Below are 99,504 nucleotides of genomic sequence, written 5' to 3'. Positions count from 1 at the left end.
GCCAGCGGCTCGATGATCAGCGTCCCGCGACCAACACCCCAAACCCGTCAACGCCACGCTGATCGACTCCCATTAGTTCCGGCTACTCCAGCCGCCAGTCGATCGGCTCGGCGCCCAACTGCGCCAGCAGCTCGTTGGCGCGGCTGAACGGCCGCGATCCGAAGAACCCCCGCGACGCCGACAGCGGCGACGGGTGCGGTGACTCGATCGCGACGCAGTTGTCGGACAGCATCGGTTTGAGCGTCCCCGCGTCGCGCCCCCACAGGATCGCCACCATCGGCTGACTGCGTGCCACCAGCGCGCGGATCGCGCATTCGGTGACCGCCTCCCAGCCCTTGCCGCGGTGCGACGCCGGGGTGCCGGGCCGGACGGTGAGCACCCTGTTGAGCAGTAGCACACCCCGCTGCGCCCACGGCGACAGGTCGCCGTTGGAAGGCCGAGGATAGCCGAGGTCGGCGGTGTACTCGGTGAAGATGTTCTCCAGGCTGCGCGGCAGCGGCCGCACCTGCGGAGCGACCGAGAAACTGAGGCCCACCGCGTGGCCGGGCGTCGGATAGGGATCCTGTCCGACGATCAGCACCCGCACGTTGTCGAACGGAAAGGTGAAGGCGCGCAGAATGTTCTGCCCTTCCGGCAGGTAGCGATGTCCGGCTGCGACCTCCTCCCGCAGGAACTGCCCCATCAGCGCCACCTGATCGGTCACCGGCGCCAGCGCGGTAGCCCAGCCGCTCTCGACAAGTTCAGGAAGTGGACGCGCACTCATGGTGTCTCAACGTAACGGGGCCGGCGAGCCGAACGACTGCCAGCCCGCATCCCCGCCCCACACCGCCCCGTCGACCAACACCCGCGCCGGTCCCTCCAGTACGCGTCCGATGGCCCGCCAGCCGGTCGGCGGCGCGTCGGGAAACGCGGCGACCAGCGCGTGGTCCTCTCCCCCGCCCAGCACCCACGTCCACGGGTCGGCATCGACCGCGGCGCCGGCAGGCACCAAGGCCTGGTGATCGGCAGCCAGGGCGGCGGTGGACACGTCGATCGTCACCTGCGACGCGGTGGCCAGGTGCCCGAGGTCGGCGATCAGGCCGTCGGAGACGTCGGTCATCGCCTGCGCCCCGGCGTCGGCGGCCACCGCACCCTGCCCGTAAGGCGGTTCCGGAACCAGGTGGCGCCGGCGCAGCTCGTCGAAGTCCCCCGTGCCGCCCACGCTCTCGCTGCACAGCCGAAAACCCGCCGCCGAGCGGCCCAGCTCGCCGGCCACGGCCACGGTCGCGCCGGGCCGCGCGCCGGACCGCAGCACCGGGGTCCGGCCGGCCAGATCTCCCAGCGCCGTCACCGACACCACCCAGCAGTCCGCCGCGACCAGATCGCCGCCCACCACACCGGCCCCGAGCCGGCCGGATTCGGCCCACATTCCGTCGGCCAGGGCGGTGGCGTCGGCGGCGGGAGTGTGCGCCGGTGCGCCGAAGCCCACGACGAACGCCGTGGGGCGCGCCCCCATCGCCTCGATATCGGCGGCGTTCTGCGCGATCGCCTTGCGCCCGACCTGCTGCGGGGTCGACCAGTCCAGCCGGAAATGCCGGCCTTCCACCAGCATGTCGGTGGACACGACGGTGCGGCCGTCAGCGCAACGCACCACCGCCGCGTCGTCGCCGGGCCCCAGTTCCGTGGTGTCGGGTTGGTGGCGACCGGCCACCAGCCGGTCGATCATGGGAAACTCTCCAAGCTGACCCAGGGTGGGCTCGTTACCGCGCACAGCCTGGAGTGTAGGTGTGAGCAGAGGGAGCGTGGGACGTGATCAATCCGGAAAACGACGCGCACGAGCCGCGTCCCGTCGCGCTGATCGTCGCGTTGGTGGTGGCCGTGGCCGCGGTGGGCGCGGTGCTGGCGGTGGCGGTGGCGCAGCGCCCGGGCAGGCGGCCCGCCGCACCGGTCCGGCTCGCGGCAGTGCCGGCCCCGCGCGCCGACAGCGAAGCCTGCCGCGCGGTGCTCCACGCGCTGCCGCAGCAGCTGGGTGACTATCAGCGGGCCGGGCTCGCCGCGCCGGCACCGCCGGGCGCTGCGGCCTGGACCGCCGACGACGGTGGGATGGTGGTGTTGCGGTGCGGGCTGAATCGGCCCGCCGACTTCGTGGTCGGTTCGCCCATCCAGGTGGTCAACAAGGTGCAGTGGTTCGAGGTCCGCGAAGGGGACCGCGCCACCTGGTACGCGGTCGACCGGAAGGTCTATCTGGCGCTGACACTGCCGCCGGGTTCGGGACCGACTCCGATTCAGGAGCTTTCGGATCTGGTCGCCACAAAGGTTCCGGCAGAGCGGATCAAGCCGGCACCACCACATTAACTTCGCCGACCAGACACAGAATCGCACGTTTTTCCCCCACGGCGCGCGACTTTGTGTCTCACCGAAGGATGGCGGTTGTGCTCAGCGCAACCCCACCCCGCGGGCCAGCGCGGTGTCGACCATCGTCGCCAGCAGCGTCGGGTAGTCGACACCGCTGGCCGACCACATCCGCGGGTACATCGAGATCGTGGTGAACCCGGGCATGGTGTTGATCTCGTTGATCACCGGACCGTCGTCGGTCAGAAAGAAGTCCACCCGGGCCAGGCCCTGGCAGTCCAGCGCGGCGAACGCACGAATCGCCAACTGCCGCACCGCGTCCGCGACATCGTCGTCGATCTTGGCGGGCACGTCGAGTTCCGCCGCGTCGTCGAGGTACTTGGTGGCGAAGTCGTAGAAGGAGTCGTCGCGGTCCTGCACACCGGCGACCCGGATCTCCCCCACCGTGCTGGCTGCCACCGTGCCGTCGGGGAATTCGAGTACCCCGCACTCGATTTCACGGCCGACGATCGCGGCCTCCACGATCACCTTCGGGTCGTGTCGGCGGGCCTCGGCGATCGCAGCGGCAAGCTCGTCGTAAGACGTCACCCGGCTGACCCCGATCGAGGACCCGCCGCGCGCCGGTTTGACGAACAACGGCAGCCCCAACCGCTCCCGGTCCTGCATCGACAACGTCTCCTGGGCGGCCCGCAGCACCGCATACGGGCCGATCGGCAGCCCCTCGGCCGCCAGCAGCTTCTTGGTGAACTCCTTGTCCATCCCGGCGGCACTGGCCAGCACTCCGGCGCCCACATACGGCACCCCGGCGAGCTCCAGCAGGCCCTGCACGGTGCCGTCCTCGCCGTAGGGGCCGTGCAGCACCGGAAACACCACGTCCACCGACTCCAGCACCTCCGCGGGTCCGGTGGACGACATCGCGACCAGCTGACCGGCTCGCTGTGGGTCGGCGGCCAGAGCCAGTTCGGCACCGGAAGCCGTGCTGACCGTCGGCAGCTGCCGGTCGGTGATCGCCAGCGCGTCCGGATTGCCGTCGGTGAGCACCCATGCCCCCTCCGGGGTGATGCCGACCGCGACGACCTCAAAACGCTGTGGATCCAGGTTGCGCAGGATGCTGCCCGCCGAGACGCAGGAGATGGCGTGCTCGCTACTGCGGCCGCCGAAGACGACGGCCACGCGGGTGCGTTGGGAATTCACACGCAGAGGGTACCGGGCGGTCAGCGAGCCTCGACGCAGGAGAGGCGAAGCTGGACCGCCCCATGAACCCGGGCGGTCAGCGAGCCTCGACGCAGGAGAGGCGAAGCTGGACCGCCCCATGAACCGGGACCGCCTACTCCGGTTTGGTGCGACGTCCCAGCAGCAGCGCCACCGCCTCGTTGACCGACAACCCCATGTGGCAGACCCGGTGCACGGCATCGGTCAGGGGCATCTCCACGTCATAGCTCGAGGCCAGCGCCAGCACCGACTGGCAGGACGTCACGCCCTCGACGACATGGCCGTCGGCGGTGCTGGACAACCCCGTGGAACCCGGCACCGGCGGCATCGCCTCACCCCGGCCCAGCCGTTCCCCGAATGATCGGTTGCGCGAATGCGGCGAGGTGCAGGTCGCCACCAGATCACCCACCCCGGCCAGGCCGGCCAGGGTGGCGCCCTTGGCCCCCAGCGCAACACCCAGGCGAATGATCTCGGCCAGGCCCCGGGTGATGATCGCCGCCGCGGTGTTCTCGCCCAGGCCCACCCCCGCCGCCATCCCGCAGGCCAGGGCGATGACGTTCTTGCAGGCGCCGCCGATCTCGGTGCCGATCACGTCGGCGTTGGTGTAGGGACGGAAGTAGCCGGTGTTGAGCATCCGCTGCAGCGCGACCGCACGACCGGAATCGGTGCAGGCGACCACGGTCGCCGCGGGCTGTCCGGCGGCGATCTCGGCCGCAAGGTTGGGGCCGGACACCACCGCGACCTGGCCGGGATCGAACCCGCTCACCGCAGCGATCACCTGGCTCATCCGCATCAGCGTGCCGAGTTCGATGCCCTTGGCGACGCTGACCAGGGTGGCGCTGTCGGTCAGATGCGGTGTCCACGCCTGAAGATTGGCCCGCATGGTCTGGGCCGGCACGGCCAGCACGATGGTGGTCAGGCCGTCCACGGCCTCGGCCGGGTCGCTGGTGGCGCGCACCGCCTCGGGCACCAGGTAGCCCGGCAGATAGTCGGGGTTGCGGCGAGTCTCGTTGATCTGGGCGGCGATATCGGGCCGGCGAGCCCAGAGTCTGACCTGGCTGCCGGCGTCGGCAAGCACTTTGGCCAGGGCGGTGCCCCACGCGCCGGCTCCCATTACCGCGACAGTGCCCTCAGTGCCGGCCACCTGACATCACCTCCCTATAGGCGCATCACCCTAGTGGGAATCGATCAGCGTGTACCAGCGGCTACGCGGAGGCCGAGCCCATCGCTGGCAGGATGTCTCTTGTGAACTCCGCACAGGCCGAGGAATCCGGTATCGGCCTGATCATCGCCGTCAAGCGGCTCAGCGTGGCCAAGACCAGGCTGGCGCCGGCGTTTCCGGCGCCGCTGCGAGAGGCGGTGGTGCTGGCCATGCTGGTCGACACCATCACCGCGGCGTCGGCAGCCGAGGGGTTGGAGCACATCACGGTGGTCACTCCCGATGAGGCCGCCGCCGCAGCCGCCGCCGAGCTGGGGGCCGAGGTGCTGGAGGATCCGACTCCGGACGGTCACGGCGACCCGCTGAACAACGCGCTCGCCGCCGCCGAACGCTCGGTGACCGGGTCGGTGTCGAACATCGTTGTGCTGCAGGGTGATCTGCCTGCATTGCAGTCCTACGAGCTGGACGAGGCGATCGCCGCCGCGCGGACGCACCCGCGCAGCTTCGTCGCGGACCGGCACGGGATGGGCACCGCGGCGCTCTTCGCGTTCGGCACCACCCTGGACCCGCGGTTCGGCCGGGATTCGTCGAAGCGGCACCGGCAATCCGGCGCGCTGGAGCTGACCGGAGCCTGGCCCGGCCTGCGCTGCGACATCGACACGCCGGAAGATCTGGCGGTGGCGCGGCGGCTCGGGGTCGGCGCGGCGACGGCGCGCGCACTCGCGCGCGCCAAGACCGGTGGCAGCAACACCCTGTGATGAGTAATGATTTCCGAGTGGACGACATCGAGACCGGGGAACTCACCGAGACGCACAGCGACAAGACCGATTGGCGTCCACATGACGGCACTCCGTCCGCTCCGCCGGCCGCGACCGCGGCCCCGCCGGCCGGCGGCGATGATGAGCTGCCCGCGGATCGCTACCTCAATCGCGAGCTGAGCTGGCTGGACTTCAACGCGCGGGTGCTGGCGCTGGCCGCCGACACCTCACTGCCGCTGTTGGAGCAGGCCAAGTTCCTGGCGATCTTCGCCTCCAATCTCGACGAGTTCTACATGGTCCGGGTCGCCGGTCTCAAACGCCGCGACGAGATGGGCCTGTCGGTGCGCTCGGCCGACGGCCTGACTCCGCGCGAGCAACTGCGCCGAATCGGCGAGCAGACCCAGCAGATCGCCACCAGCCACGCCCGGGTGTTCCTCGATTCGGTGCGCCCGGCGCTGGCCGCCGAAGGCATCCACGTCGTCACCTGGGCCGACCTGCTGCCGGCCGAGCGCGACCAGTTGTGGGTGTACTTCCATGAGCAGGTGTTCCCGGTCCTGACGCCGCTGGCCGTCGATCCGGCCCACCCCTTCCCGTTCGTCAGCGGGCTCAGCCTCAATCTGGCGGTGACGGTCAAGCGGCCCGAGGACGGGGGAAGTCACTTCGCGCGGGTCAAGGTTCCCGACAACGTCGACCGTTTCGTCGAACTCGATGCCCGCGCGAGCGGCAGTGACAACAACGGCGTGGTTCGTTTCCTGCCGATGGAGGAACTGATCGCGGCGTTCCTGCCGGTGCTGTTCCCCGGCATGGAGATCGTCGAGCATCACGCGTTCCGCATCACCCGCAACGCCGACTTCGAAGTCGAGGAGGACCGCGACGAGGACCTGCTGCAGGCCTTGGAACGGGAGTTGGCGCGGCGTCGGTTCGGATCGCCGGTGCGCCTTGAAGTCGCCGACGACATGACCGAGAACATGCTGGAGCTGTTGCTGCGCGAGCTCGATGTGGACCCCGGCGACGTCATCGAGGTGCCCGGCCTGCTGGATCTGTCGTCGCTGTGGCAGATCTACGGTCAGGACCGGCCGGATCTCAAGGACCGCACCCTGGTCCCGGCGACACATCCGGCATTCGCCGAACGGGAAACCCCCAAAAGTATTTTCGCCACCCTGCGGGAGGGCGACGTGCTGGTGCACCATCCCTACGACTCGTTCGCCACCAGCGTGCAGCGGTTCGTCGAGCAGGCCGCCGCCGATCCGGGTGTGCTGGCGATCAAGCAGACCCTGTACCGCACCTCGGGTGATTCGCCGATCGTCACCGCATTGATCGACGCCGCCGAGGCCGGCAAACAGGTGGTGGCGCTGGTCGAGATCAAGGCCCGGTTCGACGAGCAGGCCAACATCAAGTGGGCACGCAAACTGGAACAGGCCGGTGTGCATGTGGTGTACGGGCTGATCGGGCTGAAGACGCACTGCAAGGTAGCGCTGGTGGTACGGCGCGAGGGCGCGGCGATCCGGCGGTACTGCCACATCGGCACCGGCAACTACAACACCAAGACCGCGCGCCTCTATGAGGATGTAGGCCTGTTGACCGCCGACCCGGACATCGGCGCCGACCTGACCGACCTGTTCAACTCGTTGACCGGCTATTCGCGAAAGGTCGCCTACCGCAATCTGTTGGTGGCCCCCTACGGTGTGCGGACCGGGATCATCGAACGCATTGAGCGCGAGGTCGCCGCGCATCGTGACGGCGGAAACGGCCGGATTCGGCTCAAGCTCAACTCACTGGTCGACGAGCAGGTGATCGACGCGCTCTACCGCGCCTCGCGGGCCGGGGTGCGGGTCGAGTTGGTGGTGCGCGGGATCTGTGCCCTGCGGCCGGGAGTCGAGGGGTTCTCGGAGAACATCGTCGTCCGGTCGATTCTCGGCCGTTTCCTGGAACACTCCCGCATCATTCACTGCGAAGCCATCGACGAATTCTGGATCGGTAGTGCCGACATGATGCACCGCAACCTAGACCGCCGCGTCGAGGTGATGGTGCAGGTGAAGAACCCACGGCTGAGCGCGCAACTGGGCGATGTGTTCGACTCCGCGATGGATCCGGCCACCCGTTGCTGGGAGCTCGGGCCCGACGGCCAGTGGACGGCGGCACCGCAGGCCGGGGCGACGGTGCGTGACCACCAGGCGTCGTTGATTGAGCGACACCGCAATCCCTGACGTCCGGCGGTCGACCGCCGCCGCCGAGGCCCGAATTGACCTGCAGGAGTGGAAGGTGCTCGAGACGACGGTGTCGAATGGTTCCGGGACGGCGGACAAGGTCGTCTACGCCGCCGGCGCGGTGCTGTGGCGGAAGCGACGCAAGGCAGTCGAGGTGGCCCTCATCCACCGCCCCCGCTACGACGACTGGTCACTGCCCAAGGGCAAGGTCGATCCCGGTGAGACCGAACCGGTCACGGCCGTGCGGGAGATTCTCGAGGAGACCGGCCAACACGCACACCTGGGCCGACGGCTTGGGGCGGTCAGCTATCCGGTCCAGCAGGGCGTCAAGAAGGTGCGGTATTGGACCGCACGGGCATTGGGCGGTGACTTCGTACCCAACCACGAGGTGGACGATCTGGTTTGGCTGCCGGTCGCCGACGCGATGAAGGAACTGCACTACCCTTACGACCGGAAGATACTGCGACGGTTCGCCAAGGCTCCCGCCGACACCGAGACGGTGTTGATCGTGCGGCACGGCACCGCCGGGCGCCGGTCGCGGTTCTCCGGCAACGACAGCCGGCGTCCGCTGGACAAGAAGGGCCGCGCCCAAGCCGAGGCCCTCACCGGTCAGCTGCTGGCCTTCGGTGCGGCCACGGTATACGCGGCAGACCGGGTGCGCTGCCACCAGACCGTGGAACCGCTGGCCGCCGAGCTCGGCGTGAGCGTGCACAACGAGCCGGCTCTGACAGAAGAGTCCTATTCCGGCAACCCGAAGATCGCCCGCCGCAGGGTGCTGGAGATCGCCCGGCTGGGCGGTACGCCGGTTATCTGTACGCAGGGCAAGGTGATTCCGGACCTGATCTCGTGGTGGTGTTACCGCGACGGCATCAGCCCGGACAAGTCCCGCAACCGCAAGGGCAGCACCTGGGTGCTGTCGCTGTCGGGCGGCCGGCTGATCGCCGCAGACCACCTCGGCAGTCCGCTGGCGGCCCAAGCGTTGGTGTGAACGACCGAGCGCCGCGGGGGGTTACCCCGCGGCGCTCGGCTATTCGTTGCTACTTACGGCCTTTTCGTGCCGTGGCCTTGGTGGCCTTCTTGGCCGGAGCCTTCTTCGCGACGGCCTTGGTCGCCGCCTTCTTAGCGACCACCTTCTTAGCCGGAGCCTTGGTCGCGGCCTTGCGGACCGGAGCCTTGGTCGCCGTCTTCTTGGCGGTCACCTTCTTGGCCGGAGCCTTGGTCGCCGCCTTCTTGGCGACCACCTTCTTGGCCGGAGCCTTGGTCGCCGCCTTCTTAGCGACCACCTTCTTGGCCGGAGCCTTCTTCACCGCCGCCTTGGTGGCCTTCTTGGCCGGCGACTTCTTCGCGGCGGCCTTGGTGGCCTTCTTGGCTGCCGACTTCTTCGCCGGCTTCGCCGCCGTGGCACCGGCACCGCGCTTGACGGCAAGTCCCTCGGACGGGACACGCTGCGCGCCAGAAACAATCGCCTTGAACTGCGCACCAGGCCGGAAAGCCGGGACAGACGTCGGCTTCACCTTGACCGTTTCGCCGGTGCGGGGATTGCGGGCCACGCGCGCGGCGCGACGACGGCGCTCGAAAACGCCGAACCCGGTGATGGTGACGCTCTCACCCTTGTGGACGGCGCGCACAATGGCATTGACGAAATGCTCGACGGCTTCGGTCGCCGACCTGCGGTCAGTGTCCAATTCCTTTGTGAGCACCTCGATGAGCTCTGCTTTGTTCATCCAATCCCTCCGAAACCAGTGGCCCTACTTGAGCCGACTAGAGCACACGGTAAACCCTGATACCACTGATATCCAAGAGCCACGCGCAATTTCAGATGAGATTATCGGCGAATTCGGCAATCCGGTTACCGCCCTAGGGCGCTGAGGCGACCGCTCCGCCCGCCGGAATTAGGCCCCGGAACGCGCCCTCAAGAAGCGGGCAGGGTGCGCGGTTTCCATCCCGGGCGAGCCGCCTCGAAGGAATCGATTTCGTCGAGTTTCCGCAGCGTAAGGCCTATATCGTCGAGTCCCTCGGACAACCGCCAGGCGGTGTAGTCGTCAATAGTGAACGCCACCACCACCGTTCCGGCGGTGATATTCCGATCTTGAAGATTGACAGTGATTTCCAGCCCCGGGCTCTCCTCGATGACTTTCCACAGGAGTTCCACATCGTCTTGGGCCACCTGGGCCGCCAACAACCCCGCCTTGCCGGCGTTGCCCCGGAAGATGTCGGCGAACCGCGAGGAGATCACCACCCGGAACCCGTAGTCGAGCAGCGCCCACACCGCGTGTTCCCGCGACGACCCGGTGCCGAAGTCCGGCCCGGCCACCAGTACCGAACCTTGGTCGAAAGGGCTGAGATTCAGCACAAAGGACGGGTCGGTGCGCCACGTGGCGAACAAGCCGTCCTCGAATCCGGTCCGGGTGATGCGCTTCAAATAGACCGCGGGAATGATTTGGTCGGTGTCGACATTGGACCGCCGCAGCGGGACTCCGATTCCGGTATGGGTGTGGAAAGCTTCCATGACTAGGCTCCTTTAAATACCGTGTCGGTCAGTTCAAGTCGGAAGGGGCCGACAGGGTCCCGCGGACGGCGGTGGCGGCGGCAACCGCCGGCGACACCAGATGGGTCCGCCCGCCCTTGCCCTGCCGTCCCTCGAAATTGCGGTTGGAGGTCGACGCGCACCTCTGACCCGGCGCCAGCTGATCCGGGTTCATCCCCAGGCACATCGAGCAACCGGGCTCGCGCCACTCGGCGCCCGCCGCGGTGAAAACCTCGGCGAGGCCTTCGGCTTCGGCCTGATGACGCACCCGCATAGATCCCGGCACCACCAGCATCCGCACGTTGTCGGAGACGTGACGCCCGCGCAGCACGTCTGCCACCGCCCGCAGGTCCTCGATGCGACCGTTGGTGCATGACCCGACGAACACGGTGTCGACCGGGATGTCACGCATCGACGTCCCCGGCTGAAGGTCCATGTAGGCCAATGCCTTCTCCGCGGCCCGCCGCTCGGCATCGTCGTTGATCGACTCCGGATCGGGAACCGCGGCACCCAGAGGCACCCCCTGGCCGGGGTTGGTGCCCCAGGTGACGAACGGTGTCAGCGCGGCCGCGTCCAGGTAGACCTCGGCGTCGAACTCGGCGCCCGGGTCGGTCCGCAGGCCGCTCCAGTAGGCCACGGCAGCGTCCCAGTCCGCTCCGGTCGGCGCATGCGGCCGGCCACGCAGATACTCGTAGGTGGTGGCGTCGGGAGCGATCATGCCGGCTCGGGCGCCGGCCTCAATGCTCATGTTGCAGATCGTCATCCGGGCCTCCATCGACAGCGCCTCAATGGCACTGCCGCGGTATTCGATGACGTAGCCCTGGCCGCCGCCGGTGCCGATCTGGGCGATCACCGCCAGGATGATGTCCTTGGCCGTCACGCCCTCCGGCAGCTGCCCTTCGACGTTGACCGCCATCGTCTTGAACGGCCGCAGCGGCAGCGTCTGGGTGGCCAGCACGTGTTCGACCTCCGAGGTGCCGATACCCATTGCCAGCGCACCGAAAGCGCCGTGGGTGGAGGTGTGGCTGTCGCCGCAGACCACGGTCATGCCCGGCTGGGTGAGCCCCAGTTGCGGCCCGATGATGTGCACGATGCCCTGCTCGGCGTCGCCCATCGGGTGCAACCGGATGCCGAACTCGGCGCAGTTGCTCCGCAGCGTCTCGACCTGGGTGCGCGACACCGGATCCGCGATCGGCTTGTCGATATCGATCGTCGGCACGTTGTGGTCCTCGGTGGCGATGGTCAGATCCGGGCGCCGAACCGGGCGTCCGGCCAGGCGCAGACCCTCGAAGGCCTGCGGGCTGGTGACCTCATGGACCAGATGCAGATCGATGTAGATGAGGTCGGGTTCGGTCCCGCCGCCGGACACCACGACGTGGTCTGCCCAGACCTTTTCGGCCAGGGTGCGAGGCTGCTGCGTCTCAAACATCACTGCCATCCCTCAATCTATGCCGTCTCATATTATGAGACGCTAATATCTTTATATGGGACAGCATAGCGGCATCGGGGTTCTGGACAAAGCGCTGGCAGTGCTGCACACCATCGCCGAATCGCCGTGCGGGTTGGCCGAACTGTGCGATCGCACCGGTCTGCCCCGCGCCACGGCGCACCGGCTGGCCGCCGGCCTGGAGACCCACCGGCTGCTCGGGCGCGACGACGACGGCCGCTGGCAGATCGGTCCTGCGGTCAGCGAACTGGCCGCCCGCGCCGACGACCCGCTGCGGGCGGCGGCTGCGGCGGTGCTGCCACGGCTGCGGGAGATCACCGGCGAGAGTGCGCAGCTGTACCGCCGCGAGGGCTCCGCGCGGGTCTGTGTCGCGGCGCTGGAACCTCCTGCGGGGCTGCGCGACACCGTCCCCGTCGGCGCCCGGCTGCCGATGACGGCTGGTTCGGGAGCCAAGGTTCTGCTGGCCTACGCCGACCCGGCCGTCCAGCAGGAAGTGCTGGCGGAGGCCAAGTTCACCAGCCGAACCCTGTCGGAGGTGCGGCGGCGGGGCTGGGCGCAGAGCATCGCCGAACGCGAACCGGGGGTGGCAAGCATTTCGGCCCCGGTGCGCGATCAGCGTGGTGCCGTGGTGGCAGCGATCTCGGTGTCGGGCCCGATCGACCGGATGGGGCGACGCCCGGGGGCGCGCTGGGCCACCGAGCTTCTGGCGGCCGCCGACGCTCTCACCGCCAGGATGTAGTCGTAGCGTCAGACCGCGAGCAGACACAGAATCGCACGTCGATCGTCTCCACAGTGCGATTCTGTGTCTGCTCGCCGGGGGATCTGATCCGCCTGACAGACTGCTGGCATGGGAACCAAGCAGCGCGCACAGATCGTCATGACCGACGCCGAGATCGCCGACTTCGTCACCACCCACCGCACCGGAACACTGGCCACCATCGGCCCCGACGGCCAGCCGCACCTGACCGCGATGTGGTACGCGGTGCTCGACGGCGAGATCTGGCTCGAAACCAAGGCCAAGTCGCAGAAGGCGGTCAACCTGCGCCGCGATCCGCGGGTCAGCTTCCTGCTGGAGGCCGGCCAGACCTACGACACGCTGCGCGGGGTGTCCTTCGAGGGTGTCGCGGAGATCATCGACGACCCGGACGCCCTCTTCCGGGTGGGCGTCAGCGTCTGGGAGCGTTACACCGGCCCCTACACCGACGAGATGAAGCCCGGCGTCGACGCGATGATGAACAACCGGGTTGCTGTGCGCATCGTCACACAGCGCACCCGGTCCTGGGACCACCGCAAGCTCGGGTTGCCGGCGATGCCGCTGGCCGGGTCGACGGCGCCGGCCACCGACTGAGACCGCGCGACCCGGACGGACAGCAAAGGCCCGCACCTATGAGAGGGGTGCGGGCCTTTTGATTTTTTGAGTACCCCCGATGGGATTCGAACCCACGCTACCGCCGTGAGAGGGCGGCGTCCTAGGCCGCTAGACGACGGGGGCTAGAACATTTCCGGGTTGCCAGCATAGCTCAACCCATACGGCCCGCCTAATCGCTTGCGGCGGACCGATTTTGCTGGGGTACCAGGACTCGAACCTAGAATGGCTGAACCAGAATCAGCTGTGTTGCCAATTACACCATACCCCATTGGCAGACCATTACCGCTGGTCAGAGTGCCGCTGGAGCACTTCCGGCCAGCCGCTGTGGGCCGACGTGCAGACTACCAAACTTCTAGCGCGAAGTACTCATCGCGCTTCCCCGACGCCGTCGCGAGCGGCCCGCAACCGGGTCAGGCTGCGTGCCGAACCCAGCAGTTCCAGCGACTCGAACAGCGGCGGGCTGACCAACCCTCCGGAGACCGCGACCCGGATCGGGCCGAACGCCTTGCGCGGTTTGAGCTCCAGCCCGTCCAGCAGCGCCGCCTTCAGCGCGGCCTCGATCTCGGCGGTGGTCCAGTCCCCCACGCCCTCCAGCGCGGCGATGGCCGCGTCCAGGGCGGGCACGGCGTCGGGCCCCAACTCCTTGGCGGCGGCCCGCTCGTCCAGCACGTAGTGGTCGTCGTTGAAGAACTTCAGCAACGGCCAGGCGTCACCCAGAACCACGATGCGGGTCTGCACCAGCGCCGCAGCCGCCGCGAAGCCGGCGTCGTCCAGACCGGTGTCGTGACCGTGGGTGTCGAGATAGCCGCGCAGCCGCGCGGTGAAGTCGTCGACGTCGAGCAGCCTGATGTGCTCGGCGTTGAGCGCATCGGCCTTCTTCTGGTCGAACCGGGCCGGGTTGGAGTTGACGTCCACCACGTCGAACGCGGCGACCATCTCGTCGAGGCTGAACACGTCGCGGTCGTCGGCGATCGACCAGCCCAGCAAAGCCAGGTAGTTCAGCAGGCCCTCGGGGATGAAGCCCCGGTCTCGGTGCGCGAACAGATTCGACTGCGGGTCGCGCTTGGACAGTTTCTTGGTGCCCTCACCCAGAACCGTTGGCAGATGGGCGAATTCCGGGATCCGATCGGCAATGCCGATACGCATCAACGCCTGGTACAGCGCGATCTGGCGCGGCGTGGACGGCAACAGGTCCTCGCCGCGCAGCACGTGGGTGATCTTCATCATCGCGTCGTCGACCGGATTGACCAACGTGTACAACGGATCCCCGTTGGCACGGGTCAGCGCGAAGTCGGGAACGGTGCCCGCCGGAAAGGACGTCGGCCCGCGCACCAGATCCTCCCAGCCGAGGTCGGTATCGGGCATCCGCAGCCGCACGACAGGCTTGCGACCCTCGGCAAGATAGCCGGCCCGCTGGTCGGCGGTCAGCTCCCGATCGAAGTTGTCATAGCCCAGCTTTGGGTTACGCCCGGCTGCGAGGTGGCGGGCCTCGACCTCCTGCGGCGTCGAGAACGCCTCGTAGGCCTCGCCCGCCGCCAGCAGCTGCGCCACCACGTCACGGTGGATATCGGCGCGTTGCGACTGCCGATAGGGGCCGTAGGGTCCGCCCACCTCGGGGCCTTCGTCCCAGTCCAGGCGAAGCCAGCGCAGCGCATCGAGCAGCGCCAGGTAGCTCTCCTCGCTGTCACGTTCGGCGTCGGTGTCCTCCACCCGGAACACCAAGGTCCCCCCGGTGTGGCGGGCGTAGGCCCAGTTGAACAGCGCGGTGCGGATCAGCCCGACGTGCGGCGTGCCGGTCGGTGACGGACAGAACCGGACGCGTACACCAGATGCGGTCACGACTTTCCTTTGCGGATAACGGGATTGGACAGCGTGCCGATGCCTTCGACGGAGACGGACACGGTGTCACCGTGTTCGATGGGGCCGACGCCGTCGGGGGTGCCGGTGAGGATGATGTCGCCCGGCAGCAGCGTCATCACCGCGGAGATCCACTCCACGATGGCACCGACGTCGTGCATCATCAGCGAGGTCCGGCTGTCCTGCTTGACCACCCCGTTGACCTCGGTGCGGATCGCCAGATCCTCCGGGTCGAGGTCGGTGACGATCCACGGTCCGATCGGACAGAAGGTGTCGTGGCCCTTGGCCCGGGTCCACTGCCCGTCCGCCTGCTGCTGATCACGAGCCGACACGTCATTGCCGATGGTGTAGCCCAAGATGTTGTCCTTGGCGCGCGCCGCCGGAACGTCCTTGCACGGCCGCGAGATCACCACGGCCAATTCACCCTCATAGTGGACGGGGGAAGCATTGGCGGGCAGCTGAATCGGCACGTTCGGCCCGACTATCGCGGTGTTGGGTTTGAGGAACATCGTCGGGTTGGCCGGCGGCGCGCCGCCCATCTCGGCGATGTGAGCCGCGTAGTTCTTCCCGATGCAGACCACCTTGCTGGCCAAGATCGGCGCCAGCAGGCGCACGTCGGCCAGCGGCCAGGACCGGCCGGTGAACTCCGGTGTGCCGAACGGGTGCTCGGCGATCTCGCGGGCGGTCATCGCGGTTATGTCGTCGGGCCGGTCCGGCTCACCCTCCAGACTGACGAAGGCGACACCGTCCGGGCTGGCAATTCGGCCTAGGCGCATTCGTGCAAGCCTAGTGGCCGGCGGGCGGGCCTGTGGAACCATGGTCGGATGTCCATCGAGCCGATCAGCAAAGGCGCTCGCTGGTCAGTCGTGATTGTCGCCCTCTTCGCCACGCTGTGTTCGTTCGTCTTCATCAACGGTGTCGCCTTCGTCATCCCCATGCTGGAAACCAAGCGGGAGACCAACCTGGCAATGGCCGGTCTGCTGGCGTCGATGCCCAGCTTCGGGATGGTGCTCACGCTGTTCGGATGGGGCGCCCTGCTGGACCGTATCGGCGAGCGGATCGTGTTGTCCGTCGGCTCTGCGCTGACCGCGCTGGCCACGTTCGCGGCCGCGTCCATGCAGTCGCTGATCGGGGTGGGCGCCTTCCTGTTCCTGGGCGGCATGGCCGCGGCCAGCGCCAACAGCGCCAGCGGCCGCTTGGTGACCGGCTGGTTTCCGTCGCACCAACGTGGGCTGGTGATGGGCATCCGGCAGACCGCGCAGCCATTGGGGATCGCGTTGGGGGCCGAGGTGATTCCCGAACTTGCCGAGCACGGCCTGGCGCGGGCGCTGATGTTCCCGGCGACGCTGTGCGCGGTGGCGGCGGTGGCGTGCGCCATCGGGGTGGTCGATCCGCCCCGCAGGCCACGGTCGGCGGCCACCGGAGCGGAGTTGGCCAGCCCCTACAGCGGCTCGAATGTGCTGTGGCGCATCCACTTGTCCTCGGCGCTGTTGATGGTTCCGCAGTGTGTGCTGGCCACCTTCATGCTGGTGTGGCTGATCGTCGACACCAACTGGTCGATCGCGGCGGCCGGCGGCCTGGTGACGATCTCGCAGTTGCTCGGCGCGGCCGGGCGGGTGCTGGCCGGACGGTGGTCCGACCGCGTGCAGTCGCGGCTGCGCCCGGTACGCAGCCTCGCCGTCGGCGGAGCGGTGGCGATGCTGATCCTGGGACTGACCGCCCACCTGCACTCCCATCTCGCCGAGACCGCGATGGTGGTCGCCGCGGTGATCACGGTGCTGGACAACGGACTGTCCTCCACGGCGATCGCCGAGCTCGCCGGACCGTACTGGAGCGGGCGCGCGCTGGGCACCCAGAACACCACCCAGCGACTCACCGCCGGAATCGCTCCCCCGCTGTTCGGTGCGCTGATCGGCGCCGCGGGCTATCCACTGGCCTTCGCGTTGTGCGGGCTGTTCCCGCTGGCCGCGCTGCGGGTGGTGCCGGTGAGCGCCGAGCCCGAGGGCCGCTCGGTGCGCGAGGCGCTGCGCACCCTCCGGGTGCCCCCCGGGCCCCCGCCCGACACGTCGGTACGACCCTGAGCCCTGCCGCCAAGTACCGTCGACACGATGACCGATACGGCTCACGTCCGGCTTCGGACACCGACCGTGGCGGACGGCCCCGCCCTGTGGCAGATGGCCGTCGACAGCGCCACCCTCGACGTCAACTCGCCCTACGCCTATCTACTGTGGTGTCGCGACTTCGCTGCCACGTCGGTGGTGGCCGAGGTGGCCGGTGAGCCCGGCGGTTCAGCGAGGCTCGACGCAGGAGAGGCGAAGCTGGGACCGCCGCATGAACCGAGCGGTTCAGCGAGGCTCGACGCAGGAGAGGCGAAGCTGGAACCGCCGCACAGACTCGGCGGCTTCGTCACCGGCTACCGCCGGCCGGATCAGCCGGAGACCCTGATGGTCTGGCAGGTGGCGGTCAACGCCGCGCACCGCGGGGCCGGCCTGGCCGGCCGGATGCTCGATCACCTGGCGACGACGCTGGTCCCCGAGGGGGTCACGCACCTTGAGACGTCAATCACACCGGACAACACCGCGAGTCGGAGGCTCTTCGGCGCCTTCGCCCGCAGGTGGGACGCCGCCCTGGAATGCTCCGAGCTGTTCGGGGGCGGTTTATTTCCCGAATCCCACTTGGCCGAAGAGCTGTTTCGCATCGGACCGCTGCGGGTACCCCCATTCCGGCACTGAGAGGGTGGCAAGGTTGAGATCACAAATCGGTCTCGGTAAGGTCACGACCGCGCAAACGTGAGCCCCTGGCAGACCTAGGCGGGGGCATGCGAGCGGGGTGGTAGGTCGAGCCGAGATCACCCGCGGCACGAGTTTGATGTCGACCTGTCGTTCCGTTCCGTTGTATGTGACCGACGGACGGAGGAAATCATGACTATTTTCGAAACCCTCGAATCCGAGGTACGAAGTTATTGCCGGTCCTGGCCGGTGACGTTCGACCGTGCCAGCGGCTGCCGGATGTGGGACGTCAACGGCAAGGAATACCTGGACTTCTTCGCCGGCGCCGGAGCGCTCAACTACGGACACAATCACCCGGACCTGCGGGCGCCGTTGCTGGAGTACCTGAGCTCTGACCGGGTGGTGCACAGCCTCGACATGAACACCGTCGCCAAGGCCGAGTTCCTGGAGCGCTTCAACGAGGTGATCCTCAAGCCGCGCGAGCTGGACTACAAGGTCCAGTTCCCCGGCCCCACCGGAACCAACTCGGTGGAGTCGGCGCTGAAGCTGGTCCGCAAGATCACCGGCCGCGAGAGCATCATCAGCTTCACCAACGCCTTTCACGGCATGACGCTGGGGTCGCTGAGCGTCACCGGCAACTCGATGAAGCGCGGCGGCGCCGGCATCCCGCTGGTGCACGCCACCCCGATGCCCTACGATAACTACCTCGACGGCGTCGTGCCCGACTTCATCTGGTTCGAACGACTGCTGGAGGACAGCGGCAGCGGCCTGAACGACCCGGCGGCGGTGATCGTGGAGACCGTGCAGGGCGAGGGCGGGATCAATGTGGCCCGCCTGGAGTGGTTGCGGGGCCTGGCCGACCTGTGCCGGCGCCACGAGTTGCTGCTCATCGTCGACGACGTCCAGATGGGCTGCGGGCGTACTGGGCCGTTCTTCAGCTTCGAGGCGGCCGGCATCGTCCCCGACATCGTCTGCCTGTCCAAGTCGATCAGCGGCTACGGGCTACCGATGGCGCTGACGCTGTTGAAGCCCGAGCTCGACGTATGGGAGCCCGGCGAGCACAACGGCACCTTCCGCGGCCAGAACCCATCCTTCGTCACCGCCGCTGCGGCACTGAACTTCTGGACCGACAACCGGCTGGAGAAGTCCGTGCTGCGCAAGGGCGAACTGGTCGAGCAGTCGCTTGCCGAAGTGGTAGACCCCCTCGACGGCGTGACCCAGCGGGGCCGCGGTCTGATCCGCGGCGTGGCCTTCGACCGGCCGGAGCTGGCAAGTGCGGTGTGCCGCGAGGCGTTCGAGCGCGGCCTGTTGTTGGAGACCTCCGGACCGGAAGGCGAGGTGGTGAAGCTGATGCCACCGTTGGTCATCGATGACGATGACCTGGCCGAAGGCCTGACCATCACGGCCCAGTCGATCGAGGCCGTGACAGCTCGAGAACTCACCGGCACTACCTCAGGAGTCAATCGATGATCGTCCGTACCCTCGCCGAGATCAAGGGCAGCGACCGCGACGTCCAGGCCAAGACCTGGAACAGTCAGCGGCTGCTGCTGGCCCGCGACGGACAGCGGTTCTCCCTGCACGAAACCATCCTGTACGCCGGTACCGAGACCTCGATGTGGTACGCCAACCACGTCGAGGCGGTGTACTGCGTCGGCGGCGAGGGCGAGCTGATCAACGACGAGACCGGTGAGGTGCACCCGCTGGGTGACGGCACCCTCTACCTGCTCGACGGTCACGAACACCACCGCGTTGTGGCCCACACCGACCTGCGCATGGTGTGCGTGTTCGACCCGCCGGTCACCGGGCAGGAGGTGCACGACGAGACCGGCGCCTACCCTCTGCTTGTCGAGGAACCCCAGGAGACGGCATCGTGACCCCTCCCCTGACCGAAACCCGCACCGATCCCTACCCCACCCGCAACGACGTCACGATCGGCATCGAACCCCGGCGTGACCCGGTGGTGTGGACGCCGGAGGGCGGCAGCGGTCCCCTGGGAGCCGCCAGTGTCGAGAAGTTCGACGCCGACGGCTTTCTGGCCATCGACACCCTGGTGGAACCCGATGTGGTGGCCGACCTGCGCAATGAGCTGGACCGGTTGCGTGCCGACGCGGCACTGGCGGCCGACGAGCGCTCGATCTGTGAGCGGGACAGCGGGCAGATCCGCTCGATCTTCGAGGTGCACCGGATCAGCCCGGCATTCGCCGCACTGGTCGCCGACCCGCGCCTGGTGGGCCCGGTCCGCCAGCTGCTCGGCTCGGAGGTGTACGTGCACCAGAGCCGGGTCAACTTCAAGCCGGGCTTCAACGGCCGGGAGTTCTACTGGCACTCCGACTTCGAGACCTGGCACGCCGAGGACGGCATGCCCACCCCGCGTGCGATCAGCGTCTCGGTGGCCCTCACCGAGAACCTGGACAGCAACGGATCGCTGATGATCATGCCCGGGTCGCACCGCTGGTTCGTGTCGTGCCCGGGCCAGACCCCGCCGGATCACTACCGCTCCTCGCTCAAGCAGCAGGAGATCGGCACGCCCGACGATGCCAGCCTCACCTGGCTGGCCGACCAGCACGGAATCCGCCAGATCACCGGCCCGGCCGGGTCTGCGGTGTTCTTCGACAGCAACTGCATGCACGGGTCGAGCAGCAACATCACGCCCTACCCGCGCTCCAATGTGTTCATCGTCTACAACAGCGTGGAGAACACCCTGGTGGAACCGTTCGGCGCCGCCGTTCCGCGACCGACGTTCATCGCCAGCCGCGTCTTCGATCCGGTGTAGGCCGGGCGGGCGGGGAAAGGGACTGCTGTGGCACGTTTCCTGTCCATCACGCTCACCGGGCGTGGCGTGTCTTGCCGGGCACGACTTCTCGACGACGAGGCACCGCGGACCTGCGCCGTGGTCTGGGATGCGTTGCCCGTCGCCGGGCAGGCCTACCACGGCAAGTACGCCCGCAATGAGGTCTACACACTGTTGCCGCCGCTGGGCGCTCCGGGGCGGGAGAACACCACGGTGACTCCGATCCCCGGCGATGTCTGCTTCTTCGACTTCGACGCCGGCGACATCGGAAATCCCGCCTACGGCTATGACGAGGGCGGGCAAGGGAATTCACCGCTGGGGGCGACCGACCTGGCAATCTTCTACGGCCGCAACAACCTGTTGGTCAACGGCGATGTCGGGTGGGTGCCGGGCAATGTGTTCGCGACCATCGAGGACGGCCTGGCCGAGATGGCCGCCGCCTGCAACGACCTATGGATGGCCGGCGCCATGGGCGAACAGTTGGCCTTCACCCGCGCCTGACCTCTCGGCGGGCGTCCGCTCAGGCCAAGACCCGCTCGGCGAACAAGCCCGCCGCCAGCACCAGATCGTCGCTGTGGCGGGGGCCGATGATCTGCATGCCGATCGGCAGTCCGTCGGAGGTGGTGCCGATCGGGATGCTCAGCGCCGGTTGCTGCGTCATGTTGAACGGGTAGGTGAACGGCGTCCACTGAGCCCACCAGCGCATACCGGAGCCGGTCGGCACGTCATGGCCGGCGGTGAACGCCGGAATCGGCGTGGTCGGCGTGATCAGCAGGTTGTGCCGTTCGTGGAACCGCCCCATGACCATGCCCAGATCGACACTGACCTGGCGGGCGGCCAGATAGTCGACCCCCGAAATTTCCATCCCGCGGTCCCACATGTCGACGAGTCCCGGATCGACGAGCCCGCGGTCGGACTCCCGACCCCGCAGGCTCCCGGCCACCCCGGTCGCCCACAGCACCTCGAACGCATCGATCGGATCGGAGAAACCCGGGTCGGCGGCCATGACGTTCAGCCCGGCATCGGCCAGCGCCTGCACCGCCACGGCGACCGCGGTCTCGATCTGCGGGTCGACATCGACATACCCGAGGTTCGGCGAATAGGCGACGTCCAGACCGACCACCTCGCGCCGGAGTTCACCGCGATAGGTGGTCAGCGTCGGCGGAAGGGACGTGGGGTCGCGGTGATCCGGCAGCGCGATGATGTCCAACAGCATGGCGGCGTCCTCGACGGTCCGGGTGAGCGGTCCCCCGTGTGCCAGCGGACCGAACGGACTGATCGGATACATCGGCACCCGTCCGTGAGTGGGTTTGAAGCCGACCACTCCGCAGAAGCTCGCCGGGATACGGATGCTGCCCCCGCCGTCGGTGCCGATCGCCAAGGGCGCCATCCCGGCTGCGACCGCGGCGGCGCTGCCACCCGAGGAACCGCCGGCCGTGCGGGTGAGGTCGGCCGGGTTGCGGGTGACACCGGTGCGCGGGCTGTCGGTGACGCCCTTCCAGGCCAGTTCCGGGGTGGTCGTCTTGCCGAGCAGCACCATCCCGTCGTTACGGATCTTGTCCACCGCCGGGCTGTCGTCGGGCCACGGGCCGGTGTCGTCGGTGAGCAGCGAGCCCCGCAGGGTGGGCCAACCGGTTGTCTGGAATACGTCTTTGACGGCGATGGGCACCCCGTCGAGTAGGCCCTTGGTGTAGTTGCCGCTCCAGCGGACTTCGGACTTACGGGCTTCGGAGAGCGCCGCCTCCTCGTCGACCAGGCAGAAGGCATTGACGTCGCCGTCGCGTTCGGTGATCGCGGCCAGCGCAGCCGCGGTGGCTTCAACCGGAGACAGCTCGCCGGAGGTGTAGGCGGCGACCAGTTGCAGGGCGGTCAGTTCGGTGGGCTCAGTCATGGCGTGTCTCCCTCAACCGGCTCCGCGCTGTGTGTAACGGGTCATGTGCGCCGCTCTCCGCTCTGCGCGGTCGCCGACACGGAACGCTTGTCGACCACGTTGTGTAGCGGCTGACCGGCCGCGTATCGCCTGAAGTTGGCAACAAACTGCTGCTGCAACATGTTTCGCCACCCTTGGATATCGCCGCTGTTGTGCGGAGTCAGGCGCACGTTGGGAGCGGTCCAGAGCGGATGGCCCACCGGCAGCGGCTCCGGGTCGACGACATCGAGCGCCGCGCCGGCGATGACGCCGGCTTGCAGTGCCGACACCAGGGCGTCGGTGTCCACCAACTCGCCGCGGCCGACGTTGATCAGTCGTGCAGTCGGACGCATTGCACCCAGCACGTCAGCGCCGACCATCCCCCGGGTCTGCGGCGTCAGCGGTGCCGCCAGCACCACGTAGTCGGCGTCGCCGACCGCGGCGAGCACATCAGTGGTGACCGTGCCGAAGTCGGGATCTTCTCGCTCGGAGCGACCGACGCCGCGCACCGACATTCCGACAGCCCGCAGCAGTCGGGCAATGGCGCGCCCGACGGGCCCCGGCCCGACAACGGTGACCGAACCACCGGCGATCCGCTCGGTGTCGAAGTGCTGCCAGCGCCCGTCGCACTGGGCCTCCCACGATCGTCGGAAATCCTTTGCAAAAGCCAGGATCTGACCCAGCACGTACTCGGCGATGGGCTCCTCGAAGATGCCCCGGGAGTTGGTGACGACCACGTCACTGTCGATCAACTCATCGAACATCACCGCATCCACTCCGATGGCGGCTACCTGAACCCACCGCAGGGCATCGGCGGCTGACCACACCGATTCCAGTGCCGGAGAAGAGAAGTCGTACAAGAACAGGACGTCGGCGCCGGCGATACCCTCGGCCAGCCGTGCCGAGGTAACCATGCGCAGCTCGGCGTCTGCGCTGATCGAATCGAGTTGGGTGGGAACCGCCTCGCCGTGCTGGACGGTCACCACCGGACGCGCGTCCACATTGACACCGTAAAAACAGATCGTATGATTGTCAACAATCCAGGGCTTGCCTGGGGGTGAAACGTCAGTGGGGAAACCCATGGATCTGTCCCTGTTTCCGGACATGCCGGACTTCGACGGTCCCGTCGACCAACGTGGTATCGGAATCATCGCGCCGTTCGATCTTGCGATCGAGCGTGAGCTGTGGCGCTGGGTCCCAGCGGAGGTGACGCTGCACTTGGCGCGCACCCACTACGAACCCGTCCCGGTGAGCCGGGCCATGGCCGAACTGGTCTCCGACACCAATCACCTGCAGGCCGCCACCCGAGACGTGTTGCACGTCGAACCGGAGGTGGTCGCTTACCTGTGCGCGTCGGGCAGCTTCATCCACGGCGTCGACTACGAGAAGACCCTGGTGTCCGCCATCGAAGCCGCGGGTGCCAAGGCCGCGGTCACCACGTCGGGGGCGCTGGCCGAAGCGATTATCGCGCTCGACATTTCCCGGGTGTCCGTGCTGACGCCCTACGACGCGGAGCTGACCGACCTGCTGCGGGTCTTCCTGAATCAGCTCGGGGTTACCGTGCTGCACTCGGATCATCTGGGCCTGGGCGGCGGTATCTGGAAGGTCAACTACCGCACCGTGGCCGAACGTATCCTCGCCGCCGACCGCCCGGAGGCGCAGGCCGTCTTCGTCAGCTGTACCAACCTGCGCACCTACGACATCATCGATCCGCTGGAGCAGATGCTGGGCAAGCCCATCCTGACGGCCAATCAACTGACCATGTGGGCATGCCTGGGCCGGATGAATCTGCCGATGATGGGCCCTGGCCGGTGGCTCCGCGACGTCTTCACCGGAGCGCCGTAATGCGCGCTCCGACAGTCGGGTTCATCTACCCCGACCACGCCGCCGAGTCCGACTACCCGCACGCCGCCCGGCTACTGGAGGTGAATCTGCCCGTCGCGCACATCTACGGCACCGATCTGCATGCCGTGCCGGAGCTGATGGATCTCGGCAGCCCGGCCAGACTCGCGCAGGGGGCCGCACTGCTGGCGCCGCACCGGCCGGCCGCAGTGGTCTGGGCCTGTACATCGGGCAGCTTCGTCTTCGGACCCGACGGCGCCGCCGAACAGGTCGATCGGCTCGCCGCGGAGGCCGGTGTACCCGCGTCGAGCACATCTTTCGCCTTTGTGAACGCCCTGGCCGCACTGGGGTGCCGTCAGGTGGCTGTCGCCGCCAGTTATCCGCACGATATCGCCGAGCTGTTCGTGAATTTCATTGCCGCCCATGGTGTCACCGTCGAGGCGATGGGAGACGGCGGAATCCCGACCGCAGCAGAGGTGGGTCGGCTGACCCGAGGTCAGGTCCGGGAACTGGCGCTGAACAATGACTCACCCCGCGCGGAGGCGCTGTTGATTCCCGACACCGCCATGCACACGGTGGCCCAGGTCGAGGAGCTGGAGCGACTGCTCGGCAAACCGGTGCTGACCGCCAACGCGGTGACGGTGTGGGAAGGTTTGCGCATCGCCGGGATCGCCCGGCGCACAACCGGGCTGGGCACATTGTTTGAGGATGGGCGATGACGATCTCACAAGATGCCGGGTTCGCACCGTTGAGCCGGCCCTCCACCGCCGAGCTGATCGCCGAACTACTCCGGGAGGCGATCACCCGCGGGCGGCTGGCACCCGGTCAACAACTCGGCGAGGCGAGCCTGGCCGCGCAGTTCGAGGTGTCCCGCGGACCATTGCGCGAGGCCATGCAGCGTCTGGTGGCCGAGGGCTTGCTGCGCAGTGAACGCAACCGGGGCATCTTCGTGGTCAAACTCACCGATGACGATGTGCGCGACGTCTACCAGGCCCGCAAGGCCATCGAACGCGCCGCCGTGATCGAGGTGCTGCGCGGCGACCCCCGCGCGGCGGCCGCCCGGCTGCGTAGTCCGGTGGAGGCGCTGCGCGTCGCCGCCTCCCGCGGCGACGGCGCCGCTGCGGCCGACGCCGACCAGGCATTTCACGAGGTGTTGGTCGAATGCGCGGGCAGTCCGCGATTGCACCGCGCGATGCGGACCCTGCTTTCGGAAACCCGGATACTGCTCGGCGAACTCGAAGATGCCTACCCCGACCTGCGCGAGCAGGTCGCCGAACATGTCGTGCTGCGCAAGGCGATCGGTGCCGGCGACGAAGCGCTGGCGGTCCGGCTGATCGACGAACACATGGATGATGCGGTCCGGCGCCTGCTGGCGCGGCGAGCGCTGGTCGGGCAAGCGGTTCTGTAGCGCGACCTAGCCGATCTGGTCACCGATCTCTTTGGCGGCCTCGACCAGCAGAGCGGCCACCGCTCGGTACTGCGAACTGCTCAGCCGGTGAACTGGCGCGGCGACATTGAGCGCCAGCAGCACGCCGGGCGCCCGCGTTGGGATGGGAACTGCGACTGAGGCGACGCCTTCCTCGCTCCCCTCCCGATTCACCGCGTAACCCTGTTGTCGTATTTGACTGAGCTCACGCTGCAGCTCGGTCCTGGTACCGACCGAATGTGCCGTGACACGCTCCAGGGCTTCATCCGGGTACAGCCGGGCGATGTCCGCGTCGGACAGGCGTGCCAGCAGTGCCTTGCCGGTCGAGGTGCAATGCGCAGGCACCCTACGCCCGAGCCGCGACGCAACCCGGACGGCCGTCGGCCCCTCCGCGGCGGCGATGAAACGCACGTTGGCGCCCTCGATCATTCCGACATGAACCGATTCCCTGAGATGTTCGCTGAGGCGCAGCAGCACCGGCCTTGTCGCACCGTCGATGTCGATCCGGTTGAACACCGAAAACGCCACACTCATCAGTGCGGGCCCGGGGTGATACGCCTTGGACATCGGATCCTGACGCACAAAACCCCGATACTGCAGCATCGCCAACAGGCGATGGGCCGTCGATGACGCGACTCCCAGGTGCTTGGCCGCGTCAGTCAGACGGATTCGCGGCTGCTCTCCCAGCAGCAGGATGAGCTTCAGCGCCCTGTCCACCGATCCGATCGGATACTGCGGCACAACCCAGTCCGGGGCCGCCGGACCAGCAGCGTCTCCGGCAAGCCCGGGAGGCAGATTATTCTGCATAACAGAGATAGTACCTGTCTGCCGTCACAGCTCCAGATGCTCTGGAAGGCAGAACTCAATCCGGCGGTTCTTTCTTGTTTGACCTGTTTATAAGGACTTTTGGCCGCGGCCCAGCCCGGCTTGGTTGACCTTCAAACCGTCTTCCTGGCAGAGTTTCTCCCTACCAGGACCCAGCCGTTTTCTCTGTAAAACAGATATCACGGGTCCCTGAGACTGGAGTCGCATCCATGAGTGATCACCGGCACGTCCTCGACGAGGTCCGGCGGGGAATGATCCCGGCGCACATCTACAACGACGCCGAGATCTTCGACCTCGAGCGCGAGCGGCTCTTCCGTCGCGCCTGGATGTTCGTAGCCCATGAGTCGGAGATCCCCCAAGACGGTGACTACGTGGTGCGGCGCCTACTCAACGACTCGTTCATCATCGCGCGCGACTCGAAGGGCGACGTGCGGGCAATGTTCAACATGTGCCTGCATCGCGGAATGCAGATATGCCGTGCGGAGATGGGCAACGCCTCCAATTTCCGGTGCCCGTACCACGGCTGGTCGTATCGCAACGACGGACGAATCCTCGGCCTGCCCTTCCACCAAGACGCCTACGGCGGCGAGGCAGGCTTTCAGAAGCGCGGTCAGACGCTGTTGCCGGCACCGAATCTCGCAAGCTACAACGGAATGATCTTCATCAGTCTCGATCCCCAAGCGCCTCCGCTCGAAGAGTTTCTCGGCGATTTCAGGTTCTACCTCGACTTCTACACCAGGCAGAGCCGCAGTGGCATGGAGGTGCGCGGTCCGCAACGGTGGCGCATCAAGGCGAACTGGAAGATCGGCGTCGAGAACTTCGCCGGCGACATGTATCACACACCGCATACGCACGCCTCCGTCGTCGACATCGGGTTGTTTCGTGAACCGAAGGCGCAGAAGCGCAAAGACGGCGCGACCTATTGGGCGACATGCGGAGGAGGCACGACCTACAAGCTGCCGCCGGGCGACTTCGAGGAACGGATGCGCTATGTCGGCTACCCCGACGACATGGTGCGGCAGATCAAGGAGGTGTGGTCCCCCGAGCACCGGCGAGTGGTCGGTGAGGACGGATTCATGATCTCGGCGGCATCGTGCTTTCCCAACATGAGCCTGGTGCACAACTGGCCGAGGATCCAAGACAGCGAAGATGTGTTGCCGTTCATATCGATTCGAACCTGGCAACCGATCAGCGAGAACGAAACCGAGGTGTACTCGTGGTTCGCCGTCGACGCAGCGGCGCCCGCCCAGTTCAAGAAGGACTCCTACAAGGCCTATCTGATGTGCTTCGGCTCCACGGGCATGTTCGAACAGGACGACGTGGAGAACTGGGTCTCGCTGACCAATACGGCTGGCGGATCTATGGCGCGCCAACTGCTGCTCAACGGCCGGATGGGCCTGCTCGCTGACGACACCCCGGTGGTCGATGCGTTGGCGCCAGAGCAGTTCCATGGACCGGGCACCGCCCAAGTCGGCTACAACGAGAACAATCAGCGGGCCATCCTTCGGATGTGGGCCGACCACCTGGAGATGCCTCCGGTGGCGACCACCCCAGCGGCGATGGGCACCCAGCTCAATGGCATCACCCCTCTGGTGCAGACCAATGGCACTGTTGAATGCGAGGCAGCCTACGAGGAGGTGCAGGCATGACATCCGGGCCCGAACAGGCCGGCGGCCCCGGGGCGTCGGCCATTCTGGGTGACCACGCGCCAAAGCATGTCCGTACTGGCAGATCCTTGCCGTTCAACGACACTCGGCACCTGCAGGCCCATCAGTTCTTGGTCGACGAGGCCTATCTGCTCGACGCACAGCACTACACCGAATGGCTCGACACCCTCACCGAAGATGTCCACTACTTCATGCCCGTTCGCGTGACCACCGCGTTGGGCGCCGGATTCGACACCTCTCCCGGCATGGCGCACTTCGATGAGAACAAATACTCGCTGAGCCGACGCGTCGCGCGCTTTCAGACCGAACACGCATGGACCGAGGATCCACCGTCGCGACTGCGCCATCACATCACCAACGTCCGCACCTTTGCCTGCGATGATGACGCGCACCTGATCGTCGAGTCGGCCGAGTTGCTGTTCCGCAGCCGTGGCGACGTGAACGAGGCCGCGCTGGTCTCCTGCGGCCGGGAAGACCTGCTGCGTCTGACCGATCAGGGGTGGAAGTTGGCCCGTCGCACGATCTATGTCGACGAGTCGGTGCTGCGCATGCAGAACCTGGCGGTCTTCCTGTGAGCGAACTCGACGACCTGATCGCCGCCTCGGTAGGTGAAACCATCACGATCGCAAATGAGTTCACCGAAGTGACGGTGCGCCGGGTGGACACCCGAAACGGTTCACGGCTGCTCGTCACATCACCGAAGTCGGGACAGTGGATCAGTCTCGACGCCCTGGAAGTCGAAGCATTGACCTGGCAGAACACCTACACGCTGGCTGCGATGGTGGGGAAAATGCATGAACCGCTTCTTTCCGACGAAAGTGATCTGCCGTGACGCGATGGCTCGATGGCAAACGGGCGCTGGTCGTCGGTGCCGGCTCGGGCATCGGTCGCGCCGTCGTCGACGCATATCTCGAAGAGGGAGCCCAGGTCGCGGTCTTGGAACGCGATCCGGAGAAATGCTCTGCTCTGGCGAGTCAACTACCCGGCCTGCCGGTCACGCACGGAGACGCGACGACGGCCGAGGCCAACGAACGCGCTGTCGAAGCTGCCGTAGCGGCGTTCGGCGGTCTGGACACGTTGGTCAATTGCGTCGGGATCTTCGACTTCTACAAGGGAATCACGGACATCTCCACCGATGAGCTGGCGCCGGCTTTCGACGAGATGTTCCGGACCAACGTGTTGAGCTATCTGCAGTCGGTGAAAGCCGCGGTGCCGGCCCTACGGGCCCAGGAGCGGTCCTCCATCGTTCTCACGGAATCTGCCTCGTCGTTCTACCCGGGCCGCGGTGGCGTCCTCTACGTCGCATCGAAGTTCGCGGTCCGCGGTCTGGTCACCACCCTCGCCTATGAACTCGCCCCGCACATCCGCGTCAACGGCGTCGCACCGGGTGGAACTCTGAACACCGATCTACGCGGTCTGCACAACCTGTCGCTCGACAACGTCCGCCTGGACGACACCCCCAACCGTGCTCGCGATCTTGCGGCACGCACCCCCCTCAATGTCGCGCTCACTCCGCAGGACCATGCCTGGAGCTACGTATTCCTGGCATCTGATCGGTCCCGTGGTATCACCGGCGGAAGCACACATCCCGACGGCGGCTTCGGTATGGGTGCAGCAAGGCCGTCTCCGCAATCGAGGGACAACACGTGAACAACGACGATCTGGCGAGATTGCGATCCGAGGTTGCACAGGCGTGCCGAGTCGCTGCGGCTCGTGGCCTGGTGGACGGAATCCTCGGACACATCAGCGCCAGGATCGACGAAGAACACCTACTCATCCGGTGCCGCAGCGACTCCGACAAAGGTGTCGCGTTCACCCGTTCCGACGACATTCGGCTCATCCGCTTCGACGGAAGCCCTGGTGCAGCGGGGGAATTGGACGGGTACCGGGTGCCCAACGAGTTGCCGATTCACGTCGAGACGCTGCGCGCACACCCCGAACACCAGGTGGTGGCCCACCTGCATCCGCCGGCCGTGGTGGCTGCCGACCTCGCCGGTATCACGATAGAACCGATCTACGGCGCCTTCGACATCCCGGGTGCATGGCTGGCGCGCGGCGGTGTTCCGGTGTACCAGCGGGCCGTGCTGATCCGCACGGCGGAACTCGGCAAGGAGATGGTCGCTGCCATGCGAGGCAGGCCGGTGGTGATCTGTCGCGGTCATGGCATCACCAGTGCCGCTGCGACGGTGTCCCAGGCTGTCCTGCAAGCGATCAGCCTCGACCAATTGGCGTCCATGTCACTGCGGGTCCGCTCCGCGGGCGGCACGTGCAAACCGATCGACGAATCAGATTGGGCCGACTTACCCGACCTTGGGCCATCATTCACCGCAGATGCCGCGTGGCGGCATGAAATCGCGCGGTTGGAGGCGGGGCTATGACCGGTCAGGCGGAGATCAGCGCAGAGATCGCGGCGATCCAGGCCGAGTACTGCCACGCCGGCATCGAGGAAAGCCAGCCGAGGCTGGACTACCCGCCGTACCGCAGCAGCGTGCTTCGCCACCCCACGAGTGCGCTGCACTTGGCCGACCCAGAGGCCATCGAGCTGTGCGCTCCGTGTTTCGGCGAGGACGACGTCGCTCCATTCGACGCCGACCTGACGGCCCAGCACGCAGGCTCGCCGATCGGCGAGCGCACAGTGGTGACCGGGCGCGTCGTCGACGGCGACGGCAGGCCCGTGCGCCGGCAACTCGTCGAGATCTGGCAGGCCAACGCCAGCGGGCGCTATATCCACCAGCGGGATCAGCATCCCGCGCCGCTGGACCCCAATTTCACCGGTGCCGGACGATGCCTCACCGATGACGACGGCTGCTACCGGTTCACCACAATCAAGCCGGGCCCGTACCCGTGGCGCAACCACCACAACGCGTGGCGGCCCGCGCATATCCATTTCTCGCTGTTCGGCAGCGATTTCACGCAACGGATGATCACTCAGATGTACTTCCCCGGCGACCCGCTGTTCGCGTTAGACCCGATCTATCAGTCGATCACCGACCAGAAGGCCCGCGACCGGCTTGTTGCGGTCTACGACCACGACGTCACCAGCCACGAGTGGGCCACCGGCTACCGGTGGGACGTGGTGCTCACCGGTCCGGCCGCAACGCCATTCGAGGAGCCACGATGAGCAGGCTCACCGCCACACCGGGACAGACCATCGGCCCCTTCTTCGGTTACGCCTTGCCGTTCGACCGCGGCAACGAGCTGGTGCCACCCGGCTCGCCCGACGCCATCCGGCTGCACGGCACCGTGGCCGACGGCGCCGGGCGGCCCGTTCCCGATGCGCTGCTGGAGATCTGGCAGGCCGATGGCAACGGCGCGGTACCAACCGCCGTCACGTCATTTCGCCGCGGCGGCGGGGTCTTCACCGGCTGGGGACGAACCGAGACCGATGCCGACGGCCATTACAGCTTCACCACGGTGAAACCTGGAGCGCCCCAACAGGCGACACCATTCGTGGCCGTCACGGTGTTTGCGCGCGGCCTGTTGAACCGGTTGTTCACCCGCGCCTATCTGCCCGGCGACCAGCTCTACGCCGACCGGCTGCTGCGCTCCGTGCCCGCCGACCGTCGCCAAACGCTCATCGCGGTGCCAGACGAGGACGGCTATCGCTTCGACATCAGGCTGCAGGGCGCCCAGGAGACGGTGTTCCTCCAGTACCGGGGGCAACCGTGACCGACCTGCTGTGGCCCGGGGATCACCGGGCGGGGCACACCTTCAGCGACGCGGCGTATCTGACCGCAATGGTGCGGGTCGAAAACGCTTGGCTGGGTGTGCTTGTCGACGCCGGCATCGCCCCGGCTTCGGCGCGCACCGACCTGACCGCCACGATCTCGGCCGCTGACGCCGACGCGGTGGCCGTAGCGGCCGAGGCCACCGGCAACCCGGTGCCCGGCGTGCTCGAACTGCTACGTGATCGCATCAGCGGGGAGCCGGCGCGCTGGCTGCACCGCGGCCTGACCAGCCAGGACGTCGTCGACACCGCACTGATGCTCTGCCTGCGCGACGCCCTGGACCGAGTTCGCGGCGAACTCGTCACGCAGGTGCGCACATTGGTGGCCCTGGCCGATACCTACCGCGACACCCCCATACTCGCCCGCACGTTGACCCAACCCGCATTGCCCACCACGGTCGGCATGAAGGTGGCGAACTGGCTTGCCGGGATTTTGGACAGCGCCGACGCCGTCGCCGCCCTGCCGGTCCTCCCGGTGCAGGCAGGCGGTGCCGCGGGAACCCTGGCCGCGGCCACGGAATTGACCGGCTCCCCCACTGATGCCATCGCCCTGTCCGGCCGACTGGCCGCGGCGCTGGGACTGGCCGACAGCCCACCGTGGCACACCACCCGGTCAGTCATAACCCGCGCCGGTGACACATTGGTGACATGTTGCGACGCCTGGGGCCACATCGCCACCGACATCGCGACGAGCAGCAGGCCCGAGATCGGCGAACTGGCCGAGGGCCGCGGCGGCGGCTCATCCACCATGCCGCACAAGAACAATCCGGTGCTGTCCATCCTGATCCGCCGCACCGCACTGGCGGCACCGTCGCTGGCGGCCACCCTGCACACCGCGTCGGCTGCCAGTGTCGATGAGCGCTCCGACGGCGGCTGGCACACCGAATGGGCCACACTGAGGACCTTGTCTCGCCACACCGTGACGGCCGCGGCCCAGACCACCGAACTGCTCGCCGGGCTGGTCATCGACACCGATCGCGCCGCGGCGAACCTGGCCGCCGCCGGTGACCTGCTCGGGGAGCAGCGCGCCATGACTGAGTTGGCCGAGCGCCGAGCGCTCCCTGACTACACCGGCGCGACAGGGCATCTCATCGATGCGGTGCGGCGGCGCGCACACCACCACCTCACGGAGGCAACATGAGCGTGCCGCGGCTTGTCGGCACCGACTTCGGTGGGCCGCAGGACGCCGACCTGCTGCTGCTCGGGCCATCCCTCGGCACATCGGCAACCGCCCTCTGGGGTCCGGCCGCCCAACAACTCGCCGAGCATCTGCGCGTCGTCGCGTGGGATCTTCCCGGCCACGGCCGCAGTCCGGCGGCGCCGTTCCGGATGCCGGACCTGGCCGCAGGCGTGCTGGCCCTGGTCGACGAGATCGTGCCGCGGCCGGCATTCCATTACGCCGGCGTCTCCATCGGTGGTGCGGTCGGCCTGCAGCTGCTGCTCGATGCCCCCGAGCGGTTGTCAAGCGCCACACTGCTTTGCACCGGCGCCGTCATCGGCCGGGCCGAGGATTGGGCCACACGTGCCGCCACGGTGCGCGCATCGGGAACCGGCACGCTCATCGAGGGTTCCCGGCAGCGCTGGTTCGCCCCCGGGTTCGCCGATCGACAACCGGAACCCGTCGCCGCGCTCGTGGATGCGCTGCGCCTGACCGACGACGAATCGTATGCGCAGGCCTGCGAAGCACTGGCCGATTTCGATGTCACCGAACGGCTCGCTGAGATCAACGCACCCGTATTGGCCATTGCAGGTTCCGAAGACATGGCCACTCCAACAGAATTGCTGGGGCGTATCGCTTCCGGTGTCGAACTCGGCCGCCTGGTGGTACTCGACGACGTCGCCCACCTTGCACCCATCGAGGCGCCCAACCAGACCGTCAACCTGATTCTCGACCATCTGAGGGTGCGGGATCCGGTCTATACCGCGGGAATGTCCGTGCGGCGTGACGTTCTCGGCGACGCGCACGTCGACCGTGCCGTCGCGCACACCACCGAGTTCACCGCCGACTTTCAGGATCTGATCACTCGCTACGCGTGGGGCAGCATCTGGACCAGAGACGGCCTCGACCGGCGCAGCCGCTCGATCGTCACCCTGACCGCCCTGGTGGCGCGGGGCCACCATGACGAGTTGGCGATGCACCTGCGCGCGGCGCGCCGCAACGGCCTCAGTAACGATGAGATCAAGGAGGTGCTGTTGCAGACCGCCATCTACTGCGGTGTACCCGATGCCAATGCCGCGTTCCGCATCGCCGCTCAGGTGCTCGCCGAGCACGACGGCTCGGAGGGCGTTGGGTGAGCCGCACCGTGATCTGCGACACCGCTGCCGAAGCGGTATCCGGAGTCGCTGACGGCGCAACGGTTTTGGTGGGCGGATTCGGCATGGCCGGCATGCCCGCCGTGCTGATCGACGCGTTGATCGCTCAGGGAGCTCGCGATCTCACCATCGTCAGCAACAACGCGGGTAATGCCGACACCGGACTGGCGGCGCTGCTGGCCGCCGGCCGAGTTCGCAAGGTGATCTGTTCGTTTCCCCGCCAGTCCGACTCCTACGTGTTCGACGGCCTGTATCGCGCGGGCAAGGTCGCGCTGGAACTGGTGCCGCAGGGCAACCTCGCCGAACGCATCCGCGCCGCCGGTGCGGGCATCGGGGCCTTCTTCTGCCCCACCGGCGTGGGCACGTTGCTCACTGAGGGCAAAGAGATTCGAACCATCAACGGCAGGGATTATGCACTGGAGTACCCGATTCACGGGGATGTCGCGCTGATCGGCGCCCATGTCGGGGATCGCGCGGGAAACCTGGTGTATCGCAAAACCGCCCGCAACTTCGGTCCGGTGATGGCCACCGCCGCCACGCTGACCGTCGCCGAGGTCTCCCGCGTCGTGGACACCGGCCAGCTGGATTCCGAAGCGATTGTCACGCCGGGAATCTACGTCGATCGGATTCTGGAGACGGGCTCGTGACGCCGGTCCCCGCCAATGTGATCGAGCACGTTGACCGCGGCCCGCTGACCCGCGACGAACTGGCCGCCATCGTCGCCCGTGACATCCCCGCGGGCTCCTACGTCAATCTCGGTATCGGGCAGCCCACCCTGGTGGCCGATCACCTGTCGCCTGAAGCCGGTGTGGTGCTGCACACGGAGAACGGGATGCTGGGCATGGGACCCGCGGCCCGTGGCGAGGACATCGATCCCGATCTCACGAATGCCGGCAAGATTCCGGTCACCGAGATGCCCGGGGCCTCCTACTTCCACCACGCCGACTCCTTCGCAATGATGCGCGGGGGGCATCTCGACGTGTGCGTGCTCGGAGCGCTACAGGTCAGCCGACACGGTGACCTGGCCAACTGGCACACCGGGGAACCGGACGCGATCCCGGCCGTCGGCGGAGCCATGGACTTGGCGATCGGAGCCAAGGACGTGTTTGTGATGATGGACCTGTTCACCAAAGACGGTGCCGCCAAACTGGTTTCGTCGTGCACCTACCCACTGACCGGTCTGCGTTGCGTCAGCAGGGTGTACACCGAGTACGCAATCATCGACATCGACACCGTCGCGGGAGCAGTCCGGCCACGGGAAACCTTCGGCACCACCGTGGCTGATCTCGCGGCGAGATTGCCCGTCGGTTTCGGCTAGTCAGATCAGGCTCAGAATCCGGTCGCCGGTCGCGGTCGTGGACAGCTTCTGATCGCCGCGGGTGGCCAGGTGCTGGGCGACGGCCTCGTCGACCTTGGCCGCTGCGGCATCCTCACCGACATGCGCCAGCAGCAACGCCACCGACATGATGGCGGCTGTCGGGTCCGCGATGCCCTGCCCGGCGATGTCGGGCGCACTGCCGTGCACCGGCTCGAACATCGACGGGTTGGTGCGAGTGGCGTCGATGTTGCCGCTGGCCGCCAATCCGATACCGCCGCACACCGCGGCGGCCAGGTCGGTGACGATGTCGCCGAACAGGTTGTCGGTGACGATCACATCGAAGCGGCCGGGGTCGGTGACCAGATAGATGGTCGCGGCGTCGGTGTGGCAGTAGGCGATTTCGACATCGGGGTATTCGGGCGCGATCTCCTGCACCGTGCGCCACCACAGATCCCCGGCGAAGTTGAGCACGTTGGTCTTGTGCAACAGGGTCAGGTGCTTGCGTCGGCGCTGCGCCCGACCGAACGCATCGTGCACCACGCGGCGCACCCCGAATGCGGTATTGACGCTGACCTCCGAAGCGATCTCGTGCGGAGTACCGCGGCGCAGGAAACCACCGGTGCCGGCGTAGGGCCCCTCGGTGCCTTCACGCACCACCACCAGGTCGACCTGCGGGTCGCCGGCCAGCGGGCTGCTCACCCCCGGATACAGCCGGGCGGGTCGCAGATTGACGTGGTGGTCGAGCGCGAAGCGCGCCTTGAGCAGCAGGCCGCGCTCGAGGACGCCGGACGGAACCGACGGGTCGCCGATCGCACCGAGCAGGATCACGTCATGGCCGCGGATCTCATCGAGGACTGAGTCCGGCAGCACCTCGCCGGTGGCGTGGTAGCGCCTGGCACCCAGGTCATAACTGGTCTTCTCGGTGCCGGGCAGCACGGCGTCGAGCACCTTGATGGCCTCGGCAGTGACCTCCTGGCCGATCCCGTCGCCGGGGATGACCGCGAGTTTGAGGCTCATGACAGGTCTACCTCCTCAAGTTTGTTGGCGCCGACGGCAGCGCTGATCGCCGAACACACCTCCGCGGGCACCTGGCGGTCGACCCGCAACAGGACCGTCGCCGCGGGGCCCTCGGCGTCTTCGGAAAGCTGCGCGGCGTGGATGTTGATGCCCGCCGAACCCAGCAGGGTGCCGATCTTGCCCAGCGCCCCGGGCTGATCAGAGTAGTTGATGATCAGGTTGACACCTTGGGCCCGCAGGTCAAAGTGCCGGCCGTTGATCTCGACGATCTTCTCCACCTGCTTTGTGCCGGACAGGGTGCCGGCCACCGTGACGGCCGACCCGTCGGCGGTCACCGCCCTGAGCTCAACGACGCTGCGGTGGTTGGGGCTCTCAGTGGCGGTGCCGATCTCGGCGGCCACCCCGCGTTCGGCGGCCAGCGCCGGCGCGTTGACGAAGGTGACCGGGTCTTCGATGACGGCCGAGAACAGTCCGCGCAACGCCGAAAGGCGCAGTACCCCAACGTCCTCGGACGCCAACTCGCCGCGCACCTGCACCGACAGCGACACCGGAAGCCCGTCGGAGAGCGCTCCGGCCAGCAGCCCGAGCTTGCGCACCAGATCCAGCCAGGGCGCCACTTCCTCGCTCACCGCACCACCACCGACGTTGACCGCATCGGGAACGAATTCCCCGGCCAGCGCCAGCTTTACGCTCTTGGCGACGTCGGTGCCGGCCCGGTCCTGGGCCTCGGCGGTCGACGCGCCCAGGTGCGGGGTCACCACCACCTGGGGCAGATCGAACAGCGGCGAGTCGGTGCACGGCTCGGTGGCAAACACGTCCAGGCCGGCTGCCCGGACATGACCGCTGGTGATCGCCTCGGCCAGCGCCGCCTCGTCGATCAGCCCGCCGCGGGCGGCGTTGACGATGATCACCCCCGGCTTGGTCTTGGCCAGCGCCTCCTTGCCGATCAGGCCCGCGGTCTCGGGGGTCTTCGGCAGGTGCACCGAGATGAAGTCGGCGCGGCCGAGCAGATCATCGAGGCTGAGCAGCTCGATGCCGAGCTGCGCGGCCCGGGCCGCCGACACGTACGGGTCGTAGGCCACGATGTGGGCTCCGAACGCGGCCAGGCGCTGTGCCACCAATTGGCCGATGCGTCCCAACCCGACCACGCCGACGGTGTGGTCGTAGATCTCGGTGCCGGAGAACGACGACCGCTTCCACTCCTTGCCGTGCAGTGAGGCGTCGGCAGCGGGGATCTCACGGGCGGCGGCGAGCATCAGTGCGATCGCGTGCTCGGCTGCGCTGTGGATGTTCGAGGTCGGGGCGTTGACCACCAGCACCCCGCGGGCGGTCGCGGCATCGACGTCGACGTTGTCCAGGCCGACACCGGCACGGGCCACGATCTTGAGCTTCGTGCCGGCGGCGAGCACCTCAGCGTCGACGGTGGTGGCCGAGCGCACCAGCAGCGCGTCCGCCTCCGGTACCGCGGCAAGCAGCTTCTCTCGGTCCGGACCGTCCACCCAGCGAACCTCGACCTGGTCACCCAGGGCGGCGACGGTGGATTGGGCGAGTTTGTCAGCGATCAAAACCACGGGCAGAGTCACTCGGACAGCGTAGTGGCCGGTCGCCAGCGCGGCGAAGCCGGGCGCAGCGGGCCGGCCACCGTCAGCGCGGCGCCGGTCGCCAGCGCGGCGAAGCCGGGCGCTGGGGGCACCTCCCGCTTGCGGGGGACGGGCCGGCCACCGTCAGCACAGCGCCGGTCGCCAGCGCGGCGAAGCCGGGCGCAGCCGACGATGCGCAGGCCACCCCGAGATTGCACTGAAGCCGACTGGGCCGATTTCACCTGCCTGGGCTCAATCTCGCGGCACGGAACCCATTTCTTGTCGGTACCCCGGCGCACCCTGGCGGCAAGTAGGACCGCAAGGAAGGGGAAGCACTCATGTGCTGGAAATGTGATCACCCGGGAAGCACCACCGAAGAATGGCTGGCCGCTGTCCGCGCAACGGTGGACGTACACGGTTGGGCGGTGCAGTACGTGGAGAGCGAGCGCGTGCCGTACGCCTACACCATCGGCCTGCACGAGCACGGGTTGCCGGAGCTGTTGGTCACGGGCCTGCCGCCGCACCCGACGGCCAGGTTGCTCAACGGTGTGGCCGCGTATCTGCTGGACGGCGGACGGCCGGTACCCGGCGAATGGGTCTCGGGGCCGGGCGGGCAGCTGGTGCTGGTGGTTGCGGTAGACCATCCGGACGCACATATGAACGTGGCGGTCGCCTTCTACGGCCGTGACGTGCGGGCGCTGCAACTGGTGTGGGCCGACGAGCGCGGGCACCGGCCCTGGTGCCCGGAATTCAGCAACGGCGGAGTCCGGCAGCCGGTACTCGGGGTGTTCCCCGACCTGGCGGCGTAACCGGGGGCCGTTGCCATCTACCTGGGCAGATATTCAGAACCTTACAGGGCCGGCTAGCGCTGCCACCCCCGAGTTCTGAATTCCAGCGTCAACCGAATTGTCGACGGACTCGGCTCAACGGCCGACGACCGTGGTCGTGGCGGCGGATACCGGCGCGCGGACCCCGGGCCACCGCACAGAAATTTGCCAGATAACTATGGACATAATTTCACTTTAGTGTAATCTCAGTTTACTTGTGTCGAGCGTTACAAACCCCCCGAGCAATGACACAGGTCACAACCTGAGGAGAATCCATGCACGCCACCCTTCGTCCATTGGCCCTCGCGGGCGTCGCGCTCATCGGCGCCGGCGCGATCGCCGCCACTCCCGTGGTAGTCACCCCGGCCAGCTCGCATATGCCGGCCATCGAGCTCACCGCCGACAGCGGCGGGGTGGGTGATCTGCTGAGCGGCATCGACTTCTCCGGCATATTTGCCGGCCTCGGTAATCTCCTGGCCAACATCGACTTCTCCGGGCTCTTCGACAACCTCCTGAGCAACATCGACCTGTCCGGAATCTTCGACAATCTTCTGACCGGCATCGACTTCTCCGGACTCTTCGGCAACCTCGGCGACCTCCTGGGCAACATCGACTTCTCCGGGCTCTTCGGCAGCCTCGGCGACTTCCTGACCAACTTCGACTTCGCCGCAGTATTTGGCAGCCTCACCGACTTCCTGACCAACATCGACCTGTCCGGAATCTTCAGCAGCTTCACCGACTTCCTGACCAACATCGACTTCTCCGCAATCTTCAGCAGCTTCACCGACTTCCTGACCAACATCGACCTGTCCGGAATCTTCAGCAGCTTCACCGACTTCCTGACCAACATCGACCTGTCCGGAATCTTCGACAGCTTCGGCGACCTGCTCGACAACCTCGACCTGTCGGGGCTGTTGGGTGGCCTGGACCTGTCCGGCTTGCTCGACGGATTGCTCGACGGCTGGCTCGGCGGCCTGTAAAGAACCGAACCGACTGACTGGGGGGCATTGGAAATCCCCCAGGTCGCGTCGAACCGGTGACAAGAAGCGAGTGGCCCCTTCCGTAGAAGGGGCCACTCGTTTTCTGACGGCCTCCGCGACCGCAGCCGCTACCGCGTCGCGATGAGCATCAAACTTCTCAGGCGGTTTCGGTGATGGGCCGGTCCACCCAGCTCATCAGGTCACGCAGCTTCTTGCCGGTGACCTCGATGGGGTGCTCGGCGTTCTGCTTCCGCAGCTCCTCGAGCTCTTTGTTGCCGCCCTCGACGTTGGCCACCAGGCGCTTGACGAAAGTGCCGTCCTGGATGTCGGAGAGGATGTCGCGCATCCGCTGTTTGGTGCCGGCGTCGATCACCCGCGGACCGGACAGGTAACCGCCGAACTCCGCGGTGTCGCTCACCGAGTAGTTCATCCGCGCGATCCCGCCCTCATACATCAGGTCGACGATCAGCTTGAGCTCGTGCAGCACCTCGAAGTAAGCCATCTCCGGGGCGTAGCCGGCCTCGACCATGACCTCAAAACCGGTCTTCACCAATTCTTCGGTGCCGCCGCACAACACGGCCTGCTCACCGAAGAGGTCGGTCTCGGTCTCCTCTTTGAAGGTGGTCTTGATGACCCCGGCACGGGTGCCGCCGATGCCCTTGGCGTAGGACAGCGCCAGCGCCTCTCCCTCGCCGGTCGGGTCCTGCGCGATCGCGATCAGCGAGGGCACGCCCTTGCCGTCGACGAACTGGCGGCGCACCAGGTGCCCCGGCCCCTTGGGCGCGACCATCCCGACGGTGATGTCGGCCGCCGGCTTGATCAGACCGAAGTGGATGTTCAGACCATGGCCGAAGAACAACGCGTTGCCCGCCACCAGGTTGGGCTCGATGTCGTTCTTGAAGATCTCGGCCTGGGCGGTGTCGGGCGCGAGCACCATGATCACGTCCGCCCACTTGGCGACCTCGGCGGGAGTGTCGACCTCGAGGCCCTGCTCGGCGACCTTCGCCCGCGACTTCGACCCCTCCTTGAGGCCCACCTTCACCTGCACACCCGAGTCGCGCAGGCTCAGCGAGTGCGCGTGTCCCTGGCTGCCGTAACCGATCACGCCGACCTTGCGGCCCTGGATGATCGACAGGTCGGCGTCATCGTCGTAGAACATCTCAACTGCCACTGTTTTTCCTTCTATGGGTTGGGGGTTACTTGGTCGTGCCGATGCCGCGCGGGCCGCGAGACAACGATACGAGACCCGATTGGACGATTTCGCGGATGCCGTAGGGCTCCAACACCCGCAGCAGCGCTTCGAACTTGGCCGGGGTGCCGGTGGCCTCGATGATCAACGACTCCGGCGATACGTCGATCACCCTGGCGCGGAACAGGTTCACCGCCTCGACGATCTGCCCGCGAGTACCTGCGTCGGCCCGGACCTTGATCAGCGCGATCTCGCGGGAGACGGAGTTGTCCTCCTCCTGTTCGACGATCTTGATGACGTTGATCAATTTGTTGAGCTGCTTGGTGATCTGCTCCAGCGGGGTGTCCTCCACCGAGACCACGATCGTCATCCGCGACCTGTTCTTGGTCTCGGTGGCACCGACAGCCAGCGACTCGATGTTGAAGCCACGCCGGGAGAACAGCGCCGCCACCCGTGCCAGCACACCCGGCTTGTCCTCGACCAGCACCGAGAGCGTATGGGTCTTCCACTCTGCGGTCATCACGCATGCCCTTCGTTGTCGGAGTCGTCGAACAGCGGACGTATTCCGCGCGCGGCCTGGATCTCGTCGTTGCTGGTGCCGGCGGCCACCATCGGCCACACCTGCGCATCCGCCCCGACGATGAAGTCGATCACCACCGGGCGGTCCGTGATCGCCCGGGCCTGATTGATCACGTCCTCGACGTCTTCCTCACGCTCGCAACGCAATCCGACACATCCCAGGGCCTCGGCCAGCATCACGAAGTCAGGGATGCGGTGCGAGTGGGTGGCCAGGTCGGTCTGAGAGTAGCGCTCCCCGTAGAACAGGGTCTGCCACTGGCGCACCATGCCGAGGTTGCCGTTGTTGATCAGCGCCACCTTGATCGGCATACCTTCGATGGCGCAGGTGGCCAGTTCCTGGTTGGTCATCTGGAAGCAGCCGTCGCCGTCGATCGCCCACACCTCGGCGTCCGGGCGGCCCATCTTGGCGCCCATCGCCGCCGGGATGGCGAACCCCATGGTGCCCAGTCCCCCGGAGTTCAGCCAGGTGCGCGGCTTTTCGTAGCGCACGAACTGCGCGGCCCACATCTGGTGCTGGCCGACGCCGGCGACGTAGAGCGCGTCGGGTCCGGCGATGCGGCCCAGCGTCTCGATCACGAACTCCGGAGACAGGCTGCCGTCGCTCTGCGGCCCGTAACTCAGCGGGTAGGTCGAGCGCACGTCGTCGAGGTAGCTCCACCAGTTGGTCAGGTCCAGCGGCAACTTCTCGTGACGAAGCACTTCCAACAGCTCGTTGATGACGGCCTTGACGTCGCCGACGATCGGCACGTCGGCGTGCCGGTTCTTGCCGATCTCGGCCGGGTCGATGTCGGCGTGAATCACCTTGGCGTCCGGGGCGAACGAGTCCAGCTGGCCGGTGACCCGGTCGTCGAAACGAGCGCCCAGGGTGATCAGCAGATCCGAGCGCTGCAGTCCGGCGACCGCCGACACCGTGCCGTGCATGCCGGGCATGCCCAAGTGTTGGCGGTGGCTGTCCGGGAAAGCGCCGCGGGCCATCAGGGTGGTGACCACCGGGATGCCGGTCAGCTCGGCCAGCTCCGCCAGCTCCTCGCACGCGTCACCGCGGATCACGCCGCCACCGACGTAGAGCACCGGCCGGCGCGCGGCAGCGATCAGCTTGGCGGCCTCACGGACCTGCCGGCTGTGCGGTTTGGTGGTGGGCTTGTATCCGGGCAGTTCCAGCCGGGGCGGCCAGGCAAATGTGCACTGCCCCTGCAGGACATCCTTGGGGATATCGACGAGAACTGCTCCAGGCCGTCCGCTTTCGGCGATGTGGAACGCCTCGGCGATCACCCGCGGGATGTCGTCGCCGTTGCGGACCAGGAAGTTGTGCTTGGTGATCGGCATCGTGATGCCGGAGATGTCGGCCTCCTGGAAGGCGTCGGTGCCGATCAGTTGACGGCCGACCTGTCCGGTGATCGCGACCACGGGGATGGAGTCCATCTGCGCGTCGGCCAGCGGGGTGACCAGGTTGGTGGCACCCGGACCGGAGGTGGCCATGCACACCCCGACCCGTCCGGTGGCGTGCGCGTAGCCGCTGGCAGCGTGCCCGGCACCCTGCTCATGGCGAACCAGCACGTGACGCAGCTTCTTCGAGTCGAACAGCGGATCGTAGACCGGCAACACCGCCCCGCCGGGGATACCGAAGATCACGTCGACGTCGAGTTCCTCCAGCGATCGGATCACCGACTGCGCGCCGGTCATCTGCTCCGGCGGGATGCGCTTGGCGGATTTGGCATTTGAGGCCGCGTCCGAGGCCTTGTCGGTGGCATTAGCCCCGTTGGCCGACTGCGGGGCGGACCGCTCCGGCGGTCGCGTGGTGGGTGCGCTCACGGTTTCCTCTTCAATTCCTCTGGGGCTCTGGACTGGTGGCAACAAAAAACCCCCGCCAGCTCAGCTGCTGCACGAGGGTTGCGCGTCGGTTGTTGGAAGCTCAGGCAACAACCAACGCGCAGGGGGCTACTACGAGCATGCCGTTGTCCATAGCAGACGACGGTAGCCGCTGGACCGAGCATGCGTCAAATAACCGGCCGCAACGCTCAGTGCAGGTGGTCGGCCAACGATCCCTGTTCGCCGAACAGTGCCGAGGACCAGTACTCCAGCAGCGCGGTGTTGTCCTGGTCGTCGGGGTGGAAGCCCGGCCTCAGGTACTCGCCCAGCCGGCGGAAGACCGCACGGGTCAAGAACGGCGAATGCCGCAGTGCGGCAAAGCTGCGGAACAGGCGCACCGGGTGGTAGGCGGCCCGGTCGCCCAACAGCGAGATGATGGTGTTCGCCAAGACGGCGAGCGGGAAACTGAATCGGATGATCCGCATCGTGCGGATGCGCCGCGTCTCATCACCGCCGACCGCGCGATACACGTCGAATGCCACCGAGCGGTGCTCGGACTCCTCGATGGCGTGCCACAGCAGCATGGACCGCACCTCAGTCGTGCCCAGCAACGCCTGGCACCGCTCGTCGGCAAGCAGGGTCTCGGCAAAGACCGCGGTGAAATGTTCGAGTGCGGCAGTGATCGCAAGGCAGGTCAGCGGGGAGAAACGCCGTTCGGAGGCCTTCAGGCGGCGGTGCACAAGCCGGTCGATCCTGCGGGTCGGGTAGCCCATCTCCTGCAGGCGCTCGTTGAGCGCACGGTGCTCGCGGCCGTGCGTGACCTCCTGGCCGATGAACCCCTTGACCTGGTCCTTCAGGTCGGGGTCGGTGATCTGGTCGGCGTAGCGGCGCACCGAACGAATGAAGAAGTCCTCGCCCTCGGGGAACACCGCCGACAGGTGCGCGATCATGTGGCTCATCACCAGGTCGCCCTGAACGAAGTGGCGCTCCAGGGCGGCCACCGGGTAGTTGAACCGGATGCGACGTGGCTGTACCGCCGGATGCGCGGGCTGGTCTTTGGCGGTCATGGCTCTCTCTCGGCTCGTGGGTCTGCCTGTTGGTCGGATAAGCCGGCAACCAGCGGCCGGATCAGCATTTTGAAGGCGTCGAGGATTTCGCCGGTGGCCAGCGGCTGGTAGCCGGCGATCGACCGGGACATCGCCAGACCGTTCATCAGGGCGAATGCCATCTGCGGACCGATCCGCGAATGCGGAGTGGCGGCACCGGAGCCGTCGCCAGGGGCGAGCAGTTCGGTGTAGACCCGGTCGCAGGCCTCCGCGAACTGCCGATCGGTCTCGATGACCGCGGGCGCCAGGTCAGGGTCGGTCCGAGCGGCCACCCACAGTTCGTGCGACGCGGTGAATGTCGGCCCTGAGTACATCGACCACAGCAGATCGATCGCCTCGTCGAGCTTGTCCGTGGAGGAATCCAGTCCCGCCATCAACACCTCGAACTCTTCGATGCGGCGGTTCAGCGAGAACTCGATGGCGGCGGTGAGCAGGCCGTTCTTCGTCGGGAAATGCCCCTGCAGCGCCCCCACCGACACCCCGGCACGGCGGGCGACCTCGGTGGTCGTGGTGCCCTTGAAACCGACCTCCACCAGCGCGTCCAACGTCGCATCCAGCAGCGCATGCCGGGTCTCGGCAGTGCGCTCCGCCTGGGTTCGGCGGGGTTTGGTCGGTGGCACGTGCCCATCATGCTGCACAAAAAATAAGTCGTCAATATTTATTTTGGCCGCGACTCCACCACCCACCCATCGGCCCCGTCGGCACCAGCGGTGACATCATGCGGTGGTGGCCTCCGCATCGTCCGATCCCGCACCATTGGTGATCCGCATCTCGCCCATGGCTCACTTCGCGGTCGGATTCCTGACCCTGGGCCTGCTGGTTCCGGTGCTGACCTGGCCATTCACCGCGCCACTGTTGGTGCTGCCGGTGCTGTTGTCAGCACTGGTCTTCCGATGGCGAACCGTCGCCGACGCGCAGCAGGTCACCGTGCGGACGCTGCTCGGCAGCCGCTCGGTGGGCTGGGACGATATCGCCGGCCTGGGATTCACCCGGGGGTCGTGGGCGCGGGCGCACCTGCGCAACGGAGAGATGTTGCGGTTGCCCGCGGTGAGCTTCGCGACCCTGCCGCTGCTGACCGAGGCCAGCGGTGGCCGGGTGCCCAACCCGTATCGCTGATCGCCGTGGCCCACGACGGCGACCCGCCGAGCCCGGCTCCGCCGCGCTTGCGATCGCCGTTCAGGCGAGCGGGTTCGCCCCGTTGAGGAACACCCACATCGCCACGCCGCCGGCGATCCCGAGCAGCAACGCCAGCACCGACCCGATGAAGGGCCGCCGAGCCCACCCGCGGTCGCCGTCGAGCCCGTATCGGCCCGGGCCGACCAACACGATCGCCACCGCCACCACGATCAGCATGAGATGGAACTCGTGACCGTCCGGCAGGAAGAAGTCGAACTGTCCCCCGTTGTTGGACGAGACACCGGCGAGCACACCGTTGATGAGGTAGGCCAGCGCTCCGGCGGCAGCCAGCGGTGTGAACAGTCCGAGCACCAGCAGCAGGCCCGCGGCGATCTGGCCGCCCCCGGCCGCGTAGGTCAGGATGTCGGCGTGCTGGTAGCCGGCGTCGGCGATCGAACTCCGGAACCCGGTCAGCCCCTGACCGCCCCACCATCCGAACAGCTGGCGCAGCCCGTGGGCCACCAACAGCACCCCCAGACCCACCCGCAGGATCAGCAGCCCCAGATCCTGGGTGCCGCGCCGGTCCAGTGCCCGGAACGGCTCGTCGGCATCCGAGTCAGCGCCGATGGGCACTCCGACGCGCCCGGGACCCACCTGCGGCTCGGCGTAGGGCAGCGGGTTGTAGTCGCCCACCACGGCACGAGCACCCGTGGGGTCATACGGCGGGATGGCAGCAGTCTCGAAATCACCGGTATAGGTCGGCGATGGCATGTCGTCCTCCGGATCTACCAGACGTGCCGACTTGGGACGTCTTTTGTCTGCGTCGGCAGTCTCACCCGGCCGGCGCCAGTGTGAGCCCTCGCCATGACTGGTCACCCTGCCAGGGTAAGGGCAACCTCGGCGGGATTGGGGATTTGAACGGCTTCGTTAGCGAATCGAATCCTCCCCCGGTGCGGACGCGACCACGCGGCCGTGCGGTGGGCATCGTGGCGGAACCCGACCCGGTGTCCGTAACCTGACGGGCATGCGGATGCGCGGGGCTGTTCACCGGGTACCTGTCGTGCTGGGCGCGGCACTGCTGGTTCTGACCGGCTGCGCGCACTTCGACGACGCTCAGTCTCAGCCCTTCACCACCGTGCCGCGGCGCGGGATGGCACCCACCACGAGTCCCCCGCCACCGCCGCCGCTGCCCGCCAACCCCTTCCCCAAGCAATGCCCGGCGCCGGGGGTGATGCAGGGCTGCCTGGAGAGCACCAGCGGCCTGATCATGCACGCCGACAGCAAATCGGCACTGGTCGCCGAGCGGACCACCGGCGCGGTCAAGGAAGTCTCGCTGACCGCCGAGCCCAAGGTGAAGACCGTCATCGGCGTCGACCCGGCCGGTGACGGCGGGCTGATGGACATCGTGCTGTCGCCGACCTACACCCAGGACCGGCTGATGTACGCCTACATCAGCACTCCCTCCGACAACAGGGTGATCCGAATTGCCGACGGCGACGTTCCCAAAGACATCCTGACCGGCATCCCCAAGGGCGCGACCGGTAACACCGGCGCACTGATCTTCACCAGCCCCACCACGCTGGTGGTGCTGACCGGCGACGCGGGCAATCCGGCCGCGGCGGCGGATCCCGGATCGACGGCCGGCAAGGTGCTGCGCATCGAGCAACCGACGACCATCGGCCAGGCCGCGCCCACCACCGCCCTGAGCGGGATGGGCGCCGGCGGCGGGCTGTGCATCGACCACGTCGACGGCTCCCTCTACGTCACCGACCGGACACCGAGTGGCGACCGGCTGCAGCGCATCACCAAGGATTCCCGTGTTTCGACGGTGTGGACGTGGCCGGACAAACCGGGGGTTGCCGGGTGCGCCGCCCTGGACGGCATCGTGCTGGTCAACCTGGTCAACACCAAGCAGACGGTGGCAGTGCGACTGGCTGCCGGCACCGGTTCGGTCACCAGCGAGCCCGAGGTCATGCGCCAGGACACCCACGGCCATGTCTGGGCGGTCAAGATGTCGCCGGACGGCAACGTCTGGGGGGCGACGGTGAACAAGACCGCCGGGGACGCCGAGAAGCTCGACGACGTGGTGTTCCCGCTGTTCCCGTCCGGCGGCGGATTCCCGCGCGCCAACGACGACAAGGACTAGGCGCCCGCCGGCCACGCCGGCCCCGCGCCACGGGATTCCGGGCTCCGCTATGCCACTTCCGTCCACCCAGACGACCGCCCTTCCACTAAGTTTCTGAGAATTCTCTGTGGGTTATTTTTCCGACGCGGCGATATGCGCTGGTCAAACGCGGTAAAGACAGCCTAACTTTGCTTATGTGTGAGCGATAACTTGATTTTTCATAACCTACTTTCAAGTAATATTTCGCCGCGGTGGCAATCGTCACACTCACGTCGGACTAGGAGACCAATGCAACACCTCGCCCCCTCCCCCTGGGTCGCAGCCGGCATCGCCCTCGTCGGCGCCGGCACCATCGCGGCCACCCCGGTCGTCGCGCCGCTGCCCAGCCCGGCCGCCCTGCACTCACCCACCGTCGCGCTGACCGCCGACTTCGACCCGTTCGGCGCCTGGCAGGACGTGTTCGAGACCGCCAAGGCCAACGTGACCACACTGACGGACTCCGCGGTCCCCATGGTGGCAATGCAGCAGCTGATCGCAAACCTGGTCAACGGCACCCCAATCGATCCGCAGGCGGTGATCGGCGCTATCGCGCAGCCCGACATGGACGGCACGCTGTCGCCCTCCCCGTTGTTCCTGAGCAACGACACCCTGCAAGGACTGATCGCGATAGTGCTGCCGCAGTATCTGCCCGAGGACTTCCCCCTCCCCACTGACGAGATCACGCCGATCCTGTCCTTCCTGGCCTCACCGCTGAGCGGTGTCCTGATGGGCGCGCTCGGTCCGACCATCGCCCCCCTGGTCGCGCTGGGCAACAGCGTCACCGAGATCAGCGACGCGCTGTCCGGTGACACCGCGGACTGGTCGGCGGCTTTGCAGGCGATGGCCGACATCCCGGCCAACATGCTCGGCGGCCTCCTCAACGGGGCCACCCTCGACCTGAACGCGCTGCTGCCGATCCTCATCGAGCAGGGCCTACTGCCGGAGTCCATGGACGTCAGCGACCTGAGCTACACCTTTGGCGGACTGCTCTCGCCGGGGTTCACGGGCACCGACGTCGCAGGCTATGTCGCCGGGGTCACCGACGGCAGCACCCCGGGCTTCGGCGGCTCGATCCTGAACGGGCTGGGGCTCACCACCGGCCTCATGGGCTTCCCGCTGGTGGCCGAGGGGCATGGTATCGGCCCGATTGCCGCGTGGGAGAGCCTGCAGCAGATCATCGCCATGACGCTCGGCTGGGACGGCGTGGGCAACCCGCTGGAGGACTTGGCCGGCATGCTGTAACCCGACCCGAGCACCGACAAAGTGGCCCCCTTCGCTTGCGAAGGGGGCCACTTTCGTCGGCAGTCCGTCAGTGGGCCCTGAAACAACGCTGCGCGATCGGTTCTCACAGAAGCTTTACCGACTCCGCCCGGCCGCCTTAAATATCGCGCTTACGTTGGGTTTCAACGGATCGATAGCAGTGACATCACCGAGCACGACGTCACCGCCGCCGCCGCACCAGCCCGACCAGCGAAAGGGATGACGACACCATGTTGATCGACGTTCGGTGGCTGCAGTTCATATTCGACCGGGGCCACCAGCCGGCCCGCCAACTGCCGCAGGCCACCGCCAACTGAGGCAGCCGGGGCTACCCGCACGCGGCAAGTACCAGTTCACGCCACCCTTTGGTGGCTTTCATCACCGCGCCCGCGATGGTGCCGTCGCCGTACCTCCCGGCGACCGTTGATGCGTCTGCGCTAGACGAGCTCGACTAGTGGCCCCCTTCGGGGCCGTCCGCCATCACCGACCCGGCCGGCAGTCGTCCGGTCTGATCCGGTTTTCGCAGGCACTTTGCGCTGGCCGATACGTTGATCTCAGGTGTGACTCAGGCTACAGTCAACATCAAACGTGGTGCATATCACACTGCGTGGCCCATCGCAAGAAGAGAGACGGCCATGAAGACCAGCCCCGAGTTCTCCCCGTGGATCACCTCCGGTATCGCCGTGGCCGCCGTGGGCGCCATCGCCGTCACCCCCATCCAGGCGCCGCTGCCTGCTGCACTGTCCGGCACGCACGTCGGCGATGTGCAGCTGGCCAGTTGGGCCGACGTGATCAACACCGCGACGGCCAACTTCGAGGACATCTGGGATCACTGGTCGCCGGCCCCCGCTCCGCTGGCGACCCAGGCGCTGCTCAACCAGGCCGGTTTCCTGCAGGACCTGTTCACCGGCGCGAAGACCTTCGACGAGGTACTGGCGCTGATCGCGGCCAACCTGACCGCCGCCGGCGACGCCGCACTGGTCCCCTACATGCCGGCCGGCGCCGAGGACTTCATCTACACCTCGCTCGACACCACGCCGAGCACGATCGGCATCGACGTCTTCGGTTTCGACCTCTTCGACATACCCCTGCCGGGCAAGGCAGCCCTTCTCGACATCCTGATCAACGGGCTGCACTACGAGGTCGGGATCTGTCCGTTGTGTGTGGAGGGCACGATTCCCGTGCTGTCCCTGCTGGTGGGATCCGAGACCGCGGCCGAGATCCAGCCCTACCTCGGGTTCCTGGGATCGCCGCTGAGCGGGGTGTTGTGGGGACTCATCGGCGCCAACCTGGGCCCGCTGCTGCAGCTCAACGATGACCTCGGCCCCATCATCGCCAACCTGAGCGGCCCCACGCCGGATTGGGAGGCCGCGCTGCAGGGGCTGCTCAACATCCCGGAGAACTTCACCAACGCGCTGCTCAACGGCTACGGCGAGGTGTCCCTCGCCGAGCTGCTGTCCCTGTTCGATATCGACGTGCCGGACCTGAACACCAGCATCGACTTCTATCTGGGCGGCCTGCTCAGCCCCGGGGGTTCGCTGCTCAACGGCCTGGGTTTCAGCACCGAGCTGGGCGACTGCGGTATCGCGTGCGCAACCTTCGACGTTCCGATGACGGCCGTGGGGCCGCTGGCGTCGATGATCGGGCTGGCCCAGGCGATGGCGGAGGCGATCGGCTGGGACGGCCAGGCGTTTGACGGCCTGCCGATGATCTGAACGGCGAACCCGCGGCGTCGCGCCTCAACTGCAGGCGGCGAGTACCAGCTCACGCACCCGGGCGGGATCTGCCTGGCCCTTGGTGGCTTTCATCACCGCACCCACGATGGCGCCGGCGGCTTGTAGCTTGCCGCCCCTGATCTTTTCGGCCACATCGGGATTGGCGGCCAGCGCCTCGTCGATCGCCGCCTGGATCACCGAGTCGTCACGCACCACCACTAAGCCGCGGTCGGTCATGACCTGGGTGGGTTCACCCTCACCGGCCAGCACCCCTTCGACCACCTGCCGGGCCAGTTTGTTGGACAGCTTGCCCGAATCCACCAGCGCCACCACCTCGGCGACTTGGCCGGGTGTGATCGCCAGGGCGTCAAGTTCGATACCGGCCTCGTTGGCCTTCTGCACCAGGAAGTTTCCCCACCAGGCCCGTGCCGCCTCGCTGGACGCCCCGGCCGCCACCGTGGCCGCGACCAACTCCACCGCACCCGCGTTGACCAGGTCGCGCATCACCTCGTCGGAGACACCCCACTTCTCCTGAATCTTCTTGCGGGCCAACCACGGAAGTTCCGGAATGGTGCCGCGCAGCTCTTCGACCAGCTCCGCCGAAGGAGCCACCGGCTCCAGGTCGGGTTCGGGAAAGTAGCGGTAGTCCTCGGCGGTCTCCTTGGCCCGTCCCGGGCTGGTGTAGCCGGCCTCGTGGAAATGCCGGGTCTCCTGGACCACCCTTCCGCCGGAGGTGAGCACCGCGGCCTGCCGCCGCATCTCGTAGCTCACCGCGACCTCGACGCTCTTGAGCGAGTTGACGTTCTTGGTCTCGGTGCGGGTGCCGAATTCGGTTGCACCGGTGGGCTTCAGCGACACATTGGCATCGCAGCGCATCGACCCCTGGTCCATCCGCACATCGGAGACGTCGAGGGCCCGCAGCAGATCCCGCAGCGCGGTCACATAGGCCCGGGCGATCTGGGGGGCGCGCGCACCGGCGCCGGTGATCGGCTTGGTCACGATCTCGATCAGCGGCACCCCGGCCCGGTTGTAGTCGACCAGGGATTCGCTGGCACCCTCGATGCGGCCGGTGTCACTGCCGACGTGGGTGAGCTTGCCGGTGTCCTCCTCCATGTGGGCACGTTCGATGTCCACCCGCCAGACCGACCCGTCGTCGAGCGGCACGTCCAAATACCCGTTGAACGCGATCGGCTCGTCGTACTGGGAGATCTGGTAGTTCTTCGGCTGGTCGGGATAGAAGTAGTTCTTCCGGGCGAACCGGCACCAGGAGGCGATCTCGCAGTTGAGCGCCAACCCGATCCGGATCGCCGATTCGACCGCGGGGCCGTTGAGCACCGGCAGTGAACCGGGCAACCCCAGGCACACCGGGCAGACCTGGGTGTTGGGCTCGGCACCGAAGGCCGTCGAACATCCGCAGAACATCTTGGTGGCCGTAGACAGCTCGACGTGCACTTCCAGGCCCAGAACCGGGTCGAAGCGGGCGACGACGTCGTCGTAGTCGAGCAGTTCGGCGACAGCAGCGGTCATGGGAGGAAAGTCTAGGTGACCACCGTTGCCGGGCTCGGTCACACCGGCCAGTCTTCCAACCGGTAGGCGGCGTCGAAGAACATCCACTCATAGCGCGCGGAAGTGTGAAAACGCCGGCGCATCAGCTCCCACTCCGCCGCCGACGCGTGCGCGCCGAGCCGGTCGGTGACCGTGAGCACCGCCTCAACCACCGCCTGGTACTCCTGACCGGCATAGGTGTCGATCCAGCGCTGGAACAACGGCTCCGGCGAGCCGTGCCGCTGCAGGTGTTCGCCCACCCGGGCGTAGATCCAGTAACAGGGCAGCACCGCGGCGACGGCTTCGGCGTAGGAACCAGATGCGGTGGCGGCCAGCAGGTAACTGGCGTAGGCCTGGGTGGTCGGAGTGACCGGCAACGCCGCGACCTGCTCGGCGCCCAGCCCCAGCTCCGCGAGCAGCCCCGCGTGCAGTTCGGCTTCGGCGGCGATGGCCACGCCGACGTGTTCGGCGAACATCATCAGCTCCGATTCGACCGGCGCCTTGGCCGCGCAGCCGGCCAGTGCCCGCGCATACGCCCGCAGGTAGTGGCCGTCCTGCACGATGTAATGGCGAAATCGGTCCTGCCCCAAGGACCCGTCGGTCAGCCCGGTGACGAACGGGTGCTCACAGATCTGCCGGTAGATCTGCGAGATATCCGCCCACAACAGCTCACGAGTCCGCTCGGCCATACCTCACGGTAGGTGACGCCGCTCTAAACTGACGCCGTGCCCGACCGCAACGTACTGGGTGGCCCGCTGGAACCGTGCGGCAGCGACCCGATCACCGGTTTCTATCGCGACGGCTGCTGTTCCTCGGGGCCGGAGGACATCGGACTGCACACCATCTGCGCGGTCGTCACCGGTGAATTCCTTGAGCACCAGCGCTCCATCGGCAACGACCTGTCCACTCCGATGCCGGCCTATCGATTCCCGGGCCTGGTGCCCGGCGACCGCTGGTGCGTCACCGCGCTGAACTGGCTGCGGGCACACCGCGACGGTTGCGCCGCGCCGGTGGTGTTGGCCTCCACCCACGAACGCACCCTGGAGGTGGTGAGCCTGGAGGTGCTGGCGGACTACGCCGTGGACGTGCCCGACGACCCGAGTGAATTGTGAACGGCTACAACCCGAGCATGCCGCCGATAGCGCCCAGGCCGCTGTTGGACTGCTGACGGCGCTTCATGTACACGACGAACTCCTGGACCAGCGGGCCCTGTTCGGGACAGTCGGCCATCACCGACCCGGCCAGCAGTCGTCCGGTCTGATCCTCGGGCAGACTGCTGGTCGCCAGGATGTGGTCGATCGAGTGCTTGACTCCCGCCATGTTCGGCTGGTCGCGCATGAACGCGCAGACTTCGCCGCCGTGATCGGCGACGTAATCGCCTATCACGTCACCACTTCCGTGGGCCGGTACGGAGAGGACAAGTCCCATCGGCAGACCGCATACCACGGCGGCCGACCACGCCAGCTTTCTCATACCCACCCCCCAAGCCTTCGTTCATCGGGCAATACGAGCCACAGCCCACTGAATATGCGTAGACACGCATCCACCATTGTGCGGGTATTTCTCGCAGTTGTCACACTGGACGCGAGCTAGCCGAAGAAGGCCGCCGCATCGTCGTAGCGGCTCTGCGGCACCACTTTGAGCTGACGCACCGCATCGGCCAAGGCCACCCTGCCGATCTCCTGGCCGCGCAGCGACACCATCGTTCCGTACTCACCGGCGTGGGCGGCGTCGGCGGCGTTGACGCCGAACCGGGTGGCCAGCACCCGGTCGTAGGCGGTCGGGGTGCCACCGCGCTGCACGTGCCCCAGCACGGTGGTGCGGACTTCCTTCTTGACGCGCCGTTCGATCTCGACCGCCAGTTGGGCGGCGACACCGGTGAACCGCTCGTGGCCGAACTCATCGACGCCGCCGGCGCGCAATTCCATCGACCCGGCAGCGGGTTTGGCCCCTTCGGCGACGACGCAGATGAAATGTGACGACCCGTGCTGGAATCGTTGCTTGACCAGTCGGCACACCTCTTCGACGTCGAACGGTTGCTCGGGGATCAGCGTCATGTGCGCACCGGTGGCCAGGCCGGCGTTCAGCGCGATCCACCCGGCGTGCCGGCCCATCACCTCGACCAGCATCACCCGCTGATGGGACTCGGCGGTGGAATGCAGCCGATCGATGGCGTCGGTGGCGACCTGCAGCGCGGTGTCGTGGCCGAAAGTGACGTCGGTGCAGTCGATGTCGTTGTCGATGGTCTTAGGCACCCCGACCACCGGGACGCTCTCCTGCGACAGCCAGTGCGCCGCGGTCAAGGTGCCCTCACCGCCGATGGGGATGAGCACGTCGATGCCGTTGTCGTCGAGGGTGGCCTTCACCTGATCCAGGCCGGCGCGCAGCTTGTCCGGATTCACCCGGGCGGTGCCGAGCATGGTGCCGCCTTTGCCCAGCAGCCGGTCATTGCGGTCGTCGTTGGCCAATTGGATGCGGCGATTCTCCAGCAGACCCCGCCAGCCGTCCTGGAACCCGACCACTGTGGAGCCGTAGCGTGAGTCGCAGGTGCGCACTACCGCCCTGATCACCGCGTTCAGGCCGGGACAGTCACCGCCACCGGTGAGCACTCCAATCCGCATGGCCCCATCTTGCCTGGTGGGTCGCGTTCCCACGGCGAGCAGACGCAGAATCGCACGAAAAGTAGCGGTCGAATGCGATTCTGCTGGGGGTACCTCCCGCTTGCGGGGGACTGCTCGGCGATCAAACCGGTGTCGGCAGCGCCCCGCGGGCGGTCTCGTAGGCCGCGCCCACCCGGTAGAGCCGGTCGTCGGCCAGCGCGGGCGCCATGATCTGCAGGCCCACCGGAAGCCCGTCGTCGCCGGACAGCCCGGACGGCACCGACATGCCGCAGTGCCCGGCCAGGTTCAGCGGCAGCGTGCACAGGTCGAACAGGTACATCGCCAGCGGGTCGTCGACCTTCTCCCCCAGCCGGAACGCCGTGGTGGGTGTCGTCGGCGAGATCAGCACGTCGACGGACTCATACGCCTTGTCCAGGTCACGGGCGATCAGGGTGCGGACCTTCTGCGCCTGGTTGTAGTAGGCGTCGTAGTAGCCGGCCGACAGCGCGTAGGTGCCGAGCATGATGCGGCGCTTGACCTCCGGTCCGAAGCCGGCCGCGCGGGTCAGCGCCATAACCTCTTCGGCGCTGTGGGTGCCGTCGTCACCGACGCGCAGCCCGAAGCGCATCGCGTCGAAGCGGGCCAGGTTGGACGAGACCTCCGACGGCAGGATCAGGTAGTAGGCGGACAGCGAATAGTCGAAGTGCGGGCAGTCCACCTCGGAGATCTGCGCGCCCAGCGCGGTGAGCTGCTCGACGGCGGCGTTGAACGACGCCAGCACGCCGGGCTGGTAGCCCTCACCGCTGTGCAGCTGGCGCACCACGCCGATCCGTACCCCCGACAGATCACCGGTGGCCCCGGCACGAGCGGCACCGACGACGTCGGCCACCGGAGCGTCGACCGAGGTGGAGTCGCGCGGGTCGTGCCCGGCGATCACCGAGTGCAGCAGCGCGGTGTCGGCCACGGTGCGCGCGCACGGCCCGCCCTGGTCCAGCGACGACGCACACGCCACCAGCCCGTAACGGCTCACGGTGCCGTAGGTGGGTTTGACGCCGACGGTGGCGGTCAGCGCGGCGGGCTGGCGGATCGAGCCGCCGGTGTCGGTGCCGATGGCCAGCGGCGCCTGGAAGGCCGCCAGCGCCGCGGCGCTCCCACCGCCGGACCCGCCGGGCACCCGCTCGACATCCCACGGGTTGCGGGTCGGGCCGTAGGCGGAGTTCTCCGTGGAGGAGCCCATCGCGAACTCATCCATGTTGGTCTTGCCCAGGATCGGGATGCCGGCGGCACGCAGCCGCGCGGTGACGGTCGCGTCATAGGGTGCCCGCCAGCCTTCCAGGATCTTCGATCCGCAGGTGGTGGGCGCATCGACGGTGGTGAACACGTCCTTGAGGGCCAGCGGCACCCCGGTCAGCGCCGACGGCGCCGCACCGGCCGCGATGGCCTGGTCGGCGGCCTCGGCAGCGGCCAGCGCCTGGTCGGCGCCGACGTGCAGGAACGCCCCGTACCGGTCGTCGGTGGCCTCGATCTGGTCGAGGTGGGCGCGGGTGACCTCGACCGAGGACACCTCGCGAGCGGCGATGCGGGCCGCCAGGGTGGCCGCATCGGAACGGATCAACTCACTCACTGGCTCTCCCCCAGGATCTGCGGGACCGCGAAGCGGTTCTCGGCGGTGCGCGGCGCGGCGGCCAAGGCCTCGGCCTGGGTCAGGCCCGGGACGATCTCGTCGGGCCGGGTGACGTTGACGTCCTTGAGCGGGTTGTCGGTCGCCTCGACGCCGGTGACGTCGACAGCCTGGATGGTGCTGACATGGGTCAGGATCGCGTCGAGCTGGCCGGCGAAGCTGTCCAACTCGGCATCGGTCAGCGCCAGCCGGGCCAGCCGGGCCAGGTGGGCTACGTCGTCACGGGAGATCTGGGACACGACTGGCAAGCCTAGCGTCGGTCGCAAGCGCGGCGAAGCCGGGCGCTGGGGGCACCTCCCGCTTGCGGGGGACGGGCCGGCACCATCGGATCAGTCGCCCACCCGCGCCGAGCGTGAAGCCAGCATCACGTGCAGCGGCGGACGTGAAGCCAATGTCACATTCGGCAGCCGAGCAGGCTGTGGGAAAGTTGCCCATGCCTTCCTATCTGCTGCGCGTCGAGCTCGAAGACCGCCCCGGCAGCCTCGGCTCGCTGGCGGTGGCCCTGGGCTCGGTGCGGGCTGACATCTTGTCGCTGGACGTCGTGGAGCGCGGAAACGGCTCAGCGGTCGACGACCTGGTGGTCGAGCTGCCGCACGGAGCGATGCCCGACGTGCTGATCACCGCCGCCGAACGACTCACCGGTGTGCAGGTGCACAGTGTCCGCCCACACACCGGCCTGCTGGACGCCCACCGCGAACTCGAACTCATCGATCACGTCGCGGCGGCCGGTGACCGCAGCGCCAAACTGCAGAAGCTGTCCGACGAAGCGCCCCGGGTACTGCGCGTCAGCTGGTGCGCGGTGCTGCGCGCCGAGGGGTCGGCCGGTGGGTCCCGCCAGCTCGCCGGCAGCCCGGGCACTCCGGAGACCGAGATCGGCGCGGTGCCGTGGCTGCCCATCGAACGCCCCACCGCGCTGGACAACACCGCCGACTGGGTGCCGCCGGTGTGGCACGACATGGACGTCGCACTGGCCGCCGCGCCACTCGGCGACCCGCGCACCGCGATCGTGCTGGGCCGCACCGGAGGGCCGGCGTTCCTGCCCGCCGAGGTGGTGCGGCTGGGCTACCTGGCCGGGATCGTGGCGACGCTGCTGCGCTAATTCACCTGCGGCACGTCGTCCGCCACAACCCAGTTCACTCGGTGTCGTGCGTGGGGGCCATCAACGCCTTGTGCAGGACGAGTCGGGTCTGCGCAATCGCGTCGTGGGGCGGGACGCCGCCGCGGGCAATCAACGTTGCAGCGCCAAGAATCTGGACGCCGAAGGTGGTTGCCGCGACAATGGGCGATATCCGCTGGTCGACCTCACCGGCGCGCTGGGCCCGGTGAATGGCGGCGGCGAGCACCTCGACGGACTGTGCCTCGGCGACCAGTCGGCTGGGGTCGGCGATCGGAGCCAGGATCAAAACTCGGTAGCGACTGGCGACTTCGATCGTTGGCCCGACCAGCTCAATGAGGCTCGGCAACACTGGGGCTGATTTCGGCAACGAGAGATAAAGCTCGCGCATCTTCGTGACGGCGGCTTCGTGAATCGCGGCCACGAGTTGCTCGCGGCTCGGGAAATGTCGGTACAGGGTTCCTCGGTTGAGCTCGGCGGCGTCGGCGATCTCCTGCATCGACGCGTTCGGGTCTCCGGCGAGCACTTCCGTTGCCGCCTCGATAATTCGCAGTCGGTTCTCGATCACATCCGATCGCATCCGAGCCGTCTCGACGGACGATCCCCCACGCGGCATGGTTGACAGCGTAATCGATGCGTGCCAAACTCCCCCAACGGAGAAATGCAACACTATGTTGCACTTTAGCGTCCTGGGGTTCCCGCGCGCCGGTCGTACGCCAGTTCGTCGGGAACCCATTCCCTGGCCGAAGAGCGAGGAGACCATGGCCACAAGCGATCACGCCGTTTCAGCCCCAGCCAGTGGCGCCGACGGCGCCTGGCCGGAACAGATCGGTGTCCCCGACCACGAGATTGTGATCATTGGCGCAGGGTTCTCCGGCATCGGTTCGGCGATCAAGCTCATCGATGGGGGGTTCGATGATTTTGTGATCGTCGACGACGGGGACGGCGTAGGCGGCACCTGGCATTGGAATAGGTACCCGGGGGTAGCCGTCGACATCCCGTCGTACAGCTATCAGTTCTCGTTTGAGAAGCGGGCCACCTGGTCGCGCACCTACGCCAATGGGGCAGAACTGGAGGACTACGCCAACCACTGCGTGGACAAGTACGGCCTTCGGAGCAAGCTTCGGCTGAGCACGAGTGTGAAGTCGGCTCGGTTTGACGAAGCCCATTCGCTCTGGCGGCTGATCACCGAGTGTCACGGAGAAATCAGCGCGCGTTTTGTGATCAACGCGTCCGGCGCCTTGACAACACCCAAGATGCCTGACATCGAAGGCATTGAACTATTCGCTGGAACTGTTATTCATAGCGCCCGCTGGAACCAGTCAGTCGACTATTCAAACGCACGTGTCGGGATTATCGGAACGGGCGCCTCCGCAGTCCAGATCATCCCAGCTATTGCCGCTCGAACCCAAAGTCTTACCGTATTTCAACGCACCCCGATCTGGTGCATGCCAAAGCTTGACCTCGAAATTCCACAAAATATCCAGAGCTTGATCGCAAGAGTCCCCGCGCTGGAACTTGCGCTGCGTATCGCAAGTCAGATATTTGTCGAGATCACGTTCCCTATCGTGGCCCATTATCATAAATTTTTCCCGGTGGGGAAGCTTGCCCAGAAGCAGGCGAAAATCTATCTTTACAGTCAGGTGAAGGACCCCGTACTTCGTGAAAAACTGCTGCCGAAGTACACGCTGGGCTGCAAGCGCCCGAGTTTTCACAACAGCTACTACTCGGCGTACAACAGAGCAAATGTGCGTTTAGAGACCAATGCGATCCACCGCATTGATGAGCGTGGCGTCATCACGGCCGATGGAACAACACACGAACTTGACGTACTGATTCTGGCCACGGGATTCAAAATCACGGACCCCGATGCGAATCCTACCTACGAGCTGATCGGCAACTCCGGACGACGGTTGGCCCAGTGGTGGGATGCGAACAGACTGCAGGCCTACGAGGGAGTAAGCGTTCCCGGGTTCCCCAACCACTTCTCCGTGTATGGACCCTATGGATATAACGGCTCTTCGTACTTCAACCTCATCGAGGCCCAGACCACGCATATAGTGCGCTGCCTAACTTATGCCCGCGAGACTCGCAGCAACTTTGTCGAGGTCAAAGCCGAAGCTAACACCCGCTTCTTCAAAGAAATGCTGTCCCGCCGGTACCGTCAAATCTTTTGGCAGGAGGGGTGCGGGGCGTCTAACAGCTACTACTTTGACAAGCACGGCGATGTCCCCATCCGGCCCACCACGACATGGAATACTGCGCGGCGCGCAAAGAGATTCCCGCTGGAGGACTACATATTCGCCGCCGCCCACGCGTCGACTACTTCGACGGACATCCAGCAACCGAGACAGGCTAGATAGGTCGTGAAAGCAGTTGTCTGCCAGAATGGCACATTGGCGGTTGCAGAGCTTCCGGTGCCGCGGCCCGGCCGCGGCCAAGTCCGACTGAAAGTGCTTCGCTGCGGAATATGCGGTTCTGACCTGCATGCGCGGCACCACAGCGACGAGCTCGCCGACGTGGCCGCGGACATGGGATACCTGCAGGCGATGCGCTCGACCGATCGCACAGTATTCGGGCATGAGTTCTGCGGCGAGATCCTCGAATACGGCCCGCACTGCAAGAAGCGGACCCCCATCGGCGGCCGAGTTGTCGCGTTTCCCTTGCGGCGAGAGGGCGAGGGAATCCACCCGATCGGACTTTCGGCCTCGGCACCTGGCGCCTACGCCGAGGAGGTAGTCGTTGAAGAGTCTCTGGTCGTACCCGTCCCCGACGCCCTCAACACCGATATCGCCGCCATGACCGAGCCCATGGCGGTGGGCCTCCATGCGGTGCGACGGTCGAAGATCGGTCGAAGACAGACTGCGGTCGTAGTTGGCGCCGGCCCCATCGGGCTCGCGGTGGTGCTGATGCTCAAGGCGCATGGCGTTCGAACGGTGATTGCCAGCGACTTCAGCCCGGCACGACGCGCGTTGGCGAGCAGGTGCGGGGCCGATATCGTCATCGACCCGTCGACCGCATCGCCAATGGAGCATCTGCAACAACGGCGCGGATACTTCACCAGCGCGGTCGCGGCGATGCGCCTGCTGCTGCGCGCAACCGAAGCTGCGAACACCCTCCCTATCCCGCTGTGGCAAGCGTGGAGAGCGCTCGAATCGATCGGGGTCGGTCCCAAAGCCCCGGTCATATTTGAATGTGTCGGGGTCCCCGGCGTGCTGAACTCGGTGATCACCACCGCGCCGATGATGTCGCGCGTCGTCGTTGCCGGCGTATGCATGGGCGAGGACCGGGTTCGGCTCGCGATGGCGATCAACAAGGAACTCGATATCCGGTTCGTCCTGGGATACACACCGGTCGAGTTCCGCCGGACATTGAGGATGCTCGCGAAAGGCAAAGTGGACCCGACGCCGTTGATCACCTCCACCGTTTCCCTGGCCGAGGTCGACGCGGCGTTCGAGGCCCTGGCCACTCCCGATGAGCACGCGAAGATCCTCATCGACCCCACTTCGTGAGCGACTTCTGCGCCGGTGACCGCCTCGTGGTCGGCGGGGCGCGCAGAATCTACCCGTGGTCGATGAGCCCGCGATTCATGGTCGTTCCGGGACCACCGTGGGCGCTCACCCCGCTGCTGCGGCCGCGGTGACGGTAACGCTGATGGTGGTGGCTCCGGCGTCGGAGGCGATGATGAGCACCGGGGCGTTGGGCGCTGAGACGACGTGGCCACCGGTGACGGTGACGTCATAGCCGTTCGGGTAGATGACGGCCGGCACCGAGATGTTGGTTTGCGCGCCGGCAGCGAAGACGCCTTGGCCGTTGGCCATTTCGGTCGAGTAGCTGAGCTGGAAAGTACCGTTGTCGAACGACCAGGAAGTCGGGACGCCGGCCACCGCCTGCGGATACGGCTCGGCCAGCACCGCCAACTTCGCAGCATCGATATTGTCGCCGACCGGCGGCAGGTTGGTGTCATACACCAACGACTCGGCCTCGCGTGACGAGGCGGTGGTGGTGCTGTCGTTCGTGCCGGTGTAGACCCACGTCGCCCAGCCGTACTGATGTCGCGCGGCGGCATCCAGTACCGCGGCATGAGCGCCAAGAGCATCGCTGGCCCCGAACCCACCGATGTGTGCCGGGATGTTGTACGCGTCTGGGTAGCTCGCCGCGTTGGCAATGGCGAGGTCGGCGAACACGTTGCACATGAAGTCGACGCCGAACAAGTCGACGGACGGGCAGAAGTGCTGGAACGAGTAGATGACGTTCGAGTCGTTCACCGGGCCCAGCTGGGTTGGAATCCCCAGGTTGAAGAGAACGTTCGGCTGCACGAATATCGGCGTGTACGGGTCCACAGACCGGATCGCCGCGACCGACTGGTCGTAGAACGGGGTCAGCTGCTGGGAGTCGAAGTACGGGCTGCCGAATGCGGCTGACAGCCACTGCGATCCGGCGTGCGGTTCGGCCATCACACCGAAGGCGGCCACACCGGGGTTGTCTTTGAAGTAGTGCGCCACAACCTGCAGCATCTGCGCGTAGTGATTCTCCAGCCCGATCCCATCGGGCGCCTTGGCGTTGAACCAGAACGCATCCCAGGCGTGGTTCTGCGCGGGGTTGACGAAGTAGCTCCACGGGAAGCCCACATCGATGTTGGGCAACCCGCCGGTCTGCACCGCCCAATCCGGTGCCCCCGCACCCCCGAACGGGCTGCCGTAGAGATCTTGGTGCAGGTAGATGTTGCTGTGGACGCCGTGATCGGCCAGCGTCTGCACGGTCGCGGCGACCGAAGCCAGATAGCCATAGTCGAAGACCCCGGGTTCGGGTTCCACCGCCGCCCAGAAGAGGCCCAGCTGCACGCTGTTGAAGCCGTTGGCGGCCAGGAATGCTGCGTCATCAGCGCCGAACCCGTCGGCCGACGGCTCATAGGGCGCCACCTTGTTCACATGATCGAAACCGTGCAGGATGACGACCCGACCGTCGCTGTCGATGAGCCAGGAACCGGCTGTCGAGAATCCGCCGGTGCCACCGCTCAGCGGTACACCGGTGCCGAACTGGCCGACAGTGCCGTGGTCGCCGAGCATGAGCAGGCTGCCGTTGCCACCGGTCCCGCCCAGTGCCGGCAATCTGGTCGGATCGGCGCCCACGCCACTGTTGCCGGCGTTGCCGCCGGCCCCGCCGCTGCCCAACAGGCCGATCGCGTTGCCGCCGTCACCGCCGTGTCCACCGTCGCCACCATCGCCGCCGGCACCACCGGCACCACCGATGCCGAACAACCAGCCGCCGTCGCCGCCGGCACCACCGATCCCGCCGACCAGCCCGTCACCGCCGGCACCGCCGCCACCACCGATACCGAGCAACCAGCCACCGGCTCCGCCATCCCCGCCGGCCGCACCAGCACCCCCGACGCCACCGGTACCGCCGTTGCCGAACCACCCTGCAGCCCCGCCTGCACCACCGGCCGTTCCCTCGGCGGTGCTGTCAAAGCCCGCACCACCGTCACCGAACAACCACCCACCGGCCCCGCCGTCCGGATTCTCGGCGGTACCGGCCGCGCCGTCACCAATCGCATACGAGCCCAACAGCTGATTGATCACCCCGCCGACCTGCAGGCCCAGATCGCTGTTGATGAACTGGCCCACGCCGGTGTGAATCGGGGTGTAGATCAGCTCGTCGAACAATGCGGTCCAGCCGGTCGGCGATGCAACGGACGCCTGGGCACTGCTCAGACCGCCCAGGTTGGACCATGCGACTTCCCAGTGCGCGGGATCGAAGAAGGTTCCCCATGCGGCGGGAGCCGAAAACGCTTCCCAGTCAACGGTGTTCGTCGCGGCGTCCATAAACGGCGAGAACAACTGATCGAACACGTCATCGATGTCGGCCCGCGCTGCGGGGGCGGTGGCCAGCGGAATCGTTCCGAAGGTCAACAACGCCCCTATGGCGATATCGGCGCCGATCGTCCGCTTACGGGCATCTCGCCGGATACCCCGCGAACGGCGGCGGGTGGCGTGGCACCTATCGGCGCTGCTGGCAGGGCCCCAGAAGGCGTTATCACTGGTGGTCATCGTGTCCTCGCTCTTCCGGCCTCGAACGATGCAAGAGCTGACGCGCTACCGCCAGCGGCTACCACTCACGACGAACTGCAACATCATGTTGCACTTCTCTTGGCGAGACTGCCACACACAACTGACGCTGTCAACCAGCTGAGAATTTCCTAATCCGGGCTGGCCACCGGGCCCTCGGCCAGCAGGTGGACGAAACCCTCCTCGTCCAGCACCGGCACCCCGAGCTCGACGGCCTTGTCGTACTTGGACCCGGGCGCGTCTCCGGCGACGACGTAGGCCGTCTTCTTCGACACCGAACCCGCCGCCCGGCCACCGCGCGCGATGATCGCCTCCTTGGCCTGGTCGCGGGAGAAACCGGTCAGCGAGCCCGTCACCACGATGCTCAGCCCCTCCAGCGTGCGTTCGATGCTCTCGTCGCGTTCGTCGGCCATCCGCACCCCGGCGGCCCGCCACTTGTCGACGATGGCGCGGTGCCAGTCGACGTCGAACCATTCGGTGACCGCGGCGGCGATGGTGGGGCCGACGCCTTCGACGGCCGCCAGCTGCTCGGTGGACGCCGCGGTGATCGCGTCCAGGCTGCCGAATTCGGTTGCCAGCGCCCGGGCCGCGGTCGGGCCGACGTGGCGGATCGACAGCGCCACCAACACCCGCCACAGCGGCTGGGTCTTGGCCTTGTCGAGGTTGGCCAGCAGTTGGCGGCCGTTCTTGGACAGCGCGCCGCCTTTGGTGGTGAACAACTGGGTGCGCAGCAGGTCGTCTTCGGTGAGGGCGAACAGATCGCCCTCGTCGGTGATGACGCCGGCGCTCAGCAGCGCGATCGCCGCCTCGTAACCCAGCGCCTCGATATCGAAGGCGCCGCGGCCGGCGACATGGAACACCCGCTCGCGCAGCTGCGCCGGGCAGGACCGGGCGTTGGGGCAGCGGATGTCGACGTCGGCCTCCTTGGCCGGCGCCAGCAGGGTTCCGCATTCCGGGCAGTGGGTCGGCATGACGAACTCGCGTTCGCTGCCGTCGCGCAGGTCGACAACGGGCCCGAGCACCTCGGGGATGACGTCGCCGGCCTTACGGATCACCACGGTGTCGCCGATCAGCACGCCTTTGCGCTTGACCTCCGAGGCGTTGTGCAAGGTGGCCAGGCCCACCGTGGAGCCGGCGACCTTGACCGGGGTCATATGGGCGAACGGGGTGACCCGGCCGGTGCGGCCGACGCTGACCCGGATGTCGAGCAGCGTGGTCTGCGCCTCCTCCGGCGGGTACTTGTAGGCCACCGCCCAGCGCGGCACCCGGGAGGTGGCGCCGAGCCGGCGCTGCAGCGCCCGATCGTCGACTTTGACGACGATGCCGTCGATTTCGTGGTCCACCTCGTGGCGGTGCTCGCCCCAGTAGGTGATGCGTTCGGCCACCGCGGCCATGCCCTCGACGCGGGCGGTGTGCGTCGAGACCGGCAGCCCCCACGCCTTCATCGCGGTGTAGGCGTCGTGCAGGGTGTCGGGCCTGAATCCCTCGGTGTAGCCGAGGCCGTGGCAGACCATCCGCAGGTTGCGCCGTGCGGTGACGGCCGGGTTCTTCTGCCGCAGTGACCCGGCGGCACTGTTGCGGGGGTTGGCGAACGGCGGCTTGCCCTCGGCGACCAGTCCGGCGTTGAGGTTCTCGAAGTCCTCCAGCCGGAAGTACACCTCGCCGCGCACCTCCAGCACCGCCGGGATGGGGAATTCGCTGTCGGCGGTGAGGTATTCGGGGACATCGGTGATGGTGCGCGCGTTGAGCGTCACGTCCTCACCGATCCGTCCGTCGCCGCGGGTGGCCCCGCTGACCAATCGGCCGTCGCGGTATACCAACCCGAGCGCAACCCCGTCGACCTTGAGTTCGCACAGGTAGGCGGTGTCACCGCCGATCTCACCGATGACCCTTCCCGCCCAGGCCGTCAGCTCGTCGGGCGAGAACACGTCTTCCAGCGACAGCATCCGCTCCAGATGCTCGGCGGGGGTGAACTCGGTGGTGAACCCGGCGCCGCCCACCAGCTGGGTGGGCGAGTCGGCGGCACGCAGTTCCGGGTACTGGTCTTCCAGCGCGAGCAGCCGGTTGAACAGGTCGTCGAACTCGGCGTCGGTGACGATCGGCGCGTCCTTGATGTAATAGCGAAACTGGTGTTCGCGCACCTCTTCGGCCAGTTCGTACCACTGCCGCCGGAGGTCGGGGGTGACGCTGTCGGCCTCTGGGCTCACCTTCGCAGGTTATCCGAGGAACCGAGGACGACGCTCAATCTGGACCCAACAGGCATGGCGCGCCGAGAAGGCCAGGAGTCGACCCCCTGCCGGTGGTGTTACGCGGCCCAGCAGGCCGCCGAGCCTCACGGATCTGGGCGTTTGAGCCTCCCTTGTCGGTAGCCGGTTGTAATCTGCGCCACGCCTGAACTCAGACGGGTTTACGACTGCACCGACGGAAACGAGGACACCATGGACACGCTCGATTTCGGCCTTTTGCTGGCCGCATGCCGCCCAGGGGGCGCAGCCACCTTGAGCTCGGTCACCGAGTTGGTTGCGGCAGAAGGCCCGCACGGGGGCATCGCACCGGCACGATTTGTCCCAGCCCGAGGCAGCGGCGCCACCTTCTGTTATGAGCTGCGGTTCATTGATGACCAACCCGCCAACTGCGTACTTGTCGATGGCAAAGCCTCCCAACTCAACCGTGTGGAGGATGAGATCGTCAAAGCGATCTCAGATGGCATTGAACCACTGTCCCTCACTCCCCGCATCGTCGTCGAGTATGCCGACGGCAGGTCTGCCAGCGATCTTCAGCTCCCACACCGGCTCTACGACGCCCACATTCGTGCGGGCCACGTCAACGGAACAAGCGTTACCGAGAATTCAACGTATCGAGCCGCTCGTGATGCGACGCCGCTGAACGTTCGGCCCATCCTTGAACTCGCTCCAGCCGCGCTCGTTCTCGGCGGCTGGGATTCGACACGGCGAGCCCGGCAGGGGCGCTATCGCAGTGCTCTCACCGGTGAGATCATCGGCGAGCTCGCGGATCAGAGTGCACCGGACGTCAATGAGATTCAGCCGCCCCGCCGAGGCGGGGCACGTTCGGACAGCATTGCTCCGAGCGTGCGACTGACCGGCGCGCAACTTGAGGAACTGCTGGTCGATCAAGAGGCAGAACTATCGACCAAAACCGTTGAAGGAATCCGAAGTGACATCGACAAGGCGAAGAATCGCCGTATTTCGGCCTCGAAGCTAGGTCTCGGCTCGATTCCACCCTCGCTAGACGGCCTTGGCCTGGTTTCATGCCGGAGGATCATCAGGTCACATGTGTTGTCGTTCGCCGCGTTGAGGCAGATGCGGTTCGAGGCAGGGCCCGACGGTGACGCTGCATGCCGAGCGTTGCTCGCCGCGTTCGCGCTGGCCGGACTCGCACGTGCCAACGCCGAGCTGAACCTCCGCGCGAACTGCAACCTCCGCGAAGCCGGCGTCCCGAAGACCGAGCTGGATGCACGTTACGGCCAAGTAATGACACTCGCCCCGATCGACATTCACACCGCCGACGCTCTGCTGGGCGAGGCAATCGAGCAGGCCCGCGCTAGAGCAGGAATCCGCTGGGAGGGGCAGGTTTTTGCGGTGACCGGAAACGAAATCGTCGTAGACAATGCCGACGCGGAAGCCGAGGAGTGACCGTGTCGATCATCGGAATACGGGCGCACTTCCCACTCGGTGTTTACGTCGGGCACCGGCCCGATGGGTCACCTGATCTACTTCCGTCCACCTTGCGCCTGCACTCTGCTCTAGTGGCGGCGGCGTCCGCCGGTAGCTCGGCGGAGGTGAAGCCCTCGGGACTGACGCGTACGCGAGCGGCAACCCGCGCGCTCGAATGGATCGAGGACAACCCGCCCGAGTTCGTTGAGTTGCCAACGGCCCGGGAGAGCCGACAAGAGTACGAAGCCTCCTGGCGTGACGAGGGCGTCTTCAATAGGGTCCGCCCAGTGCCGAAGCGAAGGAAGGTGCAGCGCGCAGTTGGTTTCGGGACCGCAGTGTCAGCACCCATAGGTTGGGGCTGGGACAGCGTCCCAGAGGACATCGCTGAATCATTGAGGATCCTGTGCGAGGATGTTCCGTGCCTTGGCGAGGCGGACTCGCCAGTCGTACTCGAATTCGGCCCAATCGCACCCACACATCGCCGCTCGCAGCAAGTTTCGCCGTTCGCCCGCGTGGCAACTCGGATCGCAACCCCGATCAGTGGTCGCCTCGGTGAACTGGATGAATTGCACCGAGCTGCACAGCTTTCCAAGACGCCGACTATTGCGCAAGACCGATGGAAGGAAAGTGAACTCCCTGACCCGCCATTGATCACGCACTCAAATTCTGTCGACATCGGATACGACATGATCGACAAGCCCACCCCGCCGCCTGCACCATGGCGCCACGTCATCCACGTCGGGATCGACGGTCCGATCAGCAACCTGGAACGCGTAGCGTGGTCCGTCGCCGTGCACCGCGCGATGGTTGCAGCATTGGACACGGATACGTCGGCCATCATTACCGGCCGGTATGACAGGGAGGCGGTCCCTCCAGCCAATCGCGTGGCTGTCCAACCCATCGACGCCGGCGTCATGAGCCTTTCCCAGCACTCCGGTCTCGGCCAGGGAATCGCAGTGCTCGTCCCGGAAGGCGCCTTGGCCATCACCAGTCGCGCGCTCGACAGGGTGCAAAGCCTCTATCGTCGCGGAAGTAAGTCCATCACCTTGCGGAGCAGGTCTATCCTCGAGGCGGCGACGTTTTGGCGAGCACCGGAGCCCGGCATGGTGCGTGTCTGGGAAAGCCTACCGGCGGTGATGCCGGAGACGCGGCGACCACGCCGTTCAGCAGGACGCGCCTGGACCCTCGCTGAATCAGCTTTACTATCGGTTGGATTCGTGTTTCGTGATGCGCTCCCGATGCCACCTTCCGCGTCCGCCCAGGAGCGCTACGACGCAATTGTCAAAGCTGTTTCATCACGAGGCGTCACCGCGCTGACGACGGTCCCGATGCCGGACGCGGACATCGGCAAATACGCCCACAAAATGCCGCAAGGCGTTGTCGCCCAGCCTTACCGGTTGCAACTCGACGGCGGTTCATTGATTCCCGCCCAAGCCCTCATCGCAGTCGGTCAAAGCCGCCATCTCGGTGGAGGATTACTCTGCCCACTGGACCGGCCGGCATCTCTCGTCGAATCTTGGAGTGTGGCACGGTGACGGGTCTAAGGCTCGAAGAATTCGACGACTTCTTCACCGCACTGCACGGCTATCCGCCGTTCGCCTGGCAGTCCCGGCTGTGCCAAACGGTCGGCGAGACTGGCGAATGGCCTGAGTCGATCACCGCACCGACCGGGACCGGAAAGTCTCACGTGGTCGATGTCCACGCGTTCGTCAACGCGCGCTATGGGTGGAAGAGCGGTCCGCGAGTGCCACGACGGCTGACCATCGTCGTCAATCGGCGCGGTATCGTCGATGCGCACGAACAACGCGCGCTGGAATTGCAGCGGAATCTGCACTCCCCCAAATCGGATGTGGTGGCGAGGGTCGCTGAGGGCCTGCGACGCCTTCGGCTTCACTCGTCAACATTCGGCGAGGCCATTGCACTAGCGACGCTGAGGGGCGGCCTGCTGCCCGACCGCTCATGGGTAGACGACCCGACGGTATGCACCGTGATCTGCTCGACACCTGATATGTGGGGAAGCCGACTGCTGTTCGGGGGATATGGGTCGTCACGGCAGGCCCGCCCCCGGGAGGCCGGCCTACTCGCGTTCGATTCGGTAATGATCCTCGATGAGGCGCATCTGAATGCCCAGCTCCTGAAAACCGCACGACGAGTCCGGCAGCTCGAAGAACGATTCCCCCTGCCAGCCCCCGCTCTGCAGGTAGTCGAGACGACAGCCACTCCCGGGGCCAGCCCCGCCCAGCAGTCCATCGGTGTGTCCGCAGCTGATCTCGCGACCGAGCCCGAACTGGCCCGGCGCCTCAGCCGTCCGAAACCAGTGACCTACCACGCGACGGACTTGTGGCCGGATACGCGACGCCCAACAGACAAATACATCACTGAGCTCGTTGACACCGTCCTCGCGACAGTGGGCCGGACGACGGACGGCACTGTCGGATGTGTTGTGAACACGGTGTCGACGGCAATCCAGGTTGCAGCATGCCTACGAAAGCGATTGGAAGGAAAGACCACTCGAAACCAGGTTCTTACCTGGGTTGGCCCGATGCGCCCATTGGATTTGGCTGCACAGATCGAGTCGTATCCGCGTGCATTCCAGCCTGATGGAGACGACCGTGTGGGTGTCATAGTCGCAACTCAGACGATTGAGGTCGGTGTGGACATCGACTTCGCTGCTCTTGTCACCGAACTGGCGCCCGGTTCGGCGTTGGCGCAGCGAGCGGGCCGGGTCAACCGGCTGGGCACACGAGACACCGGACCGATCATCGTTATCGGTCCGAAGGGAGAACCTGGTAATCACGGGCCCTACGAAGCAGACGAGCTGATGGCCGCGCACACGTGGGTGGCGCGGAGAGCGGCGGATTCCGCCGGCATGGCGCCCCTGGCGATGACCGACGATCCTCCGCCCCTACCATCCCCACGGCGAGACGTCTTTGCGCGTTTGGAGACTGGCGATGCCGAGGCACTTTCAACCACGAGCGAAGACCTTGCCGCCCCAACGGAGCTGGCATTTTGGCTTCGTGACGATCTCGAACCGGATCGCCAAGAGTGCGGCGTTGTGCTCCGATCCAACCTCCCAGTCAACGACCTTGATGCCCTTGCGTTACTTCGGGCAACTCCCCCCGCCGCACGAGAGACGTTCCCCGTACGCGTGCACCTTGCCCGCAGAATTTGCGCTGTCATTGGAAGTCAGCACGGCCCTCAACACCGGATATTCGCGTGGCGCGACGGAGCTATCACTCAGCTGCCCTGCGGCGAACAGGACCCAAAGACAGGGGACGTGCTGATCCTCGATACGGAACACCCCATCGTCCGGGAGCACACCATTGTCGATTACGGCGAAGGCGCCCGAGAGCAGGTCACGGTGTGGGGTTTCGTCGACACCGATGGAACTCCGGTGGAGGTCATCTGGCGAAAGGATGACCCTATCCTATTCGATCAGATCGAGGAAGTCATCGCTGACGAGGACTGTGACGCGCACGATATTCAGCTGCTGGTGGAAAGTATCCGAAGCGAGCAACGCCAAGTCATTGTCGGGCGACCGTATGAGGGCGACGACCGCGGTGAAGTGCCATGGCTTGTACTTCGGCCGACGCGAGCGGTAGTCGATGACGATGAGAACCGCCAAATCTGGGGCGGTACTGTGCCCGTAAAGTTGGGCGCGCATTCTGCCGCTGTGGCCGAGCGCGCCCGATCCCTCGGCCTGCACCTGTCATTGACCCCGGCCGAGGTCGATGTGCTTGCTACAGCGGGTTTACACCACGATGACGGCAAACGCGACCGTCGATTCCAGCGGGTCCTCGGTGCGCGGCCTGGGGACGCACCGCGGGCCAAGAGCGGAGGGGCATCGTTCAGGCGCGCACAGCTTGAGAACGCGCGAGCCGGATTACCGCGGGGGTGGCGGCATGAGCAATTGTCTGCCCTTCTCGCGCATAGTGCACTCGCTGACGTCAAACGTGAAAGCCGGGACCTCATCCTTAGACTCGTCGGGACGAGCCACGGTTGGGGGCGTGCCTTCTTTCCGCACAGTGCAATACAACTCGTTGATCCCGTCGACGGAAGGCCAAGTTCGGTGGCGGTTGAGTTGTTCGACCGCGGGGGCTGGGAGGCCCTGATCGACGATACGCATCGCCGGATCGGCCCGTGGGCTTGCGCATACTATGAAGCCCTCCTGCGAGCGGCGGACTGCGCTGTTTCCAAGGAGGGTTCATGACCGAGTTCATTCTCGGATCCGACCACACCCGTGCCCTCGACCACTTCGCGGGTTTCGGGCTCAGCGCCATCCTTGAGCAAGCGGGAGAGCGCGATCTTAAAGTCTCCTGGCCTGAGTCGGCCCAACCCCGGCTGACCATTAGCGAACTGAGTTCGACGCCGCAGCAAGTTAGTGTTGCCGTGTACACCCACGCGGTGGCTCATCGCATGCACGGGTCGTGGGTGCAGCAGACAACGACGGTGACGTCCAAGGGAAAGCGCTCAAAGGTAGGCCTGTTCAGTCCACGGATCGCCGTGCCAGAAAGCGGAGGCGACTGGCGCAACCTGTACTCGATGCGCTGGGCCGCCCTCGATCTTCGAGAAAACCAGTCCTGGATTGACTCGCTCATGATTCAGGCACTCGGTGAGCCAGCCTACTGGCTGCTCCACACAGTTCCAGAGCCTGACCGGGGCGCATCGCGATGGGAGATGAAGACACGTAACCGCGGCGAGGACTTCACCCGGAATCGCCTTGCGCTGCTCGCCAAGTCCGTATCTGCTCGAACACCAGATGCGATTCTGGCCGGCCTCGCCGGTGACGCACAAGTCGATGAGGTGGGAAAGAACAGGATCGGTTCCCGTTCCGGAACAGGCTTGGTCACTCCGCAACCAGTCGATAACGCCATCGCGTGGTGCGCGTTGTGGGGCCTATCTGCATTCCGGATCACTCACAGGATCGGGCGACAGTCATTTACTCCGGGTGCTGATCTGCAGAACCAGATCCACCCCGCCCAGATGGCACTACCGCTCGTAACGACCCCTACGTCACCAGCGAAGCTTCGTCGGGTACTTCGCTCACGCGCATTCAACGACGCCGCGTTCGGAGCGCGGGAAACGCCTGAATGTGCTGTCGGTCGCGAAGCACTCAGGCACAGTGGTGTGACAGGTTTAGTGCGCTTCCAGGTACGGAAGGCAGGCAGTTCATCCGCACCGGAGCGCCAGGTCCTGGCCGGTGTATTCGAAACCTTGTGACGAAAATAGGCAGCCAACGATGACGACGGAGCGTGTCGAGATTCCGATCAGCCTGGTGGCGCACACTGTCTTCTGCGAGCGTCGCGCATGGCTTGAAGCTGCAGGCGAACAGGTCATTAACGCGCAGATCGAGGCCGGTCACGCTGCGCATTCCGCGGTTGACAACCCCCGAACCGACCAGCTGCGGACGCGCTCGCTCGATATCTCACACGGGGCACTCGGGCTGTCTGGGCGGTGCGATGTACTTCGGGCTGCCGGAAGCGAAGCGGTGAGTATCGTCGAATACAAGTCAACGCCGGTCCGGCGCACAGCTCGGGTCACCGACGCCAACGTCATTCAACTTGCGCTTCAGCGAATGTGCTTGGAGGCTTCGGGGATACAGGTTGTTTCACAAGAGGTTTACTTCACCAATCACCGCCGCGCAGTACAGGTTCCGTTAACTACTGAAGACCTCCAGCAGGCAAATCGGTGGGTGGCGACCACCCGACAGATCATCGAGCGGAAGAATGCGCCTGCACCGCTCATCGATGATCCACGCTGTAGCTCGTGCTCACACGTGTCTATCTGCCTTCCCGACGAACACAATCGAACCGGAACCCGGCGCCGGGTCTCGGTGAGCGATCCCCACGGAGACATCCTTCATCTAACATCGGCGGGCAGCCGTGCCTCCCTGCGCTCGGGTCGCGTGATCGTCGCGAGACGAAGTGAGGAGATCGCGAGCGTCCCGCTTGAGAGAGTCGTTGGCATGGTCGTCCATGGGAACGTAGACATATCAAGCGCATTGGTGCGTGAAATCCTCTGGCGTGGATACACAATCGTGTGGTGCTCCTCCAGTGGTCGCGTGGTCGGCAGCGCTCGTTCTGCTTCATCCCCAAACGGCTTGGCACGAGTGAAGCAACATGTTGCATCCGAAGTCGGCCACTTGGAACTGGCACGCGAGTTCATCAGCTCGAAGGTCGCGAATCAGGCAACCCAGCTGCGCCGCAATGCCAAGACGGACGTCGGCCGGGTCGTCAAGACACTGCGGGATATCGCCCAAAAATGCGGCCACGCAGCTGATATCCCGCACCTATACGGACTCGAAGGCGAGGCGGCCGCGTTCTATTTCGGGAATTTCTCCGCCCTGTTGGCTGACGGCGCCGACCCCGAATTTGCCAAGTCCTGGCCGGGACGAACGGGACGCGGCGCCGGCGACCCGCTGAACGTCCTACTGAATTATGCATACGGGCTCCTGCTGACGGACACAATCCGCGCCCTCCACGCATGCGGCCTAGACCCAAACGCCGGATTCCTGCATACCGCTGCACGCAATAAGCCGGCGCTCGCACTCGACCTGATGGAGGAGTTTCGTGCGCCCGTCGCGGACTCGACCGTTGTGGGCATGATCAACAACGGCGAGATTGTGGTCTCGGATCTGCCAACAGCAGTTGGACGGCGGCTACTAAGCGACAAGGCGCGCCGAGCACTAGCCAGCGCTTACCAGCGACGTGTACAGCAGGAGTTCAAGCATCCCGTATTCGGATATGCCGTCAGCTGGCGCCGAGCGATGGAGGTCCAAGCCCGCATGATACTGGGGATGCTCGATGGAACGAGCAAGCGGTATACAGGGATTCGAACGCGATGACTCGCGACGATGTACGCCGTACCCTCGTCGCGTATGACGTCACCCACGATAAGCGACGAAATCAACTGGCCAAGGCCCTGGGCAGATACGGTGACCGCATCCAGTACAGTGTCGTCGTTGTTGACACCACGCCTGCAAAGATGATCCGGCTTCGGACAGAGATCTCACGGATCATCAACCACTCTGTCGATTCCCTCCTTCTTTGTGATCTTGGACCCGTCGCCCGGCTATCTGGTCGGCAATTTGAGTTCGAAGGCGCCCGCCGTCCCATGACTGAGTCCGATAGCTTCATTGTGTAGCCAGCGCTTACCAGCTACGCGCATACGCGAGCAGTCCGATACTGCATCGTCTACCGGCGACGTCTCGTACACCAAACATCCAGCTCACGGTCGCTGTGCCGAATCTAGCCATCACAAGTACGGTACGCGTGTGAATTCTGAGAATCGGCCTCGCCGACAGCGTGCATCACTGCTGCTCAAAATGGTATTTTGGCCAGGGCTCCCGCCGCGGTTTCGGCCGCGGCGCTTTCGTTGAGGCTCCACAGATTCTAGCTGATAAGTGGCTGAGTGCGTGCCCGCCGCGGTTTCGGCCGCGGCGCTTTCGTTGAGGCTCCAAGCAGCCATCGCCCTGCGCGGCCGTCGAATTGACCCGCCGCGGTTTCGGCCGCGGCGCTTTCGTTGAGGCCTCGTAAATGGTCATGGCTTGCATGGTATGCGCTTGCACCCGCCGCGGTTTCGGCCGCGGCGCTTTCGTTGAGGCGAAGCCAAGGCGGCCGAGAAAGACACCCGGATTTCGGACCCGCCGCGGTTTCGGCCGCGGCGCTTTCGTTGAGGCACCAAGCCAGCACCCGAGGCCGTCAACTGATGGCGCCCCGCCGCGGTTTCGGCCGCGGCGCTTTCGTTGAGGCTTCAACCAGCTGGGCGCCGCGATCCGGGATGTGCCGACCCGCCGCGGTTTCGGCCGCGGCGCTTTCGTTGAGGCAAGGAACTGATCCACTACGCGGGGTTCCTGGGCCCCGCCGCGGTTTCGGCCGCGGCGCTTTCGTTGAGGCATATCGATCCGCGGGGCGCGATCCCGACGGTGCGGCCCGCCGCGGTTTCGGCCGCGGCGCTTTCGTTGAGGCGACCACTGGACCTTGGACTGGTGACCCGACCTGGCTCGCCCCGCCGCGGTTTCGGCCGCGGCGCTTTCGTTGAGGCCTCACCGACGGATTCGTCCCGGCCTGGTTCGTCCACCCCGCCGCGGTTTCGGCCGCGGCGCTTTCGTTGAGGCGACATCCGAGTTCGGGGATCTCTCCCATTGCGACCCACCCGCCGCGGTTTCGGCCGCGGCGCTTTCGTTGAGGCGTCGAGAACGTCATGTGGCGGATCACTCCCCGGGCCCGCCCGCCGCGGTTTCGGCCGCGGCGCTTTCGTTGAGGCTTCGACAACCTCGAACGGAAACGCAAGATGACCGGCCCGCCGCGGTTTCGGCCGCGGCGCTTTCGTTGAGGCTACGGCAACGACGAGGTCGCCGCGGTCAACGAGATGCCCCGCCGCGGTTTCGGCCGCGGCGCTTTCGTTGAGGCGAGGTGGACGCCAACGGCTGGCTTCACGTCAACCCGCCGCGGTTTCGGCCGCGGCGCTTTCGTTGAGGCTGGAGCCGTGATGGCGGTCTGGGCCGATGGTGTTGAGCCCGCCTCGGTTTCGGCCGCGGCGCTTTCGTTGAGGCCTGAACTCGATGCACGCCCAGGTGTTCGGTGATGGTCCCGCCGCGGTTTCGGCCGCGGCGCTTTCGTTGAGGCCTCGTAAATGGTCATACCTGCATGCTATGTGCTTGCCGGCCCGCCGCGGTTTCGGCCGCGGCGCTTTCGTTGAGGCGAACCCAGCCGCATCGGGGCCGGAGTGATGACCGCCGTCCCGCCGCGGTTTCGGCCGCGGCGCTTTCGTTGAGGCTGCGACTGCCTAGCTGGCGTCGCTGGCGGCACCGTCAGCCCGCCGCGGTTTCGGCCGCGGCGCTTTCGTTGAGGCGCGCTTGATTGCCCGTGGTGCGGTGGTGGTGCTCATGGCCCGCCGCGGTTTCGGCCGCGGCGCTTTCGTTGAGGCCCACCCACCAACGCGGGGGTGAACTACGACGACCCCCTGCCCGCCGCGGTTTCGGCCGCGGCGCTTTCGTTGAGGCGACCCCTACGCCGACGAACGCACCGCAGCCACACCAGACCCGCCGCGGTTTCGGCCGCGGCGCTTTCGTTGAGGCCGCCGACCCGGCAATGCCGACGGCGGAGCTGCGGGCCCCCGCCGCGGTTTCGGCCGCGGCGCTTTCGTTGAGGCCCCGACGGGCGTCGGTGGGACGGAAGGCAGTTCGTCCCGCCGCGGTTTCGGCCGCGGCGCTTTCGTTGAGGCCTCTGCGGAGGGTGTGCCGACGACGATCGACGACCAGCCCGCCGCGGTTTCGGCCGCGGCGCTTTCGTTGAGGCCTCTGCGGAGGGTGTGCCGACGACGATCGACGACCAGCCCGCCGCGGTTTCGGCCGCGGCGCTTTCGTTGAGGCGAGGGCATCACCCCCGAACAGGCATTGCAGTACAAGCCCGCCGCGGTTTCGGCCGCGGCGCTTTCGTTGAGGCAACAACGGAGCCATCCCCTTCGACAACGAGTCCGGTGTGCCCGCCGCGGTTTCGGCCGCGGCGCTTTCGTTGAGGCATGCGCACCGCCGAGGTGGTGAAGTCCCCCAACGTGCCCGCCGCGGTTTCGGCCGCGGCGCTTTCGTTGAGGCTCGCAACTCGTCGTCGACGGCGACTACGGGCTTGCACCCGCCGCGGTTTCGGCCGCGGCGCTTTCGTTGAGGCGAAGACTTGCGCCTGCGGTGAGCCGTGCGCGATGCCACCCGCCGCGGTTTCGGCCGCGGCGCTTTCGTTGAGGCCTCGACTGGCCCTGCCCGACCATCCGGGCCATCCGAGCCCGCCGCGGTTTCGGCCGCGGCGCTTTCGTTGAGGCCCGCATACTATGTGCTTGCTGGGTTAATAGTTCACACCCCCCCGCCGCGGTTTCGGCCGCGGCGCTTTCGTTGAGGCTGCATCCAAGGCAACCCGACGATGCTCACCTTGTTGTTCCCGCCGCGGTTTCGGCCGCGGCGCTTTCGTTGAGGCATGGCATCGCAGCCACCGCGACTGGCGCCGTTCCACCCCCGCCGCGGTTTCGGCCGCGGCGCTTTCGTTGAGGCGACGCGCTACTCGACCGTCTCGCGGACACCGCCGTCCCGCCGCGGTTTCGGCCGCGGCGCTTTCGTTGAGGCCTGGCCAACCCGCGGCGGTGCGTGGACTGCGGGGGACCCGCCGGGGTTTCGGCCGCGGCGCTTTCGTTGAGGCGCCTCAACGGGTAGGTGCGCGGCGTGCGACTCTATGAGCCCGCCGCGGTTTCGGCCGCGGCGCTTTCGTTGAGGCGTCGAGTTCAACCTGCAATCGAAGCTGGCCGGATCCCGCCACGGTTTCGGCCGCGGCGCTTTCGTTGAGGCACGGTGACTACGTCGCGTGATGACTGGGATTTCACCCGCCGCGGTTTCGGCCGCGGCGCTTTCGTCGAGGCTGCACCTCGCCGCGTGAGAGCTGCCAGCCCTCGTTCCCGCCGCGGTTTCGGCCGCGGCGCTTTCGTTGAGGCACCAGCGACATCAGCGAGCCACGGAACACGTCCCGGCCCGCCGCGGTTTCGGCCGCGGCGCTTTCGTTGAGGCGGCGACACCACCGATGCGGGTCCGGGCGTGAGGACCCGCCCGCCGCGGTTTCGGCCGCGGCGCTTTCGTTGAGGCGCCTCTTGGATGAGGGTTGCGACCTCGGCGCGGGAAACCCGCCGCGGTTTCGGCCGCGGCGCTTTCGTTGAGGCCGCGGTACCCGTTGACCCCGTCAACGCCGTTGGTCGCCCGCCGCGGTTTCGGCCGCGGCGCTTTCGTTGAGGCCAGGACCGCGCTGGCGGCTGGCGTTGGCGCCTGAAACCCGCCGCGGTTTCGGCCGCGGCGCTTTCGTTGAGGCCACTACACCTGCCCGGCGCACATCACCGAGATCCTGGCCCGCCGCGGTTTCGGCCGCGGCGCTTTCGTTGAGGCACCCCGTCGTTCATTGCGGATGCGATCAAGCGGGCCCCGCCGCGGTTTCGGCCGCGGCACTTTTGTTCAGGCCCCGGTAAGGTGGGTCGCATCGGGCATCCCCGCACGCCGCCGCTGCGGTTTCAGCGCGGCGCTTTCGTTGAGGCCGTGAAGACGACCCGGGTCGGGCGGAGCTGCGGCGCCCGCCGCGGTTTTCGCCGCGGCGCTTTCGTTAAAGCTCGATCATCATCCCTGATGAGGATCTTCACGGTCGGCACCCGACGCGGCTTGGGCTGCGGCCCCTTCGCAGAAGCGACGCTTTATGCGGCATCGGGGTCGCTGCCCAACGCCTCGCCCACTTTGCGCACCAGCCCGACCGCGGTGCGCGCCCACGCGGCGGTGGCGCCGGCCATTCCGCAGGTCGGGCTGATGCCGACCCGTTCGGCCAGCACCGAGCGGGCGAAGCCGATCCGGTCGGTGATCGCGGCGACCGCGGCGGCCAGCTCCTCCACCGAGGGCCGCCGGGCTGGCGCGATCGCCGGAACCAGCCCCATCACCACGGTGCGGCCCGAGTCGATGAAGGCACCGATCTGGTCGAAGTCGGCCGGGTCCAACGCCGTGCAGTCCAGCGCCAGCGCCGTGATACCGCTGCGCTGCAACACAGTCCACGGCAAGCCCGAAGCACAGCTGTGCACCAGCACGTCACCACCCACCGTCTCGGCGCAGGCGTCGAGCAGCGCGGCGGCCACCGCCTCGTCGATGGCCGGCACCGGGCTCAAGGTGGTGACCCCGGCCAACCGACCGGTGACCGCGGCGGTCAGGGCCGGCTCGTCGAACTGCACAACCACCGGGGTGTCCAGACGCCGGGACAGGTCGGCCCGGTGCGTCTTGAGGCCTTCGGCCAGCGACGCCGCCAGGTCACGCACCGCACCGGGGTCGCTGATGGCTCGGTGCCCATTGGCCAACTCCAACTCCGCGGCCAGGGTCAGCGGGCCGGGCGCCTGCACCTTGACCGGGCGCCCGCTGCCCCGCAGGCCGGCGACCTCCCATGCCTCTTCCAGGGCGTCGGCGTCCTCCCCGAGCAGGCTGATCGCGCGCCGGGTCACCGCGCCGGGGCGCGCGGCCAGCCGGTAGCCGCGCGGGGCGGTGTCGATGGCGATGTCGACCAGCAGTGCACCGGCCCGGCCGATCATGTCGGCGCCCACCCCGCGGCCCGGCAACTCGACCAGGTGGGCCAGGCTGCCGCCCAGTTCACCGACGACCACCTCGGCGGCCTGCCGCGCCGACGTTCCCGGCCAGGAGCCGATACCGGTCCCGGCGGCGAAGGCATTCACCCGGCAACCGTATCGGGATAGCCTTTCAGCGGTGAAAACATGGCGGCGGGTGCTGATCTGCGGGCCGGTCGCGATGTTGTTGGGCTGCACCCGACTGATCGACGGGACGGCGCTGCCATACCCTGGGACCGTCGGTGCCCGACGGCACGGTGGATCTCAGCCGGATCATGCTCGACACACCCCGCATGCGTGCCCTCGTCGGCGCCGACGAACAGCTCACGATCATCCCCACCATGGATTCCACCGCCCCGGTGGACATCGACGAGCTCGCCGAAACGGTGCCGCCGCCGTGCCGCTTCATCTTCGCCGAGACCGAGGTGTTCGGGTCGGCGCCCACCCGTTTCCGCAAGACCACCTACCAGTACCCGCCCAAGGCCGCCCTGGTCTCCGAGGGCGCGGCCGTCTATCCCGACCCCGAGTCCGCCCATGGTGCCCTCGATGCCCTGGTGTCCACCGTCGCCGAGTGCGCCGACAGCTCCGCCGGGCCGGGACTGGTCAGCGACTGGACCGCCGACGACGAGTCGCTGCGCACCCGGGCCGGTGACTGCGGCCGTGCCTACCAGGTCAAGTCGGTGGTCATGCTGGAGGTCACCTATTGCGGCTTTTCGGGGTCCGACGCCGAGCTGGTGATCACGAACATGGCGGCCGGGGCGCCCGGTTAATTCTGCTGACCCGCGCCGAGCGTGTATTCAGGACGAAAAAATCGCCGCATCATCGCTCTGAGTGCACGTTCGGCGCCGAAGGCCACCAGTTACACCCCGGTGTCGGCGATCGTCGCGCTGGCGATCACCTCGTCGCCTTGCGCGTCCGGGCGGTAGCAGGCCAGGGTCTGGCCGCGGGCCACGCCGCGCAACGGCTCACGCAGCCGCACCTGCAGCACGTCGCCGACCAGTTCGGCCACCGCGCCCACCGTCGCGCCGTGGGCGCGCACCTGCACCTCACACTCGACCGGGCCGCGCCACGGGCTGCCCGAGGTGAACACCGGCGCCCGCCCGGTCAGCTCCACCACGTCCAGGTCGGCGGCGGACCCGACGGTGACGGTGCCGGTGGCGGCATCGATGCCGGTCACATAGCGCGGCTGGCCGTCGGGCCCCGGCCCGGCGATGCCCAGGCCCTTGCGCTGGCCGATGGTGAAGCCGTGCACCCCGTCGTGTTCGGCCAGTACCGAACCGCGCGCGTCCACGACCGCCCCGGGCCGCACGCCGATGTGACCGCCGAGGAAGGTGCGGGTGTCGCCGGTCGGAATGAAGCAGATGTCGTGGCTGTCGGGCTTGCTGGCCACCGCCAGTCCGCGTTCGGCGGCTTCGGCCCGGATCTGCGGCTTGGGGGTGTCCCCGACCGGGAACGCCGCATGGCTCAGCTGTTCGGCGGACAGCACCGCGAGCACGTAGGACTGGTCCTTGTCGGCGTCCACCGCGCGGCGCAGCCGGCCATCGGTGAGCCGGGCGTAATGCCCGGTGGCGACCATGTCGAAACCCAGCGCCAAGGCCCGGGCGGCCACCGCGGAGAACTTGATCTTCTCGTTGCACCGCACGCACGGGTTGGGGGTCTCACCTCGGGCGTAGGAATCGACGAAGTCGTCGATCACCTCGTCCTTGAACTGCTCGGAGAAGTCCCACACATAGAACGGGATTCCCAGCACGTCGGCGACCCGGCGGGCGTCGTCGGAGTCCTCCCGCGAGCAGCAGCCCCGCGAACCGGTGCGCAGGGTTCCCGGGTTGCGGGACAGGGCCAGATGCACCCCGACCACGTCGTGGCCGGCGTCGACCATACGGGCCGCGGCGACCGACGAATCCACCCCGCCGCTCATCGCAGCCACGACCTTCACCGGGCTACCCTCATCGCGCTCACTCCCGCAGCGGCCAGCATGGCGTGCCGGGCCCGGTCCACCGCGCCGGGCAGCACCGCCAGCGCGGCGTCCACGTCGTCGTCGACACTGTTGTGCCCCAACGACAGTCGCAGCGAACCTCGGGCGGCCACCGGGTCGGCGCCCATCGCGGTCAGCACGTGCGAGGGCTGCGGGACACCGGCGGTGCACGCTGAGCCGGTGGAGCACTCGATGCCGTTGGCGTCCAACAACATCAACAGGGAGTCGCCCTCACAGCCGGCGAAGGTGAAGTGCGCGTTGCCGGGCAGCCGATCGGTGCGCGACCCGTTGACGCGGGTGTCGTCGATACTGGAGAGCACCCCGTCGATGAGCCGATCGCGCAGTGCCGCAACCCGGCCGGCGGTTGCCTCCAATGACCCCACGGCGACCTGCAGCGCGGCGGCCATCCCGACTACTCCGGCGACATCGGGTGTGCCGGAACGGATGTCACGTTCCTGGCCCCCGCCGTGCGTCAGCGGAACACATGTCACGTCGCGACGCACCAGTAGCGCACCGGTCCCGCAGGGTCCGCCGAACTTGTGCGCGGTCAGGCTCAGGGCGGACAGTCCGCTGGCTCCGAAGTCCACCGGCAGCTGCCCGATGGCCTGCACCGCGTCGGAGTGCATGGGCACCCCGAACTCGGCGGCGACCGAGGCGAGTTCGTGAATCGGCAGCACGGTGCCGACTTCGTTGTTGGCCCACATCACCGACACCAGCGCGACATCATCGGAGTCCTGGAGCGCCTCGCGTAGGGCGGCCGGCGACACCGAGCCGTCGGCGCCGGTGGGCAGCCAGGTGATCTCGGCGCCTTCGTGCTCGGCAAGCCAGCCGACCGAGTCCAGCACCGCGTGATGTTCGACCTCGGTGGTGATGATCCGGTTGCGGCGCGGATCGGCGTCCCGGCGGGCCCAGTAGATGCCCTTGACCGCCAGGTTGTCGCCGTCGGTGCCGCCGGAGGTGAACACCACCTCCGAGGGGCGCGCGCCCAGGTGTGCCGCGATGGACTCCCGGGACTCCTCCATCCGGCGCCGCGCGGCGCGGCCGGCGGCGTGCAGCGAGGAGGCGTTGCCGACGGTGCCCAACACGGCCGCCATCGCCTCGATGGCTTGGGGGTGCATCGGGGTGGTGGCGGCGTGATCCAGATAGACCATGGCCTGCCCAGGATACCGGGCACAACGAGGCGCCCCGGCGCTGCGGCGTGCGGCTGGGCTGGTCAACAGATGATGCGTACCGGTTCACTCCGCCGCACCTGCCAACCCGCGGCGGCCTGGCAGCGGGCGGCCAGTTCCCGACGGTCGGTGCCCGGCAGCTGCAGGGCCGCGACGTGTACCTGTGCGACGGTGCGCCGCGCGGTGATCAGCCGCCGCATCGAGGCCAGCAGGGTGTCGTCGCCGACGAAGGCCGGCAGCGTCGACGGAGACCCGTCCCGGTGGTGGTAGGTGAGCTGCAGCGGCTGCACCGGCCGCGAGGCGTCGACGGCGGCCTGGAACAGGGCCGGGTAGAACCTGCCGTGGGTGCGCCCGCACCAGGTGGTGCCCTCCGGGAACGCCACCACGGTGCGGCCGGCCCGCAGCCTGGCGGCCACCATGTCGACCACCGCCGGCAGCCGGCGCAGGCTGTACCGGTCGATCGGGATGATCCGCATCATGCGGGCCAGCGCTCCGATGCCGGGCCAGCTGATGAGGTCGGCACGCGCCACGAACGTCCCCGGCGACACCGCGCCGATGACGAACACGTCCAGCCAGGACACGTGTGGACTGACCACCAGGATGCCGCGCAGGTTGCGTACCGGCCCGCCCGTCGTGGTCACCCGCACCCCGAAACAGCCCAGCACCATCCGGCAGCAGCGGCGCTGCAACCGGGCCCGGCCCGGTATCGGCACCGCCAGCAGCGGCAGCACCGGCGCCAGCAGCATCACCAGTGCCAGCCGCACCGCCACCACCGCCGGGAACGGCCGCTTGTCGCCGTCGCGCACACACCCGGGTGTACACGATCCCCGGGGCGCCCACGCGTTGACCATCGCCGAGCTCACGCGCCCGCGGTGATGTCGGCTGCCGCCGCCACCGAACGCAGGCGGTGCAGGTAACGGGTGTCGGCGTCGGCTCGGCACAGCAGGGCCGGGAAGTCAGCCACCCCGAAGTCCGGGTCGTGGGCCGGTTCACCGCAGACGCGCGCACCCAGGCGCAGGTAGCCGCGCAGCAGCGGCGGCACGGTCGGGCGGGCCGGCGGGGTGATCTCGTCGAGGGACTTCCCATCCAGAACCACCGGCCGATACGGGCTCACCCGGTGCGGCGAGGCGTGACGGCGCCGCACGACGTCGCGCACGCCGCGGATCTGGCTGCCCGGGGCACCTTCGCCGTGGACGGGCACCGACACGCAGCCGGTGACATAGTCATATTGGTAGCGGTCCAGGTAGGCCAGGATCCCGGCCCACATCAACAGCACGACGGCACCGTTGCGATGCCCCGGCCGTACCACCGCGCGGCCCATCTCGACCAGTGACGGTCGCAGCGGATCCAGCGCACTGACGTCGAACTCGATTGCGCTGTAAAGCCCTCCGGCGGCGATAGCCCCGGTGGGGGGCAGCATCCGGTAGCAGCCGACCAGCTCACCAGAGCCGTCGTCGCGTACCAGTAGGTGGTCGCAGTACTGGTCGAATCGGTCGGCGTCACGGCCATCGGCGGTGTGGGGCAAGGAGAATCCCGGTTCGGTGCTGAACACCTCGTAGCGCAGCCGTTGCGCGGCTTCGATCAAGGCGGAATCGGTGGACAGCAGTAGCGAATAACGCGGGGTGTCGGTCCCGGAGGCGGGAGAGTCGGTGGCGGGTTCGGGGGCGATGAGTACAGAACCAGTGCTCACACTGAAGAACGGTTGCGCAGTCATGCGGCGTAGAGGCAATCACCGCGTGACGACTCGATGCACGCTCGGTGACGAATTGTGGGCAGCCTGCGGCGCCGACGGCTGGCGCCTACCCGGGGGTCGCCTCAGGCGGCGGCACCGCCGCCGTCGGCGTGCAGGGTCGATCCGGTGATGAAGCTGGACCGCGGCGAGGCCAAAAACAGCACCGCTTCGGCGATCTCAGCCGCGTGCGCGGTGCGACCGAGCGGAAGTGCCCGGCCCAGCTCGTCGTTGACGTCTCCCCATTCGGCTGCCACTCCCTCGGTGGCGGTCGGTCCCGGCGCGACGCTGTTGACCCGCACCCCGCCCGGCCCGAACTCGGTGGCCCAGGTACGCGTCAGCGACTCCAACGCGGCCTTGGACGCGCTGTAGCTCGACGCGCCGGGAACGCCCTTGAAGGCGACCATGCTGGTGACGTTGACGATGCTGCCGCGCCCGCGCCGCAGCATGCCCGGCGCCAGGGCGGCCACCAGGAAGTACGCGCCGCGCACGTTGGTGTCGAATGTCGACTCGAACGATGCCACGTCCTGCTCCACGGTCAGCGCCCCCGGAAAGCTGGCGGCGTTGTTCACCACGATGTCGACGTCGCCACACTGCCGCACAAGGGATCTCACTGACTCGAGGTCGGACAGATCTGCGGCCACGAATCGCACGTCGGCGCCGAGTTCGGCGATCGCGGCCGCGCCACGATCCCTTGAGCGGCCGGTGATGATCACCGCGGCGCCGTGTCGCGCCAGCAGCCGGGCGGATTCCAGTCCGATGCCCGCGGTTCCGCCGGTCACCAGCGCGGTCTGGCCGGCCAGGTCGTTCACTGTGCCGCCTGCCAGTCGGCCAGCCGGGTGGTGGCCAGGGTGGCATCGTCGCCGGTGACCAGGCCGGTGTCGCCGATCTTGGTGCCGAAGTAGACCGCCGAGGGGTCGACGACGATCGGAAGGTTCTCCCCGCGCCTGCCCAGCACCAGGGCGGCCAGTTCCGCGAAGGTCATCTTCTCCGGGCCGCCGATGTTGAGGATCCCGTCGACCGGTGCGGCCTGGGCGGCGCGCGCCACTTCGGCGGCCACCTCGGCGCCGGCGATCGGCTGGATCAGGCCTTCGGGGGCCCGGACTTCGCCGTCGACGGTTATGGACGCTGTGATGCCCTCGGCGAACTCGTGGAACTGGGTGGCCCGCACGATCGTGTAGGGCAGGCCGGACTCGGCGATGATGCGTTCCTGCGCGACCTTGGCCCGCATGTAGCCGCTGTCGGGCAGCCCGTCGCAGTTCACGATGGACAGCACGACGTAGTGGCCGACGTCGGCGGCTTTGGCCGCGGCCACCTGATTGGTGGTGGACTTGGTGAAGAACTCCAGCACCGGGCCGTCGGCGTAGTCCGGCGAGTTGACCACGTCGACCAGCACGTCGGCCCCCGACAGCGCTTGCGCCAGGCCATTGCCGGTGAGCACGTCGACACCCGAATCGCGGGCGGCCGCCACAGTCTCGTGGCCGGCGGCGCGCAGCAGCTCGACGACCTTGGCGCCGATCTGCCCGCTGGCACCCATCACAGTGATCTTCATCTTCGGCACACCCTCTCGATCAGCACGGTTTCGATACCTCGACCCTGGCACTGCGCTGCCCGCGGGGAACCCCGGAAAGTCCGTGGTCTGCTACACCGAATCGGGTCGGTTTGACCGGCCGGCGGCAAGGTCTCGCAGTTCCCGACGCGACCGAATGCCCAGTTTGGCGAACACCTTGCGCAGGTGCCATTCGACGGTGTGCGCACTGATGAACAACTGCGCCCCGATCTCGACGTTGGTCAGGCCCGCGCCGGCCAGCTCGGCGATCTGCTGTTCCTGGGGGGTCATCGCGTCACCGGCGGCCAGGGCCCGGCTGCTGGTCTTGTCCCCGAGCGCCTGCAGCTCACGCCGGCTGCGCTGCGCGAACGCCTGCGCCCCGAAGCGGGCGAACATCTCGTGGGCGGTCCGCAGGTGAACACGTGCGTCGGTGCGCCGCTTCTCTCGGCGCAGCCATTCCCCGTACACCAGATGCGCGCGCGCCAATTCCACCGCGATCCGGGTGCGCCCCAGCCGCTCGACGGCCTCAACGTAGTGTTCCTCGGCGCTGGAGTCGTCTTGCAGCAGCGCCCGCGAACGGGCCAGCACGCCCAACCCCCAGTCCGTTGCGCTGACCGTCGTGCGTTCCTGCAGTTGCGCCAGGGCATCGGCGGCCAGCGACAGCTCCCCGGCGCGCGTCCCGGCCTCCACCAGTTCGGCCAGGTTCCAGCCGTAGATGCCGAGATCCTCGTATTCGCACGCTCGGCGCAGCGCCTCACACGCCGACCGATAGCGGCCCAAGCCGTTGTGCAGCACCGCGGTGGAGTAGCCGACCAGCGCGGTGATCCGCCCCTCACCGCGGTCGGTACCGCTGCGTCCGGCGATGTCGATCAGCCCGGTCGCCTCGGCTTCGTCACCGATCCACGCCGCCAGCGTCAACGCGTGGTAGCGCACCGGCGTCTGGCCGGCGGCGGCGGACAGCGCGTCGGCGTCGGCGATCAGCGCCCGCGCCGCCATGAATTCACCGGCCTGCACGTGCACACCGGCCCGGGTCGTCAACGCGGTCGGCAGCATGCCCAGCGCGCCGGTGTCGGTGGCGACCCGCACGGCGTCGTTGGCGATCCGATACCAGGATTCGTCGTCCCAGAGGTCATGCACGGCGGCTTCGTAGCCGATCGGAAACGCCTGCCACGACCAGGTCGCCGGCGTGAGCGCCGCGACCGCCGCACGCAACGGCGCCAAGCCGGCGCGGTATCCCGCGCTGATTCGGGTGGTCAACGCCCGCAGCAGCAGCTCGGCCGGGCGGTTCGGCAGCGCGGCCGGGCCGGCGGCCAACGCCGCCGCGGTGTGCTCGCGCACCTGGGATCCGAACACCCGGCCGGCATACATTGCCGCGCTGACCGCTTCCAGCAGCGTCTCCTGCGCCATCGCGGTGTCCACCGATTCCAAGTGGCTTGCCGCACTGAAGAATTGGTGGACCGAGTCAAGGACGGTGGGCGCGTGCCCGCTGCCGCGGCCCCGGGTGAACGCCAGTTGTGCGCGCATCCGCGCCAGCCGGGCGCGCTGCAACTCATCCAGCGGCGCCAGTTCCGCGGTCGCCAGCAGCTCGCCGGCCGCGTCGAGTTCGGCCACCGCGCGTTTGGCTTCGGCGGCGTCGAGTGCGCGGGACCCGCGCCGCAGCGGGTCGGGCGTGAGTTCGGTGGCGCGAGCCAGGAACGCTGCCGCGGCGGCGGTTCCACCGCGCAGCGCCGCCCGACCGGCGGAGCGTTCCAGCTCCGCGGCCACCGACTCGTCGACGCCGGCCGCCGCCAGGGCGCGATGCCAGGCGCGCCGGTCGGGGTCGTGCGCCGGGTCGGTCGCCTCGGCCAGGGCGCGATGGACGTCCCGGCGGTCATGCAGGTGCGCCGCGCGGTAGATCGCCGAACGCACCAGCGGGTGACGGAACCGTACCCGCGCACCCACCTCGATCAGGCCCGCTTCCTCGGCCGGTGCCATCGCCGTTGCGGCCAGGCCCAGCCACCGGGCCGCCCCGAGCAGCAGCGCCGCATCCCCCACCGGCTCGGCGGCGGCCAGCAACAGCAGGCGCTGGGTGTCGTCGGGCAGCGTGGCGATCTGGGTCAGATAGTGGCGTTCGATCTGACCCGCCACCGGCACCACATCCGGGCGGTAGTAGCCGCCGGCCAGCTCGGCCGCCGACAGTCCCCGCGGAAGTTCCAGCAGCGCCAGCGGATTGCCGTGGGTTTCGGCGACGATCCGCTCGGCGACCTGGGTGTCGATCCGGCCCGGCAGAGCCGATTCCAGCAGGGCGTGCGCGTCGGTGTCGGCCAGGCCGCGCAGCATCAGCTTCGGCAGCCCGGTCAGCCCGTCGATCGGCTCACGCAGCGCGCACACCAGCGCAATGGGCTCGGCCAGCAACCGCCGCGCCACAAAACCCAACGTCTGGGCCGAGACCCGGTCCAGCCATTGGGCGTCGTCGATCAGGCACAGCACGGGCCGGTGCTCGGCGGCCGCGGCGAACAGTCCCAGCACCGCGAGGCCGACCAGAAACCGATCGGGCGTGGGCCCGGCGGCCAGGCCGAAGGCGATGCCCAGAGCCTCGCGCTGCGGATCGGGCAGCCGGCCCATGCGCTCGGTCAGCGGGGCGCACAGTTGCTGCAGCCCGGCGAACGCGAGCTCCATGTCGGACTCCACCCCGGCCGCCCGGATCACGTGGAAATCCGGAGCGGACTCGGCCAGGTAGTCCAGGAGCGCGGTCTTGCCGATGCCGGCCTCGCCGCGCAGGACCAGCACCTGACTGCGGCCGCCACGGGCGGCGGCGAGCAGTTCGCGGAGTTGGCCGCATTCGGCGTCCCGGCCCCGCAACGACGCAAAAACCCCCGACACGCCAGGCGTGCGGGGGCTTTTGCGTGGACTCACGCAGACGAAATTAACCCTTGCGGGCCTTGACCGCCTCGGTCAACTGCGGGGCGACCTTGAACAGATCCCCGACGATGCCGTAGTCGGCGATCTCGAAGATCGGCGCTTCCTCGTCCTTGTTGACCACCACGATGGTCTTGGAGGTCTGCATGCCGGCCCGGTGCTGGATCGCGCCGGAGATGCCCAGTGCGATGTACAGCTGCGGCGAGACCGTCTTACCGGTCTGGCCGATCTGGAACTGGCCCGGGTAGTAGCCCGAGTCCACCGCGGCACGCGAGGCGCCCACGGCCGCACCGAGCGAGTCGGCCAGCTCCTCGACCACCGAGAAGCTCTCCGCGCTGCCGACGCCACGACCGCCGGCCACCACGATGGGGGCCTCGGTGAGCTCCGGGCGGTCACCGGCCACGGCCGGCTGACGCGCGGTGATCTTGGTGGCGTTCTCGGCGGCTGCGGGCACCTCCACGGTGACCTGCTCGCCGGCACCGGCGCTCGGGGCCGGTTCCACGGCGCCCGCCCGCACGGTGATCACCGGGAGCTCGCCGGTGGGCTCGGCGTCGACGGTGTACGCGCCACCGAAGATGGAGTGCACCACCTTGGCGCCTTCCTTGACCTCGACCACGTCGACCAGCAGACCGGATCCGATCCGGGCGGCCAGCCGGCCGGCGACCTCTTTGCCGTCGGCGGTGGCGGCGATCAGCACCGCGGCCGGGGCGGCCGACTCGGCCAGCGCGGCCAGCACGTCGACAACCGGGGTGACCAGGTAGCTGTCCACCACGTCGGACTCGGCGACGTAGATCTTGGCGGCGCCGGCCTCCTTCAGCCCGTCGACCAGCGGAGCGGCGGTGCCGGGGGCACCGACGACGACCGCGGACGGTTCGCCGAGCGCACGCGCGGCGGTGATCAGTTCGGAGCTGACCTTCTTCAGCGCTCCATCAGCGTGCTCGGCGAGCACAAGTACTTCAGCCATGTTTGTTTCTTCCGTCTTCTTGAGGTCCGGGAATCGCTTAGATAAGTTTCTGGCCGACCAGGTACTCGGCGATCTTGGTGCCGCCGTCGCCCTCGTCGGTCACCTTCTCGCCGGCGGTCTTCGGCGGCTTCGGCGTCGAAGCGGTCACCTTGGAACCGGCGTTGGCGACACCGACCTCGTCGGCCTCGACCCCGATCTCACCCAGGGTGAGCACGCTGACTTCCTTCTTCTTGGCGGCCATGATGCCTTTGAAGGAGGGGAAACGCGGCTCGTTGATCTTCTCGTTGACACTCACCACGGCCGGCAGCGGAGCCTCCAGGGTGAACACACCGTCGTCGGTCTCCCGCTCGCCGATCACCTTGCCGTCCTCAACGGTCAGCTTGCGCAGGTGAGTCAGCTGCGGCAGGCCCAGGTACTCGGCGATGATCGCCGGAACCGCGCCGCCGACACCATCGGTCGACTCGTTGCCGGCGATGACCAGCTCGGTGCCCTCGATGGCGCCCAGCGCACGGGCCAGCGCCCAGCCGGTCTGGATGACGTCGGAGCCCTTCATGCCGTCGTCGAGGATGTGCACGGCCTTGTCCGCCCCCATCGACAGCGCCTTGCGGATCGCCTCGGTGGCTCGCTCGGGGCCTGCGGTCAGGACGGTCACGGTGCCTTCGGCGCCTTCCCGCTCCCTGATCAGCAGGGCCTCTTCGACGGCCCGCTCGTTGATCTCATCGAGCACGGCGTCGGCGGCGTCACGATCCAGGGTGAAGTCGCCATCGGTGAGCTTGCGCTCCGACCAGGTGTCTGGGACCTGTTTGATCAGGACCACGATGTTCGTCATGAGTGTGGTTCGTCCTCCTCGAAGGGGTCCTGCAGCGGCCGGCCACAGGACTGGGCAGCGATTCACGCAGCCGCACAAATATGTTACTCATGGGTAACTTAGCGCGGTTCGCCTGTACAGAGTAGCGGGTCGTGATAGGGCCACGGTGGGGTAGCCGGTTCGGGGCACGCGCCGTTCGAGTTAGCCTGCCTGTGCGATGAAATCTACTGACGGCCCCGACGCCCCCGCAGACACCACCCTGGTGCTGACGGGCGAGCGCACCATTCCCGGGCTCGACATCGAGAACTACTGGTTCCGCCGCCATGAAGTCGTCTACCGACGGTTGGCGCCGCGGTGTCGTGGGCGCGACGTGCTCGAAGCCGGCTGCGGCGAGGGGTACGGCGCCGATCTGATCGCCGATGTGGCACGACGGGTGATCGGGCTGGACTACGACGACGCCGCGGTGGCGCACGTCCGGGATCGCTACCCGCGGGTGGAGGCGATCCACGGGAATCTGGCCGAGCTGCCGCTGCCGGACGGAGCGGTCGACATCGTCGTCAATTTCCAGGTGATCGAGCACCTGTGGGATCAGGCGCAGTTCATCGCCGAATGCGCCCGGGTGCTGCGGCCCGGCGGGCTGCTGATGGTGTCGACCCCGAACCGGATCACCTTCTCCCCCGGCCGCGACACCCCGATCAACCCCTTCCACACCCGCGAGCTCAACGCCGCGGAGCTCACCGAACTGCTGGTGGACGGTGGATTCGTCATGGACGGGATGTTCGGGGTCTTTCACGGGCCGGCGCTGCGTGAGATGGACGCCCGCCACGGCGGCTCGATCATCGATGCGCAGATCGCCCGGGCGGTCGCCGACGCGCCCTGGCCGGCTGAGCTGCTGGCCGATGTCGCCGCCGTCACCAGCGGAGATTTCGACATCCTGGAGGCCGCTGACGGCGAGAGCCCGGATAGCCCCGATATCGATGACAGCCTGGACCTGGTGGCGATCGCGGTGCGCCCGTGAGCAAGCAGTCCAACGGCTCGGTGCCGGGCCTGTTCACCCTGGTGCTGCACACCCACCTGCCCTGGCTTGCGCACCACGGCCGCTGGCCGGTCGGTGAGGAGTGGCTCTATCAATCCTGGTCTGCGGCCTATCTGCCGCTGGTGCGAGTGCTGCGGGCGCTGGCCGCCGAGGGCCGGCGCAACCTGCTCACCCTCGGGGTGACACCCGTGGTCGCCGCCCAGCTCGACGACCCGTACTGCCTCGACGGCATGCACCACTGGCTGGCGAACTGGCAGCTGCGCGCCGCGCAGGCCGCGACCCTGCCGGACCTGCGCGCTTTCGGGATGCGCGAATGCGCGGCCGCCGAGCAGGCCCTCGAGGAGTTCGCGCTGCTGTGGCGGCACGGCGCCAGCCCGCTGCTGCGCGAGCTGGTTCAGGCCGGCGCCGTGGAACTGCTGGGCGGGCCGCTGGCCCACCCGTTCCAGCCGCTGCTGGCGCCGCGGCTGCGTGAGTTCGCGCTGCGCGAAGGCCTGGCCGACGCCCGGGCGCGGCTGGCCCACACCCCCACCGGGATCTGGGCGCCGGAGTGCGCCTACGCGCCCGGCTTGGAGACCGAGTACACGGCTGCCGGAGTCTCGCACTTCATGGTGGACGGCCCGTCGCTGCACGGTGACACCGCGTTGGGCCGCCCGGTCGGCGACACCGACGTGATCGCCTTCGGCCGCGACCTCACGGTCAGCTATCGGGTGTGGTCGCCGAAGTCCGGCTACCCCGGGCACGGCGCCTACCGCGACTTTCACACCTACGATCACCGCACCGGACTGAAACCGTCCCGGGTCACCGGCCGCAACGTCGCTCCGGAGGACAAAGCCCCCTACGACCCGCAGCGTGCCGACGCCGCGATCGACACTCACGTCGCCGATTTCGTCGAGGTGGTGCGCAACCGGTTGCGAGGCGAGTCCGAGCGGATCGGCCGGCCCGCCCATGTGGTCGCCGCCTTCGACACCGAACTGTTCGGGCACTGGTGGTACGAGGGGCCGACGTGGCTGGCCCGGGTGTTGCGGGCGCTGCCGGAGGCCGGGATTCGCGTGGGCACGCTCTCGGATGCGATCAACGCCGGGTTCGTCGGTGACGCAGTCGAACTGCCGCCCGGCTCGTGGGGCTCGGGCAAGGACTGGCAGGTGTGGTCCGGGGAGAAGGTCGCCGACCTGGTGCAGCTGAACACCGAGGTGACCGAGACCGCGTTGGCCGCCGTCGACAAGGCCCTGGCGCAGACCGCGGCGCCGTCGGGCCCCACCCCGCGCGACCGGGTGGCCGACCAGATCCTGCGCGAGGCGCTGCTGACGGTGTCCAGTGACTGGCCGTTCATGGTGAGCAAGGACTCCGCGGCGGACTACGCCCGCTACCGGGCGCAGCTGCATGCGCACGCCACCCGGGAGATCGCCGACGCGCTGGCATCTGGCCACCGAGACACCGCGCAGCGCCTGGCCGACGGCTGGAATCGGGCCGACGGTCTGTTCGGCGCCCTGGATGCCCGTAGGCTGCCACGGTGACCCCCCGCATCCGGACCTGCCCGCTCCGGACCTCTCACCTTCGCCGTGTGCGTCAGAACGGATCAGCCGCGTGAAAATCCTGATGGTGTCGTGGGAATACCCGCCGGTGGTGATCGGCGGGTTGGGCCGGCATGTCCACCACCTGTCGACCGCCCTGGCCGCGGCCGGGCACGACGTCGTCGTCCTGTGCCGGCGCCCCTACAACACCGACCCGAGCACCCATCCGTCGTCCGACGAGATCAGCGAGGGCGTGCGGGTGATCGCCGCGGCCGAGGACCCCCACGAGTTCTCCTTCGGTGAGGACATGATGGCCTGGACCCTGGCCATGGGCCACTCCATGGTTCGCGCCGGGCTGTCCTTGAAGACCGACGGCGGCCAGGCCCTGTGGCGCCCCGATCTGGTGCACGCGCACGACTGGCTGGTGGCGCACCCCGCCATCGCGCTGGCTGAATTCTATGATGTGCCTTTGGTTTCCACGATCCACGCCACCGAAGCCGGGCGTCACTCCGGCTGGGTGTCGGGCCGGCTGAGCCGTCAGGTACACGCGGTGGAGTCGTGGCTGGTGCGCGAATCCGACTCGTTGATCACCTGCTCGGCATCCATGCGCGACGAGATCACCGACCTGTTCGGTCCCGGACTGTCGGAGACCACGGTGATCCGCAACGGAATCGATGCCGCCCGTTGGCCGTTCGCCCCCCGCCAGCCCCGCACCACCCCGCCGGAGCTGCTGTTCGTCGGGCGGCTGGAATACGAGAAGGGTGTCCACGACGCCATCGCGGCACTGCCGCGGATCCGGCGCACACATCCGGGAACCACGCTGACCGTCGCCGGCGACGGCACCCAGCAGGACTGGCTGGTCGAGTGTGCCCGAAAGCACCGGGTGCTCAAGGCGACCCGGTTCATCGGACGGGTCGACCACGACGAGCTGCTGGCACTGTTGCATCGGGCCGACGCCGCGGTGCTGCCCAGTCATTACGAACCGTTCGGCCTGGCGGCATTGGAGGCCGCCGCCGCCGGAACTCCACTGGTGGTAGCAGCCGTCGGCGGGCTGGGCGAGGCCGTGATCGACGGCGAGACCGGGATGTCCTGCCCGCCGCGCGACGTGCCGGCGCTGGCCTCGGCGGTGTGCGCGGTGCTCGACGACCCCGCCGGCGCCCAGCACCGCGCCCTGGCCGCCCGGGACCGGCTCAGCGCCGACTTCGATTGGCACACCGTCGCCGACGAGACCGCCCAGGTGTATCTGGCGGCCAAGCGTCGCGAGCGGGAACCGCAGCCACGCCGGCCGATCATCGAGCACGCCCTGCCGGACCGGTAGATCCCGGCGATGAAGTCCCGCGCGGCGATCCTGCGCAGCTACGGCGGCCCCTGGTCGGTTGAGGAGTTCGAGCTCGATCCGCCGCGCGCCGGCGAGGTGCTGGTTGAGATGGCCGCGGCGGGCTTGTGTCATTCCGACGAGCACATCCGGCAAGGTCACCTGGTCCCGCCGTCGCAGCGGGAGCCGGCGGCCCCGACCATCGGCGGCCACGAAGGATCCGGGGTGGTCGTCGAGGTCGGCGACGGCGTCACCGGCCTGTCCCCCGGCGATCACGTGGTGACATCGTTCGTCGCGGTATGCGGTCAATGTCGTTGGTGCTCTTCGGGTATGGAGTACATCTGTGACGCCGGTGCGGGCACCATGCTGCCCGGAATGCCCACCGACGGCACCTTCCGCCATCACGGTGGCGACGGCCGGGATCTTGCGCACGTGTCCAAGATCGGTGCGTTCGCCGAACACACCGTCGTCGCCGCCGCCTCGCTGGTCAGAATCGAACCGCACCTGCCCCTGCTGCCGGCCGCCCTGCTGGCCTGCGCGGTACCCACCGGATACGGCTCGGCGGCGTATCGCGCCGGTGTGCGCGGCGGAGACACCGTCGTGGTCATCGGGGTGGGGGGCATCGGCACGGCCGCCGTGCAGGGCGCCCGCATCAATGGCGCGGCCCGGATCGTCGCGGTGGATCCCGTTGCGTTCAAGCGGGAATCGGCACGCGCGTTCGGCGCCACCCACACCGCCGCCAGCGCCGCCGAGGCTTTCGACATGGTCTGCGACCTGACGCGCGGGGTGATGGCCGACGCTGTGGTGGTGTCCCCGTCGGTGGTCACCGATGGCGATGTGGAGGATGCGCTGCGGCTGACCCGCAAGGCCGGGACCTGCGTGCTGACCGGAATGTCGGTGCAGGGCACCCGGACTCGCCTCGATCCGCAGGATCTGATGTTGATGAACAAGGGCCTGTGCGGCACCGTCTTCGGCTCCTGCAACCCGCGGACCGATATTCCGCTGCTGGCCGGGCTTTATGAGGCGGGTCGCCTGCAGCTCGACGAGATGATCACCAGGCGTTACCGGCTCGACGACATCAACGAGGCCTACGACGACCTGGCCGCCGGCCGGCTGATCAGGGGCGTCATCGACTTCGGGCGTTAGCTATACCGCGACAACCCGTATCAACTTCTCAAGCCCGGAAAAATCCGCGGCGTTTCGCGTATAGAGATCCAGCCGATTCGCGTGCGCCGTGGCCGCAATCAATAGATCGGCAAACCGGCTTCGGGGATTTCGGCCCGTACCCACTATTGCGGCGACAATCAGCCCGTAACTGCGAACCGCGACTTCGTCGAACGGGATCGGCTCCAACTTCGACTCGACCTCCTGAAGACGAGACTGCCGTTTTGCCGCCTCAAACGCCGACGTTGCCAGCAGTGGGCCGGCGGCCAACTCCGCAGCAGTGATGGCGGAAATCGCCACCTCGTCGGGCAACGCCGCGACCACTGCCGGGTCATGCCAATCGATCACCACCGACGTGTCCAGAAGACCGGAGGTCATAACGCTCTAGAGCTCCTGGTCGATGGACCGGTCGAGGTCGGCTCGGAACTCGCGGTGATCGATACGCACTCCGGCAACGGCCAACGCAGCGACCTCACTACGCGGGATGAACGTACGTCGAACTGCCCGTAGCGGGCGAAGTTCCGCTACCGGTTCACCGTTCCGCGTCACGACAAACGTCTCCCCGGCGGCAACCGCGTCGATCACCTTGGCATTGTCATTGCGGAGTTCGCGCTGAGCGATCGTCCTCGCCATACCGCCAAGTGTAGCCAATATTGCTACAGTATGCTACGCAGCACTATGTCCCTCGCGCCTTCCCGATAGCTACCCGGTGACGTCGAATCCCCGCAGCGTCCCGGAGGTCCGCCAGTCGCTCAGGATGTCGGCGTATTCGGTTGGGCTGCCGAAGAAGAAACTGTCCTGCCGCAACCGCGCGTTGGCCTGGCCCTCGCGGTTGTAGTAGCCGGGAGTACACGTCTCGCGCCGGCCGGCGATCACGCCGGAACGCTGGACCACGGCGTCGACCCACTCCTGCTCCGCCTCGGCGGTGGCCTCCAGCGCGATGATCCTCTGCTGCAGTGCCCGGGCGATCACCCAGGCCACATGCCGAGCCTGGGTGTCGATCAGGTAGGGAAAGTTCACCGTGAACCCGGACTGGGCGATGCTCTCGATGAAGCAGTTGGGGAAGCCATGGGTGTGCAGGCCGTGGAAGGTGCGCACCCCGTCGGCCCACTTGTCGGTCAGCGTCACCCCGTCGCGGCCGATGACTTCGAATCCGGTGCGCCGGCAGTAGTCGGTGCCCACCTCGAAGCCGGTGGCGAAAACCAGGCAGTCCAGCGGGTATTCGACTCCCTCGACCACCGCGCCGTCGCGGGTGATCTTTTCGACTCCACGGCCGCGGGTGTCGACCAGGGTGACATTGTCGCGGTTGAAGGCCTGCAGGTACTCGTCGTGGAAGCAGGGCCGTTTGCAGTAGTACCCGTACCACGGCTTGAGCGCCTCAGCCGTCGCGGCATCGGTGACGATCGCGTCGACCCGGCCGCGGATCTCCTCCATCTTGGCGAAGTCGGCCATCTCGGCGGCGTTCGGGCCACCCTCATCGACGATCGGCATTGTCTTGGTGAGGCTGGTCCAGGCGTCGTCGACGAGGTCCTCGTCGGCCTGGCCGCCCGCGGTCAGAATCTGGAAGTTCTCCATGCGGCGCTGTTGCCAGCCGGGCTGCAGCTCCGCCGCCCACTGCGGGTCGGTCGCCCGGTTGCCCCGCACATCCACCGTCGACGGCGTGCGCTGAAAGACGTACAGGTGCTGCGCTTTCTCGGCCAGCCGCGGCACGCACTGGATCGCGGTGGCGCCGGTCCCGATGATCCCGACCCGCTTGTCGGCCAGGCGCTCCAGACCCGTGCCGGTGTAGTCGTAGTCCCAGCGGCTGGTGTGGAAGGTCCGGCCGGCGAATTCGTCGATCCCCGGGATGCCGGGCAGCTTCGGCTTCTGCAGGTAGCCGTTGGCCATCGACACGAATCGGGCCCGGATCGCGTCGCCGTGATCGGTGGTGATCACCCAGCGTGATATGTCGGGATCCCAACGGATTTCGCGGACCTCGGTCTGCAGGCAGGCGTCCCGGTACAGGTCGTAGTGGCGGGCGATGCGTTGGCAGTGCGCGAAGATCTCCGGGCCCTTGGCGTATTTCTCCGTGGGGACGTAGCCGAGTTCCTCCAGCAACGGCATGTAGACGTAGGACTCCACGTCGCAGGCGATCCCCGGGTAGCGATTCCAATACCAGGTGCCCCCGACATCGGCCGCCTTGTCGATCAGCCGGATGCTCTGCACGCCGAGCTCACGCAGCCGGGCTCCGGTGAGCAGTCCACCGAATCCGGCTCCCACGATCGCGACGTCGACGTCGTCGGTCAGCGGCTCCCGGGTGAACCCCGGGTCGGCCCAGGGGTCTTCGGCGAACCGGGAGAAGCGGCCCGCCACCTCCACGTACTGGGCGATGCCGTCATTGCGCAACCGCCGCCGGCGTTCTTGGGCGTACTTGTCCCGCAGGGCATTCGGATCGAAGGGCGTGCCCTGCAGATCCTGGCCGTCCGTCACGATCGAGGCACCTCCGGATCGCCGCAGAATCGGTCCAGCAACACCGGCCAGCATATAATCAATCAATTGATTATATCAATGGTCGAACAAGGTTCCCCGGATCAGCCGCTTCGCGGCGGCCAGCGCCGCGTGATAGGCCTCCGGCGAACCGGTCGCCGCCAGCTCTGTCAGGCCGTAGACCAGCGCGTAGGTCACCTCGACGGCAGATCGCGGGCCGGCGTCGTCGACGATCCCGGTGATGATGTCGCGCAGTGCCTCGAGCCCGACGTTGCCGGCCTCCCCCGGGTACACGGTGACGGCGTTCTGGGCGCGGATCGCCCACTCGAAGGTGGCGAGGTCGGGATGCTCCCGCATGAGGTTGCCGGACTCGTCCAGCACGGCCTCGATCCGGTCGACCACCGTGCCGGGCCGCTCGGCAGCGCGGCGCAGTCGCGGCAGCGCGATCTCGGCCCGCGCGGCGATCGCCGCCGCCACCAGCTCGGCCTTGTTCGGAAAGTAGTTGTAGAGGTTGGCGCTGGTGACACCTGCCGTGCGAGCGATCTCGCGGATGGTGGTCCGCGAGTAGCCCAGTTCGGCCACGCACCGGATGGTGGCGGTGACGATCCGCCGGCGGGTCTCCTCCCCGACGGCGCCGACCGGGCGACCCAGCTGCGGTGTCGACATGTGCACATCCTCCCAGCGGCAGGCAACGACGCCCGGCATAATTCAGCGATCATGCCCGTCACGTCGTCGCCGCGGGGTCGGCCGGCTGGGACCAGCAGCGAAGAGACCCGCCAGCGGATCATCACCGCGGCGATCCGGCGTGTCGCCGAGGTCGGTTGTTCGGGTGCCACGATCCGCGAGATCGCCACCGCTGCCGACATGACCAGCGCAAGCCTGTATCACTACTTTCCGAACAAGGCCGAGCTGCTGGCCGCGACCGTGGCCGCCGCCCGGGAGATCGCGCTGCCCCGGTTGCATGCCGCAGCACAGCGCGCTGGCAGCGTGGCGGATCGGCTCGCCGCCGTGCTCGATGAAGCGGATCGCTTGCGGCAGGACCATCCCCATCTCGCCGCGTTCGAGCGCGCGACGGGCGAGGTGACGCCGTTGCGCGATGTCATCGGCGAGATCGTCGGGGAGGCGCAGCGCAGCGGGGCGCTGGCGACCGGCATCGACACCGACGGTGCCGCGGACGCCGTCTACGCGCTGACCCGGGGGTTGACCGAGCAGGCGGCGCAGCTGTCGCCGGCGGCCTACCGCGCCACCCTGCGCTCGGCCGAGGATCTGATCCGCGGCACGCTGTTCTAGGAGCAGGTTGTGCTAAGCGCTTGCCGCGGCATCGATTCCGATGTCGATCCATTCGCCGAGCTGACGTCG

The 99,504-nt window shown here is 67.4% G+C and carries 93 protein-coding genes, 2 tRNA genes and 1 CRISPR repeat array (1 of these 96 only partly in view); of the genes, 48 read left to right on the top strand and 47 right to left on the bottom strand.

All coding sequences use genetic code 11. The features are described from left to right. Positions 1 to 82 precede the first annotated feature (82 nt). Complete coding sequence (locus AWC16_RS09835) at positions 83 to 763, bottom strand: uracil-DNA glycosylase (protein ID WP_085264543.1); 681 nt, start codon at positions 761 to 763, stop codon at positions 83 to 85. A gap of 6 nt (positions 764 to 769) precedes the next feature. Further along, positions 770 to 1,750, bottom strand: coding sequence for a thiamine-phosphate kinase (locus AWC16_RS09830; protein ID WP_272937812.1), 981 nt, complete (start codon positions 1,748 to 1,750; stop codon positions 770 to 772). 38 nt (positions 1,751 to 1,788) lie between these two features. Between AWC16_RS09830 and AWC16_RS09825 the strand changes: the two genes are divergently transcribed. Further along, on the top strand, positions 1,789 to 2,334 hold the full coding sequence (locus AWC16_RS09825) for a DUF3515 domain-containing protein (protein ID WP_085264541.1): 546 nt from the start codon (positions 1,789 to 1,791) through the stop codon (positions 2,332 to 2,334). Positions 2,335 to 2,415: 81 nt separating this feature from the next. Here AWC16_RS09825 and AWC16_RS09820 read toward each other — a convergent pair whose 3' ends face one another. After that, on the bottom strand, positions 2,416 to 3,531 hold the full coding sequence (locus AWC16_RS09820; protein WP_420094298.1) for a D-alanine--D-alanine ligase family protein: 1,116 nt from the start codon (positions 3,529 to 3,531) through the stop codon (positions 2,416 to 2,418). Positions 3,532 to 3,658: 127 nt separating this feature from the next. Further along, a complete protein-coding gene (locus AWC16_RS09815) occupies positions 3,659 to 4,687 on the bottom strand; it encodes an NAD(P)H-dependent glycerol-3-phosphate dehydrogenase (RefSeq protein ID WP_109561343.1) in 1,029 nt (342 codons plus the stop codon). A 92-nt stretch (positions 4,688 to 4,779) separates the two neighbouring features. On the opposite strand from AWC16_RS09815, the gene cofC reads away from it, so the two are divergent. From cofC to mutT1, 3 genes are read left to right on the top strand one after another with little or no spacing between them, the layout of a single operon-like run. After that, on the top strand, positions 4,780 to 5,460 hold the full coding sequence (gene cofC, locus AWC16_RS09810) for a 2-phospho-L-lactate guanylyltransferase (RefSeq protein WP_085264538.1): 681 nt from the start codon (positions 4,780 to 4,782) through the stop codon (positions 5,458 to 5,460). Next, entirely contained in the window at positions 5,457 to 7,667 is a 2,211-nt protein-coding gene (locus AWC16_RS09805; protein ID WP_109561342.1) for an RNA degradosome polyphosphate kinase, read from the top strand. Before cofC ends, AWC16_RS09805 begins: the two co-directional genes overlap by 4 nt. Positions 7,668 to 7,722: 55 nt before the next feature. Next, complete coding sequence (gene mutT1 / locus AWC16_RS09800; protein WP_085264578.1) at positions 7,723 to 8,655, top strand: 8-oxo-(d)GTP phosphatase MutT1; 933 nt, start codon at positions 7,723 to 7,725, stop codon at positions 8,653 to 8,655. Between the two features lie 49 nt (positions 8,656 to 8,704). Here mutT1 and AWC16_RS09795 read toward each other — a convergent pair whose 3' ends face one another. The 3 genes from AWC16_RS09795 to leuC form a co-directional block, all read right to left on the bottom strand. Continuing rightward, positions 8,705 to 9,391: an HU family DNA-binding protein gene (locus AWC16_RS09795; RefSeq protein WP_085264536.1), complete on the bottom strand. Its 687-nt coding sequence runs from the start codon at positions 9,389 to 9,391 to the stop codon at positions 8,705 to 8,707. 188 nt (positions 9,392 to 9,579) lie between these two features. Next, the gene (gene leuD / locus AWC16_RS09790) at positions 9,580 to 10,176 is read right to left on the bottom strand and encodes a 3-isopropylmalate dehydratase small subunit (protein WP_085264535.1); all 597 of its coding nucleotides are present in this window, start codon (positions 10,174 to 10,176) and stop codon (positions 9,580 to 9,582) included. A gap of 28 nt (positions 10,177 to 10,204) precedes the next feature. Beyond that, positions 10,205 to 11,623, bottom strand: a complete 1,419-nt coding sequence (gene leuC, locus AWC16_RS09785; RefSeq protein ID WP_085264577.1) for a 3-isopropylmalate dehydratase large subunit — start codon at positions 11,621 to 11,623, stop codon at positions 10,205 to 10,207. A gap of 55 nt (positions 11,624 to 11,678) precedes the next feature. Here leuC and AWC16_RS09780 point away from each other — a divergent pair, with 55 nt between their 5' ends. Next, positions 11,679 to 12,380, top strand: coding sequence for an IclR family transcriptional regulator (locus AWC16_RS09780; protein WP_085264534.1), 702 nt, complete (start codon positions 11,679 to 11,681; stop codon positions 12,378 to 12,380). A gap of 108 nt (positions 12,381 to 12,488) precedes the next feature. Next, positions 12,489 to 12,989 carry a PPOX class F420-dependent oxidoreductase gene (locus tag AWC16_RS09775; protein WP_085264533.1) on the top strand — a complete coding sequence of 167 codons (501 nt, stop codon included), beginning with the start codon at positions 12,489 to 12,491 and terminating at the stop codon, positions 12,987 to 12,989. A 71-nt stretch (positions 12,990 to 13,060) separates the two neighbouring features. Here AWC16_RS09775 and AWC16_RS09770 read toward each other — a convergent pair. From AWC16_RS09770 to AWC16_RS09755, 4 genes are all read right to left on the bottom strand, one after another. After that, a tRNA-Glu gene (locus AWC16_RS09770) sits at positions 13,061 to 13,133 on the bottom strand. Between the two features lie 73 nt (positions 13,134 to 13,206). Next, positions 13,207 to 13,278, bottom strand: a tRNA-Gln gene (locus tag AWC16_RS09765). A gap of 98 nt (positions 13,279 to 13,376) precedes the next feature. Continuing rightward, positions 13,377 to 14,849: a glutamate--tRNA ligase gene (gene gltX / locus AWC16_RS09760; RefSeq protein ID WP_085264532.1), complete on the bottom strand. Its 1,473-nt coding sequence runs from the start codon at positions 14,847 to 14,849 to the stop codon at positions 13,377 to 13,379. Further along, entirely contained in the window at positions 14,846 to 15,643 is a 798-nt protein-coding gene (locus AWC16_RS09755; RefSeq protein ID WP_085264531.1) for a fumarylacetoacetate hydrolase family protein, read from the bottom strand. Before AWC16_RS09755 ends, gltX begins: the two co-directional genes overlap by 4 nt. A gap of 48 nt (positions 15,644 to 15,691) precedes the next feature. Here AWC16_RS09755 and AWC16_RS09750 point away from each other — a divergent pair, with 48 nt between their 5' ends. From AWC16_RS09750 to AWC16_RS09725, 6 genes are all read left to right on the top strand, one after another. Beyond that, positions 15,692 to 16,948 carry an MFS transporter gene (locus AWC16_RS09750; protein WP_085264530.1) on the top strand — a complete coding sequence of 419 codons (1,257 nt, stop codon included), beginning with the start codon at positions 15,692 to 15,694 and terminating at the stop codon, positions 16,946 to 16,948. Positions 16,949 to 16,975: 27 nt separating this feature from the next. Next, entirely contained in the window at positions 16,976 to 17,599 is a 624-nt protein-coding gene (locus tag AWC16_RS09745) for a GNAT family N-acetyltransferase (RefSeq protein WP_234812193.1), read from the top strand. 189 nt (positions 17,600 to 17,788) lie between these two features. Beyond that, positions 17,789 to 19,066 carry a diaminobutyrate--2-oxoglutarate transaminase gene (gene ectB, locus AWC16_RS09740; RefSeq protein WP_085264529.1) on the top strand — a complete coding sequence of 426 codons (1,278 nt, stop codon included), beginning with the start codon at positions 17,789 to 17,791 and terminating at the stop codon, positions 19,064 to 19,066. After that, the gene (locus AWC16_RS09735; RefSeq protein ID WP_085264528.1) at positions 19,063 to 19,470 is read left to right on the top strand and encodes an ectoine synthase; all 408 of its coding nucleotides are present in this window, start codon (positions 19,063 to 19,065) and stop codon (positions 19,468 to 19,470) included. Before ectB ends, AWC16_RS09735 begins: the two co-directional genes overlap by 4 nt. After that, positions 19,467 to 20,369 (top strand): ectoine hydroxylase, encoded by a 903-nt coding sequence (thpD, locus tag AWC16_RS09730; RefSeq protein ID WP_234812192.1) that lies wholly within the window; start codon positions 19,467 to 19,469, stop codon positions 20,367 to 20,369. The genes AWC16_RS09735 and thpD overlap by 4 nt, the downstream gene beginning before the upstream one ends. Positions 20,370 to 20,396: 27 nt before the next feature. Then, positions 20,397 to 20,888: a DUF3830 family protein gene (locus AWC16_RS09725; RefSeq protein ID WP_085264527.1), complete on the top strand. Its 492-nt coding sequence runs from the start codon at positions 20,397 to 20,399 to the stop codon at positions 20,886 to 20,888. Positions 20,889 to 20,907: 19 nt separating this feature from the next. Here AWC16_RS09725 and AWC16_RS09720 read toward each other — a convergent pair whose 3' ends face one another. Continuing rightward, complete coding sequence (locus tag AWC16_RS09720) at positions 20,908 to 22,278, bottom strand: amidase (protein ID WP_085264526.1); 1,371 nt, start codon at positions 22,276 to 22,278, stop codon at positions 20,908 to 20,910. 41 nt (positions 22,279 to 22,319) lie between these two features. Beyond that, the gene (locus AWC16_RS09715) at positions 22,320 to 23,234 is read right to left on the bottom strand and encodes a D-2-hydroxyacid dehydrogenase (protein ID WP_234812200.1); all 915 of its coding nucleotides are present in this window, start codon (positions 23,232 to 23,234) and stop codon (positions 22,320 to 22,322) included. 142 nt (positions 23,235 to 23,376) lie between these two features. On the opposite strand from AWC16_RS09715, the gene AWC16_RS09710 reads away from it, so the two are divergent. The 3 genes from AWC16_RS09710 to AWC16_RS09700 are packed head-to-tail and all read left to right on the top strand — an operon-like array spanning position 23,377 to position 25,546. After that, a complete protein-coding gene (locus tag AWC16_RS09710; RefSeq protein ID WP_085264524.1) occupies positions 23,377 to 24,141 on the top strand; it encodes a maleate cis-trans isomerase family protein in 765 nt (254 codons plus the stop codon). Beyond that, positions 24,141 to 24,857, top strand: a complete 717-nt coding sequence (locus AWC16_RS09705; protein WP_085264523.1) for a maleate cis-trans isomerase family protein — start codon at positions 24,141 to 24,143, stop codon at positions 24,855 to 24,857. The genes AWC16_RS09710 and AWC16_RS09705 overlap by 1 nt, the downstream gene beginning before the upstream one ends. Beyond that, positions 24,854 to 25,546: a GntR family transcriptional regulator gene (locus tag AWC16_RS09700; protein WP_085264522.1), complete on the top strand. Its 693-nt coding sequence runs from the start codon at positions 24,854 to 24,856 to the stop codon at positions 25,544 to 25,546. The genes AWC16_RS09705 and AWC16_RS09700 overlap by 4 nt, the downstream gene beginning before the upstream one ends. Before the next feature lie 6 nt (positions 25,547 to 25,552). On the opposite strand, the gene AWC16_RS09695 is transcribed toward AWC16_RS09700, so the two are convergent. Further along, the gene (locus AWC16_RS09695) at positions 25,553 to 26,371 is read right to left on the bottom strand and encodes an IclR family transcriptional regulator (RefSeq protein WP_085264521.1); all 819 of its coding nucleotides are present in this window, start codon (positions 26,369 to 26,371) and stop codon (positions 25,553 to 25,555) included. A gap of 227 nt (positions 26,372 to 26,598) precedes the next feature. On the opposite strand from AWC16_RS09695, the gene AWC16_RS09690 reads away from it, so the two are divergent. The 11 genes from AWC16_RS09690 to AWC16_RS09640 are packed head-to-tail and all read left to right on the top strand — an operon-like array spanning position 26,599 to position 35,414. Further along, positions 26,599 to 28,038 (top strand): aromatic ring-hydroxylating dioxygenase subunit alpha, encoded by a 1,440-nt coding sequence (locus AWC16_RS09690; RefSeq protein WP_085264520.1) that lies wholly within the window; start codon positions 26,599 to 26,601, stop codon positions 28,036 to 28,038. Further along, the gene (locus AWC16_RS09685) at positions 28,035 to 28,631 is read left to right on the top strand and encodes a 3-phenylpropionate/cinnamic acid dioxygenase subunit beta (RefSeq protein WP_085264519.1); all 597 of its coding nucleotides are present in this window, start codon (positions 28,035 to 28,037) and stop codon (positions 28,629 to 28,631) included. Before AWC16_RS09690 ends, AWC16_RS09685 begins: the two co-directional genes overlap by 4 nt. Then, on the top strand, positions 28,628 to 28,888 hold the full coding sequence (locus AWC16_RS09680) for a dihydrodiol dehydrogenase (protein WP_085264518.1): 261 nt from the start codon (positions 28,628 to 28,630) through the stop codon (positions 28,886 to 28,888). The genes AWC16_RS09685 and AWC16_RS09680 overlap by 4 nt, the downstream gene beginning before the upstream one ends. Beyond that, positions 28,885 to 29,706: a 3-(cis-5,6-dihydroxycyclohexa-1,3-dien-1-yl)propanoate dehydrogenase gene (hcaB, locus tag AWC16_RS09675; protein WP_085264517.1), complete on the top strand. Its 822-nt coding sequence runs from the start codon at positions 28,885 to 28,887 to the stop codon at positions 29,704 to 29,706. The genes AWC16_RS09680 and hcaB overlap by 4 nt, the downstream gene beginning before the upstream one ends. Next, positions 29,703 to 30,434, top strand: coding sequence for a 3,4-dihydroxyphthalate decarboxylase (phtC, locus tag AWC16_RS09670; protein ID WP_085264516.1), 732 nt, complete (start codon positions 29,703 to 29,705; stop codon positions 30,432 to 30,434). Before hcaB ends, phtC begins: the two co-directional genes overlap by 4 nt. Beyond that, positions 30,431 to 31,177 carry a protocatechuate 3,4-dioxygenase subunit beta gene (pcaH, locus tag AWC16_RS09665; protein ID WP_085264515.1) on the top strand — a complete coding sequence of 249 codons (747 nt, stop codon included), beginning with the start codon at positions 30,431 to 30,433 and terminating at the stop codon, positions 31,175 to 31,177. Before phtC ends, pcaH begins: the two co-directional genes overlap by 4 nt. Then, positions 31,174 to 31,725, top strand: a complete 552-nt coding sequence (pcaG, locus tag AWC16_RS09660) for a protocatechuate 3,4-dioxygenase subunit alpha (RefSeq protein ID WP_085264514.1) — start codon at positions 31,174 to 31,176, stop codon at positions 31,723 to 31,725. Before pcaH ends, pcaG begins: the two co-directional genes overlap by 4 nt. Further along, positions 31,722 to 32,924, top strand: a complete 1,203-nt coding sequence (gene pcaB / locus AWC16_RS09655) for a 3-carboxy-cis,cis-muconate cycloisomerase (protein ID WP_085264513.1) — start codon at positions 31,722 to 31,724, stop codon at positions 32,922 to 32,924. The genes pcaG and pcaB overlap by 4 nt, the downstream gene beginning before the upstream one ends. Further along, positions 32,921 to 34,078 carry a bifunctional 3-oxoadipate enol-lactonase/4-carboxymuconolactone decarboxylase PcaDC gene (gene pcaDC / locus AWC16_RS09650; protein WP_085264512.1) on the top strand — a complete coding sequence of 386 codons (1,158 nt, stop codon included), beginning with the start codon at positions 32,921 to 32,923 and terminating at the stop codon, positions 34,076 to 34,078. The genes pcaB and pcaDC overlap by 4 nt, the downstream gene beginning before the upstream one ends. Beyond that, entirely contained in the window at positions 34,075 to 34,743 is a 669-nt protein-coding gene (locus AWC16_RS09645; protein WP_085264511.1) for a 3-oxoacid CoA-transferase subunit A, read from the top strand. Before pcaDC ends, AWC16_RS09645 begins: the two co-directional genes overlap by 4 nt. Further along, positions 34,740 to 35,414 (top strand): 3-oxoacid CoA-transferase subunit B, encoded by a 675-nt coding sequence (locus tag AWC16_RS09640; RefSeq protein WP_085264510.1) that lies wholly within the window; start codon positions 34,740 to 34,742, stop codon positions 35,412 to 35,414. The genes AWC16_RS09645 and AWC16_RS09640 overlap by 4 nt, the downstream gene beginning before the upstream one ends. On the opposite strand, the gene AWC16_RS09635 is transcribed toward AWC16_RS09640, so the two are convergent. From AWC16_RS09635 to AWC16_RS23870, 3 genes are read right to left on the bottom strand one after another with little or no spacing between them, the layout of a single operon-like run. Continuing rightward, a complete protein-coding gene (locus tag AWC16_RS09635) occupies positions 35,415 to 36,431 on the bottom strand; it encodes a 3-isopropylmalate dehydrogenase (protein WP_085264509.1) in 1,017 nt (338 codons plus the stop codon). Further along, positions 36,428 to 38,014 (bottom strand): phosphoglycerate dehydrogenase, encoded by a 1,587-nt coding sequence (gene serA / locus AWC16_RS09630; RefSeq protein WP_085264508.1) that lies wholly within the window; start codon positions 38,012 to 38,014, stop codon positions 36,428 to 36,430. Before serA ends, AWC16_RS09635 begins: the two co-directional genes overlap by 4 nt. After that, complete coding sequence (locus tag AWC16_RS23870) at positions 38,011 to 38,229, bottom strand: hypothetical protein (RefSeq protein ID WP_133055928.1); 219 nt, start codon at positions 38,227 to 38,229, stop codon at positions 38,011 to 38,013. Before AWC16_RS23870 ends, serA begins: the two co-directional genes overlap by 4 nt. Before the next feature lie 120 nt (positions 38,230 to 38,349). Between AWC16_RS23870 and AWC16_RS09625 the strand changes: the two genes are divergently transcribed. Next, the gene (locus tag AWC16_RS09625) at positions 38,350 to 38,820 is read left to right on the top strand and encodes a DUF4262 domain-containing protein (protein ID WP_085264507.1); all 471 of its coding nucleotides are present in this window, start codon (positions 38,350 to 38,352) and stop codon (positions 38,818 to 38,820) included. Between the two features lie 293 nt (positions 38,821 to 39,113). After that, entirely contained in the window at positions 39,114 to 39,818 is a 705-nt protein-coding gene (locus AWC16_RS09620) for a hypothetical protein (protein WP_109561341.1), read from the top strand. 157 nt (positions 39,819 to 39,975) lie between these two features. On the opposite strand, the gene ilvC is transcribed toward AWC16_RS09620, so the two are convergent. The 5 genes from ilvC to AWC16_RS09595 all read right to left on the bottom strand — a co-directional run bounded on the left by ilvC (position 39,976) and on the right by AWC16_RS09595 (position 45,121). After that, on the bottom strand, positions 39,976 to 40,977 hold the full coding sequence (ilvC, locus tag AWC16_RS09615) for a ketol-acid reductoisomerase (RefSeq protein WP_207572290.1): 1,002 nt from the start codon (positions 40,975 to 40,977) through the stop codon (positions 39,976 to 39,978). 37 nt (positions 40,978 to 41,014) lie between these two features. After that, complete coding sequence (ilvN, locus tag AWC16_RS09610) at positions 41,015 to 41,527, bottom strand: acetolactate synthase small subunit (RefSeq protein ID WP_085264504.1); 513 nt, start codon at positions 41,525 to 41,527, stop codon at positions 41,015 to 41,017. After that, positions 41,527 to 43,398, bottom strand: a complete 1,872-nt coding sequence (locus AWC16_RS09605) for an acetolactate synthase large subunit (protein ID WP_085264503.1) — start codon at positions 43,396 to 43,398, stop codon at positions 41,527 to 41,529. Before AWC16_RS09605 ends, ilvN begins: the two co-directional genes overlap by 1 nt. A 206-nt stretch (positions 43,399 to 43,604) precedes the next feature. Further along, the gene (locus AWC16_RS09600; RefSeq protein ID WP_085264502.1) at positions 43,605 to 44,462 is read right to left on the bottom strand and encodes a metal-dependent hydrolase; all 858 of its coding nucleotides are present in this window, start codon (positions 44,460 to 44,462) and stop codon (positions 43,605 to 43,607) included. After that, positions 44,459 to 45,121, bottom strand: coding sequence for a TetR/AcrR family transcriptional regulator (locus AWC16_RS09595; protein ID WP_085264501.1), 663 nt, complete (start codon positions 45,119 to 45,121; stop codon positions 44,459 to 44,461). The genes AWC16_RS09600 and AWC16_RS09595 overlap by 4 nt, the downstream gene beginning before the upstream one ends. 157 nt (positions 45,122 to 45,278) lie before the next feature. Between AWC16_RS09595 and AWC16_RS09590 the strand changes: the two genes are divergently transcribed. Beyond that, positions 45,279 to 45,617, top strand: a complete 339-nt coding sequence (locus AWC16_RS09590) for a PH domain-containing protein (protein WP_085264574.1) — start codon at positions 45,279 to 45,281, stop codon at positions 45,615 to 45,617. Positions 45,618 to 45,677: 60 nt separating this feature from the next. On the opposite strand, the gene AWC16_RS09585 is transcribed toward AWC16_RS09590, so the two are convergent. Then, positions 45,678 to 46,493, bottom strand: coding sequence for a DoxX family membrane protein (locus AWC16_RS09585; RefSeq protein WP_085264500.1), 816 nt, complete (start codon positions 46,491 to 46,493; stop codon positions 45,678 to 45,680). Between the two features lie 148 nt (positions 46,494 to 46,641). On the opposite strand from AWC16_RS09585, the gene AWC16_RS09580 reads away from it, so the two are divergent. From AWC16_RS09580 to AWC16_RS09570, 3 genes are all read left to right on the top strand, one after another. Next, positions 46,642 to 47,763: a PQQ-dependent sugar dehydrogenase gene (locus AWC16_RS09580; protein WP_085264499.1), complete on the top strand. Its 1,122-nt coding sequence runs from the start codon at positions 46,642 to 46,644 to the stop codon at positions 47,761 to 47,763. Positions 47,764 to 48,030: 267 nt separating this feature from the next. Continuing rightward, positions 48,031 to 49,023, top strand: coding sequence for an outer membrane porin GjpA (gene gjpA / locus AWC16_RS09575; RefSeq protein WP_085264498.1), 993 nt, complete (start codon positions 48,031 to 48,033; stop codon positions 49,021 to 49,023). A 653-nt stretch (positions 49,024 to 49,676) separates the two neighbouring features. Further along, a complete protein-coding gene (locus AWC16_RS09570; RefSeq protein WP_085264497.1) occupies positions 49,677 to 50,756 on the top strand; it encodes a hypothetical protein in 1,080 nt (359 codons plus the stop codon). Between the two features lie 24 nt (positions 50,757 to 50,780). Here the strand turns inward: AWC16_RS09570 and gatB are convergent, their stop codons facing one another. Together gatB and tenA are read right to left on the bottom strand one after the other, a co-directional pair. Continuing rightward, a complete protein-coding gene (gene gatB, locus AWC16_RS09565; protein WP_085264573.1) occupies positions 50,781 to 52,283 on the bottom strand; it encodes an Asp-tRNA(Asn)/Glu-tRNA(Gln) amidotransferase subunit GatB in 1,503 nt (500 codons plus the stop codon). Between the two features lie 38 nt (positions 52,284 to 52,321). Beyond that, entirely contained in the window at positions 52,322 to 52,990 is a 669-nt protein-coding gene (gene tenA, locus AWC16_RS09560; RefSeq protein WP_085264496.1) for a thiaminase II, read from the bottom strand. A gap of 36 nt (positions 52,991 to 53,026) precedes the next feature. On the opposite strand from tenA, the gene AWC16_RS09555 reads away from it, so the two are divergent. Next, positions 53,027 to 53,413 carry a DUF2237 family protein gene (locus AWC16_RS09555; protein WP_085264495.1) on the top strand — a complete coding sequence of 129 codons (387 nt, stop codon included), beginning with the start codon at positions 53,027 to 53,029 and terminating at the stop codon, positions 53,411 to 53,413. Between the two features lie 4 nt (positions 53,414 to 53,417). Here the strand turns inward: AWC16_RS09555 and AWC16_RS09550 are convergent, their stop codons facing one another. The 4 genes from AWC16_RS09550 to gatC form a co-directional block, all read right to left on the bottom strand. Beyond that, positions 53,418 to 53,774 carry a hypothetical protein gene (locus tag AWC16_RS09550; protein WP_085264494.1) on the bottom strand — a complete coding sequence of 119 codons (357 nt, stop codon included), beginning with the start codon at positions 53,772 to 53,774 and terminating at the stop codon, positions 53,418 to 53,420. Between the two features lie 116 nt (positions 53,775 to 53,890). Further along, on the bottom strand, positions 53,891 to 54,922 hold the full coding sequence (locus AWC16_RS09545; RefSeq protein ID WP_085264493.1) for an ATP-dependent 6-phosphofructokinase: 1,032 nt from the start codon (positions 54,920 to 54,922) through the stop codon (positions 53,891 to 53,893). A 121-nt stretch (positions 54,923 to 55,043) separates the two neighbouring features. Then, a complete protein-coding gene (gene gatA / locus AWC16_RS09540; RefSeq protein WP_085264492.1) occupies positions 55,044 to 56,525 on the bottom strand; it encodes an Asp-tRNA(Asn)/Glu-tRNA(Gln) amidotransferase subunit GatA in 1,482 nt (493 codons plus the stop codon). Beyond that, entirely contained in the window at positions 56,522 to 56,821 is a 300-nt protein-coding gene (gatC, locus tag AWC16_RS09535) for an Asp-tRNA(Asn)/Glu-tRNA(Gln) amidotransferase subunit GatC (protein ID WP_085264491.1), read from the bottom strand. Before gatC ends, gatA begins: the two co-directional genes overlap by 4 nt. A 194-nt stretch (positions 56,822 to 57,015) precedes the next feature. Here gatC and AWC16_RS09530 point away from each other — a divergent pair, with 194 nt between their 5' ends. Next, positions 57,016 to 57,681: an ACT domain-containing protein gene (locus AWC16_RS09530; RefSeq protein ID WP_109561340.1), complete on the top strand. Its 666-nt coding sequence runs from the start codon at positions 57,016 to 57,018 to the stop codon at positions 57,679 to 57,681. Between the two features lie 34 nt (positions 57,682 to 57,715). Here the strand turns inward: AWC16_RS09530 and AWC16_RS09525 are convergent, their stop codons facing one another. After that, positions 57,716 to 58,312 carry a TetR/AcrR family transcriptional regulator gene (locus AWC16_RS09525; RefSeq protein WP_234812191.1) on the bottom strand — a complete coding sequence of 199 codons (597 nt, stop codon included), beginning with the start codon at positions 58,310 to 58,312 and terminating at the stop codon, positions 57,716 to 57,718. Positions 58,313 to 58,457: 145 nt separating this feature from the next. On the opposite strand from AWC16_RS09525, the gene AWC16_RS09520 reads away from it, so the two are divergent. Then, complete coding sequence (locus AWC16_RS09520; protein WP_085264488.1) at positions 58,458 to 60,059, top strand: flavin-containing monooxygenase; 1,602 nt, start codon at positions 58,458 to 58,460, stop codon at positions 60,057 to 60,059. Positions 60,060 to 60,062: 3 nt separating this feature from the next. Beyond that, on the top strand, positions 60,063 to 61,208 hold the full coding sequence (locus AWC16_RS09515; RefSeq protein ID WP_085264487.1) for a zinc-binding dehydrogenase: 1,146 nt from the start codon (positions 60,063 to 60,065) through the stop codon (positions 61,206 to 61,208). 105 nt (positions 61,209 to 61,313) lie between these two features. On the opposite strand, the gene AWC16_RS25535 is transcribed toward AWC16_RS09515, so the two are convergent. Both AWC16_RS25535 and ligA read right to left on the bottom strand, forming a co-directional pair. Beyond that, positions 61,314 to 63,746 (bottom strand): PGRS repeat-containing protein, encoded by a 2,433-nt coding sequence (locus tag AWC16_RS25535; protein WP_109561339.1) that lies wholly within the window; start codon positions 63,744 to 63,746, stop codon positions 61,314 to 61,316. Between the two features lie 149 nt (positions 63,747 to 63,895). Beyond that, positions 63,896 to 65,971: an NAD-dependent DNA ligase LigA gene (gene ligA, locus AWC16_RS09505; RefSeq protein ID WP_085264486.1), complete on the bottom strand. Its 2,076-nt coding sequence runs from the start codon at positions 65,969 to 65,971 to the stop codon at positions 63,896 to 63,898. A 231-nt stretch (positions 65,972 to 66,202) separates the two neighbouring features. Here ligA and cas7g point away from each other — a divergent pair, with 231 nt between their 5' ends. Genes cas7g through cas2 form a run of 6 tightly spaced genes read left to right on the top strand, consistent with a single transcriptional unit; the run spans position 66,203 to position 74,581 of the window. Further along, the gene (gene cas7g / locus AWC16_RS09500) at positions 66,203 to 67,417 is read left to right on the top strand and encodes a type I-G CRISPR-associated RAMP protein Csb1/Cas7g (protein ID WP_085264485.1); all 1,215 of its coding nucleotides are present in this window, start codon (positions 66,203 to 66,205) and stop codon (positions 67,415 to 67,417) included. Continuing rightward, positions 67,414 to 68,973 (top strand): type I-G CRISPR-associated protein Csb2, encoded by a 1,560-nt coding sequence (gene csb2 / locus AWC16_RS09495; protein ID WP_308213323.1) that lies wholly within the window; start codon positions 67,414 to 67,416, stop codon positions 68,971 to 68,973. Before cas7g ends, csb2 begins: the two co-directional genes overlap by 4 nt. Next, positions 68,970 to 71,648, top strand: a complete 2,679-nt coding sequence (gene cas3g / locus AWC16_RS09490) for a type I-G CRISPR-associated helicase/endonuclease Cas3g (protein ID WP_165759194.1) — start codon at positions 68,970 to 68,972, stop codon at positions 71,646 to 71,648. The genes csb2 and cas3g overlap by 4 nt, the downstream gene beginning before the upstream one ends. Continuing rightward, entirely contained in the window at positions 71,645 to 72,658 is a 1,014-nt protein-coding gene (locus AWC16_RS23865; RefSeq protein WP_133055927.1) for a hypothetical protein, read from the top strand. The genes cas3g and AWC16_RS23865 overlap by 4 nt, the downstream gene beginning before the upstream one ends. 19 nt (positions 72,659 to 72,677) lie before the next feature. After that, entirely contained in the window at positions 72,678 to 74,282 is a 1,605-nt protein-coding gene (locus AWC16_RS09485) for a CRISPR-associated endonuclease Cas4/Cas1 (RefSeq protein WP_085264482.1), read from the top strand. Further along, the gene (gene cas2 / locus AWC16_RS09480; RefSeq protein ID WP_085264481.1) at positions 74,279 to 74,581 is read left to right on the top strand and encodes a CRISPR-associated endonuclease Cas2; all 303 of its coding nucleotides are present in this window, start codon (positions 74,279 to 74,281) and stop codon (positions 74,579 to 74,581) included. The genes AWC16_RS09485 and cas2 overlap by 4 nt, the downstream gene beginning before the upstream one ends. Positions 74,582 to 74,782: 201 nt before the next feature. Next, a CRISPR array of direct repeats spans positions 74,783 to 78,428; the repeat unit is 37 nt; unit sequence CCCGCCGCGGTTTCGGCCGCGGCGCTTTCGTTGAGGC. Between the two features lie 227 nt (positions 78,429 to 78,655). Here the strand turns inward: cas2 and AWC16_RS09475 are convergent. Then, positions 78,656 to 79,669, bottom strand: coding sequence for a uroporphyrinogen decarboxylase/cobalamine-independent methonine synthase family protein (locus tag AWC16_RS09475; RefSeq protein WP_085264480.1), 1,014 nt, complete (start codon positions 79,667 to 79,669; stop codon positions 78,656 to 78,658). A 134-nt stretch (positions 79,670 to 79,803) separates the two neighbouring features. On the opposite strand from AWC16_RS09475, the gene AWC16_RS09470 reads away from it, so the two are divergent. Then, positions 79,804 to 80,331, top strand: a complete 528-nt coding sequence (locus tag AWC16_RS09470; RefSeq protein ID WP_234812190.1) for a sensor domain-containing protein — start codon at positions 79,804 to 79,806, stop codon at positions 80,329 to 80,331. 89 nt (positions 80,332 to 80,420) lie between these two features. Here AWC16_RS09470 and mnmA read toward each other — a convergent pair whose 3' ends face one another. From mnmA to AWC16_RS09425, 9 genes are all read right to left on the bottom strand, one after another. Next, complete coding sequence (gene mnmA, locus AWC16_RS09465; protein WP_085264479.1) at positions 80,421 to 81,497, bottom strand: tRNA 2-thiouridine(34) synthase MnmA; 1,077 nt, start codon at positions 81,495 to 81,497, stop codon at positions 80,421 to 80,423. After that, entirely contained in the window at positions 81,494 to 82,687 is a 1,194-nt protein-coding gene (locus tag AWC16_RS09460; protein WP_085264478.1) for a cysteine desulfurase family protein, read from the bottom strand. The genes mnmA and AWC16_RS09460 overlap by 4 nt, the downstream gene beginning before the upstream one ends. 62 nt (positions 82,688 to 82,749) lie before the next feature. Further along, entirely contained in the window at positions 82,750 to 83,556 is an 807-nt protein-coding gene (locus AWC16_RS09455) for a lysophospholipid acyltransferase family protein (protein ID WP_085264571.1), read from the bottom strand. 8 nt (positions 83,557 to 83,564) lie between these two features. Beyond that, positions 83,565 to 84,395, bottom strand: a complete 831-nt coding sequence (locus AWC16_RS09450) for a GNAT family N-acetyltransferase (RefSeq protein WP_085264570.1) — start codon at positions 84,393 to 84,395, stop codon at positions 83,565 to 83,567. A 125-nt stretch (positions 84,396 to 84,520) separates the two neighbouring features. Further along, positions 84,521 to 85,246 carry an SDR family NAD(P)-dependent oxidoreductase gene (locus tag AWC16_RS09445; protein WP_085264477.1) on the bottom strand — a complete coding sequence of 242 codons (726 nt, stop codon included), beginning with the start codon at positions 85,244 to 85,246 and terminating at the stop codon, positions 84,521 to 84,523. After that, a complete protein-coding gene (locus AWC16_RS09440; protein WP_085264569.1) occupies positions 85,243 to 85,986 on the bottom strand; it encodes an SDR family oxidoreductase in 744 nt (247 codons plus the stop codon). Before AWC16_RS09440 ends, AWC16_RS09445 begins: the two co-directional genes overlap by 4 nt. 90 nt (positions 85,987 to 86,076) lie before the next feature. Then, positions 86,077 to 88,878: a helix-turn-helix transcriptional regulator gene (locus AWC16_RS09435; RefSeq protein WP_234812189.1), complete on the bottom strand. Its 2,802-nt coding sequence runs from the start codon at positions 88,876 to 88,878 to the stop codon at positions 86,077 to 86,079. A gap of 10 nt (positions 88,879 to 88,888) precedes the next feature. Then, positions 88,889 to 89,845, bottom strand: a complete 957-nt coding sequence (locus AWC16_RS09430; RefSeq protein WP_085264475.1) for an electron transfer flavoprotein subunit alpha/FixB family protein — start codon at positions 89,843 to 89,845, stop codon at positions 88,889 to 88,891. 37 nt (positions 89,846 to 89,882) lie between these two features. Further along, positions 89,883 to 90,674 (bottom strand): electron transfer flavoprotein subunit beta/FixA family protein, encoded by a 792-nt coding sequence (locus tag AWC16_RS09425; protein ID WP_085264474.1) that lies wholly within the window; start codon positions 90,672 to 90,674, stop codon positions 89,883 to 89,885. 196 nt (positions 90,675 to 90,870) lie between these two features. Here AWC16_RS09425 and AWC16_RS09420 point away from each other — a divergent pair, with 196 nt between their 5' ends. The 4 genes from AWC16_RS09420 to AWC16_RS09405 all read left to right on the top strand — a co-directional run bounded on the left by AWC16_RS09420 (position 90,871) and on the right by AWC16_RS09405 (position 95,661). After that, a complete protein-coding gene (locus AWC16_RS09420; RefSeq protein WP_085264473.1) occupies positions 90,871 to 91,671 on the top strand; it encodes a class I SAM-dependent methyltransferase in 801 nt (266 codons plus the stop codon). After that, on the top strand, positions 91,668 to 93,203 hold the full coding sequence (locus AWC16_RS09415; RefSeq protein ID WP_409370655.1) for a 1,4-alpha-glucan branching protein domain-containing protein: 1,536 nt from the start codon (positions 91,668 to 91,670) through the stop codon (positions 93,201 to 93,203). The genes AWC16_RS09420 and AWC16_RS09415 overlap by 4 nt, the downstream gene beginning before the upstream one ends. Before the next feature lie 70 nt (positions 93,204 to 93,273). Then, positions 93,274 to 94,518: a glycosyltransferase family 4 protein gene (locus AWC16_RS09410; RefSeq protein ID WP_085264472.1), complete on the top strand. Its 1,245-nt coding sequence runs from the start codon at positions 93,274 to 93,276 to the stop codon at positions 94,516 to 94,518. Between the two features lie 9 nt (positions 94,519 to 94,527). Beyond that, positions 94,528 to 95,661: an NDMA-dependent alcohol dehydrogenase gene (locus tag AWC16_RS09405; protein ID WP_085264471.1), complete on the top strand. Its 1,134-nt coding sequence runs from the start codon at positions 94,528 to 94,530 to the stop codon at positions 95,659 to 95,661. Here the strand turns inward: AWC16_RS09405 and AWC16_RS09400 are convergent, their stop codons facing one another. From AWC16_RS09400 to AWC16_RS09385, 4 genes are all read right to left on the bottom strand, one after another. Continuing rightward, positions 95,662 to 96,057: a type II toxin-antitoxin system VapC family toxin gene (locus AWC16_RS09400; RefSeq protein WP_085264470.1), complete on the bottom strand. Its 396-nt coding sequence runs from the start codon at positions 96,055 to 96,057 to the stop codon at positions 95,662 to 95,664. Between the two features lie 6 nt (positions 96,058 to 96,063). Then, complete coding sequence (locus tag AWC16_RS09395) at positions 96,064 to 96,312, bottom strand: type II toxin-antitoxin system Phd/YefM family antitoxin (protein WP_085264469.1); 249 nt, start codon at positions 96,310 to 96,312, stop codon at positions 96,064 to 96,066. A gap of 69 nt (positions 96,313 to 96,381) precedes the next feature. Continuing rightward, positions 96,382 to 98,148 carry a flavin-containing monooxygenase gene (locus AWC16_RS09390; RefSeq protein ID WP_234812188.1) on the bottom strand — a complete coding sequence of 589 codons (1,767 nt, stop codon included), beginning with the start codon at positions 98,146 to 98,148 and terminating at the stop codon, positions 96,382 to 96,384. A gap of 75 nt (positions 98,149 to 98,223) precedes the next feature. Then, the gene (locus AWC16_RS09385) at positions 98,224 to 98,811 is read right to left on the bottom strand and encodes a TetR/AcrR family transcriptional regulator (RefSeq protein ID WP_085264467.1); all 588 of its coding nucleotides are present in this window, start codon (positions 98,809 to 98,811) and stop codon (positions 98,224 to 98,226) included. 51 nt (positions 98,812 to 98,862) lie between these two features. Here AWC16_RS09385 and AWC16_RS09380 point away from each other — a divergent pair, with 51 nt between their 5' ends. Continuing rightward, a complete protein-coding gene (locus AWC16_RS09380) occupies positions 98,863 to 99,435 on the top strand; it encodes a TetR/AcrR family transcriptional regulator (protein ID WP_085264567.1) in 573 nt (190 codons plus the stop codon). 12 nt (positions 99,436 to 99,447) lie between these two features. Here the strand turns inward: AWC16_RS09380 and AWC16_RS09375 are convergent, their stop codons facing one another. After that, positions 99,448 to 99,504, bottom strand: the final stretch of a protein-coding gene (locus AWC16_RS09375; protein ID WP_085264466.1) for a TfoX/Sxy family protein. Its footprint extends 264 nt past the window's final position; only the last 57 of its 321 coding nucleotides appear in the window; its start codon lies off the right edge, out of view; its stop codon occupies positions 99,448 to 99,450.

The organism is Mycolicibacter longobardus, assembly GCF_002102265.1.
In the GTDB taxonomy this organism is placed as follows: Bacteria; Actinomycetota; Actinomycetes; order Mycobacteriales; family Mycobacteriaceae; genus Mycobacterium; species Mycobacterium longobardum.
Note: the sequence above shows the minus strand (reverse complement) of the source record. Positions and strands in the feature narration are given on the sequence as shown.

Bases quoted from the DNA above. Each gene is read 5' to 3' on its own strand.
- AWC16_RS09735 (WP_085264528.1), top strand. From the start codon at position 19,063: ATGATCGTCCGTACCCTCGCCGAGATCAAGGGCAGCGACCGCGACGTC.
- AWC16_RS09590 (WP_085264574.1), top strand. From the start codon at position 45,279: ATGGCTCACTTCGCGGTCGGATTCCTGACCCTGGGCCTGCTGGTTCCG.
- AWC16_RS09600 (WP_085264502.1), bottom strand. From the start codon at position 44,462: ATGACCGCCAAAGACCAGCCCGCGCATCCGGCGGTACAGCCACGTCGC.
- gjpA (WP_085264498.1), top strand. From the start codon at position 48,031: ATGCAACACCTCGCCCCCTCCCCCTGGGTCGCAGCCGGCATCGCCCTC.
- AWC16_RS09485 (WP_085264482.1), top strand. From the start codon at position 72,678: ATGACGACGGAGCGTGTCGAGATTCCGATCAGCCTGGTGGCGCACACT.
- pcaG (WP_085264514.1), top strand. From the start codon at position 31,174: ATGAGCAGGCTCACCGCCACACCGGGACAGACCATCGGCCCCTTCTTC.
- AWC16_RS09750 (WP_085264530.1), top strand. From the start codon at position 15,692: ATGTCCATCGAGCCGATCAGCAAAGGCGCTCGCTGGTCAGTCGTGATT.
- AWC16_RS09780 (WP_085264534.1), top strand. From the start codon at position 11,679: ATGGGACAGCATAGCGGCATCGGGGTTCTGGACAAAGCGCTGGCAGTG.
- AWC16_RS09580 (WP_085264499.1), top strand. From the start codon at position 46,642: ATGCGGATGCGCGGGGCTGTTCACCGGGTACCTGTCGTGCTGGGCGCG.
- AWC16_RS09720 (WP_085264526.1), bottom strand. From the start codon at position 22,278: ATGACTGAGCCCACCGAACTGACCGCCCTGCAACTGGTCGCCGCCTAC.
- pcaDC (WP_085264512.1), top strand. From the start codon at position 32,921: ATGAGCGTGCCGCGGCTTGTCGGCACCGACTTCGGTGGGCCGCAGGAC.
- leuC (WP_085264577.1), bottom strand. From the start codon at position 11,623: ATGTTTGAGACGCAGCAGCCTCGCACCCTGGCCGAAAAGGTCTGGGCA.
- pcaH (WP_085264515.1), top strand. From the start codon at position 30,431: ATGACCGGTCAGGCGGAGATCAGCGCAGAGATCGCGGCGATCCAGGCC.
- ectB (WP_085264529.1), top strand. From the start codon at position 17,789: ATGACTATTTTCGAAACCCTCGAATCCGAGGTACGAAGTTATTGCCGG.
- AWC16_RS09440 (WP_085264569.1), bottom strand. From the start codon at position 85,986: ATGAAGATCACTGTGATGGGTGCCAGCGGGCAGATCGGCGCCAAGGTC.
- cofC (WP_085264538.1), top strand. From the start codon at position 4,780: ATGTCTCTTGTGAACTCCGCACAGGCCGAGGAATCCGGTATCGGCCTG.
- gatB (WP_085264573.1), bottom strand. From the start codon at position 52,283: ATGACCGCTGCTGTCGCCGAACTGCTCGACTACGACGACGTCGTCGCC.
- AWC16_RS09620 (WP_109561341.1), top strand. From the start codon at position 39,114: ATGCACGCCACCCTTCGTCCATTGGCCCTCGCGGGCGTCGCGCTCATC.
- AWC16_RS09775 (WP_085264533.1), top strand. From the start codon at position 12,489: ATGGGAACCAAGCAGCGCGCACAGATCGTCATGACCGACGCCGAGATC.
- AWC16_RS09545 (WP_085264493.1), bottom strand. From the start codon at position 54,922: ATGCGGATTGGAGTGCTCACCGGTGGCGGTGACTGTCCCGGCCTGAAC.
- AWC16_RS09525 (WP_234812191.1), bottom strand. From the start codon at position 58,312: ATGCCGCGTGGGGGATCGTCCGTCGAGACGGCTCGGATGCGATCGGAT.
- AWC16_RS09385 (WP_085264467.1), bottom strand. From the start codon at position 98,811: ATGTCGACACCGCAGCTGGGTCGCCCGGTCGGCGCCGTCGGGGAGGAG.
- AWC16_RS09420 (WP_085264473.1), top strand. From the start codon at position 90,871: ATGAAATCTACTGACGGCCCCGACGCCCCCGCAGACACCACCCTGGTG.
- AWC16_RS09520 (WP_085264488.1), top strand. From the start codon at position 58,458: ATGGCCACAAGCGATCACGCCGTTTCAGCCCCAGCCAGTGGCGCCGAC.
- AWC16_RS09460 (WP_085264478.1), bottom strand. From the start codon at position 82,687: ATGGTCTATCTGGATCACGCCGCCACCACCCCGATGCACCCCCAAGCC.
- AWC16_RS25535 (WP_109561339.1), bottom strand. From the start codon at position 63,746: ATGACCACCAGTGATAACGCCTTCTGGGGCCCTGCCAGCAGCGCCGAT.
- ilvN (WP_085264504.1), bottom strand. From the start codon at position 41,527: ATGACCGCAGAGTGGAAGACCCATACGCTCTCGGTGCTGGTCGAGGAC.
- cas7g (WP_085264485.1), top strand. From the start codon at position 66,203: ATGGACACGCTCGATTTCGGCCTTTTGCTGGCCGCATGCCGCCCAGGG.
- AWC16_RS09835 (WP_085264543.1), bottom strand. From the start codon at position 763: ATGAGTGCGCGTCCACTTCCTGAACTTGTCGAGAGCGGCTGGGCTACC.
- tenA (WP_085264496.1), bottom strand. From the start codon at position 52,990: ATGGCCGAGCGGACTCGTGAGCTGTTGTGGGCGGATATCTCGCAGATC.
- AWC16_RS09380 (WP_085264567.1), top strand. From the start codon at position 98,863: ATGCCCGTCACGTCGTCGCCGCGGGGTCGGCCGGCTGGGACCAGCAGC.
- AWC16_RS09455 (WP_085264571.1), bottom strand. From the start codon at position 83,556: ATGGTCAACGCGTGGGCGCCCCGGGGATCGTGTACACCCGGGTGTGTG.
- AWC16_RS09530 (WP_109561340.1), top strand. From the start codon at position 57,016: ATGCCTTCCTATCTGCTGCGCGTCGAGCTCGAAGACCGCCCCGGCAGC.
- AWC16_RS09405 (WP_085264471.1), top strand. From the start codon at position 94,528: ATGAAGTCCCGCGCGGCGATCCTGCGCAGCTACGGCGGCCCCTGGTCG.
- AWC16_RS09400 (WP_085264470.1), bottom strand. From the start codon at position 96,057: ATGACCTCCGGTCTTCTGGACACGTCGGTGGTGATCGATTGGCATGAC.
- AWC16_RS09550 (WP_085264494.1), bottom strand. From the start codon at position 53,774: ATGAGAAAGCTGGCGTGGTCGGCCGCCGTGGTATGCGGTCTGCCGATG.
- AWC16_RS09755 (WP_085264531.1), bottom strand. From the start codon at position 15,643: ATGCGCCTAGGCCGAATTGCCAGCCCGGACGGTGTCGCCTTCGTCAGT.
- AWC16_RS09705 (WP_085264523.1), top strand. From the start codon at position 24,141: ATGCGCGCTCCGACAGTCGGGTTCATCTACCCCGACCACGCCGCCGAG.
- AWC16_RS09685 (WP_085264519.1), top strand. From the start codon at position 28,035: ATGACATCCGGGCCCGAACAGGCCGGCGGCCCCGGGGCGTCGGCCATT.
- AWC16_RS09635 (WP_085264509.1), bottom strand. From the start codon at position 36,431: ATGAGCCTCAAACTCGCGGTCATCCCCGGCGACGGGATCGGCCAGGAG.
- AWC16_RS09795 (WP_085264536.1), bottom strand. From the start codon at position 9,391: ATGAACAAAGCAGAGCTCATCGAGGTGCTCACAAAGGAATTGGACACT.
- ilvC (WP_207572290.1), bottom strand. From the start codon at position 40,977: ATGTTCTACGACGATGACGCCGACCTGTCGATCATCCAGGGCCGCAAG.
- cas2 (WP_085264481.1), top strand. From the start codon at position 74,279: ATGACTCGCGACGATGTACGCCGTACCCTCGTCGCGTATGACGTCACC.
- AWC16_RS09710 (WP_085264524.1), top strand. From the start codon at position 23,377: ATGGATCTGTCCCTGTTTCCGGACATGCCGGACTTCGACGGTCCCGTC.
- AWC16_RS09430 (WP_085264475.1), bottom strand. From the start codon at position 89,845: ATGGCTGAAGTACTTGTGCTCGCCGAGCACGCTGATGGAGCGCTGAAG.
- AWC16_RS09425 (WP_085264474.1), bottom strand. From the start codon at position 90,674: ATGACGAACATCGTGGTCCTGATCAAACAGGTCCCAGACACCTGGTCG.
- AWC16_RS09690 (WP_085264520.1), top strand. From the start codon at position 26,599: ATGAGTGATCACCGGCACGTCCTCGACGAGGTCCGGCGGGGAATGATC.
- AWC16_RS09700 (WP_085264522.1), top strand. From the start codon at position 24,854: ATGACGATCTCACAAGATGCCGGGTTCGCACCGTTGAGCCGGCCCTCC.
- AWC16_RS09395 (WP_085264469.1), bottom strand. From the start codon at position 96,312: ATGGCGAGGACGATCGCTCAGCGCGAACTCCGCAATGACAATGCCAAG.
- AWC16_RS23865 (WP_133055927.1), top strand. From the start codon at position 71,645: ATGACCGAGTTCATTCTCGGATCCGACCACACCCGTGCCCTCGACCAC.
- leuD (WP_085264535.1), bottom strand. From the start codon at position 10,176: ATGGAAGCTTTCCACACCCATACCGGAATCGGAGTCCCGCTGCGGCGG.
- AWC16_RS09570 (WP_085264497.1), top strand. From the start codon at position 49,677: ATGAAGACCAGCCCCGAGTTCTCCCCGTGGATCACCTCCGGTATCGCC.
- AWC16_RS09625 (WP_085264507.1), top strand. From the start codon at position 38,350: ATGTGCTGGAAATGTGATCACCCGGGAAGCACCACCGAAGAATGGCTG.
- AWC16_RS09695 (WP_085264521.1), bottom strand. From the start codon at position 26,371: ATGCAGAATAATCTGCCTCCCGGGCTTGCCGGAGACGCTGCTGGTCCG.
- AWC16_RS09745 (WP_234812193.1), top strand. From the start codon at position 16,976: ATGACCGATACGGCTCACGTCCGGCTTCGGACACCGACCGTGGCGGAC.